The sequence below is a fragment of the Shewanella hanedai genome (assembly GCF_007197645.1).
GTDB classification, from domain to species: domain Bacteria; phylum Pseudomonadota; class Gammaproteobacteria; order Enterobacterales; family Shewanellaceae; genus Shewanella; species Shewanella hanedai.
The window spans coordinates 57,672-172,711 of sequence record NZ_VKGK01000011.1 but is presented as its reverse complement, the minus strand read 5'-3'; the positions used below and the strand labels follow the sequence as shown (position 1 = coordinate 172,711).

The following is a 115,040-nucleotide window of genomic DNA, read 5'->3' as shown; positions in this document are numbered from 1 at the left end:
TTTGATCACCAAATGCCATGAATGTTCCTCACTATTTCACCTATCTCATTATTTATTCATCTCTTTTTGTGGGGATTCGTCAGACTCTGAGTAGATCAACTTCTTATACTGATTGGTATTAGCTTCAAGTTTCTCGAAATTATTAGCATAAACTGCATAACATTTCATCTTGTCAAATTCCAAGTTTCTATTTTTAAATCTAGGTTATCTGTTAGTACAACTTTCTACGTATAAACGACATGATATCGTTAGCTGGTTAATGGTTTCTCAATAAATTGTCATAAATTTTATTAATTTCACAGTCAACTAGCTCTGGTTTTGATTTATTTGGTATGACCAATTTACAACGGTGTCGGTACTTTGTTATAGATTGGTTATTGTTTTCTCTATGAGCTGGCTTAACTCAGCTCTGTTGATTGCAAACGTTAAAGCTAAGGTAGCTAGGTTTATTCTCAAAAGTGAATAAAAAGTTATTTTCTAGGTGTTGTGTTCCCTAGGTTATACAGAGAAAAATAAAGAGGGTGTGATGGAGTCGATATCTGAACAAATTGTTGAATCGTTTGGCATCATGTTGTTGGGTATGAGTTTAGTGTTCGTCTTTCTAACAGTATTGATTTTAGGGGTTAAATTGGTGGCATGGAAATTTGCGCCTTTACCCGTAGCGCCTACAAAACCCGTTAACAGCGGCGTTAGTGTACAAAGTCAGGGAATCGATCCCAAAATGGTAGCAGTGATCACTGCAGCCATTGAGCAATATCGCGCTAAAGCATAATAATAGCAGTAGGGATTTTCTATGAGTAAGCCACTTGCGTTAACCGACGTCGTCCTAAGAGATGCACACCAATCAATTCTGGCAACACGTCTTCGAACCGAAGATATGCTGCCTATCGCGCCACTATTGGATAAAGTTGGCTTCTGGTCTCTGGAGTCTTGGGGAGGAGCCACGTTTGACTCCTGCATTCGTTATTTAGGTGAAGATCCATGGGAGCGCATCCGTGAGTTGAAAAAAGTGATGCCTAATACGCCCCAGCAGATGCTTTTACGTGGGCAAAACCTGTTAGGTTACCGTCATTATGCCGATGATTTGGTACATAAGTTTGTTGAACGTGCTCATACCAACGGCGTTGATGTGTTCCGTATTTTTGATGCGATGAATGATGTCCGTAACTTAGAAACGGCCGTTAAGTCTGTGGTTGAGGTGGGTGGCCATGCGCAGGGCACTATCTCTTATACAACCAGTCCAGTGCATAACTTAGATACTTGGGTTGATATGGCAAAACGGCTTGAGGATATGGGCTGCCATTCAATCTGTATTAAGGATATGGCTGGATTGCTTAAGCCGTTTGATGCTTTTGACATGATAAGTCAAATCAAGTCACAGACAGATCTTATGGTTTCTATGCATTGTCATGCGACGACTGGGTTAAGTTCTGCTACATACTTAAAAGCCATCGAAGCAGGTATCGACGTACTCGATACCGCTATCTCATCAATGAGCCAAACGTATGGCCACAGTGCGACAGAAACTTTGGTTGCCATGGTCGAGGGTACTGATAGAGCTACTGGCTATGATATGGCTCTGCTTGAAGAGATTGCTGCCTACTTTAGAGATGTACGTAAGAAGTATGCACAGTTTGAAGGTGAGCTTAAAGGCATCGACTCGCGAATTCTACGTGCACAAGTGCCTGGTGGAATGCTGACAAACTTGGAGAGTCAGTTAAAAGAGCAGGGCGCTGCAGACAAGTTAGATTTAGTGCTTGAGGAGATTCCGAAAGTGCGTGAAGACCTAGGCTTCCTACCTTTAGTGACTCCCACATCTCAAATCGTTGGCACTCAAGCGGTGATTAACGTACTGACGGGTGAACGATATAAGTCTCTTACCAAAGAGACTGAAGGCGTATTGAAGGGCGAATATGGCGCAACACCAGCGGCTGTTAATCAAGAGCTGCAAGCCAAAGTGCTTGATGGTGCTGAAGCAATAACTTGTCGTCCTGCCGATCTACTGTCACCAGAATTAGATAACTTAACCCAAGAGCTTAAAGATAAAGCAACTGAAGATGGCCTTGATTTGGCATCTGAGTTGTCTGAAGACGTGCTCACTTATGCATTGTTTCCGCAGATCGGTTTGAAGTTTATTAAAAACAGAAATAATCCTGATGCGTTTGAACCTAAGCCTGTGCTTGCCCCGAAAGTCGAGGTTGACAGTACCGCACAAGAGCAGAGAGGTCCTGAAACGTATACTGTGAATGTAGAAGGTCAGAGCTTTGTTGTAGAGGTTTCAGCGGGTGGGGATATCAGTCAGATCAGTCCTGCTGAAAATGTTATCCCTTTCACAGCCCCTGTAGCACCACAAGCGGCGCTGACTCAAAGTAATGTTGTGAAATTAGAGATGAATGCCCCACTTTCAGGAAACATCTTTAAGGTCAACGTATCAACAGGTGACACAGTTCGCGAAGGGGATGTGGTGATTATATTAGAAGCGATGAAGATGGAAACTGAAATTCGTGCTGAAGCTGATGGCGTGATAAGTAAAATCTGGGTTAAAGAAGGGGACTCTGTCTCTGTAGGTCATCAATTATTAGGCTTGGCATAGGAGGTCAGATGGAAGGATTAATTGCATTTTGGTCTGAGTCAGGTATTGCTAATTTTACCGGCGGCCAATTGTTAATGATGGGGGTAGGGGCTTTGCTTCTTTACCTAGCGATTGTTAAAAAGTTTGAACCCTTACTGCTTTTGCCTATTGGTTTTGGTGCTATCTTGGCCAATATTCCAAATGGTGGCTTTACCGATGAGGGAGGCTTGCTCTATTTTGCTTACCACGTTGGAATTGAAACGGGAATATTTCCACTGCTGATATTCATGGGCGTGGGTGCCATGACTGATTTTGGTGCCTTAATCGCTAACCCTAAGATGTTATTACTCGGGGCCGCAGCACAATTTGGTATCTTCGCTACCTTGATAGGCGCTGTGGCGTTAAATTTTGTACCAGGCTTTGATTTCAGTATGAAAGATGCGGGGGCAATTGCCATCATCGGTGGTGCTGATGGGCCAACGGCGATTTTTCTCGCTTCTAAGCTTGCCCCTGATTTGCTTGGTGCGATTGCCGTTGCTGCATACTCTTACATGGCGTTGGTCCCCCTTATACAACCGCCTATCATGAGATTATTTACCACTGAAGCTGAGCGTAAAATTAAGATGGAGCAGCTAAGGGAGGTCAGTAAGAAAGAAAAAATCATCTTTCCACTGATGGTATTAGGCTTAACGATTCTGTTTTTACCAGCAGCAACCCCTTTAGTGGGTATGTTCTGTTTAGGTAACTTGATGCGCGAGTCTGGTGTCGTGGATAGATTGTCAAATACGGCTCAAAATGAGTTGATCAACATTGTGACTATCTTTCTTGGCTTGGCTGTAGGTTCTAAGCTTTCAGCTGACAAGTTTTTACAAATTGAAACCCTAGGTATTTTACTTTTGGGTGCCGTTGCATTTGCAATAGGAACAGCAACAGGCGTATTGATGGCTAAGTTAATGTGTAAGCTATCTGGCGGCAAGATTAATCCTTTGATTGGTGCTGCGGGCGTCTCAGCGGTTCCAATGGCGGCTAGGGTAGTTAACAAGGTTGGTCTAGAGTCTAATCAACATAACTTCCTGTTGATGCATGCGATGGGGCCAAACGTTGCTGGTGTTCTCGGATCTGCTGTGGCAGCTGGTGTATTGATTGCCGTGCTAGGCTAGCATTTAGTTTAATGTTTATGTTTAAAGCCCATCTCAGATGGGCTTTTTTGTATTTATTACCTTTATAATTATCTCTTACCAGAGCTTAAATAATAAGGGATTGAAGCTAAATGTTGAACGCTTTATAATCAATGTAACATTTTTTATACATTGAGACCGACATGAATTTCTCAACTGATGAAGTTGATCTCTTTAGGGAGCTATTCTCAACGGCAGCGAACGCTGAGTTAGAGCAGCGTCAACTTGTGAAAGTACAAACTAACATTCCCAGTTGTTTAGCGTCCATATTGCACCAATCAAGTTTGTCTCTTTTAGCTGAAGGGCCAGGTTATAAATTGTGGATCCCGCTCAAGATTGAAATCAATGAGTTTGGTGAAATTATACAAAACTTAGGTGCACCTGAAGTGATTGATATCAATGGTCACGAGCGTAGTTGGCGCGTAAAGCCACCTGTGGATGTGACCCTAACTGACGGTACAGATATTCCATTGGGTAATATTTTGTCTCTTTCATCAACCGGGATCACCTTGGATATGCAAGATACCTTGAATATCGATGAGAGCCTTGATGGGAAAGTATTGAACCTAAACTTACCGGATCAAAAGTCGGTGGAGTTGCAATTGCAAGCGGTGAGAGCCGATAGGCATATTTTTGCAGCAAGATTCGAGTGTTTAAACCATGGGCAAGATGTGATCAGACAGTTCCTATTTTCTCAGCATAGATCGAGGCACTTGGATCTGTATCGCAAAGCGATGTAATGAACTTAAATATCAGTTCAGGGTTTATGTTTAATGGGGGGAGAAACATTGACCTTAGAGTAAGAGACTTTATCTAAGACTTAAGATGAGTTAATGCGACATTCAACAACGATTTCAAACAATAACTAGGTGAGAAAGCGTCACTAGTGGCAATAAGAGCAACTAGTGACATCAGTATTGCTATGCGCAGCACTTCTTATATTTATTACCGCTACCACAAGGACAGGGCTCATTCCTGTTCGGCTTTTTATCGAAGCGAGTGGTTTCAGGCTTATTCAAAATACCGTCTAGCTCTACAATGTTCTCTTCAACGTCCGAGTTAATCTCAATGTTAGCAATTAAATCGTGTTCGTTTAACAGGGCTTCTATTTCTACTTTACGCGTATCGTTACTGACGACCAAGTTAAGTGGGTTATCACTGCTGCCTAGTTTTGAGGCTCGCTTAGTGTTATAGCCGAAACTTGTATGTTTAGGCTTAGGGGTTTTGCGCCCTTTAAAGAAAAATTTATCTGACATGGGACCTTCTAGATACCGCTGATTTGATGGATAGAGCTTAATTGAGAGTGCTTATACTACAAATGGAATTAGATTTCCATTTAAAGAGGTGGATATGCTGTTAGCTAGAGATATTTTGCTCAGCTGTGATCCAAAGTAGTAAGGCAAGAGAGAAGATGATGCTTGCGCTGATCGCGATAATATAAACAAAGCCTTTTTTGCCTTGTTTAAGAGGCACGCCATTGAAGTGTAAAAAACCTGTCCACAACAGGCATAAGATAATGGGTAACAGAAAAAACTTTGCCATATATTAGCCTTATATTGTTAAACCAGCTTGTAAATGTAGGGTAAGTATAATACTAAATAACGTAATTTTAATAGGCTATTAGCGTTTTTTATCATAAAAAAAGCCGCAACAGCGGCTGATTTTTTGAAGATATATTTAAGTCTTAAAAATGCTGGAATTACTCAGAAGCTGACTTCGTTTGAGTCGCTGTCGCGTTTTCATTGATATCCGCTTCTTGGTTATTATAGAACTGTTGCTCATCTAATAAACCTTCAGATTTCCCGATGACCACAGCTGTCATCATGTCTCCAGTGACGTTAGTACTGGTTCGGATCATGTCGATGATGCGATCGATAGCGGCGATAAACGCAATTCCTTCGAGTGGCAGACCCACAACGCCTAAGGTCACTGAAAGCATGACCATCGCGCTTCCAGGAACACCAGCGGTACCAACTGAGGCTACCGTTGCTGTCACAGCTATCAGCATGTAGTCAGTCATATCCAACTGGATGCCATAGATTTGCGCAATAAAGATGGCTGCAATGGCTGGGTATATCCCGCCACAACCGTCCATATTCATGGTTGCACCTAGGGGCAATACAAAAGAGCTGTATTGTTTGGACACGCCCATTGATTCAGTACAACGCGTGCTCGCTGGCAGTGTGCCGAAGCTTGAAGCTGTTGAGAAGGCGACAATTTGAGCTGGCATGGCTTTACGAAAGAACTGTAACGGGCTTAGCTTAGCGGCAAATTTAATTAAACCGCCATACACAAAGATGATATGTATCAATGCGGCGATATAGATAGCAGCAATAAACTTACCTAAAGGTAATAGCATGGATAAACCATACTCTCCGACGACCCAAGCCATCAGACCAAAAACACCGATAGGCGTCAGCTGAAGTACCATGCGAGTTAGCTGAAACATGACTTCTGCGCCAGCTTCGAAAGCGTGTTTAAGCGGTGCCGCTTTTTCGCCGACTTTGTTGATGGCGATGCCAACTAATACCGCAAAGACGATAATTTGCAGGACTTTGCCTTCAGCGAGTGATGCAAAAGGGTTAACCGGGATAATGTCCAAAAGCACTTGAGAGAACCCAGGGATGTTACGTTCACGAACTTCTGTGGTCACAAGCTCCATTGAGCCGCCCATATCAATCAGTGAACCAACGGTTAAGCCAATGAGCGAGGCGATTGTGCCTGTGAACATAAACATGGCTAATGTTTTGAAGCTTAAACGCTTAAGACTGGTTTGAGAGCCTAGTGAGGTGATGCTAACGACAATGGCACATAAAATTAAAGGTGCAACGAGCATCTTAATTGCGCTGATGAATATATCGCCTAAGGGCTTGAGTACCGTGGCTGATTCGCCAAAAATAACACCGACACCTGCCCCTAAAATAAAGCCTGCGAGGACTTTTTGCCAAAAAGGGATCTGTTTAATGGTTTGCCACATGATAAATTTTCCAAGTTTTTATTATTAAAATAAGGTCTGTAATGAAGTGTTAATAAAGTGTTTTCTATGCCCCAAAATAGAGCAAATAAGTTAGGCTATTATCCGATGTTTCCATTGTATAGATAGCACTACTTGCAAAACAAACCCATTTCGTTATAACTTATTGTGATAATAGGGTTTGTTTTAATAACTTTAAAATTTAACACCAGTTCAACATTGATAATTAATCGGTATTTATTAATAAAAAATTACGATTTTTCATTAGGTAAGCTTTTATGACAGCGTTATGGTTAATGTTCAGTGCGTCCTTCCTTGCTGCGACCTTGTTACCGGGTGGATCAGAAGTTTTACTTGTCGCCCTGCTTAATGAAAGTAGTGATGCTTGGCTTTCTTTGGTTATTGCTGCCACGGTTGGCAATACACTCGGCGCGCTGACCAGTTTTTACTTAGGCAGTTTAGGCCGATTTGCTCGCAGTCCAGAAGAGGTCGCAAAAGGGAAGTATCGCCACGCTATGGTACTGATTCAAAAATATGGCTATTGGGCTCTTCTTTTATCTTGGGCACCGTTAATTGGTGATATTTTGTGTTTATTAGCAGGCTGGATGAAACTTCCTCTGCTTAGATCGACTCTGATGATATTAGTAGGTAAGTGTGTACGTTATCTTTTAGTGGCAGCTTTCGCACTTCATTGGTTATGAATACTGGGTTATTGCTCAGTCAGTAAGGAGCTTTAAAGTGAAAAAATGGATATTAGCCGTGGCTATTTCAGCCGCGTTAGCTGGATGTGCGAGTCAAGAAACAGAATCGAATTTGCCTCAAGGGGTGACCTTGCTTGAGTCAGTCAGCCTTGCTAAATCTGAAGTGGGTATCGCTTACAAAAAATATCAGCTAGCCAATGGTCTTACGGTCATTTTGCATCAAGACAAATCGGATCCTTTAGTGCATGTGGATGTCACTTATCATGTGGGGTCTGCGCGTGAGTTAGAGGGACGTTCAGGTTTTGCCCACCTGTTTGAACATATGATGTTCCAAGGCTCACAACATGTGGGTGATGAGCAGCATTTTAAAACGGTTACCGAAGCCGGCGGAACGCTCAATGGCACCACGAATACGGATAGAACCAATTATTTTGAAACTGTACCGAGTAACCAGTTAGAGAAGATGCTCTGGCTTGAATCTGATCGTATGGGCTTTTTCTTACCAGCGTTAACAGAAGAGAAGTTTGAAGTTCAACGTGAAACCGTTAAAAATGAGCGTGCTCAACGTATCGACAATCAACCCTACGGCCGTATGGGCGAGCAGTTTAATCAAGCCTTTTACCCAGCAGGGCATCAATATTCTTGGCCTGTTATTGGCTGGCCAGAAGATCTGGAACGTGCCAGCTTAGATGATGTTAAAAACTTCTTTAAACGTTGGTATGGTCCAAATAACGCAACCTTGACCGTTGGAGGCGACTTCGATGAGATGCAAACGTTGGCTTGGATAAATCAGTACTTTGGTGAGATCCCATCGGGCCCTGAGGTTAACGCGGATAAGAAGTCTTTAGTGACGTTAGATAAGACTCGTTATATCTCAATGGAAGATAAGATACATCTGCCGCTTATTCGTATCGCTTTTCCAACCGTTTATGCCCGTCATCAAGATGAAGCTGCGCTGGATCTTCTCTCTAATATTCTTGGAGGCGGCAAAACATCTATCTTCTACAAAAATTTAGTTAAAGATGGCTACGCGGTTCAAGCTGGCGTAAGTCACCCTTGTCAGGAGTTGGCTTGTCAATTCTCCATGTACGCCTTGGCGAACCCTGCAAAGGGCAGTCAGTTGAAAGATCTTGAACAGCGGATGAAGGAGTCGATTGAGGAGTTTGAACATCGCGGTGTGACCGATGAAGATCTGCAGAAAGTGAAAGTGCAATTTGAAGCTGGCACTATCTTTGGTCTGCAAAGTGTCTCTGGCAAGGTGTCTACTTTAGCTTTTAATCAGACATTTTCTGATGATCCGAATATGATAGCTACAGACTTAGCGCGCTACGCCAATGTGACTAAAGCTGATGTGATGCGTGTGTTTAACACTTATATCAAAAATAAACCGATGGTGGTGATGAGCATCGTCCCTGAGGGGCAGAAGCAACTCATTGCCCATGAAGATACCTTTACTCCACCTGTGCTTGAAGTGTCGGATGTAGCCGTCACTGGAATTGATAATATTCAAGCTATTACCTCTTCATTTGATCGCAATGTGATGCCCGCTGCAGGTAAAGCTCCTGTGCTAAAGTCACCAGAGTTATGGCATGGTGAGCTTGCTAATGGCATCGAGGTTATTGGCACTGAAAGTGAAGAGACTCCTACGGTTGAGTTGTTGATATACCTTAACGGTGGCCACAGGTTGGTGCCTATTGATAAAGCTGGGCTTGCGGGGCTAACAGCCTCCATGCTCAATGAGTCGAGCCAGAAACGCAGCTCAGAAGAGTTAGCACAAGCACTGGAGATGTTAGGTAGCACAGTGAGTTTTGGTGCTAGCGGTTATCAAAGTTACATCAAGGTCTCTAGCCTGACTTCTCGTTTAGATGAAACCTTAGCGATAGTTGAAGAGCGCTTATTTGAGCCTAAGTTTAGCGCAGCAGATTTTCAGCGTCTAAAGCAACAACAGCTACAAAGTTTACAGCACATGATGTCAGACCCTAATTATATGGCTGATACAGCATTTGATGGTTTGATTTATGGCGCTGATAGCCCATTAGGCGTGAGCAGTAATGGCACCTTAGAGACGGTTTCAGGATTAACATTAGCCGATGTTACTGCTTTTTATCATCAGCAATACACGGGTGGCAATGCACAAATTGTTGCAGTGAGTAATTTAAGTGAAGCGGAGATTTTAGGACAACTGAGTGGACTATCTCATTGGAAAGGCGAGGCTTCTACGTTACCTGCATTAGCTAAGTTACCGGTACTTCAAGGTGGAACAGTTTATATCGTCGATAAGCCAGGCGCTGCTCAGTCGGTGATTAAATTCGGAAAGCATGGATTACCATGGGATGCCACGGGTGAATTTTTTAAATCGTACTTGATGAATTATCCCTTAGGTGGTGCCTTTAATAGCCGAATTAATCTTAATCTTCGTGAAGATAAAGGTTACACCTATGGCGCGCGGAGTTACTTCTCTGGTGGCAGTGAACTAGGGGTATTCGAAGCGCAAGCGAGCGTGAGAACCGATGTCACTTCAGAGGCGTTGGTTGAGTTTGTTAAAGAGATAGATGAGTATAGAAATCTGGGAATAACCGATGAGGAGTTGGCTTTTATGAAAGCGTCAATCTCACAAGGTAAAGCGTTAGATTACGAAACTCCCTATCAGAAAGCTGGCTTTATGCGTCGTATCCAGCGTTTCAACCTTGATACGAACTTTACGGATACGCAGACTGATATCACCAATAAGATGACTAAAACTGAACTCAATGAATTAGCTGAAGAACAGCTAAAACTTGAGCAGATGATCGTGGTTATCGTGGGCGATAAAGCTAAGATTGAGGCGGATATTAAAGCACTTGGCTATCCAGTCTCTAATTTATAGTTGTAATTTGAGTGACTGCCCCATATATCTAAAGAGCTAAGTAAAGTATCTAATAAGCGTGGCCTTAAAAGGCTAATGCCAGTTAGATACTCCTTTACTTTATAGGTCGAATGAGAGTTAACTAGCGAGATGGGGCAATGTTCATCATTTTATCAGTCCCGCTTCGATGCCTTTTGTAAGGTATTTTGAAAGCAAATAGGACGTAAGCTGGTCTGACTTATATACATGTATATATAAGAAAATAATGACGAAACTAGAGAAAAATATATTGAAACCTTTCAATGAAGTAATTGAGCATCTCTCGACCCCTGAGGGGCGTAATGCACTACAGGGAATGCAGCGCGGTATTGAGCGTGAGTCATTGAGGACTGATAGTTCAGGGCATCTGGCGACTGACAGTCATCCACAAGCTTTAGGATCTGCATTAACACATTCACGGATCACCACTGATTACAGTGAGTCATTGTTAGAGTTTATCACGCCAGTCTTTCGAGATATCGATAGCTTATTACAAGATCTAACTTACACTCACGCCTTCTCGGTTCAAAACCTTAATAATCAAAGGCTTTGGCCTGTGAGTATGCCTTGTTATGTGGGTGATGTGAAAGATATTCCGATTGCTGATTATGGTGTATCTAATCCGGGAATGATGAAAAGTTTGTATCGTAAGGGATTGACCTACCGATATGGTGCTCAAATGCAGATTATTTCTGGTGTGCATTTTAATTTCTCAGTGTCGTCTGAGCTGTGGGATAACTTATACCAATTCTCGGGTAGCTCGCTGACTAAGAATGACTTTATCTCTGAGTCTTATCTTGGGCTGATACGTAATTATCGTCGTATGGTGTGGGTTTTACCTTATCTGTTTGGTGCATCTCCTGCACTTTGTAGCTCCTTCCTTAAGCAACAAGAAACCGATATTCCATTTGAGAAAATGGGTAAAGGTACCCTCTATCTTCCTTATGCCACATCACTGCGTATGAGTGATCTTGGTTATACCAACAAGGAACAAGAGCAGTTGGATATCAGCTATGACTCTCTTGATAAATACTTGATTGGCATGAAGGCGGCGATTCGTAAGCCTTCGAAAAATTTTGAGGCAATAGGCGTTAAAGTTGATGGTGAATACCGTCAATTGAATGCGAACGTACTGCAAATTGAAAATGAATTCTATGCCCCTATTCGTGCCAAACGAGTGGCAGAAAATGGTGAAAAGCCCTCTGAAGCATTAGCAAGAGCGGGAATTGAATACATCGAAGTGCGCGCTTTGGATGTTAATCCTTATAGTCCAATTGGTATCGAAGCTTCACAGGTTAGATTTTTAGACCTCTTTTTACTGCATTGCTTATTGAATGAATCACCGTTGAGTGATGCAGGGCAGGAAGCTGAAATTTCGAGTAATTTAAATCAGGTTATATTAGAGGGTCGTAAGCCAGGGCTCGAATTGAGCAAAGATGGTCAACCCATTTTACTCTCTAGCTGGATGAATGAACTATTTGATGGACTCAATAGTTTATGCGGTTTACTCGATACAGAAAGCAAGCAAGATTATCATGAAGCACTGACACGATGGAGTGCAGCGGTTGACGATCCAGAGCTTTCTATTTCAGGCTTGGTAATGAAAGAGCTTAAAACCTCTCAAGTTGATCATGGCTTCTGGGTTAAGCAATTAGCTGAGACCTATTACCATACGTTGAATGATTATCCATTGCCTGAAACGGTTAAACAGCAATACCGAGCTGCCGCGATCGAATCAATTGAAAAACAGAGAGTGATGGAAGCTGAGACAACTCAAAGTTTCGAGTCATTTCTTGATGATTATTTTGCCGAGCCCTCATTAGAGGACCAAGCTCAAGTTAACAACGCCTGATGAGCGCTCAAGTGCGCAATACGATAGTGTGCATTGTATTAGGCGTACTTGTATCAGGCTGTGCTTCACAGCCTGATACAAGCCGTTATTGTGGTACTGTATCAGGCTATTTAGACCCAAATCCAGCGCAAGATCTCTATCGCGCTGTGGTTACCCATCTTAACGGTAAACCCGTTATCTCTAAGCCTAACTATCAACTTTCCCCTGGCATCTATGAGTTTACTTTGGCTGAGTTGATAAGCGCGCCTGAGCTAAAAGTGAAGTTGGCTGCACGAACGCCTAAAGTGTTATCAGTGACCGTTGACACGAACCAGCGATATCATCTGGCGGCAAAATTTAATACCGATAAAATTTACCGCGGTAATAACACTGACTTTTGGATGCCTGTTATTTGGCAGCAAGAAGCCCATGATTGTGAATTACCAGAGTTAAAATAAGCGGTATTTTGTCGAGCCTATATTTGCTTCTTTTTTCCATCAATGTGACACTATGGCTTTGATAATTTAGCTTTTCGGTATTCTCATTAATGAAACTCTCTTCCTATATATTGACGGCGTTCTTGGCTTTATTCGTGTCAGGTTGTGCAAGCGCGCCGCCCAAAGAGCCTGAAAATTTATGCGCTATCTATCAAGAGCATCGTTCTTGGTATGAAGCGGCTAAAAATACGCGCGAGAAATGGGGAGTTCCTGTGCATGTTCCTTTGGCGATGATGTATCAGGAGAGTTCATTCAAGCATAATGCTGCGCCGCCAATGGAGTATTTCCTTGGGTTTATCCCTATCGGAAGAGCCAGTGATGCCTATGGGTATGCACAAGCTAAAACCATGACCTGGGATGACTATGTTAAAGAGACGGGTAACTCTTGGTCGAGCCGAAGCAATTTTGATGATGCAATGGATTTTATGGGCTGGTTTATCTACAAAACCAATAAAATTAATGGTGTTTCAAAATGGGATGCGCGTAACCAATACCTTAACTATCACGAAGGTTGGGGGGGGTATAAGCGTAAGACTTACAACCAGAAAGCCTGGTTGATCAAGGTTGCTAAAAAGGTGGATGACAGGTCTAAGCGTTATGCTCAGCAATATCATACTTGTAAGGAAGACTTAGACTCCTCTTGGTTATGGCGCCTGTTTTTCGGTTAACTTTTTCGGTATAAAAAAGCCGAAATATAAAAGTGTTATATTTCGGCTAGATAATATCAATTGGTATCATGACACGACAGGTTAACTTTGTAACAACCGCTCCGCCATCGAACGCACACCAGGGTAATCTTGCTCAGGTAACATATCAGCCAGTTGCAGTAGTTTATTACCTAACGCGCTGTTATCTTCAGCTGAAACATTAATATGCCCCATCTTGCGGCCAGTTCTTTGTGTTTTGCCATACCAGTGACTTTTAACATCATCAATCGTTAGTACCTGCGTTGGCATAGCGCCTTGACCCAATACGTTGATCATCACACTTGGCTTTTGTGCTTTGGTATCTCCTAAAGGCAAACCTGCAACCGCACGTAGGTGGTTTTCAAATTGACTACAAGCAGTCCCTTGCTGGGTCCAATGACCTGAATTATGCACGCGAGGGGCGATTTCGTTAACCATTAAGGTGCCGGAAACCTCAAAAAACTCGATAGCCAGTACGCCAACATAATCCATAGACACAGCGAGTTTATTAAACGCATCTACTGCTTGCTGCTGGATTTTATCATCCATCTCAATCGCTAGGGATAAAGTGAGCACGCCATTGGTATGTTGGTTTTCAGTAACTGGATAAGTTTTTACATTACCCTCTTTATCACGGACACCAATCACAGAAACTTCACGATCAAATGGGATCATCTTCTCTGCAATAATGGTGTGGGGGAAACTCTCTGTTCCACTCGCAATAAATCCGGCCATCTCAGTCCAAATTGATTCAACTTGATCTAATGATTTTAAACGCCACTGTCCCTTGCCATCATAACCCGCTTGGCAAGTTTTTATCACAAGGGGTAAATCGAGCAGGGAAACGGCATCTAAGAGGTGCTGTTTTTGAGTGATCAACTGATAGGGAGCGGATGGAACCCCCGTTTTATCGAGTAGATTTTTCTCAATACTGCGATCACCACCTGTTTTAATGGCAGCTTTACCTGGGTAGAACTTGCCACTTTGACAGCACAGAGCCAAGACATCATCAGGGATATGTTCAAACTCAGAGGTGATCACATCAACGGTTGAAATGGCTTGCTCTAAACTTTGCTCAAACACTTGTTGGGTAAGTGGGTGAATGATTTTTTGAGAGCCGACATCAAAAGCGCGCACATTCAAATTCAGTGGTGCACCCTCTAAACTCATCATACGTGCTAGCTGTCCAGCACCTAAAACTAATATGTTCATATTAAATAGCAGGGTCCGGGTTAAGAAGTACTGAGTCGGTTTGCGCTTGACGAAAAGCTTCTATTTTCGCAAAAATTTCAGGTTGCTGGCATCCTAAAATTTGCGCGGCTAATAAGCCCGCATTGGCAGCACCTGGCTCGCCAATAGCCAAGGTTCCCACCGCGACACCTTTAGGCATTTGGCAAATAGAGAGTAGTGAATCTATACCATTCAGGGCTTTAGATTTAACAGGTACACCTAGAACTGGCAAACTGGTATGTGCGGCAACCATGCCTGGAAGGTGCGCAGCACCGCCGGCACCGGCAATAATGACTTTTAGACCACGATCTGCAGCGGTCGAGGAGTATTCAGCGAGTAGCTGGGGGGTTCGATGTGCTGAAACCACACGTGTTTCATAGGTGATACCAAATGTATCTAACATTTTCGCCGCATGTTCCATGGTCGGCCAGTCAGATTTGGAACCCATAATGATACCAACTTTCATACATACTCCTTCGTAGGGTGAGCTTAAAAACACGACATAGGTGTTATTTGCGCACGATTATACACACAGAAGCCTGTTAATCGAAGCTTTGCTGGCAAATTGCTCAGTTTGATTAAGTCTATGATAGTTTGATGATGTATTTAGTTAGGGGGGCGGCCAATTAAATGAATAAAGAGCTCAACTGTTCATTAATAAAATGCCAGCTAGTTTACGCTAGCTGGCATTTTTATACCAATCAGTATAAAGATTTAATCGCTCAGCGAGAGTTTAGCGCTCCTGAGGCAAGGCAACGAGTGAAGAGCATAGTTATTCTACGGTTAAGCTCGTTAACACAGGATCAGAAGCGCTAAAACTCGCCTGTAAGGAGTGTTTTTGGCTGCCTACTTCTGCGTTGAATGAACTCACAAGGGAACAACCATTATGTCATCCATTCGCCTTGAATTAGTTTGCCAAAAAACACTCTGAGTAGATCAACTTCTTATACTGATTGGTATTACACTGTATTTTTACAGGAAATGGCATTCCTAATGAGGATGTTTCTCCAGAGCATCAACCAGTGTTGGATAAAAGTGAAGTAACCCTTCAATAGGTTGAATTCTAGCTCTGGCTAAGGTGCGGATAGGCTGAAATTGCAGATCAGTAATAACCAGCTTGCACTGTTTTGCTTGCAGATGCTCTATCAACTTCGTTAATGCCGTTAAACCGCCTGCATCTAATATGGAAACGCCATCCATATAAAGAATGAGTGTTTGCCGCTCTTTAGCTAAGAGTGTTATTTCTGAAAAGATAGAGTCGGCTGCAGCAAAAAAGAGCGGACCATTTATCTTCAATACGACCCAGTTTTCAGGAATGTCACTGTCGATATAACGCTTGTTTTGACTGATATCATATAACCGGGTCATCTCGGCTATCTCTTTCATAAATAGCAGTGCCGCTAACACGATCCCCACCGTGATGGCGATAACCATGTCGAAGATGACAGTGAGTGAGAAACAGGTCAGAAATACAATGACATCACTCTTAGGAGCCGACTTGACCAAATGAAGCGCTTTTGGTGCTTCACTCATATTCCAAGCGACAACTAATAACAGCGCCGCCATGGCTGGCATGGGTAGGTAAGCGAGAATATTTGCCAGTAAGAGTAAGCCAAGAAGTAGGACTATAGAGTGAACCATGCCTGCGACTGGGCTTTGTGCACCGGCTTTCACATTGGCTGCACTTCTTGCGATGGCCGCAGTGGCCGGGATCCCACCGAAGAAGGGCGCAATGATATTGCCTAACCCTTGTCCCAGTAGTTCGCTGTTTGCACTGTGTCTTTTACCTGTCATGCCGTCGAGTACAACGGCGCATAACAATGATTCAATCGCGCCGAGCATCGCAATAGCAAATGCACTGGGAAGCAGAGCTTGTACCATGCCCCAACTTAATCCTAAAGCTTGGTGGTTAGCACCATCTTGCAACCAAGGCAGTTCAAATGTAGGCATAAAGGGCGGAATACCCATACCAACGCCACCATCGGCTAAGGGATAGTTAAACCGTGTGCCTATGGTTTCGACAATGGTGCCATCTTGGTTCAGCCAAAGGGCTAGAAAACTGCCGACTAAAATGGCGGGCAGATGAGCTGGGATCGGCGTTTTTAGTTTAGGCCACAATAGCATGACGACAAAAGTGGCCAGTGCGACAGAGGTACTTGCCGCTTGTATGGTCGGAAAAGCGTGAGCGAGTGCTGCTAATTTATCAATATAGTGCTCCGGCATCTCAGTGATAGAGAGTCCGAAGAAGTCTTTAAGCTGCAGTGTGGCAATCACAACACCGATTCCACCAGTAAAGCCTAGGGTCACAGGCTCAGGAATATATTGAATCAGTTGCCCCAGCTTTAATAGCGACATCATGACCAAGATAATCCCTGACATCACCGTTGCCATTAACAGGCCCGCTAACCCAAACTCTTGGGCTATGGGATAAAGCAGCACGACAAAAGCTGCGGTAGGCCCTGAGATACTGTATCGCGATCCGCCAGTGAGGGAGATGATAAACCCGCCGACGATGGCGGTGTAGAGACCGTATTGCGGAGGTACGCCACTGGCGATGGCAAGAGCCATGGCCAAAGGTATCGCGATAATACCAACTGAGATGCCTGCAAGCACATCTTGTCCAAGGCGTTTGAGATTGTACTTTTCCTTGATGCACGCCTCATAGAAGGCATGACCTAGGGATAATGAGAATAGGTGGGCTTTGTGTGGCACGTTAATCTGTCCTGAAAAGAGAGTGAAAGCGGTGTGACAATATCTGGTATTGGAAGATGCATTGTCACTTTTAGATTGCGCTATCTTTGGAGCTTATTCCCTTAAGGAGAGCTTAGGGAAAATGGGAGTCGGTGAGCTTTATATGGCACATTAACGCTCCTGAGTAGAAGTGGAGTTCTATATCAGCAAGTAAGTGGCAAAGACATTGTTCTTGTCAGTATTGCGGGTATAAATTTGATTAGGTATTAGCCAAAAGTACCATATTTTCACTTTTTGAAATGTGATTCATCTCACCTACTACCCAAAAAGCATGAACTGCCTCAAGCTATAATTCGAGATTGATTTCTGCATCCATGAAACTTTTTTAACCACTTTCTGTTTTATCTGCGTTTGTATCTCTATATCCCTAACTGCAACCCAGCAACAGAATATCATTGGAGAGTCTCATGCAAGTTCAGTCTGATCACGGTGTGAATAGAAATGGTTTTAGATTATCAACAATCTCAATAGCGCTACTGATGAGTTCAGGTTTGGCGTTGGTCGCATGCAGTGGCCAACAACCAACGGAGTCAGCCCCAAACAAAGGAGTGGTTCATGAACAAAGCCAAGATATGGCCAGTGTGAGCGATCCCTATCTTGCTGGTAAACAGGCAAGTGTTCGCATGATGAAGATGAAAGCCCTGTCTGGAACTGAGCGAATGCTTTACATGAGTCCACCTTCAAATGGAGATCATGATCTGGGGATTAGTGAGTTAGATAGGGATAAGTTTGAACGACAAGTTGCGAACGGAATTATGGTGGCCGGTGAGATCCCTGTGTCCACTTTTTCAATCGATGTTGATACTGGCAGTTATTCAACTTTTAGACGTTGGGTTAATCAGGGACGTTTACCGCAAAAGGGAACCGTCAGGGTGGAGGAGATGGTTAACTATTTCTCCTATCAATACCCAGCACCTAATGCAGAGGAACAGCCATTTAGTGTTAACACCGAACTCGCTCCCTCTCCCTACAATGCAGATAAGATGTTATTGAGAATAGGCCTTAAAGGGTTTGAGAAAGATAAAGCCTCTTTGGGAGCCAGTCATCTGGTGTTTTTATTGGATGTGTCAGGGTCAATGTCATCAAAGGATAAGCTGCCTCTACTGAAAAGCTCGCTTAAGATGTTAAGTCAGCAACTTGATGAGCAGGATCGCATATCAGTGGTTGTTTACGCTGGTGCTTCTGGTGTGGTACTCGATGGTGTCAAAGGCAATGACCATTTAGCCATCTCCCAAGCCTTGGATAAGCTCAACGCCGGAGGCTCGACCAATGGCGGAGCTGGAATAGAGCTAGCTTATCAATTAGCGCAAAAGCATTTTATCACTGGCGGGGTTAACCGGGTTATTTTAGCCACCGACGGAGATTTTAATCTTGGTTTGTCGGATCAGCAGGGGCTAACAGATCTCATTGAAGATAAACGTAAGCATGGCATTGCCTTGACGACTTTAGGCTTTGGGCAAGGTAATTACAATGATCATTTGATTGAGCAACTGGCAGATAAAGGTAATGGGAATTACGCCTACATCGATACGCTAAATGAGGCCCGTAAGGTGCTGGTGGACGAACTCAGTGCAACCTTAATGACCATCGCCAAAGATGTAAAAGTGCAGGTGGAGTTTAACCCCGCAATAGTGTCGGAATATCGTCTTATCGGTTATGAAAACCGTCAACTTAATCGAGAAGATTTCAATAACGACAAGGTCGATGCTGGTGAGATAGGGGCGGGGCATAGAGTCACTGCTCTGTATGAGATAAGTCTAGTCAATAGTCCAAATCAAGCGAACGATAAGCTCAGATATGGTGTCGACACCAATACGGGGGAAGAGAAGTACAGTCGCACAGAGATTGCCTATTTGAAGTTAAGGTATAAACCCTTGGATAAAGAGGTGAGCGAGCTGATTAGTTACCCTATCTTAAAAGACTCTGCATTAAGTCGCTTTGGTCAAGCGAGTGATGACTTTAGATTTGCAGCTGCGGTGGCGGGCTTAGGTCAGTTGATTAATCAGAGTCACCATATCGGTGATCTAGATTATGCCAAGGTCAGTGACATTGCTCAATCGGCGATGGGAGAGGATCCTTTTGGTTATCGTCATGAGTTTGTGCAATTGACCAAAACGGCTGGGTTGCTGGCAAAGCCTTTGTCACAAGGCATTGAGCTATCAGATGAACTTGGGATAGACAAAGATGGGTTAGCGGTGCACACTTTCCAGCAATAAAGCCCCAATGATATAGCTGGGGGAGAAGATATTTGTTTGGAGAGTCTTGTGGCAGAAGCATTAAATGAAAGAGCAGAAGCTGACGTTGATCAACAATTGATGTCACAATATTCACAAGGTGATACGTCGGCATTCGAGTCTTTGTATCAAAAACATAAAGGTGGTTTATATCGCTATTTCGTTCGCCAGATAGGGGATCTTCAATTGGCAGAAGATCTCTATCAAGAGACCTGGGGACGAGTGATTAAAGCGGCATCTAGCTATGAAACGAGTGCAAAGTTTACCACTTGGTTATATCGAATTGCCCATAACTTACTTATTGATCATGTTAGAGCGGTAAAACCGGTCGATCTCTTCAGTGAGGCATTTACTGAAGAGCAAGATGCAGATTCGTTGTTACCAAGTGATACTCAAGCTCCTGATACCCAGTTTGAAGAGGGAGTTAAGGCGAAGTTACTTAAGCACTGCATCTCTCTATTGCCTACGGTGCAAAAAGAGGCCTTGCTGCTTAATATGGAAGGCGGGTTTACCGCTGGTGGCATTGCCGAAGTGGTGGGGATTTCGCTTGAAGCGACCAAGAGCCGTATCCGTTATGCGAATCAGAGTTTGAAAGCGTGTGTGATGAATAAGTGGCAGGAGGTCGAAAATGAAAGATGAAAATGCAGATAAGCCTGCTGAATTTGATGCTGAAATTAAGCTTTGGTACCGGGCTCAAGCGCAGGAAACTCCCAGTGCAGAGTTGGATGACGCTATCATGTCGTTAGCGAAAAGTGCTAATCAATCAAAGAAAGCGGATAATCTCGTTGTTGTTGACAACAGTTTCTGGCGTCGTCATCGCTGGCCAATTTCGTCAGCCGCTTCGGTGATGTTTGTGGCAACTTTGCTGCTTATTAACCAAGATGAGACACAGGAACTATTGAGTGATGAGTCTTATGCGCCAGTGATGATGCAGATGGAAGCAGACGCTCAAGAGTCGGAGTTACCCGTCACGCTGCGCAAGAGTGAGCCTAGGGCTATGATGAGTGCACCTAGCGTGGATGAACAGCAAGTTCAATTACAAGGGGCTGCTCAGAATGAGGTTATTCAGGTGGATGTGATCTCCGAGGTCGCTAAAGATGTTTCGCTTCAAGGGCGTAATGCTGATGTTAAGGCTAAAATAAAATCCCTCTCTGATAGCAAACCTATCAAGACGATGCCACAACGTGATGCGGTAGTGAGTGCCAAACAGGCTGTGAATCATCTTGAAAGCTTGGTGAAGCAAGAGCAGTGGGTTGAGGCCGAGAAATTGGTGCTTAAGATACGCAAGAACTATCCCCAGCTTAAAAATGAGGATCATCCCCAGCATTTAAGGTGGAAAACCCTAAGCGAACAGGTGATTATTCCTCTGCCGAAACCAAGCGTACCCGCCTCTGATAAGTAATTAATTGATATTGAAAAAAGCCCCTAGTACCTTGCGGTGTTAGGGGCTTTATATTTCTTCCTTATCAATGCACCTTGCATTGAAAGGGGGTTCTGCTCACATACTGAGTAGAACGGGTATTAGAACAGATCTTTAAACCAATCCCATATACCAAGGGATGACCCTTCCATTAGATCGATACCTAACGCCGATTTGAGGATGTAGATGGTGAATAGACCCATAAGCATACTGATGACGATAAAACTCAAGACTAAGCCGACAAACATCAGCATTGATGCATGCTTCTCGCGTCTTGTAAAAGCACGTTTGTTTTTACCCAGTAGAAATACGTAGAAGAAACGCCAGCGTATAAACGGGAAGGAGAGTGTGCCTCGATTATCAATAAAATGCCTTGCCCAAGTGCGATCTCCTAAAGCGATTCTAAAGCCCTGAAGTTGTTTATCGGTATAACTATTGGCAATATCGTCCGGCAGTTTTTTTAATAATTTTTCTATAATAGGGTCTTGTCTGATGGGTAAGGAATCTGCGTCATTCATAATTTCAATATCTTCCAATACTGACTTTACTGCGGCATTATCCTTTTCATTTTGATCCATATTTAACCCGTATTATTGAACACTGTTTTTTAAGTATAGTCAGTTAGCCTCTTTGTACACATTTCCTAATAATTATTGATCAATATTTTACTGTTGAATTCATTATTTTTTGTTACCTTGTTGCTCATAAAAAATTAAATAAAAATAATGAGCTACCCATGAAACTTAGCCTCCCTTTTGTTTGTACCTTAATGGCGCTTGGCGGCCTTAACCTTTCGACCGCAATAGCATCGGACTCTTCAGCACAGCTTGGTTACTACCGTGCCCCCGCTCTGAGTGGCAATACTCTCGTGTTTACTGCAGAGGGAGATCTTTGGACAAAGCGGATGGACCAAGTGCAGGCCCAGCGTTTAACCAGCTTACCTGCAGAGGAGTTAGGGGCGACGATCTCCAAAGATGGTCAATGGGTGGCCTATGTTGCAAATTATGCTGGTGCTAGCGAAGTCTACGTGATCCCGATAACGGGTGGGCAGGCTAAACGGGTGAGTTTCGAGAATAGCCGAGTGCGAGTTCAGGGCTGGACTGCCACTGGCGAAGTGCTCTACGCCACCGATAATGCCTTTGGCCCTGCTAACTACTGGGTGCTCAGAAGTGTTGATCCACAGACTTTAGAAACCCAAGATCTTCCGTTGGCAGATGCTATTGAAGGGGTGATTGATGAAAAAGGGGAGTATCTCTATTTTACTCGCTTTGGTCTGCAAACCACGGGCGATAATACCAAGGTTTATCGTGGCGGTGCCAGAGGTGAGCTTTGGCGTTATAAGTTGAATTCAGATATAGAAGCTCAACGGCTCACGTCTACCCATGAGGGATCGGTTCGTCAGCCTATGCTGTGGGATAACCGTCTCTTTTTTGTCAGTGATAGCGATGGCAATGATAACTTTTGGTCGATGGCACTTGATGGGACCAATATACAACAAGTGACTCAATTCAAAGAGTGGCAGGTTCGTGGTGCACGTTTGCATGAAGGCCAAATCGTGTTTCAGCAAGGTGCAGACATTAAGTTGTTTGATATTAGTCAGCGTGAAACTCAAACTCTGGATATTCAGTTAATTTCTGATTTCCCTCAACGCCGTGCACATTGGGTTAACAGTCCAATGAAATACGCGACCTCAACTCAATTATCGCCAGCGGGTGATAAAGTTGTCATTACAGCAAGAAGTCATGTGGCCATTGCCGGCACGGATGGTTCTCGTCTTATCGAACTGACTCTTCCTGGAAATAGTCGAATTAGAGGCGCGGTATTGAGTTCGGATGGAAAGTGGGCCTATGGAATCAGTGATGCATCGGGAGAGCAAGAGATCTGGCGCTTTTCCCTTGATGGAGGCCAAGAAACCAAACAGTTAACGAAAGATGGCACAACCTTACGCATGGATATCAAGCTATCACCGGATGGGCGTTACATTGCGACCGATGATTATAACGGCGATCTCTGGTTGTTGGATTTAAAGAAAAATCGCACTAAAAGAATCATTACTCAAGGTGAGGGGTTAGGTCCATATGCCGATGTTGTTTGGTCTCCTGATAGCCAATTTATCGCCGTTACTAAGTTCGAATTGGGCAAGCCTAGACCTCAAATAGTTCTTTATTCGCTGGATGATGATCGCAGCGAAACACTGACAAGTGATAAATATGAGTCATATTCCCCCGCATTCAGTGATGATGGTAAATGGCTCTATTTCCTCTCAGATCGTCAATTTAGCTCAATGCCCACTTCCCCTTGGGGCGATCGTAATATGGGGCCTATGTTTGATAAGCGCACCGAAGTTTTTGCCTTAGCACTGGATAAAAATGCGAGCTTCCCATTTCGCCAACCTAATGAGTTGACAGGATCTGTTAAGGATGACGATCAAGACAAAAAAGCAGATAAGGAGAGGGTAAAAGTTGATTGGAATGGGCTCAATCAGCGTTTATGGCAAGTGCCTGTCGCTTCTGGTAACTACTCCAGCCTTCAAATCAATGACAGTAACTTGTACTTTATTGACAAAGCACCGGGTAAAAACAGCGTACCGAGTCTTAAAGTGGTTAAGTTTGATTCACTTAAGCCAAAAGTAGAGACATTTGCCGACGATGTTGGCAGCTATGCTTTATCGGCCGATGGTAAAAAGCTCTTTATTCGCAAGCACAGTAAAGATGGTCAAAATATGTTGATTGTGGATGCAGGCGATAAACTCCCAAAAGATCTTAGCAATACTAAAGTTCAAACCAGTCAGTGGCAATTAGCCATAGAGCCAGAACTCGAGTGGCAACAGATGTTTGAAGATGCTTGGTTAATGCACCGAGATTCCTTTTTCGATAAAGAGATGCGTGGTCTTGATTGGCAGGCAACTAAGAGCAAATACCAGCCTCTGGTTGATAGGTTGACCGACCGCCACGAGCTTAATGACATTTTTAAACAGATGATGGGTGAATTGGACTCCTTACACTCGCAAGTTAGAGGTGGCGATTTACCACAAGACAGTGAGATGGCAAAAGCTGCCAGCTTAGGTGCCCGTTTAGCTCAGACTAAGATAGGGGTAGAAATCAGCCATATTTATACCAATGATCCTGAACTGCCTTCCCATGCTGCGCCTTTAGCGCAGATAGGTGTTGATGCCAAAGTGGGCGATATTATCGTTGCAGTGAATGGTAAACCAGTCACAAACCAAGCTGATGTGACGCGCTTTTTAACCAACCAAGTTAATAAGCAAGTTCTGCTCACGCTAAAACGTGGCAGCAAGCAGCACAAGATCATTGTTAAGCCTGTGAGTATTCGCAGTGATGCCAAGCTGAGGTATTTAGATTGGGTTAATGCCAATGGCGATAAAGTGAGTAAAGCAAGTGATGGCAAAATTGGTTATCTGCATTTGTACGCAATGGGCAGTGGTGATATCGCCAGTTTTGCCCGTGAGTTTTACGCTAATTATGATAAAGAGGGCTTAGTGATTGATGTTCGCCGTAATCGCGGTGGCAATATTGACAGCTGGATTATAGAAAAATTACTGCGTCGTACCTGGGCATTTTGGCAACCGACGAGAGGTACTCCGAGCGGCAATATGCAGCAGACTTTTCGTGGTCATTTAGTGGTTCTCACCGATCAATTGACCTATTCAGATGGTGAGACTTTCTCTGCGGGGATAAAAGCGTTGGGAATTGCCCCTTTGATCGGTAAGCAAACCGCTGGTGCTGGCGTATGGCTATCGGGTCGAAATTCATTAACGGATAAAGGGATGGCGCGTGTGGCTGAATATCCACAATACGCGGTAGATGGACGTTGGGTATTAGAAGGACGAGGCGTTAGTCCTGATATCGAGGTAGATAACTTACCTTATGCTACTTTTACCGGCCAAGATGCTCAGTTAGAAAAAGCCATTAGTTACCTGAAAGAGGAGCTTGTGCAGCAACCCGTGCTTCCTTTTAATGCTCAACCTATTCCGGCAAGAGGTATGGCGCAAGACATTAAGTAATCAAAATATTAAAAACTTTGAATGTGCCGCTTCAGGATTCATTAAAAGTTGGTAAACAGGGTTGTATTCGAGAGTTTGAATACTGCCTTTATTATCGATTCAGTAAAAGTTTGAAGTAAGCGTTGATGTTGTACTCAGGCCTTCACCTCGTCTGTTATTAGCATATTAGAGGGTTACGACTTGGTATTCGCCAAGTCTGTAACCCTCATTTTTATCTCATCATTCTTTGTGCTTTTCTCTTTCTCATAGCGAATAAGGGAGGTAAATTAGCTTATTATTCTGCGTATCTATCCAATTTATATACTTAAACCCCCTTTCCGTGAAAATATCTTGTATATTTGATTATTAAATCTTTTTTAATTGCTGATGTCGCAGCGTGACAGTCAATAGCATGACTTCTTTCTTTAGGTATAAATATGGACAAATTACTACAAATAGTTTTGCTAGTGCTGATGTTGCTTGCGCTCTGTGTTGTATTTTGGCGACTGCGTCTATTAACGATTAAAGATAAAGATACGTTTTCTGGATATGCCCAATATGGTCGTTTGGCCGGAGCTGGGATGATCATTTTTGTCACCATCATCTTTTTGATTGCCAGAATTGGGTTAGTGGTCGCGGATAAAAATGACAGAGAGAAGAGTGGCCAATCTCTGCTAGGCGTTGTCGATGTCGCTGATGCGGCTGTTGAAGCTTGGGTTGCAGGTTGGGAAGACCGCATTTTAAGCGTAGCTTTTAACCCGATACTCCATGGTCATGTGGAAGATCTCCTTAATGCACCAAGAGACAGAGAGAGTCTGCTATTAGATTCTGATGTGGAGTGGACACGCTCCGCATATTATCGCTACAGCAAACCTTTTGGCACCATGGGTTTCTTTATTATCTCATCAGATGGTATCAATCTGGCGTCAAACCGTGATGAAAACTTAGGTTTGATTAATTTGGTTCAACTTGAATATCCAGAATTAATAGCCAGTGCTTTTAAAGGGGAGATAGTGATAACGCCGCCTATGCATTCAGATGTCGCGCTTATGGATCCTAGCGGCAATTTAGATGAGAACACCCCGACCATGTTCGTGATAAGCCCAATTGAGTTTGTCGATGGCTCCATTTCTGCGGTGCTAGCGTTACGTATTAATCCTTATCTAGAGTTCTCTAAGCTCACAAGCAGTGCTCATGTCGGCGAAACCGGTGATTCATATTTTGTTGATGATCACGGTCGTTTACTCACTGAAAGCCGTTTTAATGACAAGTTAGTTAAACTTGGTTTGCTAGAGAAAGGGGAAACATCGGTGTTGAACCTGATCTCTGAAATCCCTGCAAATAAGTATCAAGAAACTGAAGTCCTGCTTGAGTCAGGCAATAATGTTCATCTCACGGAAAGTGCTCGGCAGATAAGTGAGCATCTAGATGGTCAGGACTTCTCGGGTTACATCGATTTTAAGGGAGATGAGGTGATTGGCGCATGGCGCTGGAGTGACAAATATGGTTTTGGCATAGTATCTGAAATCACATTGAAAGAGGCTCAGAAAAATTATACTAGCTTCCAGCGGATTGTTTATAGCATGTTTGCCGTGGTGGTTTTGCTGGTATGCATCATTTTTATGAGTTCAGTTTGGTTAGGACGCAGAATCCATGAACAGTTAAAAGGGGTCAACGAAAAACTCGAGGATAGAGTGAAAACCCGCACGATGGAGTTACAGGAAAGAGAGACCCGCCTGTGGGATCTTTATGAGCATTCACCGGTCGCTTATGCCTCATTAGACATCAAAGGTAACTTTATAAAACATAACCTGACTTTTGCGAAACTGACCGGTCGAGAACGTGAGGAGTTTGCCCGTCTTACGTTTAATGATGTTATTAAACACAGTAAAAAGTTTACCCAAGAGTTGTTTTCCCATGTGTTATCCGGTGAGGTAACTTCGGATATCAGAGTTGAGCTTTTTCGATCGGACGGGGTAAAGAGATACGCCTCAATGACCGTTATTTCCAAATTAGATGAGCAAGGTCAACTAGAAGACATTCGCCTTTCATTGCTGGATGTGACTCAAAGAGAGCTAGTGCGAAAAGAGCTTAAAAATAATCAGGCGCAGTTTAGTTCTATGGTCAGTAATATCCAAGGTGCGGTGTTTCGATATCGGTTGAGCCAAGATTGGCGAACATCTGTGATGCTATATACCAGTCCAAATATGGCGCAGATAACCGGTTACAATGTTGAGGATTTTTTAGGTGACACGCCTAAGGTTAATTTGTTTGATTTGATACATCCTGCCGATGTTGATGAGTTAAGTACACAGATGGAATCAAGCCGAGTTGATGGCACTTCACTCCGCGCTGATGTCAGAATCATCCATGCCTCAAATATCGAGCGTTATGTGCAGATTCGTGCACTTTTCTCTATCAATAACCTTGGTGTCGAGGAGTACCTAGATGTCAGTATTTTTGATATTACCGAGCAAAAAGCCAGTGAGATAAAACTGCACGAATCAGAGAATCGTCTTGAGGTTGCATCCGGTAGCGCTCAACTTGGAATGTGGGACTCTTTTCCTTTAGAAGGGAAGGTACTCATTAACAATGTGTGCGCGACTATGCTGGGCTACAAGATCACTGAATTGTGTATCAGTGAAGATAAATGGTCTGAATTGAAAAAGGGTAACAGGACGTGGCTTGGCTTGATACACCGAGATGATCGCCAGCTTTATAGTGAGCTGATAGAAGCACACATTATTGGCGAGGAGGATGTTTACCGTCAAGAGTTAAGACTACTGAATCGCTCCGGTCAATATGAGTGGGTATTGAGTATCGGGAAAGTATTTGAACGTGATAGTCGAGGCCGAGCCATAAGAGTTAGCGGTATTAATATGAATATTGATGCGGCTAAACGACTCGAAAAAGAGCTAGAGCTAGCGAAACAGAAGGCAGACAGTGCCAATAAAGCCAAGAGTGATTTCCTTGCCAATATGAGCCATGAGATCAGAACCCCGATGAATGCGATTATCGGCATGTCACATCTTGCTTTGGAGACGGAGCTTGATAGAAAACAGCGTAATTATATTGATAAAGTGAACCGTTCTGCTGAGTCTTTGCTTGGCATTATTAATGACATTCTCGACTTCTCTAAAATTGAAGCGGGTAAGTTGGATATTGAAAAAATTGACTTCTCTTTGGAAGATGTCCTTGAAGATGTCAGCGATCTTGTGGGCTTTAAAGCGGAAGATAAAGGGATAGAATTACTGTTCCATACAGATTCATCATTGCCAACCTATTTCAGCGGCGATCCTTTACGATTATCTCAGGTTCTAACCAATCTCAGCAACAATGCGATTAAATTTACTGAACAAGGAGAAGTGCTGATTAAGGTGTTTGCTCAGTCTCAAACTGAAACCAGCATAGAGCTGATGTTTGAGATCACAGATACCGGTATTGGGATGACAAAAGAGCAGCAATTAAAGCTGTTTAAGGCATTCTCTCAGGCAGATTCTTCAACGACTCGAAAGCATGGTGGGACAGGTTTAGGGCTTGTTATCAGTCAGAATTTGGTTGCGCTTATGGGAGGTGCCATTAGCTTCGAAAGCCAAGAAGGTGTTGGAAGCTGTTTTAAGTTTACCTTACCTTTAACGCCAGCAGAAGTTCACGAGACACCAAAACTGGATAAGGTTTCCCTTGAAAACATCAATGTGCTTATCGTGGATGATAACGCCAATGCAAGGGAGATATTTGCCAGCATGTTAGAGGGGCATGGTCTCTCATTTTCTCTGGCAGCAAATGGTCAGCAGGCAATAAGGTTACTAGAGCAAGAGGGCGCTTCATATCAGTTGGTGTTACTGGACTGGAAAATGCCAGGGATGAGTGGCATCGAAACAGCGAGAGCGATTCAACAGTCTAAGTTGGTTCAGGAGCAGCCCAAAATATTAATGGTGACCGCTTACGGTAAAGAAGAGTTAGTCGATTTAGCCAATGATATTGAGTTTTCTGGCATATTAACCAAACCTGTTACCTCTTCTCATCTGCTCAATACCATGCTTGAAGTTTTGGGCAGAAAAGTCAATAAGCGGAGTAAGAGCTCTGCAAAAGAGAAGATGTATCGTACCGCGTTAAATCAGCTTGCTGGGGCCCATATCTTAATTGTTGAAGACAATGACCTTAACAGGGAGCTTATTGTCGATCTCCTGTCGAATAATCACATCACTTCTGTCGTTGCGGTTAATGGTCAAGAAGCGCTGGATTTTCTGGAAAAAGAGACATTTGACGGTGTATTAATGGATTGTCAGATGCCAGTAATGGATGGTTACACCGCGACTAAAATAATCAGAACAATGGAGGGCTTGTCTGAGTTACCCATTATTGCTATGACAGCCAACGCGATGGCTGGTGATAGAGAAAAAGCCATTGCCTCGGGAATGACAGATCATATTCCTAAGCCGATAAATGTACAAAATACGTTTATTACCATGGCTAATTCTATCAAGCCTACAAACCCTATAGAGCCTGCTGAAACTGTAGCGACAGACAGTAATACGCAAGTTCCTCTTGATGAGTATAACTTTGAGTACATAGACGCGAAATCAGGTTTAGATCGTACTCAAGGCGATCGCGCGCTATACGAGAAGATCCTTAAGCGTTTTAGTGGTTCAACTGATTCATTTGAAACCGATTTAACACTGGCATTAAATCATGCTGATACAATAACTGCAGAAAGAGTCGTTCATACACTTAAAGGGATTGCTGGGACCATCGGAGCAACAGAATTGGCCGCCCACACTGCAGAGTTAGAGTCGTATGTTAAGCTGATAAGTGTTGCTGATCCCAATATGCTTGAGCTCGAATCTAAGCTGAATCAGGTTAGAGAAGCGTTAACTAAGGTTAGGAATGAGATCGAACTTTATTTCGACTCTTCTGAAAATATTACTGCTAATCAATCACCTGATGAAAAAACATTATCTACAAGTGAGTTGCAAGAGAGATTAAGTAAACTCGATGAGATGTTAGAGAATTATGAGGCTGAAGTGGGGGATTTTATCTTCGATGAGCTATATTTCTTAAGAGATGGCCATTTCGCCAAAGAGTTTATTGAGCTAAATAAGCTGGTGGAAAGTTACGATTTTGAAGCTGCGAGAGCTGTCGTTGCTTCAATATTATCATCACTAAATGAGAGCTAGATTAAGGGATCCTAAGAGTGGATAAGAGTACTGTTGAAAAAGCAACCGTTCTAGTCGTTGATGATACACCTGAAAACATTGATGTTTTAGCGGGGGTATTGAGAGACCAATACAAAGTTAAAGTTGCTAAAAATGGCGAAATAGCTTTAAGGAACACTCGCTCAACAACGCCTCCTGATTTGATTTTATTGGATGTGATGATGGACGGTATTGATGGTTATGAAGTCTGCCGTCAGTTAAAAATTGATCATAGTACCCGTCATATTCCGATCATCTTTGTCACTGCGAAGATAGCTCAAGAAGATGAGGTGAGAGGACTTGAATTAGGGGCTGTTGATTACATCACTAAACCCATTAGCCCTGCAATCGTGCTGTCGCGAGTGAAAACCCATCTCGCGCTTTATAATCAAAATCGTGAGCTTGACCGAAAGGTGATGGAGAAGACTCAAGAGCTATCCGATAACCAGCTTAAAGTGGTGCAAAGGTTGGGTAGAGCTGCCGAATATAAAGATAATGAAACAGGGATGCACGTTATCCGAATGAGTCATTACACCTATGTTCTTGCCCTTGCAACGGGGATGAGTGAGAAAGATGCTGAGACATTAAAAATTGCCGCACCTATGCACGATGTCGGTAAAATTGGTATTCCAGATTCTATTTTACAAAAACAGGGAAAGCTGGATGACGATGAGTGGCAAATTATGCTTACCCATGCCGAAATAGGCGCCCAAATTTTAGGGGATGATGGTTCAGAGATGCTTAGCATCGCACGCACCGTCGCGTTATCACACCATGAAAAGTGGGACGGAAGTGGTTATCCTTACGGTTTAAAAGGCGAAGCGATCCCTAAGGTGGGGCGTATTGTGGCTATAGCCGATGTTTTTGATGCATTGACGAGTGTGAGACCTTACAAAAAAGCTTGGTCTGTTGATGAAGCTATTCAATTATTGAAAGATGAATCAGGTCTGCATTTTGACCCAACATTAGTGTCCCTATTTATCTCCTCTTTGGATGAAATACTGGTGATTAAGAGCCAATTTAAAGGGTAGATAGCCAACTTAATCACCAGAGAACAATTTGAGGGAGATCAGTAAACGACCTCAATCTCTGCTGAAAGGCTATTGGCAATGAAGCAGTTTGCGTGGGCCTTTTCATGAATTTTTTCTAGTACTTCTGCTGAGACTTCAACCCCTTGCTGAAAAATGATTTTAGGTTGTAATATCAGCTTTACTATCGCTATTTTCCCCGCTGAATTTTTACCTAAAATGGCACTGGCGTTATCGGTATAGCTTTCAACGGGTAGACGCTTTAAGTGTGCAATAGTAAGGAAAGTGAGCATATGGCAGGATGAGAGTGCTGCAAGCAGTTGCTCTTCAGGGTTTATCTTAGATTGATTACCCTTATATTCAGGTGCTGATGAGGCCTGCACTGTTTGTCCACTGCCAAATTCAATGGCATGATCTCGATTAAACTCTCCTTCAGTACTCTCTTGTGTAGTCCATAGGGTCGTTAAGGAAAAACTCATTTTAGATCCCTCAAAAAATAAGAAGGTCACTGATTTAGTGAGCAGCTTAGTGTGATTCAATTAGTCCGGTTAGCTCTACTGGCGCCAGGGCCGTGGCCAAAGTGACGCTTAAACGCCTTGGCAAATGATACATCATTGCGGTAGCCAACATCTAATGCGACTTTTAATACTGAATCTCCTTGTATAAGCTGTTTTTTCGCCTTCGATAATCTCAAATGTGAAAGATACTCCAGCGGCGTTGCTTGTAAGTACCGCTTAAAATGGCTAACAAAACTAGCGCGGGAGTAGCCACCGATGTCGGCTAATGAATTGAGATCCCATGGTGCACCTATATCGGTATCTATGGCTTGCAGTACTTTTGTCATTTTAGTATCTTGAAGGGCACGAAATAGACCTAATCGAGTGCTCTCCTCCATTGCTAACTGTCTGAGTAAGCTAAGAAAGAAAACTTCACTCAAACGCGATAATATGGCATCGCTGGCTTGGCTCCCTAGTGTCACTTCTTGAATTAATCCCTCGATGATACTGCCAAGCGCCCCCTGTCTTTGTTGAGCTCTAATTAAAATATAGGAGGGGAGTTGAGCAATAAGGGGATGTTTCTTATCCTCCTTGAAATCAAAATAACCACATACTAACCCAGTGCTATTGGGAGCGCTGTCTTCGATTGGGTAGGCAATAAACAGATCCGTTTCTGCTGCTGTCTGTTTATCTTGGCTATAGCTGATGACATGAGGGGCATCATGGGGAAAGATAACCAAATCGCCTGCGGTTAACGGTTCAGCTTCGAAGTCATCACAATATAAGAAGGCTTGGCCTGAGCTGATTAAGTGAAAGCTGGCAAGCCCTGAACCTGAAGTGTTGGTACTCCACGCATCACAGACCAATGAACGGTGGAATATGGTCGCATTGAGGTGAAATGAGGAGAGTAAGCTGTTTAATACTGACATTTGGAACCTATGTTTCGTTTAAATATAAGCGCTGAAATAGACTGACTGACATAAAGTATAGATTCTGAGGCATACCGTGAAGCTAATGATTTTTCTATCCTAAATAGGAATCAAATAAACTATTTTAGGGATCGGAAATGAAAAAGTTAATCACACAATTTATCACTCTTACTGCGCTAGTGCTGAGTCTTAATGCCTTTGCTGCTACGCCAGAGAAAAACGCCGACGGCGTGGTTGAAATTTATCTTGAACAACATGGTGGTCATTTCTCAGCGCGAGATACATTAGCGGCTTTGAAACCGGGAAAGTATCAATTTATTATCAACAATAAAGCTGGCAAACTCGTTGGTTTTCAGCTGCAAAACTTTACCACTCACGAAGCGTTAGATATGTTTCCGCTTGAACCTGGCGAAACCTTAAAAAGCGATGTGATCAATGTGACGTCTGAAGGCGTTCGTTTCCGCTGTCCAATCAATCCAACACCTTGGTATGACATTGATGGTATTAGAGGATAAACATAAGACCGAGTAAGCGGGTTGTTTATTTCTTATCAGTGATTTTATAAAGAAAAAGACTGCAGTTATGCAGTCTTTTTGGCTATTACAATATTGAATGTCACGTTATTCATGAATGTTTTGCGTCGTTTCTACGTAAGTTTGCATCGCTGACATCTGCTGCTGTTGAGCTTTACTGTTCACGACAGTTGCACGTGCATCATCATTATTTGATAAGTAGTAGGCAGTAGAAGCTGAAATTCCGTTGTTATTGCCTGTAGCGACGCCCGCCATATCGGAATAGATTTGATACTGAGCTTTTGCTTTACGAAATTCTAGATAGTTGTCGACCTTTTCACCTTTATTGGGCAATTCAGGCTTTGCAGGTAAAGTGTCGACATCATTTTTCTGCTGGGAGTTTGTCTGTTGATCGTTCGCTGAAAGCTGTGCTGCTTGAACGGAAATGGTCACTTTATCTGCTGAGTGACTATTGTGGTGATTGCTTTCAGTGCCAACAAGTGTGCTGTTTGGCGTCTTGGTGGTGTGGTGATCGAGACCGGATATTCCGTTTGTATTTTGGGATTGTGATGTCACTAACATACTGGCCTCATTATCATAAAAGTATAAAAAGGTATTGTATGATTATTTATCTGAATGTCGGCTGAACTTAGTGCAAAGACTTTACTCACTCAGTCTGTGTGGTCAGTGTTTCGCTAAGTGATGAATGCCCAGCTAGCTAATCAGCATAAGGCTGACGCCAAGAGAGGTGGAACCCGCCATTAAATGTGGCAAATGCCTAGGCCGATAGCTTGCAGTTAAGATCACCAATAGACCAGCAAACGATAAGATTCCGATAAACAGTATACTGCCATAGGCAAAACCTAGATAACTGATCCCTAGGTAGTAACTGGCTATTAAGATAGACCAACCAACCCAATATAATCCTCGACTCTGAGCTTGAGTAGGGGGTTGCTTAAAACTGTCTCGGAAATGGGAAAACATGGCTAAAGCCATGCATCCCAAAGCAAGGTAGCTGAAAGTTAATAAGCTGAAGATCAGAGTATTTGAGATCATCGTTTATGCGCCTTTTGTCGATGTAATTTGAGATGCTAGCTTTGGGGTTATGTTAGCTTTGTGTTTAGCGGGACTGGATGATGTCGATAAACTGATTTTATTGGCGAGCTTGTTTGAGGCAAACCAAAGCGCACCGCCTAACAAGACGCACATCATATCGAATCCAACTAACGCCCATTGCTGCTGGCTGATATTATTTATCAGGTGACTATTGGAGGTTAGTGCATTGAGTGCTGGTATGGCGAGTAAGCCTATTGCGCCAAAACGTAATACAAAACGCCAGCTGGTTTGAGTTCGGTTGATGCAGGCCAACATTGCGACGAGGGTCAAAGTAATAAAGAAGCAGTTCACCTCCCATTGAGCTCGGTTGGCCATCTCAGTAGGTAGCAAACGGTTGGCGTAAAAAAAGCTACAAGTGGCAACGGGGAGTCCAGCAATGAAAGTCAGGTTTAACCCTTCGACTAGACGTAAGCCTAGACTAGGTTTTGCTCCATTTTTGATATTCTTTTGTTGTTTTTGACGGATTTTCACCGCCCATAAAAGGGTGCCTGTCGCAATCATAGCGCAGCCCATAATGCCGCATATAAAGAAAAATACCCTAAGCAATGGTTCTGAAAATCGCGCTGTATGTAATGACATTAATGTATCGTGAGTGGCATGAGTTGCCGATGGCGAATCAGGAATGTCACTGACTAATTTGCCAGTAACGCCACTAAACACTAATGGAATACGTTTGTCAGTGACCGCTTGTTGAGTGTTTTTGTAGAAACTGATACGGCTATTTTGATCATTAAGATTGGTGACAACCACTTGTTTTATTGGTGTCTCTCCCCAATAAGATTTTACCAGTGGCAACAAGGTGTTTATTTGAACCATGTCGGCTGAAATACCAACAGGTTTTACTTGCTCTCGTCCAGGGTTCAGTTCAGCACGAAACGCGCGCGTATCACCATCATAGGCTGTGAGTACCCCCCAAGGCATATACATCATCATTAGAGTGATAAGGCCCGTGTAAGTGATCATTAGGTGATAGGGCAGAGCCAATACCGAACTGACATTGTGGGCATCGAGCCATGAGCGGCTACCTTTGTTGCGTCTGAAACTAAAGAAGTCTTTAAATATACGCTTATGGATCACGATGCCGCTGATTAAGGCCAGCAACATAAACATGGTACAGAAGCCTACTATCCAACGTGCAATTTTGGCTGGCATATAGTGAAGATCAAAATGCAGGCGATAGAAAAAATTACCCCCTTTTGAGTCTCGGGTTTCGGTGACGACGCCTTGATCATTCGTTTTAACCACATGCTCAATAAACTCACCACGACGTTGCCCAGCTTTAGGTTGTGTTTGCCAGCTATAACTGAGATAAGGCTTACGTTCGATAGGTAGGTTTATACGCCAGTCTTTGGCATTTTCAGCATGTAGTTCTAAGTAATCTTGTCCCTGTGCTAACTGCTGTTCAAGATGGTTTTCCTGATAGTGTTGAAAAACCTCACTATGTAACTCAGGTTGAGTCCAGAGCGATATTTCATAACGGTAGTAGCTTACTGTACCTGCAAAAAAAACCAGTAATAACACCCAGCAGACCAGTAGACCTACCCAAGTATGTAGCCACGTCATGGTGCGGAAAAATGTCTCTTTCATGAATTAGCCAACCACTAAGATGATGAGGTAGAGCAAAGTGCTAATGCATAGAAGGTCGCGCCAAGCTTGCCAGTTCTTTCTTACACTAAAAGACCAGAGTGCAGCAGCAAGATAGAATAGGAATGACAGCATCATGGCTACAAGAACACTTTCGGCTTTGGGAAGTGGTAAAGATAAAGAGAGTAATCCGCATGCCGTTGCTGCCACGATGTAGCCGCCAAAGATGGCGGCTAATGCACGGGATGAAATATCGAACCCCTTGGTTGCAAATAGTGCTCGAAACTTACAATTAGCTAGTACCACAGTGCTTCCTAATGGTTTTTCAAAAATTTAGATGACAGTTGTGCGTGGGATTTTACATGAACTAACGCTAATGAGAACGGTTTTTATTTAGATTTAATGTGTAAAGATCCTCAGATGAGAGCTGAGTCCCAAAACATCAAGCTAACGGAGTGACAAAAGAGCAAAAAGTGAGTGAACCTTGTTCATTGGATGAAAAGTATGGTTAAGGGAGAGCCCTGAAAAAGGCGGGGGAGTTTTACTTCAAATGACTAGATTTTTGTTTATGCTTATAGTGAACCTCCGATTTTGCGCTATTTGTTGTCAAAAATGCAGCGTTTTGTGTGTTTTTATGACTGTTAGCTTAGTTTTGCCTTAATTTTAGACATTGAATATAAGGGAGGCTTGCATTTGTTGGATATGAGGAGTAAATATTAAGTCAGCTAGTTTGATAGTTTACGAAACAGCTTATTTTCAATTGCGTTACAGAGTGGGGACTGCAGCAATCAAATTAAGCCACAGTGTTGACTCAAATGGTTAGCACTTCGAATGTCATGATTAGAATGGATACAGAGTAAAAAAGGACTGATAGTTAAGGGTAAAATTAAAAAGTGTGCGGCAATAGTTACTCAGTAAATTTAATTTTACATGCCCCCTTGTGTTTTCCCTTCTCAGCCCCGAGCTCTATTATTGAAGTAATTCTTAAAAGGAAAACCTATGAAAATAAATCTTTCAGGTCACCACGTTGATATTAGTGATTCAATCAAAGAACATGTGAACGACAAGTTTTCTAAAATCGCAACACACTTCCCGACGTTAATCTCATTGGATGTTATCATCTCGAAAGAGCACGGTGAACATCAAGTTGAGTTACGTACTAATTATGAAGGTAGCCGAATTTCTGCTTCTGGTACAAATGAAATCATGTTTCCTGCTATTACGTCAGCATCAAAGAAGCTTGATGCAGCACTTAAACATCGTAAAGGGCAATTGAAAGCTGATTTGCATGAGAAACCAGTGAGCACGACACCAGAAATAGCTCATGAAATCATTCAAGAGATGAAACTCGTTTAAGTTAGCTACATTTAGCATCACTTTGTTGTTGGCTAAATAGAAGTTAAGAAATAAAAAAAACCACCGATTATTCGGTGGTTTTTTTTGGCTAAATAGAACCACCTTATTTGTTTTTATTTGTTCTCTGATCACATGAATAAAAATGAGTAACGTCACTTTTGGGTGAACATTTCCCAAAATATAATAAGGATGCATTGAAAGTTGCTGATGTCGTGAGCGCTTTACGGATACTTCATACTGATTGGTCTTATACCAATTACATTAAGTATCTGTTCATTCAGCGGGAATTCAAAGCGCTGAAGGCAAGGCGGATGATTGAAGCTAATAGTTATTCTATATCTAAATCATTCAACACTGCATCCAGGGCTTTGAAACCCGCCCTGCGGGAGGCTCTCAAACATTCCACTTCTGCTTTCCATTGACTTACAATGGGATAACCATTCTTTCATCAATGCGCCTTGAATTGAAAAGTTTGAGCGCCTCTGAATTGATAACATATTTAATGTAGTTGGTATTAGTATTACTGTTTGGCTCTGTTATTATCTTACTCTTGCTGGTATTACATTTATCCGGAGCTCACTTGTCGTCATCTCAAACGTCAACCCCTTCTTCAGTTGCACTCTATTTTTGTCCATTAAATCTAGATGTTCTACATCCAGAGCAATCTGATCTTATGCGTCAATGGTTGTCTGAAGATGAATTAGCTAAGGTGTCTCGTTATATTCAGCCCCAAGCTAGGGATAAAGGTTTAATGGTAAGGGCTTACCTCAGAGGCATTTTATCCCTGCACTGTGATACTGGTGACAAAATTGCGCCTCAGGATTGGTGCTTTGAATATGGCGAGAAAGGTAAGCCTGATTTAACCTCTAAGCAGCGTGAACGTACCGGGCTTAAGTTTAATATTAGTCATAGTGGTGATTGGTTAGTGATAGCCTTACTTAATGTGAAGCAAGTGCCAGAGATACACATTGAACTGGGCGTCGATATTGAGCGCACTAGGGCGAGCACCAACATCTATTCGATTTTAAGTCATTACTTTACTCAAATAGAATCCGATGAACTGTTAGCACTGCCAGAAAGCTTGCAGCGGGAGCGCTTTTTCGACCTTTGGGCGTTGAAAGAGTCCTACATAAAAGCGAAAGGATTGGGGCTATCTTTGTCACTTAAATCATTTAGCTTCGATTTTTCAGTAGTCACAGACAACACGTTGGTCCTTAGTCAATCGACCCAAGACACTAATGAGATAGTATTATTTGGTGATATTCAGCTTAATTTAACCCAAGAAGATAAAGCTGATGGGAGTCGCGCTGAAAACTGGAAGGTCTCTTTGGGTAGGCTAAACGAAGAGTATCGTTTTGCTGTTAGTGTTTCTAATCTCGATAAGCTTGAGCTGAAAGCGTGTCAGTTAACGTTAGCGGACATGTTAGCCCTAGCATGATTGAAATAAAGAGCTGATTGTTTAAATCAGCTCATCCTATTTTTATCTCACATTTTTAGTATTTAGCTTGTAGTGTTAACCAAAGTTTATTCGTGTCATTCGAGAAGCTATATCCTGCATCTGCACCACTGAAACTCGCGTATTTAACCCCTACATCATAGTGTTTTGCAAAAGGGTAAGTCGCTGCGATATCCCACTCCTTGCCCATGTCGACATCACCATAATCTGAGTCAAACTTGTGGTATTTTGCCAGTAATTTAAGGCCTGCTACTTTTGCCGTTAAGATAAAGTGGGTATCGACGATGCCATTTTCCCAGTTGCCCGCACCACCAAAGAGGAACTTATCTGTCCAACCATTGAAAGCGTGTAACGTCGCCAGTGGAGTGATGAAACCTGCTTTACCATCATCAGAACCTAAGACTTCATAGCCTAATTTAGCACCGAAACCTTCATAACCGATGCCTGCACCCAATTTGTAGTAATTGGCCGTGTATGTGGTTGGGTTGTTTCCTCCCTCTGATTGCTGAGCAAATTCGGCTTCGTAGTTTACTTTTATACTATCGAGTTTTATATCGCCTGCGGCGCGAATACCGTAAGTGTCCGTTGAGAACTTAGCGACACTGAGGTTATCTATAAGGTAGGCATAACCACTTAACTTAATGAATCCAAGGCCCTTGTAGTTGACGTTTAATAAGCTGGTTTCGTTTTTATGCTCCTCTTTACCTGAGCCTTCAGGGAAGATGCGATTAACATTATTGACATAAGCGTAGTAAGCCGTGAGGTTGTCAATTGCGGTATTCTTTACTGAAAACGCATCGTAGGTTTGCTCATTTTGACGGAAACCGACACCACCAACAAATCTTTGATTGTCGAGTAAAATACGCTGACGGCCATATTTTAATAGTGTGTTGGCTGGTGCCTTATAACCGATAAAAGCCTGGTTAATTTGAGTGTATTCATAATCCGCTATTAAGGGTTCATTATCGGTTGAACGAACATCGTCAACTTCGGTTAGCGCAAAGAAGTTATAGATATCGCCAGTTTTATAGTTTAAGCGTGTGCGCAGGGTTGTTTGGTGCTGATCGTCGACATTCTCGACGTCAGCCTGCTCGTAACGTAGGCGAAATTGAAGTTTTATCTCAGCATCATCGATAAAGGCTTTTTTTAGTGGATCTATCGTATCAGCTGCGATGGCTGATGCGGACATACTTGCTAATACTGCGAGGGTAAGTGCACGAACTTTCATTAGGTAGTTCCTTTGTTTCATCATTGCTTTGTGCTTGTTATAGATGTTAATCGCAGTGGTTTTTTTGATCTGGAACAATGTTAACTAATGATTGCTGACATGTTGTTACAAATGTGATGTAGATCATCAGTTCATACTAATTTAGGAATACTCATAAAGTGGTATTTTGTATTTGTATTGAGTATGTACAGGAATGGGGGAGGTGGGGGGACTTGGTGTCTTGCGATGCTCAGTATTGCGAGATTGACAAAACACAGCAAGCTTAAGCTCACTGTGTTTTGTTTGTTGAGTTAAGTTGTTTCAGGTATCAATATTTCAGATACTAATGTTCCAGATATTAGTGTTTGTGTGCATCTTTTTGGTTAGGGTTTAGCGGCACTATCTCAAAATCGGCTTTAAATTCAACCAAGCTGGAAGCAATTTTTTCGAATGCACTTTTATCTCCAGTTAGCTCTGCGCTGCCATTTGCTAACAAGGCCTTAAGCGTCACCTCTCCCATTAATATGCGATTCACGTCAGCTTTATTGATGGTGAGGTCTGCATCAGCAACCTTAAGTTTGCTCACTTCAATATTGTTTAAGTTGCCGTTACTCATCTCTACATAGAGGATCCGTCCGTCATCTGGGGTGATCACATTCATGGTAACCTCTCCGTGTTTTGCCGCTTGTAAACTGTCGACTTTGACTGCTAGGAAGTCGAATAAAGTTGGCATGTCCATCTCACTGATCACATCAGCTGAAGCTGTCTTTGGCGTGCCAGCTTGGATGCCTACTCTGAGCTCTTGTGCGCCGGTGAGATAGATGTTTCTCCAGCCTGCTCCTTCAGATTGATAACCTAATTGCTCATAGGTGTCGGCGAGCAGATCCCGGGCTTTATCGTTACTAGGGTCTGCCATTACCACTTTATTAAGTGCTGTTGCAACAAAGCGGTAATCTCCTTGAGCAAAATCGGCCTGTGCTTTAGCTATTACCGTATTCGCTCCGCCCATGTATTCGACAAACTTTACCGCTTCTGGGTGAGTTGGAAGAGGGTTAAGGTTGGCAGGGTTCATGTCGAAGTAACCTAAATACATGTTATACACTGCTTTAGCATTATGGCTATAGGTGCCGTGATAGCCGTTGGTATGCCAAGCTTTGTAAATTGATTCAGGGATAACATCTTGAACAGCGTCGCCGATGTCCTGAATAGTGACACCTTGGTTGGCTAAACGTAATGTTTGATTATGCACTAAACCATAGTTATCACGTTGCAACTTAAGGAAGTCATTAATCGCTTCATTTCCCCATATTGGCGCTGAGTGAGCAGCAAACAAGGTTTCAACGTCACTGCCGAAGGCATTAATCATCTCATTAATATCTTTTGACCATTTTTGCGAATCGCGAACCTTAGCACCACGCAGGGTATAGACGTTGTGCATTCCCTGATAAGTTAGCTCCGCAGTCCACAGTGCTTTCATTGACGGGATATAGGTGATCATTTCAGATGCGGCTTCGGTGCCAGAAGCATCCATAAAGACCATCTCTAGGCCATCAATGGTTAATGTCTCCCATTTACCCTGGCCGTTGAGGGTGTGATCGGGCTTAACGTAAGTGATTTCACCTTTCGATATCCCTTTACCTAGCGCTGCATCAACAATTCCGTGGTCATGCTTACCCAATGTGGCCCCATACTGATAGGCGGCTCGTCTGCTCATAGCATTACCAGCTAGCACGTTTTCATCGACGATCTCTTTAGTGATATTGTCTGATCCGTACACTTCGACATTAGGATAAAGTTCCTGCACACCACGGGCACCACCAAAGTGATCGGCATGACTGTGTGAATAGATCATCGCAACTACTGGGAGATCACCACCTTCGGGAAGGTTTTTCATGGCAAACTCAAGTGATAGTTTGGCAGCTTCTTTAGTTAGTAGTACATCGTAGGCTATCCAGCCGTTATCACTGCGAATTAACGTGAGGTTAGAGAGGTCAGTACCGCGCACCTGATAGATACCATCACGGACCTTATATAACCCATTTGCCACCATGTTCAATTGTGCTTGACGGTGTAAAGACGGATTGATTGAATCGGGTGCTTTATCGTTGAGGAATTCGAATTCAGAACGCATGATAGCAGCCGTTTTCTCATCAAGTTCGGCGATCAGGTTTTTTGAAGATTGCTCAAATGCGGCTTTATCGGCAAAGTTCAGTGTCTTAGCAATCTCTTTATTGGCACTGGCTGTGTGTTGGGTGGCATCTTTACCTGCATAGCTTACGCTGATGTGGTCATGTTCATGTTGTGCGGCAAAGGCATTAACGCTAACTGCATTGAGTGATAATGCACTGATAATTGATACTGCAAGTAATGAGTTTTTCATGGTGTAGCCCCTTTCAAGAGTAATCTGGGTTCAGTCATTAATTGGCGTTAAGCTAATGAGACTGAACGGTTTCTAACTGTTGAAACTATTCTATCTCGCTTGAACTGATAAATAATTAGGCTTAACCTGTACTCTACTATTTATATTGTGAATATTAGGGGGGGTAATGTTTCAAGAAAAATTGCTGGATCTGAACTTACTTAGAGTGTTCTCTGTGGTGTATAGAACGGCGTCATTTAGCCGCGCTGCTGAAGAGTTGAATTTGACCCAGTCATCGGTAAGTAATGCCATTGCTAGGCTGAAACAATCCATAGGTGAGGAGTTGTTCATTCGTGCAGGCAGAGGAGTTAAGCCGACCTTGGTTGCGTTGAACTTATATCAACAACTGGAGCAACCTTTGCTAGCCATTGAGCAAGTCGTATCGGGTTTACACCTTTTTGATCCCAAGACAAGCGAACGTACTTTTTACGTGTATGCCAATGAAACGATTATTCATCTGCTTCAAACACGCGTGGATGAATACCTGAGTGAAAGCGGTATTGATATTGTGTTTCGTGAAGCTCCGATCGCGGAGGAGTTGTTACAGGGGGATCTTCAATTAGAGAAGGTTGATTTGGCCATTGATGTATCTCAACCTAACTTAGCTTCTTTTGCTTCAATGAAGGTGTTGGAAGATCGATTAAACTGTGTTGTCAGAAAAGATCATCCCAGAATTAAGGGAAGTTTGAGTCGTGAGCAATATTTTGCTGAAAAACACATTATTCACATAATGCGTCGATCAAATTTGAGTATGGCTGATCTGATGACAAAAGAGGCACTTCCTGCAAGAGAGATGTACGGTGAACAATCATCCCTGTTAAGTATGCTTGCTACAGCGGCAAAATCTGATGCTATCGCAGTTGCGACGCAATCTTATACCGATGCATATGCTGATTTGTTTGGCTTACAAGTGTTGTCACTTCCTTTTGCGACTAAACCAATTGAGCTCTACATGGTGTGGAGTAAAAAATTACAACACAATACGGCTAACCTTTGGCTAAGAGAGACGTTGTTGACACTAATGAAGCGATTGTAAATCAAGGGGACGTTTTTTAGCTGGGCAAGTTTTATCAGATTAATGATGAATTCTGCATCTTGAAGTGGTTTGGGTATAGAGAGTAAAAGGAGGAGCTGAGAAAGCAGCTCCATTAATGCTATTGTCTCGCTAATCTATGACTTTCTGAAGGCTGTTCAAAGTCACTACGATAAGGATTGATATCCAAGCCACCACGACGGGTGTAACGGGCATACACTGTCAACTTTGCACAGTGGCAGAAACGTTTCAGATCAACAAAAATGCGTTCGATACACTGTTCGTGGAACTCGTTATGTTGGCGGAACGAGATAAGGTATCGAAGCAGTTTCTCGCGATCTATCTTCGGTCCCTGATAACGGATCATCACACTGCCCCAATCGGGCTGTGATGTAATTAAACAATTAGACTTTAACAAGTTAGAGTTTAATGTTTCAGCTACCATCGACTTATCATCTGTGCTGTCTAGTAAGTAGTCGGGATTGAAATTGTAATCCTCAATTTCAATGTCTAGATCATCAATACAAGTACCTGGAAGTTCAACAATGCGCTGATGAGTGAAGTGTTTGGGTTCGATAACTTTCACTAACACTTCACCATTTGCACAACGACTGAGGTCATCGGCTAATGTTGATTGAACCAGCTCAATAGAGTCAAACTTTGTTTGATTGAAACTATTAAGATAAAGCTTAAAAGACTTGGACTCGATTAAGTGCTCACTATCAAAGCTGAGGTGAAATTCAGCGATAGCGACCATTGGCTTTCCTTTGGCGTTCAGCCATGAAAGTTCATAGCCTGTCCATATATCTGTGCCATGGAAGGGCAGAGTATCAATGAGCTCTATGGCATCACGGTTGAGTTTACGAGGAACCCCTTGCAGCAGAGATGCGTCATACTCAGACTGATAGCCTGTCGCTTTTCCTAGCGTCAGTTCAGAAAGCGCTTTTGCGTCACTATAAGGATCATGAACTTGTGTCATCAATGGTTTTTCCATGGCAAAATAGATAACCATTATACCTGATTTTGGACAACAACTAAGTGTCTTCTTTACCTGCGCTGAATAAATTCTTAAAAATATATCATCAAGCTTATATTGATAAGCTAGGAGAATCTCCTCGCTATTATCCTCAAGGAGAGAACTCCCTTTGTATTGAAGGTGAGTTTATTGAGGATGAGCATGGTGAGGGGATGGATAATACGGTCTACTGGCACCCGAAAGAGAGAGCAGACAGTGTCAATTTTGACAATGTGGAAACGGCGCTAGAGATCGCATTACACCCAGACATTAACGGTTTATTTTGCACCCATTTTTCAGCTCCACTTCTATTTGACTCACAGTGGGGAGCTGGCGAGCTATTACAGGTGTGGAATGAGACCGATTTTGATTATCTACAACAAAATATCATTGGCCATCTGATGATGAAGAAAAAGCTTAAACAGGCACCAACTTGGTTTATTGGTGTGTTAGGTGATGGAGACAGAATGCTCACTGTCGATAATGAAGATGGCAGTGTGTGGATTGAGATCCCCGGTCAAGTACCCAGCGAAAAACTCACTGACTCATTGGAGATTTTTATTAGCGGATTAACCCCCAGAGTGGCCCCGCCTGAATTGCATATCGAAGAGTCGATGCCTGAACTCGATCATCCGGGGATTTGGCATCGCATTAAGTTGATGTGGCAGAACCTGAAAGGGAAATAATATCAATCCTATATATAGATTCGAGCTCTCACGTTGAGAGTCTCGAATTTAGGCATTTCAGTTAAAGGTGATCCCACGAAATATTCGAGACAATACGGCACTCGTCACAACGGAAATGAAACATATCCAGTAAAGGTTCATCCAATAGCCACTCTTTATTACCACAACGTGGACAGGGGCGTAGCTTTTCAGAAGCCAAGCTGTCTCCACCAACACGATAAAGATAGTAGTAAGTCGGAATGTTAGTTTGAAATTCAATTCTTCCTCTGATATCCCAACCACGACGGAAAAGATCGCTGTTCGTTGAGGTAAGCTCTTCTAACGCGGCAAATTCAGCCTTAGTCGCTGCAGCCATCTGAAGTTCGTCACAGGCTTGCCACTCGGTCTGCCAACGAATAACACGCTTATGGTCGCCATTAAAAGTGGCGGGTAGCTGATAGAGTGGAATAGGTTGTAAAGTGTCACCATTTCGCACAGGAGAGCACATATGTACGTAGCTGGTGTAGATGAGTTGCCAACTCGGCTTTTCAGAGCTGCTGCTTTCTGAATTGATATCCTGGCCGACATACTTCTCTCTTGGGGCAAGCAGCTTAGCGTGGGTTAGGTCATTTAATGCGGAGTTTACCCAAGGGCTGTTAAAACGTTTAGCTAAACTGCTCTTTTCAGGCATTAATAGCCTGACTCTAAAGTCGCCATCATTGAAGGCAACGGCAAATTCTCTTCCTAATACCTGACCGTTAGCTCTATAAGCTTCCAGAAGACCATTTATTGCTTTTTCAGCAGCGGTAATCGTGGTGTCATCAAAACACTCAAATCGCAGTTCTATAACGTGCATTACTTTTGGACCTTATGGTCTGCTTCTAACTGGGTTACTCTAATACTAAGTTGTTGATAAGCATTTTTTAGTTGTTCAAAATCATGTTTGAGCTTATCTAACTCAGAGCTCTCTTCGGTATTATCTGTTTGGGATAACGGAGAACTAGGGGGCTGTATTTGTGCGATTGACTCTGGTGACATCGATTTAAACTGCTGTAAACCTTGGATAAGTATTGGTAATGGAATACTGTTCCCCAATTTAGTTTTAATCAAGGCTAAGCTGGGTTGCTTTCCTGTGTTTGCGACTGACTTGGCTGCAGCTAAAACGTGTTCTAAAGGACTCATCATTGGTTATTTTTCTCAATAGCTAGCCTAAACGACTAATAAAATTGTTCACTAATTAATAAATATCAATATAAACAATGCGATATTGTATTGGCCTGTAATTTGCTTTAACGAGTCTAACCATAATAAAGAAACAGGAAGTCATAGTGAAAACAAATTTAATTGGTTTAGCATTTATTAGCATTGCAAGTTTAAGCCTATCTGGGTGTGTACTCAATATCGGTGATGGAGAATCTGGTTGGAATGGTCAAGATGGTTGGGAAACCAAACAAAATGTAAATCGTGCAAATTTGGCTAAATTAGCCTTAGGGATGAATCAAGATCAAGTTAACGTTTTGATGGGGAAAGCTGACTTTTATGAGGCTTATATCGAGAATGAAAAAGAGGTGCACGTGCTTTTTTATCGAACGCAACGAAACAGTGGTGATGGCAAGATTACAAAAGATGAATGCACGCCTGTAGTCATCAGTAATAATAGTCTTGTGGGTTGGGGTGAGAAAGCTTACCTCACCATTTAAACATCACTTTCTGATAAGGGCGTCTAATTGGTCGATAAGTTCAGACCATTGGGCGTCTTCCTCTATCGCTTCTCTTAAGAAGCTTTTCTGTGATTCACTCCAGAACTCAGCCTGGCATATTAATACATTGGCAGGGATCTGCTTGCTCGCAATAAATTTGTCAATATTGTCTTCACTGTTATCTATGCCTAGTTGTTCAAACAAATGGCTAAGATCTTGTGGCGTCGTATCCATTGACCGCTCCTTAAATAACGATACTTGCTAGCTATTATGAGTATGGATCAAACTTAAACAAAAAGTGGTTATTTTCAAAGCATATCTGAATAATATTTACACTGTCAATTGGGCTTGATACATTGGTTGATAACTGTTCTAGATTGAAGGTTATCAATTAATGACTAAAGACGCTAACGCATTACTAGAAGCTTATCGAGCTGTATACCTAACGGCTGAAGATCTTCGGGTTGCAGCATCAATACTCTATAACGCCTATCACGATGACCCCTTCTTTATTGATTCATTACATGCCGGCGATTTAGCCATGTATGAGCAAAAGTTGAGAGGGGCAATACGTGAGGAACTCAACGAGTTATGGCAACAAGAGCAGGCATTAATTGGGTTGTTCGATTCAGACAGAATGGTTGGTGTTGCTTGTATCGTGACTCAACAAGTTCCATTAGGGGAGTCTAGATACTGGCATTGGCGTTTAAAGATGCTAATTAGTACAGGATGGCAATCAACACAGGCTTTGATTAAGAAAGAGTCTTCACTGTTAGAACATCTACCAAGCCCTCATTGCGGTATTTTGCAATTTATTGCGGTTTCTCCTACAGAGCAAGGGAAGGGGCTTGGAAGTCAGTTGGTTCAAGCAGCATTAAGCTGGTGTGATGAACAGCCTGAACTGGAAGGGATCGGTGTTTTTGCGAGTGATGCGAGCCATGCACAACTTTTTAGCCAACATGGGTTTACCCTTTTAGAGCCGTTGTCGATAGGCAATGTTGAAGGTGAATTACTGTTTTATCGTGGTCACGATAATGACTGAGCCCGCTAAATTAAATGGGGAAAAAGCATACTCAACTTTTAAAGATTTTTACCCCTTTTATCTATCACAACACCAAAACTCCACCTGTAGGCGCTTACATTATATTGGTACCTTGTCCATTTTAGTGATTTTGATTGAAACGCTTATGACTCAAAACTGGATCCAACTTTTGCTTTTGCCTTTAGTTGGTTATGGATTTGCTTGGATTGGGCACTTTATTTTTGAGAAGAATAAACCTGCTACTTTTCAGTATCCGTTTTATAGTTTCTTGGGTGATTGGCTTATGTTTGCACAGCGAGTCGGTAAATTTTTCCGTCGTTAAATATAGCTATATCAACCTCTAAATATGTTTACTCGGATTAAATTTCGTCCTTCAAGATACATAGAGAAGTTCAATCGCTGGGATTAAGCTGAGACTGGGTTGTAGCGGTTATCCTAAACGGCTACAACAGATGTAAGAGATCTCTCACAAGAGCGTGCGACATGTGAAGAGAATAACAATAGATAAACCCCACCTTTAAATTTATATCATTTAAAAACAACTAATTAAGTTTGTTCTTCTGCTAAGACTCATCTTAGTTAAAAACTTGATTTCTACTCTCACCCCATTTTTTCTCATATTTACTCTAATATTTAACTCGTAGACGGACATACGGTAAATGAATGGATTCAGTGATCAGGATGATCGAAAGTGACTTAGGGAAAAGCACTATAGGGACATTATCAAGGATGGAGCACACTAGGATGGTGTGTTAGTACTGACTTAGGAAAGTTAAACAATCCAGGATGGAAGGTTTGCTGTCTGGAAGACAGGACACATGGATAGTGCAGAAGGGATGCTACAAGGATGGATTTGGACACGCTTAAGGATTGAGCCAGCTCGGTAAAAGGATAACCGAGAACATGGATGAGTAACTGCTTATTTATAAGTAGATACACGGAAATCAAAAGGAAGTGATAGGGATATAACAGGGATGGATTTGGACACGCTTAAGGATTGAGCTAGCTTAGTAAATGGATTACTGAGTTCATGGATGAGTACTTACTCAGAGAGTGAGTTACAGGGAAAAATGGAAGTATCAAGGATGAAGCAAGGAGCATTTTGAACGCATGGATGGTGCAGGGAGCACAATAAATAGCTGGATTGCTTAACAAAAGAAATAAAGGGCGCGACTTCAACGAAGCCGCGCTTTTTCTTTATCTGTTTTTTATTAACTTGGTCTTGTTTAGGCAATCGCCTTTATTTACATTTTCCTGTGTTACAGCTTCCACGAGAGCCACAACTCCCCCCAACAGATCCTCTTGCTTCAGGCGCTTCAAACCATTCAGGTTCGGGGAAAATAGGCCAGTCAACTTTTTTAACTGTCTTTCCATGCATCCAAATATGTGCTCGATATTGATTGATCCCATCAGTACTAAACTCAAGAAGATATTTAGCCTTCCACGTTAGGCCGCTACTGCCCCCAATACTGGGTCTGGCGGATTCCATCGCAATGGCTAACAACTGCACTTTTTGTTTGTGGCATTCTCTGTCGGCAAAAACACGGCTCAGTTCAGCCATTTGTCGAAGTTGCCAAAAAAATGCGACAATGACGATCACTGCGGCAAATAATAAAAAATCGGTCATCATGCTTTTGTCACCTTAAATAATCCCCCTATAGCAGCTGAAAGTATGGCACTTCTATCTGGATTACGAAGATCGGATAGTAGCTGAATTCGCAATACTGGTATCGCTACAATATCAGCAAAAATTTGATTAAAGAAGTGTTGTTCCTGAGCGGCAAGGGCTTCGAGGAAGGTGCTTCGAGTGTGATCATCTTTTAACGCTGCCCAGTTGCGGGCTGCGATGGTGATGAGGGCATTAGCATCAAGTAAATTGAGCTCTGCAAGGTGCGATATCCCAGCTGAAGATTTTGCTTCATCTGAGGCAAGGGCACGCAGATAATAAGGTTTTAGCTCATTATCGGCAGCGATCAACTTTTTCAATATGGTGTCAGCCAATTGTTCATCGACAGCTAAGTGTTCGAGACACTGGCATACAGCCACTTGCACTTCAGTACTTGCATAGTCAAAGCTATTAATCAGAACGGTAAGATGATCGAGTTCATCGGCGCGCACACAGATGTCTGCAATGCCTTGCAGTCCAATCTCTTGCCAGTTTTCAGCCTTTACTTGTTTAGAAAGATATTGATAGGCGAATTCATATTGTGGAGAGGCTTTTTGTTCAAGCTGCTTTTTCACCAATGCATTAAAAAGAGCCAACTTTTCTGATGTAGGCTTAAATGAAAATGGGTGATTAGCTAACTTCTGCTGTTGTTCCTCAGAGAGTACCTGCGAAGGATCCCGGCCTAATGCCTCAATAATCATTCTAATAAATTGCGTTCTGGGAGCGGGTGACAGTAAACCGCGTTCATCCAAAGGTAGCTTTAGAAACCAGATATAATGTTGCTGGCTTGCATCCCAAAAAACAATGGCAAATTGAGCATGCCCTAAAATAGGGGCTGGATAAGGTGTGGTTAGCTCCTCAATCTGCTGAAATTCTTGCATATCAATCTGTTGCACCCTTCTTCCCATGTCATAGACTTGAAATTGAGTATTCGCTGTTGATAAGAACTGAGTAAGGGTCGTTATTTCTGTCATTTTCCTGCCGTAACACCGATGATCTGCTTTTTAATATAATGGGTATTATAGGGAGAAGTGGGTTGAGATGATATTATTGTGTGTTAAATATGAGTACCAAATTAGAGTGTAAAAAGGTTTATGCCGTGCTGTATATAAAGACAACTGAAAAACTGTGCCAGTTAGAGGATGAACTTAAGGTTCATGGTTTATGGTCAAAGGAGGCCCCTTCTCAAGAAGCGATGGCTAACACCTCTCCTTTTAGCTGTGAGGTGATGTCATTTGAGAATTGGGTGCAATTTATTTTCATTCCCAAGATGAATCAGTTGATAATATCGAAGAGTGCACTTCCCTCAAGTATTTCAATCGCGCCGATGGCGCATCATGTATGGAACGCTCAGTCCCATTTGCAGCCATTAATAATGATTTTTGATGATTTGGATAATTTACTAAGTGAACAATGATAATCAGCTAGACCAGGACAATATGCACCATTCATCTGAAGAGTTTGATGAGTTAGCCCTTAATGATGAGTTAGCCCTTAATGATGGGTTAGCGGATGAAGTACCCCCAGAGATCGAGATACTATTTGAAGATGAAGATATTGTCGTCATTCATAAACCTGCTGGGCTTCTGGTGCACAGATCTTACTTAGCACGACGCGAGCGTTTCTTTGCTATGCAGATGACTCGAGATAAAGTGGGTTGCCATGTATTTCCTGTCCATCGTTTAGACAGGCCGACATCAGGCGTGCTTCTTTTTGCAAAAAGCAGCGAGATGGCAAATAATTTATGTGAGCAATTTTCTGCTAAAACAGTCCAAAAGCAATATTTAGCGATTGTTAGAGGCAATATGAATGAAGCTGGCACATTAGATTATGCACTGAGAGTTGAGCTTGATGATCATGGCGATAAAGATGTCGATCCAAATAAAGCAGCTCAAGATGCAGTGACCAGTTACCAACCTTTACTTAATGCTGAAATTCCTTACCCGTCAGGTCGTTATGCAAGTAGCCGTTACGCTATGATAAAGCTTTCGCCACATACCGGTCGTAAACATCAATTAAGACGTCATATGGCTCATCTGAGACATCCTATTGTGGGTGACACGACTCATGGTGACGGTAAACAGAATAAGTTTTTTAGAGAGCACTTCGCAATCAATAGACTTTGGCTAATTGCTAAAAGTCTCTCTTTCGCTCATCCAAGAACGGGAGAAAGAATGACGGTTGAAACAGAGTTGGAACAGGAATGGTTTACTTTGTTTAATGCTTTTGGCTGGAATGAGGATATGTTGGTTTCAGAGCCGTCATCTCTTATCGTTTAATGCTTATTTTACGCGAGTTATTTTGTATGGAGATTATCACTAGCCTTAATATCTAGCGGAGTCGCTTGATTTTCCGTGACTTGGGATAACGAGTTGTTAATGTCGTTTAACTTGACCGTTCTGAAGTAGCACATGCGTCTGATATGGGCGGCGCGATGAAGGTGTTTGAGGTGTTTATGTCGACTAGAGTGGCGCATCGATTTATATCCTTGAAGTTTCAGGCAAATAAGTTGGCATGAAGCTGTCAATAAAGTATTGTTTAATTATAAAGCTAATTTGGTCTCAAGGCGACGTATAACATGAGAAAAGTGAATCTGATTTTTGGAACTGTATATGGTAATGCACAATTTGTAGCCGAGACATTAAGGGACGATATTCAAGCAACAGGTCGAGAAGTTCAGTTATTCCAAAGTGATGCGCTTACTGATTTCATACCTCCTCAAGATGAGGTGTTATTAGTCGTGTGTTCAACTACTGGCCAAGGCGATGTTCCGGATGAGATCCTTCCTTGGTTTGAGATGCTTAAATCTCAAGCTCCTTATCTTCCAAATTTAAAATATGGTGTTATCGCATTAGGGGACTCAAGTTACGATACTTTCTGTCGAGCTGGAATACAGTTTGATGAGCTGTTGACTGAATTGGGGGCTCATCGTGTCGGCTTACTGTTGAAAGTCGACGCCTGTGAAACGATGGAACCTGAGGTAACTGCCAAAGCATGGCTGCAGATCTGGAACAAACAAATCGATTCTTAAATCCCTTAACGTATCTTAAAGAGCATTGGTTTAAGTTTGCACAGCGCCTAAGCCAGGCGCTGTTGATCCCTATTGCTATCCTGCCTGCCGCTGGTGTCATGCTTGGGTTGGCAATGAACCCACTGCCTTTTATTCCAGATGTTGTTAGTGTACTGATGTTAACTGTCGGTAACCTTATCTTTAGCATGATGCCGATGTTGTTTGCTGTGGCAATCGCTATTGGGTTCTGTAAAGATCAGGGGATTGCCGCATTCAGTGCCGTGTTTGGTTTCGGGGTTTTTCTCTCTAGCACGGCGGCACTTGCGAGTGTCTACGCAGTGCAAACTCGCCAATTGTGGGGCGTTGAAACTATCGATACAGGCATTGCTGGTGGCATGCTCGTTGGTGCAGTGACTTGCCTTGCGGTAAAGCAGAGTGAACGTTTGCGCCTTCCATTGGTATTCTCATTTTTCGAAGGCAGGCGAAGTGCTCCTTTGTTGATGATCCCACTGTGCATCTTGTTAGCCTACCTCTCTATTTTGATATGGCCCACGATGTCGGCTTGGATTGAAAGGTTTTCAAATTGGGTTGTTTATCAAAAACCAGCAGAAGCATTTGCATTGTATGGCGCCGTTGAACGCTTACTTATTCCGTTAGGATTACATCACATCTGGAATGCCCCGTTTTACCTTGAAATGGGGCAATACATGCGAGAAGGTGAGGTGGTTCGTGGTGAAGTCGCACGCTATTTGGCGGGGGATCCATTAGCGGGTAATTTGGCTGGCGGTTACTTGATTAAAATGTGGGGATTACCTGCAGCAGCACTTGCGATTTGGCGCTGTGCGGATAAAGCTCAAAGAAACAGAGTGGCGGGGATTATGATCTCTGCTGCCATGGCGAGCTGGCTTACTGGGGTCACTGAGCCGATAGAGTTCGCTTTTTTATTTGTGGCTCCAGTGCTATTTATCATACATGCAATGTTAACTGGTCTAGCTTATTCAGTGTGTATCTTACTGGATATTCATCATAGTATTGTTTTCTCTCATGGGCTGGTGGACTTTATTCTGCTGATGGGGAATGCCCAAAGGATTGAGTGGTTTTTCATTTTAGGGCCAATCACTGGGGTTATCTATTATCTTGTTTTTAGAAGTTCGATATTACTGTTTAACTTAAAAACTCCAGGAAGAGTCGCCCAAGACAGTAAAACAAGAATAAGCATGAGTACCATCGTTCATGGCTTAGGCGGTGTTGATAATATTACTGGTTTACATGCTTGTCTGACTCGGTTAAGGATCAGTGTTAAAGACCCCAAATTGATTGATAAAGTCAAACTGAATCAGATAGGGGCTAAGGGCGTGATCGTTGTTGGTAACGGTGTGCAGATTGTTTATGGAACCAAAGCTGAAAATGTTCGTAGATTGCTTCAGCAATATATTGATAAGCGAACCTAAGGCGTTTGAGTACAAATTAATTATGTAGTTTTGGAGTTGAAAGAGTATGGAACGTAAAGTATTGATCACAAACTGCGCTGACGCACAGGGGTTGATCTCTAAAATTACTGGTGTGTGTTTTAACCATCAATTAAATATTATTAAAAACAGTGAATTCGTTGATAATGCTCAGGGACGTTTCTTTATGCGAACTGAGTTGGAAGGTGAGTTTAATGGTGAACTCATTATCAACGACCTTGAGAAGGTATTACCGTCTACCAGTGATATTAAGCTGGTTAGCTCCGCGAAAAAGCGCATCGTTATCTTGGTCACTAAAGAGGCTCACTGTTTAGGTGACATCTTGATGAAGGCCTACTATGGCGGACTGGATGTTGATATCGCTGCGATTGTGGGAAATTATCAGAGTTTAGAGCCCTTGGCTGAGAAGTTTGATATTCCCTTTCATTTTATTTCCCATGAGGGATGTTCACGTGCAGAGCATGAGAACAAAATGGTCGCAGTGATTGAAGGCTATGAGGCTGATTATTTGGTATTGGCCAAATTCATGCGAATATTGACGCCGGAATTTGTTGAGCGGTTCCCTAACCGAATTATTAATATTCATCATTCGTTCCTCCCCGCTTTTATTGGTGCATCACCATATCGTCAAGCGTGGGAGCGAGGCGTTAAGATTATTGGGGCTACGGCTCACTTCGTAAATAATTGCTTGGATGAAGGGCCGATTATCAAACAAGATGTTATTCATGTAGACCATAGTTACAGTGCAGATGATTTAGCTAAAAATGGCCGTGATGTTGAAAAAAGTGTCCTTAGTAAAGCGTTACACTTAGTCATGCATGAAGAAGTGATTGTTTATGGGAATAAAACAGTCGTTTTTAATTAACATAAAGTGAATATCAATCGATATTGAAGTAAGAGATCTAATCATTAAAAAGAGCCTTAATGGCTCTTTTTTTAATCTCTAGAATTCAGTTTTATGAATTTCATCAAATATTGATCTAACCCACATGATTAATAGCTAACGGTTAGCATTTCAGCTGAATTATAGGTCATGGCAATATCTTTAATGGTCACCGAGCCTTTCATATATTGACCAATATGTTTTGCTGTTTTATCCGCTCCCTGACTGAGTGTAAATTGATGAAAGGTCTCGCCGTTACAAACTAGACGAGGGTAAATTCTTTGTTCATTTATACGGTAACTTTTTACCGTCTTGTGTAATTTGTACATGCTGTTGCTGGCACCTGCTTTACAGACATCTACAAGTGTCTTTTTAAGTTGTGGATCCATAGCTGCAGAGGCATTAAAGGCAAGTGGAGTTAAGAACAGTGTTGCAATGGTAAGTAACTTTTTCATGTGTAGCTCCTAGCGTCTTTTCTTCGGGGTTGGATAGATTAAAGACTGTTTTTACTAGGAAAGCTGTAAGCTATTTGTAGTTAAATGTATCAAGATGTGGTGGTGGGAACAGAGTGTTTCACAGCGTAAGAAAGTGTGTGTTTTAAAAAAAGTATAAAAAAACTCCCATCGAAGTGAGAGTTTTTTTGTTACCGAATCAAGAATTAATCGACAATTCTGAGTAGTTCATTGATACCGACTTTACCGCGAGTTTTAGCGTCAACTTTTTTGACGATAATTGCAGCATAAAGATTATAGTTACCGCATTTCGAAGGCAAAGTACCAGAAACAACCACTGAGCCAGCAGGCACTCTTCCGTAATGAACTTCACCAGTTTCACGATCATAGATACGTGTACTTTGACCCAGATACACGCCCATTGAAATCACACTGCCTTCTTCAACAATGACGCCTTCAACAACTTCAGAACGAGCACCAATAAAGCAGTTATCTTCGATAATGGTAGGTCCTGCTTGCAATGGCTCTAAAACACCACCAATGCCAACACCGCCAGATAGGTGGACATTCTTACCGATCTGCGCACAAGAACCTACAGTGGCCCATGTATCGACCATAGAACCTTCGTCGACATAAGCGCCAAGGTTAACGTATGACGGCATTAATACGGTATTCTTACCGATAAAAGAGCCTTTACGAACGGCTGCTGGTGGCACAACTCGGATGGCTTCTTTTCTGAAGCGAGCATCATCGTAATCAGCAAATTTCATCGGTACTTTATCAAAGTACTTAGTTTCAGCCCCGTCGATAACTGCGTTATCAAAGATACGGAATGAGAGCAATACCGCTTTTTTCAGCCATTGGTGGACATACCACTGCCCATCAATTTTTTCAGCGACTCTAGCTTCACCAGTGTCGAGCATGTTGATAACCTGCTCTACGTCTGCACGTAAACTTGGCTCAACTGTATTAGGACTAATTTCTGCACGCACTTCAAAAGCTGCTTCTATGCGTTGGCGTAAAGCCTCCATCAATGTCTCCCGATTATGTAATTGATTAAATTTCGTTGAAAAATGATTATATACTCAACTTATACAAAAATGTGTTGCTCTGAAGAAATATAAAAGAATGATTTAGCATAATTAATGCTATCTAACATCTCGCTCATTTTTCATTCGTAAAATGTTGACTAATTTCGCTTCCGGTTAATTCATTGCTTGCTTTGTAAATGCTTTGATTAGACTTTCTTGGAGTAATTGTTTTTGCTCAAGATTGAGCTCTTCGCCATCGGCATTTTGAAGCATAAAGAAATCTTCAGCTCGTTCGCCTATGGTGGTGATTTTTGCGGTAAGTAACCGTATTTTACAGCGGTATAAAATATCACCAAGTTTAGCGAGTAGACCAGGGCTATCTAACGTGATCAGTTCCATCATGCTTGTGCTGCTACGACGAGATGGCAAGAAGCTCACTTGAGTCCGTACTTTAAATTGTTTCATCTGTCGTGGGAGCTTCTTAAATTTAGGCAACTTAGCTGTATCACTGCTTAGGGCTTTTACCAGTGCCTTTCGAAGACTTTGAATACGTGATGTTTGAGATACCGAGCTGCCATCTTGCTCAAGAATAACAAAAGAGTCCAGCACGTATCCATCTTTTGAGGCCATCACACTGGCATCATGAACATTGATATTTTTATTGTCTAAAACCGCCATCACAGTCGCGAATAATTTAGGCTTATCTTGGCCATAAATAAACAGTTCAGTACCGCCTCTCGTCGTGTGTTTTGAGATAAGCACTAAAGGCTCTGCTTGTTTATGTTTCAAGATGGCATCGCAGTGCCAAGCGATTTGATTTGCTTGATGTTTTAAAAAATAATCAGCCTTAAATCGTTGCCAAAGCGCATCTAAACTCTTCTCTTTAACGCCACGTCTGAGTAACTCTTTTTTTGCTTTGGCTTGGTGCTCTCGTACTCTGGCTCGAATGTCCACTGGCTTTTCTTTACCGCGAGCGAGCACCCTTTGAGTTGAAAAGTAGAGTTCGCGTAGTAGGGAGCCTTTCCAGTTGTTCCAAGTCTTTTCGTTGGTGGCACAGATATCCGCCACGGTGAGACAGTAAAGGTAACTTAAGTGGACAGCATCACGTACTTTATCGGCAAATTCTCCGACGACATCGGGATCGGATATATCGCGTCGTTGCGCCGTTACTGACATCACTAAATGATTTTCAACCAGCCAGCTGACGAGTCGACCATCGTGATCGCTCAGATCGTGCAGTTTACAAAAAGCCAAAGCATCAACGGCGCCAAGTTTGCTGTGATCGCCACCGCGTCCTTTTCCAATATCGTGAAACAGCGCTGCGAGGACCAACAACTCTTTTTTGGGTAGCTGATTAATAAGCACTGAGCCTAAAGGAAACTCCTCTCTTTGTTCCGGCTGGGAAAAACGGTCGATATTTTGCAGTAATCTATGGGTGTGTTCATCAACCGTGTAAGCATGAAAAAGATCGAACTGCATTTGCCCTTCAATCTCTCGCCAAGCTGGAAGGTAAGCGGATAAGACTCCATGTCTGTGCATTAGAGAAAGTGAAGCTATGCCTCTTGGGTGGCGCAGGATTGCTGAAAAAATGATGCGACAACCTGGGTGATTCATCAAGGGCTGAGTTTGTGACCGTCTAGCTCTTCTTAAGCTGCGCAGTGTTGGGGCATAAATCCCCTTAATATTAGAGTTCTTAGCGGCATAAAGAAACAGGTTTACAATCTCAACGGGATCATCAAACAAATATTCGTTCAAGCTTTCAATGAAGCCTCCACGAAGTTGATAGTTTTGATTAATTGGCTTTATTTCCAGTGCTTTGGTGTGTCCAAGCGTTGCCCGTTTGAACAGTTGAAGCAGCATTTGATTAAGCTCCATTACTCGCCGTACAGTACGGTAGTAACGTTTCATCATCTGCTCAACGCCTAATTGCGTTGAGTCTTCATAACCCAGTAGATCGGCGACCTGACGTTGAAGATCGAACAATAGACGGTTTTCATCTCTGCCGGAAATAATGTGCAATGCAAACCTGAGCTCCCATAAAAATGACTGGCATTTTATCAGCTCATCGAGTTCCTCAGGTTCTAAAAAACCATGGCCAACGAGATCTTCGGTTTTTGATGCATTGAAATAGCGCATAGCGACCCACACGACGGTGTGAATATCTCTTAATCCACCGGGACAGGTTTTTAAGTTGGGCTCCAGATCGAAAGCACTTGCTTTAGCGTGGCGAGCAAGCTGTTCATCACGTTTGGCAATATAGAATTTACTTGGTGGCCAGAAGTTATCATCTCTTATTCTGGAATAAAGAGTTTGATATAAGCTTTGAGGACCCGATAAAAGCCTTGATTCAATCAGGTTTGTGGCGATAGTAACGTCACTTAATCCCTGTTCTAATGTCTCTTCGATGCTGCGAACACTGTGACCAACCTCAAGACCCGCATCCCACAAGAAAGCGATATAGCTACTTAAGGCTTTTTCTGCATCGGCCGTTAATTCTGTGTCGATGAGAAATAACAGATCGATATCAGATTGGGGATGCAACTCTGCTCTGCCATAACCGCCAACAGCGATAAGTGCGATTGGGTAGCGGTCAAGCTCGTGGGCGTGCCATTGTTGCTGCAATAACCGATCGACAAAGTTACAACGTTGGGCGACTAATTGTTTGATATCACCCTTAAGCCGAAACTGGGAGAGTAGTTCGTTGTTTTGTTCGAGAAGTGCAGCTTTGGCGAGTTGAGCAGGTGAAGTGGTCATTGAATCCCTTGAGCGAGCATATATATTACCGATTTATCCTGACTATTTATTCAGTGGATAAATCGGTAATAATCGTTATCTATACTTAGTGATTAATTACTCTAGGGAGATCCTCTTCAGCACGAAGGGTTAAAATTTCAACTCCCGTTTTAGTCACTAATAATGTGTGTTCCCATTGCGCAGATTTTTTACCGTCTGAGGTGGTAACTGTCCAGTTATCATCCTTATCTAGGATACAGGTATGTCGTCCAGCGTTTATCATCGGCTCGATAGTAAAGCACATACCAGGACGTAACACCGTTTTATCACTGTTTTTGTAATGCATCACTTGCGGCTCTTCATGGAAGCCTGCACCAATGCCGTGGCCACAGTAATCTTTCACGATACTGTACTTTTCAAGACCGGTTTTTTTGGTCTTAACCAGTTTTTCAACAATGGTCCCTATTTCGCCAAGCTTCATGCCTGGTCGAACCTTTTTGATACTGGCGTAAAGGCTCTCTTGAGCAACGCGGCACAAGCGCATATCTTTTGGGCTGACATCACCAACGAGGAACATTTTAGATGTATCACCATGGAAACCATCTTTGATAACGGTAATATCTAGGTTAACAACATCTCCATCTTTCAGCGGGCGATCATTTGGGATGCCATGACAAATAACGTCATTGACTGAGGTGCAGATGGATTTTGGAAAACCGTGGTAATTGAGGGGAGCTGAGATAGCGCCATTGTCTTCAGTAAATTTTGCACAAATATCATTGAGTTCGTTCGTCGTCACACCCACTTTAACAAAAGGGGCGATCATCTCAAGTACTTCAGCGGCCAGCTTGCCCGCAGTACGCATCTTTTCAATCTCTTCAGCAGTCTTTATTACTATGCTCATTAAGCTATCTCTCGGGTCTTTTTAATGACGAATTCTGTGTGTAATTTACAGCAAAAATTTGTGTTTGTAATCCTAATATGGTATAAAGCGCGCCGTTATGTTTGACTCTCTCACTTTAATTATTGGCAAATGCAACAAACTCTACGCGCTTAGCGTTAGAATTTTAGCAGTATGTCATGAAGTGCGGAATTAAGCATGGCCGCCATTATACATGGCTAATTGTAAATACTAAATCACACACGTGTCGACACATTCTCCGGGGTGCCTTTATAGGTCGGAAGTATGGGATACGTGGAGGTCTAACCCCCAACTATTTAAGGTATTAAAATGACTACAGTTTCAATGCGCGACATGCTACAAGCCGGTGTTCACTTCGGTCACCAGACTCGTTACTGGAACCCAAAGATGAAGCCATTCATCTTCGGCGCTCGTAATGGTGTTCACATCATCAACCTAGAGCACACTGTGCCTATGTTCAATGAAGCACTTGCTTTCATCAGCAACGTTGCATCAAAGAAAGGTAAAGTTCTTTTTGTTGGTACTAAGCGTGCTGCAAGCGAAGCTATCAAAGAGTCTGCTATCTCTTGTGATCAGTACTACGTAGATCACCGCTGGTTAGGCGGTATGTTGACTAACTGGAAAACAGTTCGTCAATCAATCAAGCGTCTTAAAGATCTTGAGAGCCAGTCTATTGACGGTACTTTCGACAAGCTTACTAAGAAAGAAGCGCTTATGCGTACTCGTGAGCTTGAGAAGTTAGAAAAATCTCTTGGTGGTATCAAGAACATGGGCGGCCTACCTGACGTTATTTTCGTTATCGGTGCTGACCATGAGCATATCGCTATTAAAGAAGCCAACAACTTGGGTATCCCAGTTGTAGCTGTTGTTGATACTAACTCTTCTCCAGACGGTATCAACTACATCGTTCCTGGTAACGATGACGCAATGCGTTCAATCCGTTTATACACTGAATCTGTTGCTGCCGCTGCTAAAGCTGGCCGTGGTCAAGATCTAGCTGTACAAGCTGAGCAAGACGGTTTCGTCGAAGCTGAATAATAAGGTTGATGATTTTCATCTCCCATATTAACCAAGCGAGTTGATTGGTGATCAGGGGCCTTCGGCCCCTGTTTCCTATTTGAAGAATTATTTTTAGAGGATTTAACAATGGCAATTACTGCTGCCCAGGTTAAAGAACTTCGTGAGCGCACTGGCGCTGGCATGATGGATTGTAAGAACGCATTGACTGAAACTGCTGGTGATATTGAGCTAGCAATTGACAATATGCGTAAAAGTGGTGCTGCTAAGGCTGCTAAAAAAGCAGGTAACATCGCTGCTGAAGGTACAATTCTTATTCAAAATGGCGAAGGTTTTGCTGCGCTATTAGAAGTTAACTGTCAAACTGACTTCGTTGCAAAAGATGCAAACTTCCTAGGATTCGCTAACGCGGTACTAGACGTTGCTTCAGCATCTAAAGTAACTATCGAAGATCTAAAAGCACAGTTCGAAGATACACGTATTGCTCTAGTGACTAAGATTGGTGAGAACATCAATATTCGTCGCGTTGAGTACATTGACGGTGCTAACCTTTCTTCTTACCGTCACGGTGATCGTATTGGTGTTGTTGTTGCTGGTGACGCTGATGCAGAAACGCTTAAGCACATCGCAATGCACATTGCTGCTTCTAAGCCAGAGTTCGTTAATCCAACTGACGTTCCTGCTGATCTTGTTGAAAGAGAAAAAGCACTTCAAATCGAAATCGCGATGAACGAAGGCAAGCCTGCTGAAATCGCTGAGAAGATGGTTGTTGGCCGTATGAAGAAGTTTACCGGTGAGATCTCTCTTACAGGTCAGGCTTACATCATGGAGCCTAAGAAAACTGTTGGCGACATTCTTAAAGAAAAAGGCGCTACAGTAACTAACTTCATCCGTCTAGAAGTTGGCGAAGGTATTGAGAAGAAATCAGAAGATTTTGCTGCAGAAGTTGCTGCACAGATCGCTGCTTCTAAGGCTTAATCCCCTTACTTAAGCCCCCATAAAACCGTAGCAACCGCTGCGGTTTTATTGTATATCAGATAATTACCTATCGGCATAAACCAGGACAATAATAATGAGCACGAATCCTAAACCTGCATTTCGACGTATTCTTCTTAAGCTTAGTGGCGAAGCCTTAATGGGTGAAGAAGGCTTTGGCATAGATCCTAAAGTGTTGGATCGTATGGCTCAGGAGATAAAAGAACTGGTTGAGCTTGGCATTCAGGTAGGTGTGGTTATCGGTGGTGGTAACCTATTCCGTGGTGAAGGACTAGCTAAAGCTGGTATGAATCGCGTTGTTGGTGATCATATGGGTATGCTTGCAACTGTGATGAACGGTTTGGCAATGCGTGATGCTTTGCACCGTGCCTATGTCAATGCAAGATTAATGTCTGCAATCCCTCTTAAAGGTGTATGTGATGACTACAACTGGGCTGAAGCGATTAGCTTGCTGAAATCAGGTCGTGTGGTTATCTTTGCAGCCGGTACAGGTAACCCTTTTTGTACTACTGACTCTGCCGCATGTTTACGCGGTATCGAAATCGAAGCTGAAGTGGTTTTAAAAGGCACTAAAGTTGATGGCGTCTACTCAGATGATCCAGTTAAGAACCCAGATGCAGTAAAGTACGATGAAATGGGTTACGATGAAGTACTTGATAAAGAATTAAAAGTGATGGATCTTGCTGCATTTACGATGGCGAGAGATCATGATATGCCAATATTAGTTTTTAACATGAATAAACCTGGTGCTCTTCGCCGCGTGATTATGGGCGAGCACGAAGGGACAATGATCAAATCGACAAAAGTCAGTAGCCTCGCTGTGTAAACATCGAGAGTGAAGCGAGCAGGCAAATATTGCTATGCGAAAGCTTTAGTTCAATGAAGATTAAGCATTCAGAGACACATAAAGGATAATTAACGTGCTAAACGAAATTAAAAAAGATGCTAAGGAACGCATGGACAAATGCGTTGAAGCGACTAAAACACAGATGGCTAAAGTCCGTACTGGTCGTGCACACCCAAGTCTATTGGATTCGATTAAAGTGCCTTATTATGGTTCTTTAACGCCATTGAAACAGGTGGGTAATGTCTCAATTGAAGATTCACGTACACTGGCTATCTCTGTATTTGATAGCACAATGATCCCTGCAGTAGAAAAGGCGATCATGAGTTCAGATTTGGGTCTAAATCCAATGTCTGCAGGTGCAACAATCCGAGTACCACTTCCAGCGCTGACTGAGCAACGTCGTAAAGACCTTATCAAGGTTGTACGTGCTGAAGCTGAAAATGGTCGTATCGCGGTACGTAACGTGCGTCGTGATGCCAACTCTGATGTGAAAGGATTAGAGAAAGACAAAGAGTGTACTGAAGATGACGTACGCCGCAGTGAAGAAGACGTGCAGAAATTCACCGATGCGCATATCAAACTGATTGACGAGATATTGGCTGCAAAAGAAGCAGAGCTGATGGAAGTCTAATCTCAGGCTAAGAAACTAGAGTTAAGGCGCCGTGTAGAGGTATACTACACGGCGTTTGTCTATTTAAAGGGTTGTAATAGATGTCAATCGACTCCGAATCTTGTTCAGAGTTTTCAGCTTTGGAGCTTGCAGAGCTTGTTAAGCTGTCCACTCCAAAGCACGTTGCTATCATCATGGATGGCAATGGGCGCTGGGCTCAGGCGAAAGGTAAGCCTAGAGTCATGGGGCATAAAGCTGGTGTTAAAACGGTTAGGCGTGCAGTTAGCACCGCCAGAGAGATGGGCATTGACTCGCTAACCTTGTTTGCGTTTTCGAGCGAGAATTGGCGTAGACCTGATAAAGAGGTCACCTTGTTGATGGAACTATTTTTTACTGTACTTCAACGAGAGATTAAATTACTCCATAACAATGGTGTGAGACTCAATATCATTGGTGATACAAGCCGTTTTTCTGAACGATTACAGAAACAGATCGCTGCCGCCGAAGATAAAACTGCCAATAATACTGGCATGGTTCTCAATGTTGCAGCTAACTATGGTGGCCGTTGGGATATCATGCAGGCGGCTAAAATATTGGCTGAAAAAGTGGAATCTGGTGAAATGAGCAGCAGTCAGTTCACTGAAGAGGCCATAAGTCGTCATTTAAGCATGCAAAATCAGCCTGAAGTTGATTTAATGATCCGCACGGGTGGTGATTACCGGATTAGTAACTTTGTGCTCTGGCAAGCAGCGTATGCAGAGTTGGTGTTTACCGATATCCTGTGGCCTGATTTTGATGAGCAGGCTTTTAAGCAAGCAGTCGCAACTTTTGCCTCAAGACAACGTCGATTTGGTTTGACGGGTTGTCAGATAGAGTCGTTGCAAGAAATTAAATAATGTAGAGGGACAGTTTTGCTAAAACAACGAATAATAACAGCAATATGGTTAATCCCCTTGGTTTTGGGAGCCGTTTTTGGGCTCCCTACAGAATACTTCTCTTGGGCGCTTATAGGGGTATTTTTAATCGCAGCCAAGGAGTGGGGGCAGATAATTGATAAACGCTGTCAGATAACGCAGTGGAGCTTCACGGTTACCATTGGCATCTTATTAGTGGCACTAAATTTATTTGTGCCAAGTGATGAACTTTGGTTTAAGGGACATCTCCATCCGGTATACCTTTCGATTATTTTAATCGGGGCCTTCTGGTGGATTATCGCTTTTCTGTTAGTGATATCGTTCCCTAAAAGTGCAGCATTATGGCAAAAAAGCCATATGTTCAAGTCTATGTTCGGTCAGCTAACGCTAATTCCATGCTATGCCGCACTGGTTGCGCTTAAAGGGCTAAGCACAGAGCTTGATCCATACTATGGTGGCTCATTAGTCTTTTTAGTCATGTTAGTTGTGTGGGCGACTGATAGCGGCGCTTATTTTGCGGGTAAAGCGTTAGGGCGTACTAAATTGATGCCCAATGTTAGTCCAGCTAAAACCATTGAAGGCCTAGTCGGCGGCTTAGCGATGAGCATGTTGATTGTGTTTGCAATCATGCAGATTTCTCCTGAGCAGGAACTGAGTTTGGTTATTTGCGTGACTCTGTTTGTGGCCTTGGTGTCTGCCGTTGGCGATCTTTCTGAAAGCATGTTTAAACGCGTGGCTGAGATTAAAGATTCTGGCAACATTCTGCCTGGTCATGGTGGCGTTCTAGACCGTATCGACAGTTTAACTGCTGCACTGCCTGTATTTACATTAATCTATATTGCATTTTGGATGTAATTTTATGCAGAACATGGTGATATTAGGCGCTACAGGATCTATTGGTGCAAGCACGCTGAGCGTGATTTCCAATAATTTTGAGGCTTATTCTATTTATGCGTTAGTGGCCAATACCAATGTCGACAAGATGCTGGCTCTATGTGAGTTACATCAACCTCAAATTGCACACATGGTTGATGCTAACGCGGCTAAGTTGTTGCAGGAGCGACTGTCGCCGAGTTCAAAAGTTGAAGTAACCACTGGCGAAGATGAGCTTTACGCTATTGTAACAGCAACTTGTGTTGATACCGTTATGGCCGCAATTGTTGGCGCGGCAGGGCTAATGCCAACACTTGCTGCTGTTAAAGCTGGTAAGCGAGTGTTATTAGCGAATAAAGAGTCTCTGGTGATGTCAGGGCGCCTCTTTATTGAAGAGATGAAGAAATCCGGTGCTCAGGTGTTACCAGTAGATAGTGAGCACAACGCGATTTTTCAAGTGTTACCTGAATCTGAACAGCAAAGAATAGGTTTCTGTGAATTTAAAGAAGCGGGCATCTCACATATCTTGCTAACGGGTTCTGGTGGTCCCTTTTTAAGCTCTGAACTAAGCTCATTAGCTCAAATGACGCCAGCGCAAGCGTGTAAACATCCTAATTGGTCTATGGGGCGTAAAATCTCTGTTGATTCGGCGAGCATGATGAACAAAGGGCTTGAGTATATCGAAGCTCGTTGGTTATTTAATGCAAGTGCCGAACAGATTAAGGTCGTTGTTCATCCTCAAAGTGTTATTCACTCTATGGTGCAGTACTTAGATGGCTCGGTAATTGCTCAACTGGGCAACCCTGATATGCGCACACCGATTGCACATTGTATGTCTTATCCACAAAGAATTCGCTCTGGAGTTGAACCTTTAGACTTTTTCAAAGTCGGACAGTTAAGCTTCTTAGAACCTGACTTCACTCGATTTCCTTGTTTAGCGTTAGCGATAGATGCGTGTGAGCAGGGTCAAGAGGCAACAACAATATTAAATGCGGCAAATGAAATATCAGTGGCTGCATTTTTAAATAATAAAATTAAATTTACCGATATTGCTAAAGTGAATGAAAACTGTTTAAGTCATGTACCTAAACAAGCACTAAACAATATTGATGACATTTTAGCATTGGATGTACAGTCTCGTATCTATGCGACAGAATGGGTAAATAAAATTTAACTAATCTCTGAGGAAGGGAATGATCGATTTTTTTTGGAACCTAGGTTCCTTTATCATTGCATTAGGTATGCTAATTACTGCACACGAGTATGGCCATTTTTGGGTAGCCAGGCGTTGCGGTGTGAAGGTCGAACGTTTTTCGATCGGTTTCGGTAAAGCCATTTGGCGTAAGGTGGGCAAAGACGGAACCGAGTATGTTTTGGCACTTATTCCCCTCGGTGGCTACGTTAAAATGCTCGATGAGCGAGTTGACGACGTCCCTGAAGAGTTAAAAGATCAAGCTTTTAACCGCAAAACGGTATGGCAACGAATTGCGATTGTTGCCGCTGGGCCGCTAGCGAACTTTCTTTTCGCCATTATCGCGCTTTATTTCATGTATCTTATTGGTGTTCCTTCTCTCAAGCCTGTTATTGATACGACGATACTGGGTACTCCTGCTGCACAAATTCAGGTTGATGAGCCGATGCAGATCACCTCTGTGGGTGGTCAGTCGGTTAAAAACTGGGAAGAAGTTACTTACGCATTAGTAGCGCACATAGGCGATCCCAAGGTTGAGTTAACGTTAACTCCCATTAGTGGAATGACCGATGTTAATGATTCACCCCCCGTTACTCAAGGTCAAAAGTACACCTTAAATACAGAAAGTTGGCATTTCGACCCTGATAAAGAGTCACCAATAACCTCTTTAGGTTTAGGTATTTACCGACCCGCTATTACGCCTGTATTGGGTTTAGTGAGTCCTGATGGTGCAGCGGCTGCTGCAGGTATTGAAGTCGGCGACACTCTTGTCGCAATGGACGGTGCACCTTATCTCGATTGGGAAGAGTTTGTTGAGGTGATAAAGTCATCACCAAACAGGCCTGTAGATATCACGATAAAACGAGCGGGTGAGCAACTTAAGTTTGTTGTTACTCCTCAAGAGCGAGAAAATGCTCAAGGTAAGATTGAAGGTGTGATTGGTATTGCTCCGACTCAAGCTGCTTGGCCAGAAAACATGAAACTGCAATTAGAATATGGATTTATAGAATCTTTTGTAGTGGCAGCAGATAAAACATGGCAACTTGTTGATGTCAGCTTTAAGATGATAGGCAAGTTGTTCACCGGCGATATATCGGTGAAAAATTTAAGTGGACCAATATCTATTGCACAAGGTGCGGGTAATAGTGCTAACTATGGCTTGGTTTACTTTTTAGGTTTCCTCGCATTAATCAGTGTTAACTTAGGTATTATCAACTTACTACCTTTGCCAGTGCTTGATGGGGGACACCTGTTATATTACTTCATTGAAGTGATCACAGGCAGGCCTGTACCTGAAAAGGTTCAGGAAATTGGATTCAGATTTGGGGCAGCTATGCTGCTAATGTTGATGAGTGTTGCGCTTTTCAATGATTTCTCCCGACTCTGAGCAAGGACACACAATAACTAGAAGTGCTCTATGAGATTTAATAAACTTTTTGCCTCGATGGTATTAGTCGGTGCGTCTTTATCAGGGAACGGTTGGGCAGAAACATTCCAGCCTTTTGAAGTCACAGATATTCAAGTTCAAGGACTACAGCGCGTAGCTCTTGGTGCGGCCTTACTGACAATTCCAGTCAAGGTTGGCGATACTGTTGATGAACTTAAACTTCAACAAGCAATTAAAAGCTTGTATGCCTCAACTAACTTTGAACATATCGAAGTGAGTCGTGACGGTGGTGTATTGATTGTAACGGTCAAAGAGAGACCAACTATCAGTGCCGTTACCTTTGAAGGCAACAAAGATATCAAAGATGAACAGTTGCAAGAGAGTCTAGACGGTTCAGGTGTTAAAACTGGCGAGTCACTCGATCGGACTATGTTAACTGGAATTGAGAAGAGCCTGCAGGACTTCTACTATGGCGTCGGAAAGTATGGCGCTAAAGTCGAAGCACAGGTTATCAATTTACCTCGAAATCGTGTTGAGCTGAAATTCAATTTTACCGAAGGTTTAGCTGCTGAAATTAAGCAGATAAATATCGTTGGTAACGAAGAGTTTAGCGATGCTGAACTTATCGGCATGCTTGAGCTTAAAGATTTCGTTGCTTGGTGGGATCTGTTCGGTGAGCGTCGCTATCAGAAGCAGAAGCTAGAGGCTGATCTCGAAACCGTTAAATCTTTCTATCAAAACCGCGGTTATATTCGTTTTGATGTCACATCCACTCAAGTCACTATGACGCCAGATCGTAAAGGGCTTTATATTACGATTAATGTCGATGAGGGTGAGCAGTACAAGGTTAAAGAAGTTAACCTAACTGGTGATCTCATGGGGCGTGAGGAGCTGATGAAAGCGATTCTTCCAATTAAAGTGGGAGACATGTATAACGGCTCTGATGTGACCTTTGCCGAAGAGATGTACGGCAAATATTTAGGTCGATTTGGTTACGCTTATCCTGAAGTGAAAACTTATCCTGAGATTGATGATGAGACCAAAGAGGTCAGCCTAAACGTTAATATTAAACCGGGTAAGCGGGTTTATGTACGCAGTATTAACTTTTCAGGTAACCAGATCACTAAAGATGAAGTGATGCGACGTCAATTACGTCAGATGGAAGGTGCTTGGTTAAACTCGGCGCAAGTTGAGCTTTCAAAGTCCAATCTTAACCGTCTAGGTTATTTTGAAACCGTCGACACTGAAACCGTTCAGGTACCAGGTACTGATGATCTGGTAGATGTCGCGTTTAGTGTAAAAGAGCAACCATCGGGTTCATTTAACGCCGGTGTTGGTTACGGTACTGAATCGGGCATGAGTCTGCAGTTTGGTGTTCAGCAGAGCAACTTTCTTGGTACGGGTAACCAAGCTGGTCTTAACTTAAATACCAATAAATACTCTAAGAATGTCAACCTATCTTTTACTGATCCTTATTTTACTAAAGATGGTGTCAGTCTAGGTGGAAGCATCTATTGGAATGAGTTCGATGCTGATGAAGCCAACCTCGAAGCTTATAAAAACAGTTCATATGGTGTCGCGATTAATTCAGGTTTTCCGATCAATGAATATAATCGTATCAATGGTGGTATAGGTTATCGTCATAACGAAATCTCAGAGATTTCAGCTTATGAGCAGGCATTGCGTTTTTATAATATCTACCGTGATAGTGATGATCCTAATGCTTCATTAGCGTTTGATAATTTCGAGGCAAACTTAGGCTGGTCACGTAGTAACTTAAACCGAGGCACCTTCCCATCGAATGGTTCGTCTCAGCGTTTAAATACTAAGATCACTATTCCGGGCTCTGATCTGCAGTATTTTAAAGCAGATTTTGACACGAGTTTCTACTTCCCGCTAAACCGTAATCAGAGCTTTGTTGTATTAACCAAAGCACGTCTTGGTTATGGCAACGGTTATGGTAAGTTTAATGACAATGATCAAATCTTGCCTTTCTGGGAGAACTATTACTCAGGGGGTAGTAGCTCATTGCGTGGCTTCAAGTCTAACTCTGTTGGACCACGTTCGTTCTACTTATCTCGTGGTCTAGAGCCTTGTTCACCTGATCCATCGGGCGATGGGTGTTTCTTACCTGGCGATCCTAACCAGATCCAGGTCAGTTCAGGTCGTTCTATTGGTGGTAATGCAATCGCGACTGCAAGTATCGAAATGATCGTGCCGACACCTTTCTTGGATGAAGCATATACAAATTCAGTACGAACCAGCTTCTTTGTTGATGCCGGTAACGTATGGGATACTGAGTTCGATTATGACTCATACAAATATCTTCCTGCTCATGAGTTTGATAAGCTAGAGGATTATTCAGACCCAGCGCGGATCCGTGCGTCTTGGGGGATGAGTGTTCAGTGGTTGTCGCCAATGGGACCAATGGTATTTAGTCTCGCATGGCCAATCAAGGAATATGAAGATGATGAAACTGAGATTTTCTCATTCAACATTGGTAAAACTTTCTAATTTCTAACTAATTTATAAAGATATATCGGCAAGTTTTGCTGAATACAGGAGTAATTTTTGATGAAGATGTTAAATCGCGCTATGACGGTTTTGGTTCTACTGGCAGCCCCTTTAGCGGCACAAGCAGAGAAAATAGCAGTAGTTGATATGCAAGCCGTATTCGAGCAGTTACCCCAGCGCGAGCAGGTAAGTAAAACCTTGAAAACTGAGTTTGGTGATCGTGTTGCCAGTGTTCAGAAAATCCAAGAAGAGTTACGTGGGATGCTTGAGAAGCAACAACGTGACGGTGCGCTAATGAGTGACACTCAGAAGACTGAGTTGGTTCGTAAAATGGAATCAATGAAGTCTGATCTGCAGCTTAAAGGTAAGGCGTTAGATGAAGATATGCGTCGTCGCCAAGGTGAAGAGCAGAACAAGTTACTTGTTAAAGTGCAGCAAGCTATTAACAAAATCGCAGAAAAAGATAACTATGACATGGTGCTACAACGTGGTGCTGTGATCTATGTTAAGCCGACTGCAGACATTAGTAGTAAAGTAGTTGATGCGCTTAGCAAAGGTTAATGATTGATGAAATGCTACACGTTAAGAGAGCTTGCAGAAGTTCTCGGCGCTGAGATTCAAGGTGATGAGACACTGGCTATTTCCAGTGTCGCAACACTTGAAAACGCTGCCCAAGGGCAGCTCTCTTTTTTAGCGAATACAAAGTACCGTGTACAACTTGAGACAACTCAAGCGAGTGCTGTATTGATCTCTCCGAAAGCACTTGATGGCTTTACGGGAAATGCACTGATTTTAAATGATCCTTATGTTGGATTTGCCCGCATTGCTCAACTGTTAGATAACACACCCAAATCAGCTGATGGTATCCATGCTACTGCAGTGATCCACCCAAGTGCTAGCTTAGGTGAAGGTGTTGCGATTGGCGCTAATGCCGTCATTGGTGAAAATGTTATCTTAGGTGAGAATGTACAAGTAGGGCCTGGATGCGTCATTGGTCAGGAATCTATTCTTGGATCTGGCACTCGTCTTTGGGCTAATGTCACCATTTACCATAATGTGCATTTGGGACAAGATTGTATTATCCACTCAGGTGCAGTACTTGGATCTGATGGTTTTGGCTATGCGAATGAGCGTGGTCAATGGATTAAAATTCCACAAACCGGTGGTGTACGCATCGGTAATCGTGTTGAAATTGGTGCCAGCACCACCGTTGACCGCGGTGCGCTTGAGCATACCGAGATCCATGATGGTGTTATTATCGATAATCAAGTTCAGATTGCTCATAACGATGTGATCGGCGAAAATGTCGCTATTGCAGGTAACTCTACCATTGCTGGCAGCACTAAAATTGGTAAATACTGTATAATAGGCGGCAATAGTGCTGTTGCTGGCCATTTAACCATAGCGGACGGGACGCATATTTCTGGTGGAACGAACGTCACCAGTATTATTCGTGAGCCTGGTGTTTACACCTCAACAAGTGTGGCGATGCCGAATAAGTTATGGCGTAGAAATACGGTTAGGTTTAAGCAATTAGACGAGCTATTTCAACGTGTTAAAAAGCTAGAGAAAAACGTTAAAACTGAGGATTAACTGCCTAAAAGGTGGTTTGAGGAATATTGAGTGTCTGAACAATTAAATACTATGGATATCAAAGAGATAATAAACTGTTTGCCCCATAGATACCCATTTCTATTGATTGACCGAGTGTTAGATTATACACCCGGTGAATCGTTGCATGCGATTAAAAACGTCACTATCAATGAACCTTTCTTTCAGGGACATTTCCCGGTTCAACCTGTGATGCCTGGTGTACTTATTTTAGAAGCGATGGCTCAAGCAACAGGTATTCTAGCTTATAAAAGCATGGAAGCGGCTGCTGAAGATTCGTTATACTATTTTGCTGGTATTGATAAGGCACGCTTTAAGCGTGTTGTTGAGCCTGGCGATCAGTTACATTTCGAAGTTAAGATGGTGAAAGAGCGCCGAGGGATTGGGGTGTTCACAGGTATTGTTAAGGTTGATGGCGAGTTAGTCTGCTCGGCTGAAATCATGTGTGCACGTAGAGAGATTAAGAAGTGATAGATAAATTAGCGTATATTCACCCGGATGCCAAAATTGGTAACAATGTCACTATCGGTCCATGGACCTATATTGGTGCAGATGTTGAAATTGGTGACGATTGTTGGTTGAGTTCTCACGTTGTCGTGAAGGGACCAACTGTCATAGGCAAGGGCAATAAAATATTTCAATTTGCCTCTGTGGGTGAAGATTGCCAAGATAAAAAGTACGCAGGTGAAGCGACACGTTTAATCATGGGTGATAATAATATTATTCGTGAATCTGTCACTATTCATCGCGGTACGACCCAAGATAAAGGTGAGACACGCATAGGGTCAAATAACCTGTTTATGGCTTATGTTCATATTGCCCACGACTGTGTTGTTGGTAATAATGTAATTATGTCTAACAATGCGTCTATTGCAGGACATGTGCACGTAGGCGATTGGGCTATTTTAGGTGGCTTAACTGGCGTGCATCAGTTTGTTCATATTGGTGCTCACGCGTTTACTGCGGGCTACTCTCTTATCTTACAAGATGTACCTCCTTTTGTGATGGCATCGGGTCAGCCTGGTATCCCTCGTGGTTTGAACAGCGAAGGAATGAAGCGCCGTGGTTTCTCTAAAGAGAGCCAAATAGCGGTTCGCAGAGCGTACAAGACCCTTTATCGTAAGGGGCATACAGTTGAAGAAGCATTAGTTGCTTTGGCTGAAGAGTCTGATGATGAGCAAGTTAAGTTGTTAATCGACTTCGTGACTAACTCCAATCGTGGCATTATCCGCTAGTTACAAATATAAAAAGTATATCAAAGAGCCCGTAAATTTACGGGCTTTCTATTTTATATTCTTCTGTCATTTCGTGTTGAATTGCACGCACTGAAGTGAACGATGTTAATGCAGATTGGTATTACCTATTTTTAAACATTTAATCTAAGATCCGAACCTATGAGTGAAGTAACACCTCCCACTTTTGCCATGGTCGCCGGAGAGCTATCCGGAGATATTTTAGGTGCTGGTTTGATAAAGGCACTTCAAAAACAGTATCCCAATGCTCGTTTTGTCGGGATTGGCGGGCCTAAAATGGATGCCCTAGGCTTCGAGTCTCTGTTCTCATTTGAAGAGTTAGCAGTCATGGGAATAGTAGAAGTACTCTCTCGTCTGCCTAGGTTATTGAAAGTACGTAAAACCTTGATTGATGAGATTTGCGCTATAGAGCCAGATTGCTTTATCGGTATCGACGCACCTGATTTTAACATTGGTTTAGAGTTAAAGTTAAAAAATCGTGGCATTAAAACGGTTCATTATGTCAGTCCATCCGTGTGGGCATGGCGTCCTAAACGCATCTTCAAAATAGCGAAAGCCACCAATATGGTGCTATCTTTGCTGCCATTTGAAAAGGCTTTCTACGATAAGCATGACATTCCTTGTACATTTGTTGGGCACACTCTTGCTGATGACATTGATTTAGTCAGCGATAAATTAGCTGCCAGAGAGAGTTTAGGGCTCGATCCCTATGTCGAATATTTAGCAATATTGCCAGGTTCACGAGGTGGAGAGCTAAAACAGCTTGCTGAACCTTTCGTTAAAGCTGCCAGTATTATCAAACAAAAATACCCAGATATTCGTTTTGTCACACCGCTGGTTAATGCTAAGAGACGCACACAATTTGAACAAGCGTTGAAACAGCATGCACCGGATCTTGAGATCACATTAGTTGAGGGACAATCACGTGAAGTGATGGCAGCTGCTGATTGTATCTTACTGGCATCGGGTACTGCGACGCTTGAAGCTATGCTGGTTAAACGCCCTATGGTGGTGGCATATCGCGTTAATGCGCTGACATACAGTATCGCCAGACGTATGATGCAGATTGATAAGTTTTCTCTGCCCAATTTGCTGGCCGGTGAAGATCTGGTGACTGAGCTGATTCAGGAAAACTGCACTGCAGAGCTCATCGCTAATGCTGTTTCTAAGCAACTTGATATTGACTTTACTCCTCTGCACGATAAGTTTTTGGCACTGCATAAAAATCTGAGATGTAACGCCAGTGATCGAGCTGCAGAGGCCGTGATAAAGTTGATTCATTCGTAATATACATGGTTAAGGTATTGGTTAGATTATATGGCTGTTTTTAAAGGTATTACACCTGAGCAGATAGAGAGCTTATGTGGTGAACTTCACGCTGGAGTCGATGAGGTTGGTCGTGGGCCACTCGTCGGGAATGTGGTCACCGCTGCTGTTATTTTAGATCCTAATAATCCGATTACTGGATTGAATGATTCTAAGAAGTTAACTGAAAAAAAACGTGAATTGCTATTTGTTGAAATACACGAAAAAGCGCTGAGCATCAGCGTGGGCCATGCGACCCCTGAAGAGATCGATGAGCTAAATATTTTGCATGCTACTATGCTGGCGATGCAGCGAGCTGTGGCGGGATTAGAGATTAAACCGCTATCCGTGTTAGTTGACGGTAATCGTACACCTGTTTTTCATCATGGCGAGCAATCAGGTAGCCCTATCCCTGCACACGCAGTCATAAAAGGTGACGGGCTTATCGCTGCGATCAGTGCCGCGTCGATTATCGCTAAAGTCATTCGTGATAGAGAGATGGATCTGCTTGATATGGAGCATCCACAATATGGGTTCGCCAAGCACAAAGGCTACCCAACCAAAGCTCATTTTGAAGCTCTTGAACAGTACGGCGTACTTCCTGAATATCGTAAAAGCTTTAAACCTGTAAGAGAGCGTATTGAGCGCAGTTAACGCTCTTTCTTTCACCCGTTTTCAGCTGATTCTGTTCTATCTACTTGCACGCTAGCTAGGTGAGATTGACTCTGTTAATCTCTCTTTACTTATGTCATCCCAAATTTATAAGTTATAGGTACTATGTCTGATCCCAGTTTTGTCCATTTACGTGTTCACAGTGATTATTCCATGTCTGATGGACTGGCGAAGGTTAAGCCGATCATAGGAAAAGTGTCTGAGTTAGGCATGCCAGCTGTAGCATTGACAGATCAAACTAACCTGTGTGGCCTCGTGAAGTTTTACGAAGGTTGCCACGGGGCTGGGATAAAACCCATTATCGGATCTGATTTCTGGGTCAAAGTGCCTAGCTTTGAAAAAGAGCTTTGTGCCATTACGGTTTTGGCGATGAACAATCAGGGATATAAAAACTTAACCTTACTAATCAGTGATGCCTATCTTAGGGGACATATCGATGATAAAGCGGTTATCGATCAAGACTGGTTAGCTAAATACAGTGAAGGCTTGATTTTACTCTCAGGTGGCAAACAAGGTGACATAGGCAAGGCCTTATTGAAAGGTAACTTGTCTCAAGTGGATTCGTTGGTGGAGTTCTATCAAACCAACTTTCCTGACCGATATTATCTAGAACTTCTTCGAACAGGACGTCCTGACGAAGAACGTTATCTGCACATGGCTGTTGAATTAGCTGAAGCCAAAAACTTACCTGTCGTGGCAACAAACCAAGTGGTGTTCAATAAACCAGAGCAGTTTGATGCACACGAGATCAGAGTGGCGATTTCTGACGGCTTTACATTGGCCGATCCCCGTCGACCTAAAAAATACAGTGCTGAACAGTATTTCAAAACTAGTGAGCAGATGTGCGAACTGTTTGAAGATATTCCTGAAGCCATTCAAAACTCGGTCGAGATTGCTAAACGCTGTAATGTGACGGTGCGATTAGGCGAGTATTTCCTTCCTAACTTTCCAACAGGTGATCTCTCGATTGAAGAGTTTCTGGTTGCGGTATCAGAAAAAGGGCTTGAAGAACGACTTGAGTTCCTGTTTCCAGATCCTGACGTTAGAGCTGAGAAGCGGCCTAAGTATGATGAGCGTTTGGACATTGAGCTTAAGGTTATTAACCAGATGGGATTCCCCGGTTATTTTCTTATCGTAATGGAGTTTATTCAGTGGGGTAAAGATCAAGATATTCCTATCGGTCCCGGTCGTGGTTCAGGAGCTGGGTCATTAGTGGCTTATGCGCTTAAAATTACCGATCTGGATCCACTTGAATATGAATTGCTGTTTGAACGATTTCTTAACCCCGAACGTGTTTCTATGCCGGATTTCGATATCGACTTTTGCATGGATAGACGCGATGAGGTGATCGATCATGTGGCCGAGCTTTATGGCCGTGATGCGGTATCACAGATTATTACCTTCGGAACCATGGCCGCAAAAGCGGTTATCCGAGACGTGGGTCGAGTCTTAGGACACCCTTATGGTTTTGTTGACCGGATCTCAAAAATGGTACCTGCTGAGCCTGGGATGACTTTGGCCAAGGCATTCGAGGTTGAGCCTACGCTGCAGGAATCTTATGACGCTGATGAGGAAGTTAAAGACCTCATCGACATGTGTCGCATACTTGAAGGTGTCACACGTAACGCGGGTAAGCACGCCGGTGGTGTTGTTATATCCCCAACGACGATCACCGACTTTGCGCCTATCTATTGCGACGCAGAAGGCCTCAACCCCGTTACTCAATTTGATAAAAACGATGTTGAAACCGCGGGTCTGGTTAAATTCGATTTCTTGGGTTTGCGAACACTGACCATTATCGATTGGGCATTGCAGATGGTCAATGCAAAGAAAGATAAGTTGGGCGAAGAGCGCATTAGAATTGAATCGATCTCGCTGACCGATCCAGCCAGTTTTAGATTGTTACAACGTTACGAAACGACTGCGGTATTTCAGCTTGAATCCCGCGGTATGAAAGATTTGATCAAGCGTCTTCAGCCTGATTGCTTTGAAGATATGATTGCACTGGTGGCACTATTTAGACCTGGCCCACTTCAATCGGGCATGGTAGATAACTTTATCGAACGTAAGCATGGCCGTGAAGCCGTTTCTTACCCAGATGCTGAATACCAGCATGATTCTTTGCAATGGGTGCTCGAACCCACTTACGGCATTATTCTCTATCAAGAGCAGGTCATGCAGATTGCTCAGGTTCTTGCGGGTTATTCACTCGGTGGAGCGGATATGCTTCGTCGTGCAATGGGTAAAAAGAAACCTGAGGAGATGGCCAAGCAGCGCGGTACGTTTGAAGAGGGTTCAATAAATAACGGTGTCGACGGCGAACTGTCGATGAAGATCTTCGATCTGGTGGAGAAGTTCGCTGGTTACGGCTTTAACAAGTCTCACTCAGCTGCTTATGCGTTGGTTTCCTATCAAACACTGTGGTTAAAGACTCATTATCCGGCTGAATTTATGGCAGCGGTAATGTCTGCCGATATGGATAACACCGATAAAATTGTGATTCTAGTTGACGAATGTGAACGTATGGGGATGCCACTGCTTCCGCCAGACGTGAATAAGGGTTTACTAAAATTCAATGTGGATGAAGAGGGCAAAATTGTTTACGGCATCGGTGCGATTAAAGGGGTGGGTGATGGCCCGGTTGATTCCATTCTTGCGGCGCGTAAAGATGGTCCATTTAAGGATCTATTCGATTTTTGTGCCCGTGTGGATTTGAAAAAACTGAATAAACGCATCATGGAAAAGCTTATCTATGCCGGCGCGTTAGATTCTTTAGGCCCGCATCGTGCGGCCATGATGGCCACCTTGCCTGAAGCGATACGCGCAGCGGATCAAAATGCCAAAGCGGAAGCGATTGGTCAGCATGATATGTTTGGCCTGTTAAACTCGGATCAAGAAGATGTAAAACAACAGTTTGTTGAATGCGCACCTTGGCCCGATAAAGTGTGGTTAGAAGGGGAGAGAGATACATTAGGCTTGTATCTTACTGGTCACCCTATTAATCAATACTTGAAAGAGCTAAAGCACTACACATCATGCCGTCTTAAAGACATACATCCGACGGAACGTGGCAAAACCATGAAGGCAGCAGGGCTTGTGGTCGCCACTCGTGTGATGATGACTAAGCGTGGCTCAAAGATGGGACTTGTAACCTTAGATGATAAGAGTGCACGTCTCGAGGTGATGTTATTTACCGAGGCATTCGAGAAGTTTAATCACCTTTTAGAAAAAGACAGAATTCTCATTATCGAAGGTGAAGTCAGTTTTGATGATTTTGCCGGCGGTAATCGTATGACTGCCAGAAACATTATCGACATGGGTGAAGCACGTAGTCACTTTGCCAGTGCGGTTGAAGTTGATTTGGAGAGTCAGGCTATTTCACCTGATTGGCTTAATCAATTCCAAAGCGCCATTGAACCTTGGAAAAACGGTGCGGTACCTGTCGTCGTTAATTACGCCCAGCCACAAGTGAAAGCCCAGTTTAAGCTTGGTAATAGCTGGCGAGTGAACCCAACAGATGAGTTAATGCTTGCATTAGAGACCTTAACAGGCGCTGGCAAGGTTAGGATATTGTTCTAATATGGCGCTTGTTGAATTTGATATAGCAGCCTTAATTGAAGCAAGCGTTAACGCTGCTTCTATTGATGCTGGTGCAAAGTTAGTGCTCGCTTACAGTGGCGGTGTCGACTCAGAGCTTCTAGCTCAAGGACTGGGATGCTATGCCAAGCTACACCCCGAATATCGTTATCTGTTGGTGCATGTTCATCATGGACTTAGCAAGAATGCTGATATGTGGGTGACACATTGCCAAAGGCAAGCATCGCAATATCAATTGCCAATTGAGATTGTTCGGGTTCAGGTTAACACAGGTCCAAGGCTCAGTATCGAAGCTGAGGCGCGTAATGCCCGCTACAAGGCGATTAAGTCGCTAATGGATAGCGGAGACTTATTGTTAACTGCACATCACTTAGATGACCAATTAGAAACGGTATTGCTAGCACTAAAGCGAGGCTTGGGGCCAAAAGGGCTATCGGCGATGGGCGCTGTCCAAACCTTCGATGGTGATAAAGTGCTGTCACGGCCCTTACTTAGTATTAGCCGTGAGCAGATAGAAGCCAAGGCTGCCAGTCTTAATTTGCAGCATATTGAAGATGAGAGTAACTGTGATGATAAGTATGACAGGAACTTTTTACGTCTGGAGATCATTCCTAAACTCAAATCAAGATGGAGCGCGATTGCGACCACGGCCAGTCGTAGTGCTGCATTGTGTGGCCAGCAGCAAAGTGTGATTGATGAAGAGGTGAGTCTTCGCTTACCTGAGTTTATTGAAGTCGTGGTGCATGGAAGTGGCACAGTCTTAAATCTTGTTTTACTTGGTCAACAAAAACCAAATTGGCAGGCATTACTTTTTAGAGGATACGTTGAGCAACTTGGATTCGCTCCCCCCTCTATGGTGCAGCTTGAGCAACTACTGAATCAACTCTTGCACGCTAAGTCTGATGCTAATATCGAACTTAAAATTGGCGACATGTTGGTTAGGCGTTTTAACAATAGCGCTTATCTCTCTTCGATAAATCAGGATGAGCGTGATCAAGTTTCCACATCCTCACTTGAGATAGATACAGCTAGATTACCATTGATGTTGGATGAGGCTAAATCCAAGCTTATCAAGCCTGAAGAACTTGCTATCTGCCTTTCAGATAGAAAAACATTAATCATAACTAACGCCTTAGATCGAGAGACGGTTCGAATGCCGCAAGTTGATGAAGTGGTCAGTGTTCGTTTTTCTGCTGTCGGTAGCACACGGTGTCGACCACACAATAGGCAACAGGGCAGGGAGTTAAAAAAGTTATGGCAGGAGTATGGTGTACCCCCTTGGGAGAGAGCAAGAGTGCCGTTGATTTTTTATAATGAAAGGCTCGTTTGCGCCGTAGGGTATTGGATTGAAAAATCATACTTGAGCGCTAAGGGCTCAGAAGGCTTACTCTTTTTGGTAAGCTAATTTAGTTTTTTATTTAACGCGCACATTTGTCAGTGTTGTTTTACTCGATTTAACTCTAGGCTATTTTAAAGCAACGTCTGCCGTCTGATTTGGCAAGGTATAACGCCTTGTCAGCACGTTCAAACACAGTTGCTGCACTTTCTCCTTCCCTCCACTGTGATACACCTAAGCTGGTTTCAGCTTGGTACTTTTCAAATAGGCTGTGTGTAGAGATGGACGACAGTACCCGTTCGCATAATATGCTAGCTGCGCTGGAATCGCCTCTTACGATGACAACAAACTCATCCCCTCCAACACGAAAGGCTTGGTCAGTATCCCTTATCGCTGATGCGAGCAATTGACCAAACTCTGCAAGTACCTTATCACCAAGTAGGTGGCCGTGGTTGTCATTGAGTTGCTTGAAATTATCAAGATCTAAAATGACGATAGAAAGCGGACTTTCATGGCGAGTTGACGTCGCAATGGCTTTCTTTAAACTTTCGGAATAGTAGTGGCGATTACCAAGATTAGTCAGTGAGTCATACATGGCTTTTCTGGAGATTTCCTGATATTTAATCGCATTAAACATCGGTAATAACACCAGTGTCTGTATCGCACTTAGTCGTTGTGATTGAGAGGGCGTTAGCGGTTTTCTCAATACATAGTTTAAATGACAAACATCACCAGAGAAGTTAACCTGTTGTAGCACCTTGATGCCTTGATGGCTTCCCCAATGAAATTGGTGATGCTTAAAAGTCATCTCTATCCCTTCAATCGGCAGGTGTTGTCCCATTATTTTGCCAAAACAGGCAAAAACTGTCCGAGGATCTAAACTTTCATGTAGGTGTTGAATTATTTTCACTAAGTCAGGTTCAAGATCAGTTAGCTGACGTACTTCAGGCTGATATCGATATTCTTCAGGTGAAAACTCTGTCGCTAGGCCAAAGTCCATAACAAGTACTCCATATTAAGCGGACTTAAATAATTTATAAATCCTCTACAATGAATAGACACAAGCAATATGCGTGCCTAAATATTTGTTAATTAAATTTGTCTTTATTTGTCATTCAGTTAATCTTTCGGGTGTCGGTAGTAAAATAGGTTAGTCAGTTTTTTGACTGATGGAGCGTTTAGCATGGAACACAGTTTTCTTATCCAAGTACTCATGATGCTTGTCATTGCCATTATCTCCATAGCTATATTGAGACGAGCAGGATTACCTGCAATTTTGGCGTATCTGCTCACAGGTGTGATAAGCGGACCTTCAGGTTTCAATTGGTTTAGCCAACATCAGATGCAATCAGTAGCAGAACTGGGTGTAGTACTGCTGATGTTTAGTCTGGGGCTTGAGTTCTCATTACCTAGATTGTGGGCCATGCGACGAACTGTATTTGGGCTAGGTAGTGCTCAGATGATCATTACTATGGTGCTGGCAACCTGTATCGCTCTTCTGAGTTCATTTACTATCGTTGAATCTATTGTGGTGGGATCTGCTATTGCGCTCTCATCGACTGCCATCGTATTAAAATTGCTTAACGAGCAAGGCTGGTTAAGGCGCAGACATGGAGAGTTGTCTGTCAGTGTGCTTCTTTTCCAAGATATAGCTGTTGTCCCCCTATTAATCTTGTTACCCCTGCTAGCTTCAGGTGGCGACGTGCTCTCTTTTAGCAGTGTTGCCTGGGCGATGACTGAGGGGGTGCTAATTTTTGCCGCCTTGATGGCATTCGGTAAATGGGGTTTACCGAGAATGTTTGATGAAGTCGCGCGCTCGCGTTCCAATGAACTTTTTATGCTTTCTACCTTAGTGGTTGCGCTGCTCACTGGTGCTCTAACCCATTGGTTAGGGCTATCGATGGCATTAGGGGCGTTCTTGGCGGGAATGCTGTTAGGTGAAAGTCAGTATAAGGGACAGCTCGAAGCGGACATTCGTCCCTTTAGGGATCTCCTCATGGGACTCTTTTTCATCTCAATCGGTATGCTAATGGATTTCTCTTTGGTGATCGATTTTTGGGGAGAGATCTTAATTTTATTATTCGCCGTGATCTTGGGTAAAGCGTTAGTGATATTTGCGTTGCTTAGGTTTGCGAAGGAGTCGTTTGGTATATCTGTCGCGACCGCGTTGACTTTGGCACAGGTGGGGGAATTTAGTTTCGTCGTGCTGGCGTTAGCGGTGAATTACAACTTACTTGATATCGTGTTAAGTACAAAGCTCGTTATGGTCGCAGTTATGTCTATGGCACTTGCTCCTTGGCTGGTACGCCATAGCCTCGATATTGCTCGCATAATGCAGGGAGCAAGACCGAAAGAGATTGAAGCGCCCTTAATTGTTCCCAGTATTGAAAAGGATGAAAATCAGGAAAAGGATCTGGTGCTGATCTTAGGCTACGGACGTGTCGGCCAAACAATCGCTAGATTCATGAAGACTGAAGCGGTACCTTTCTTGGTGTTGGATCTCGATCCTACTCGGGTCTCAGAGGCCAGAAAAGCAGGAGAACCAGTCTATTTTGGCGATGTTTGTAAACGAAGTATTTTGAAACAGGCCAAAATTAAAGAGGCTAAGTTGATCGTATTGACCTTCAGCGATGGCCGCTTACTTGAAGAAGTACTGCCTTTATGTCGTTACTTGGCGCCCGATGCCAAGATTTTGGTGCGCACACGTGATGACAGTAACTTGGCAGAACTCGAAGCTGCTGGTGCGAGTCAAGTGATACCAGAAAGCTTAGAAGGCAGTTTAATGTTGGTCTCTCAAGTGCTTTATCAATGTGGAGTGCCGTTAACACGGATCTTAAAACGCCTTGAGTTTGAACGTCGTAATCATTATCAATATCTACATGGATTCTTTTCTGGATCGGAAACCGACTTCACTTTAGAACATCTTCACGCTGTTTCTTTACCGAAAGGGGCATATGCAGTTGGGCTCACCTTGGCTGAGCTTCCTTGGGATAAACTGAGGGTCGAGCTTAGGGCTGTGAGGCGTAATGGTGCTGAAATTGAGAAACCTGAACTTGATTGGGTCATTCGCTCCGCTGATATACTTATTCTGTTAGGTAAACCTAGACGTATTGAGAAAGCTGAAAACTACTTATTGCAAGGATAAGTGGCCTTAGCGAGTTCAAAATTGATGGCATCAATACTTTGTTACTTTAACCAATGGTTGTCAGTCTGTTAAATTTTTGAGTATGGTGTTAGCCTAGTTGCGATAATAGACAGCAACAGGGATTGTCATGTTTAAAAAAATATTAAAATACACTGGATTAGCCTTATTAATCCTCTTTGTTTCAGGTGCGGCACTCGCGACACATGAGTGGTACGCCAAGAAGCCATTTTTCTTTCGTGCTTTTTTAGATCGAACGTTAATCAAAATTGCTTTTGATAGTCCTGAAACCTTAACTTCCTTAGGTTTCCTTGAGTCGGTTGGTATCAAAGGCCACAATGCCGATCTTGATGATGACAGACCAGAAAAGGCTGATGAGTTGTTTGACGAGCTTGAGGTCATACATGAAACTTTATTGAGCTATGAAGACGCTGATTTAGATGAAAATCAGCAATTATCGAAAGAGATCGCATTGTATCTTCTCGATTTTTCTGCCAGAGCCGAAACCTACCGTTATCATAATTACCCCGTTAATCAGTTGTTCGGAGTCCAAAATGGCTATCCTAGTTTTATGGAAGCCCAACATCGGGTTGAAACCGTTGAAGATGCCGAAAATTACCTCTCTAGATTAGAGAAAGTAAAACTTAAATTCGAACAGAATCTGCTTGGCCTCAGGATCAGAGAACACAACGGGATCATTCCCCCTCGATTCGTTATCGATCGCGTGTTAACTGAGATGACTGAGTTTGTTGAGACACCAATTCGTGACAATATTCTCTACACTTCTTTGAAAACAAAATTGGCCGATGCTCAAGACATTCCAATTAAGAAGCAAGCTGAGTTATTAGGTTTAGCTGAGGACAATATTCGTGAGTATGTCTATCCAGCTTATGGTTTGTTTATCGACTATTTTGCTGCTTTGGCTGATAAATCTGGTAATGACGATGGCTTATGGCGTCTTCCTAATGGAGATGAAGCTTATCAACTCGCACTGAACTTTTTCACCACAACTGACTACACCGCTGATGAAATCCACAACATGGGTTTAGCAGAAGTAGCGCGTATTCAAGGTGAGATATTAACCATCTTAGAGAGCGAAGGATTTGATATTGCAAATGGCTTCTCTGCAGCAATTGAAACCTTGGCCGCAGATCCGCAGTTTTATTATGAAGACAGTGATGCTGGTCGAGCTCAGATTCTAATTGATTATCAAACAATTCTTGATGAGATCAATGCGGGTCTGGATGATGCGTTTAGAATCCGTCCAAAAGCCGGAATGGAAGTTGTTCGGATACCTGAGTTTAAAGAAAAGACCGCACCAGGCGCTTATTATCAGCAACCTGCAATTGATGGCAGTCGTCCGGGTCGCTTCTTTGCTAATTTGTACGACATAAAAGCGACACCTAAATATGGTATGCGGACCTTGGCTTACCATGAAGCGATCCCTGGTCACCATTTTCAGGTTGCTGTTGCTATGGAGCTAGAGGGGATGCCTTTTATTCGTAAAATGGCTCCATTTACCGCCTATAGCGAAGGGTGGGCACTGTATTCTGAACGTGTCGCTTGGGAGCTAGGTTTTCAAGATGATCCCTTTGATAACATTGGCAGATTGCAGGCGGAGCTATTCAGAGGGGTACGTTTAGTGGTCGATACTGGGATCCACGCAAAGCGTTGGACCCGTGAGCAAGCCATTGATTATATGAAACTCAATACGGGCATGGCTCAAAGTGATGTGATCTCCGAAATTGAGCGTTATATCGTGATGCCAGGTCAAGCGACCTCTTACAAAGTCGGGATGATGAAGATTTTAGCCCTGCGAGATAAAGCACAATCAGCCCTAGGAGATAAGTTTAATCTGCGGGATTTCCATGATGTGGTCTTAAAGAATGGCCCCGTGCCTTTAGATATTCTTGAACGTTTAGTTGATAAGTATATCGCCCAGACAGCGCAGCCTAGTTAAGGCTCGTTTTTTGACTGTATATTTACAAACTAAGGAACTTGATGTTTCGTTATATGGTGTTGGTTTGTCTTGCGCCTCTGCTCGCTTTGCAGGGGTTGTATGTCCGCCGGATAAGCCTCGTTTTACCAGAGGCTAATGGTGAGCGATGTGGCACGCTAGGCGAAGGAGCTGCACTAAGTCTTCTGGTGGCGGGTGATTCTGCCGCAGCGGGTGTTGGTGTTGATCACCAAGATCAGGCGTTGGTTGGGTACATTACTCAAGAATTGGCTAAGCAATACTGTGTCACTTGGTCTCTCGTGGCTCAATCTGGAAACACCACAACAGATCTTATCGAAAAGCTAACGAAAATAGAGGGCAAGCAGTTTGATGTGGTGTTGCTTTCAATCGGTGTGAATGATGTCCTTAGTCCTTTGAGATCGCAACAATGGCAGGAGCAACTACAGCTATTGACTCAACAACTTCAAAGCCAATTTCACACCAAAAGAATCTGGTTTACTTCAGTGCCTCCGATGGAGAATTTCCCCTTATTACCCCATCCATTACGCTGGTTTTTAGGTCAAAGAGCACAAGCCTTCAATCGCAGTTTAGAGGAGTTTGTAGGCCTTAATAAAGCGTGCGGTCTTATCAATTTAAGTGGCGCTCTTCATCAAGACGATGACTTACAGAAAGCCGGTATGGCGAAAGACGGCTTTCACCCAAGTGAGCCTTTGTATAAAGTCTGGGGAGTGGCTGCTGCAAGCATGATCATGAAGCAATTAGACTAGCATCATTTCTCTATTTCAAAAAAATCTCGAATCTCATCGATTTGGCACATGGCATCTTGATAACCTAAATCAATCAAGGCACTGCAATAGGAACGCTCGAAAAGCAGATAAGAGACGATACTCGAATCTGTCTGTTGATTAATGCCTATGGGCCTTAGCATTGATCTTACCGCAAAGGGCATCTCATTATAGTAACGAGAAGCGAGTTTACTTAAGTCTTCACTGGGTTTAATCACTAACGTCTGAATATTGCTTAAAGGGAGCTTCTTACTGTCTTCATTGGGGATCAAAGAGAGGGTATTGTTGATCCGCTCTAGTCGTTCCAAGTCACTGTTTAATGTATCTGAAAAGATGGTATCCAGTAGATGGCCAGCTATGGTGGCAGTTTTTGGGTGATGATCTAACTCTTGAGAAAGTTGTTTATGAGGACTCTCGAGGTTGATGACAAAGAGCTTTTTCGCCCCTAAGTGTATAGGGCTGCTTAGGGGAGCAAGTTGATGGACAGAGCCATCGCCGTAATATTCTTGATTCAGCTTTACCGAGGGGAAAACCAACGGAATGGCAGAGCTGGCAAGCAAGTGATCGGTATTTAACTGAGTACGCTGGCCACTGCGCCTATCTCTTTGCCACTCGGATATATTATGACTGCCTTGAAAAAACGTGACGGAACGAGCGGAGTTATAACAGGAGGTATCGATACTCAATGCGCTTAACGCACCGCTGCCAATATTTCTGTCAATGCGAGAAAAATTGATTAACTCATTGAGTAAGCCACGCAGTGGCTCACTGTTAAATAAGCTGCCAGCATTGGTATTAACCTTGTCATCTTGTACGCTCATGAGCAGCATTTTGCTTAAGTGCTTTAACACGCCAGACATGGATGCGCTGTACACTTTTTCGGTACGAAAATTACGCCAAACCCATTCGAGCTTTCTGACGCCTAAATGAAAACAAGATGCATGTGTGGCAATGGATGTACCATTAATTGCACCTGCAGACGTACCGCAAATGATCTTAAAAGGGATGCCATGATTTCTAGGATAGAACTGAACTATCGCCTTTAGCACGCCTATTTGATAAGCCGCACGTGCACCACCACCGCCAAGAACTAATGCTGTTTTATCTGGCACCTTCACTCCAAGAAAATTATTCTTTATTTACAGTTAGTAAAGCTAATATCTAATTCCAAATCAAGACAATTATTCGAAGCTGTTGAATTGTGGACACTAAAATAGCGGTACAGGATTATTTTTCAGCAAGTCGAAGAGAGTGATTCATAACCTTAGGGTATGCATTGAGTATCAAATGGCATCTTGATTGCTGGCGATAACGTGTTAATTCTTTTATTGTAAATGTTAACAATAACAACAATAGCATTATCAATCCATATGTCGATTACCTCTACACATATTAAGATCACCTGGCTTATTTTTTCGCTCTTCATTGCGCTATTTAGTCTGCCGGTACGCAGTGACACCACTGTGCAAGGCCAAGTGCTCGATGATGCCTCACGCCCGATCAAAGGTGCGGTTGTTGAGGTTCTGGTCATAGGGTTAACCAAATCAAGCTCTCGAAGTGTAACCACAGATGCTGATGGGCGCTTTACCATCAAGCTGTCTGAGTCGTTAGTTCAGCTAACATTTGATGCCCAAGGATTTTATTCTTCTGTCCACTCATTCAGTCTGAGTGAGTTGCAGCAAAACAGCGACAGTATTCCGGCTATCATATTGACAGAAAAAAAGGCGGGCCGAGTCATGTTGGCATTTGGCGGTGATGTCATGATGGGTAGACGTTTTTTTAAGCCTTACTTTGATGATGCTGAGCTACTTCATGATGAAAGCCTGTTAGATGACAGTCGACAAGTCGTGGCGCAGATGAAGCCATATATGAGTTTGGCAGATCTTGCTGCTGTTAATCTTGAGACTCAAATAGCTAACGAGACACCTAAGAAGAAGGCTAAAAAGTCTGTGGTGTTCTTTAGTCAGCCCGCGTTGTTATCAGCACTCACTTGGGCTGGAATTGACTACGTGACTTTAGGCAACAATCACACCTATGACTATCTAGAGTCTGGACTAGACTCCACACTGAAACACCTTTTACAGAGCCAACTCGGCTATTCAGGAGCGGGTAAAACATCTAATGATGCATTAAAAGCTCACAGAGAGACAATCAATGGTCAGCCATTTTCTATGCTGGGGTATGTCGGGTGGGAAGGCGGTGCGAAAGTAGGTCAAGCAGCGACAGCTGATCATGGCGGCGCCGCGTACGGCAGTTTAGAGAACATCGTTTCTACCGTGATGCGGGAAACAAAAGCCAGTCGCCATACTGTGGTGCAATACCATGGCAGTTTAGAGTATAAAAACGAGCCTACAGGGGTGACAGAACAAAGGCTTAAATCTGCGATTGATGCGGGTGCATCTCTGGCTATCGCCCATCATCCTCATGTTGCCCAAGGGCTGGAATTGTACCAAAACCGTTTGATTGCCTACTCCATGGGAAACTTCATATTCGATCAAAATTTTAACTCGACGCAACTCAGTTTTATCTTGTACGTATGGCTTGATGAGGGTCAGTTTCACCGCGCTGAGATGGTTCCAATCTATCTAAAGGGTTACAAACCCACTCCAGCTGTCGGTTTACAGCGACATTATGTGATGAAGCGTTTATCTGAGCTTTCAGCAAAGCGAAACACTTATGTCAGCGCATCTGGAGGTCATGGTGTTATCGAGTCTGATAATAAAAAGACCCTCAAATCGAAATACAGCAAGACAGTTAAGCCTAGTGGTAAAGATGAACTCTTTAGTCTTGCCTCCTCCCATTGGGGCGACAGACTCACAGGCGTTGTGATGAAGGATGAACAACTGCAGTATCGAATTGGGGTTAATCTTATCAATGGCAGCGACTTTGAACACTATGCTGATTTTGATACTAGGGATCGCACTTGGCTGATTGATGCCAAAAGCCATCGATTAAATTTAGGCGAGAGTCAAAAGAAGAATGAGCTAAGCAGTAATACTAGCCTTGAATTAACTGTAGATAATCGCGCCTGGTTAGGCATGAAGCACTTTAGGCGTGTTTATAACGCCAGTTCACCGATGACAGTGCAAACACGGGTTAATACGGTTAAACCAGTGACGCTAAATTTTTACTGGCAAGGGCGTAAAACACGTCAAAAGCTCTTTGATGCCTTTGAAAACAGTGAAAAACAGTTAATTCAATCCATTAACGTATCGGGTAAGGGAGATTGGCAGACTATCACTGCTGACTTTAACTCTCCAAGGATTGGTTATAAAAGCTATCGAGTGTTAGTTGAGATAATACCTAAAGCTCAAGGTCATCAGGCACAGGACTCAATCATTGCATTTGATGACTTCTCTTTAATCGAGTGGCAAAGCGCTTATAGTCGTAATACTGAGCCTAATGGTTTTCATTTTGGCGAGACGCAAGCGAGTGTGATTGGTTTCAATAAAGCGCCATCGGAGCCTGTGGTGGTGCAATTTAACTAGTTTCTATATCTTGATAAATGGAATAAAAAACGGCTAGGTGAGCATAAGATCGTCTAGCCGTTTTAGTTTGAAAGGAAGTTATTTATGAATAAAGTGCAAACAGTTGATTTGCTTCAATGTTGCACTCATGGCTCACTCCTCCCCAAAGCTGTTTACTAAAGGGCTGCATGAGGCCATTATCAATATCGAAGCTCACCAGCCTGTCCTCCTTGACTAACAAAGGGCCATCAAGGTCAATATATTTAGCAAAAGGGCTCAGTAAAAATGCCGGTGCCATGGCCAATGAACTGCCCACCATGCAGCCGATCATGATGTCAAAACCCATGACTTTGGCTTGTGCTGCGAGTGTTACCGCCTCGGTTAACCCACCGGTTTTATCAAGTTTGATATTAACAACATCATACTTGCCTAACAGCGAAGGAAGATCCTTGGCGGTGTGACAAGATTCATCGGCGCACAGCGCAATATCGATATGTAAGCTTGCGAGTGCTTCATCTTTCCCTGTGGGTAAGGGTTGCTCAATCAGTACCACGTTTAGCGCAGCAAGTTCATCTGCACATTGTCGTAAATCTTCGATAGACCATGCCTCATTCGCATCCACAATAAACTGGCTATGAGGAGCCATAGTATGGATAGCGGTCATCTTTTCAATAATGTCGATGTTATCGAGTTTTACCTTGATTAACGGTGCTTCTGCGAACGGTTTTGCTGCTTCAGCCATCGCTTCAGGAGTGTCTATGCTCAAGGTCTGCGCCGTGATCACAGTTTGTGTTTTTGACAGGTTAAAGCGAACCTCTATTGCTTTACCGGTTAATTTCGCTTGGAGATCTAAGTAGGCACAATCCAGTGCGTTTTGCGCAGCACCTTGGCTATGGGCTTTTATAGTGTCGGCAAACTCGGTAAACCGTTTAGCATGAGTACTGACCGCTTTGATGGCGGATATAGTGCTTTCGATGGTTTCTCCATATCGCTGATAGGGGACAGACTCGCCCCATCCGACAAGTCCTTGGTATTTTATCATTACCACAATCACCTGTGCAGATGTTTTAGCACCGCGAGCAATTCTAAAGACCTGTTTAAGAGGAATTGATTGTTGAATGGCGAGTAGCTCAAAATCGTCACCGTGAATGTGGAGCAGTTTAGTTGAGCTGATCATGCTCTTTTCACCATTGCTGCTAGTTCTGAACGATTAGCTATGGCCGAATCAGTATTAGCCGTTATGGCTTTAGTTGGGGCTCGGTGCAAGTGATTCACGATACTTGCCACACCGTCACGTAGAGGATCGGTGCAAGCCAAGTTGAACTCTTGGCTGATAGCACGACAGATTTCCTGCCCTTTATCGATAGTGACACTTGAGGTGTTTATTGCGATACCAGCGACATAGACATTGGGATTAGTGAGCTTTGCAGCCTGTAGGTTTAAGTTGATGGTGTCAGCAATGGAGGGGAACTGACTATTGGGCAATCCGCGCATATGGCTACGGTTAAGGGCGTGACATACCACGATGGCATCGGGCTGCGATCCATGGAGTAAGCCTAAGCTGACACCGGCAAAGGCAGGATGCGATAGCGAGCCTTGTCCCTCAATTATATCCCAATGCTCACTCGTGTTATCGGGGGATAATGACTCCGTTGCACCAGAGATAAAATCAGACACGACACAGTCGATAGCCACTCCCATACCTTTAATCAGGATCCCGCACTGACCCGTTGCTCTAAAGTCTGCATCAAGTTGCTGGGCTTGCATCTCTTTTTCCAAAGCCAATGAGGTGTACATCTTTCCTACTGAGCAATCAGTGCCGACTGTCAGTAAGCGTTTTCCACTGCGTTTTTCGCCAGTCCCTGTTTTAAATGATTGTTGGGGATGGCGGATATCAATGAGTTGTCTGCCTAAGTTACTAGCAAGTTGAGATAAAGAATCAATGTCAGTCAGTTTCTCATGTAATCCGCTGACAATATCTAAGCCCTGTTCTAGCGCCTGCTTAATCACATCGTGCCATTTGGCATCAAGTACGCCGCCGCTATTAGCAAATCCGAGTACAAATGATTTAGCTCCCATTCTTGCGGCTTGAGCGATTGAGATTTGCGGTAAACCAGTTGTGACGGTACAACCAGCAACGCTGAGTTCGCCTAAGCATTGATCTGGACTCCAGTCGACAGCGCCTTGTGCCATTTTGATCGAGAGTTTGTCTGTGGCATCGCCGATAAAGAGGAGGTAGGGAGCTTTTATCATGAGATGATGACCCTTGTTATTAAGTGTAATTGTGATTAATTACAGCTTAGCGGATCTATTATCTGGATAAATTTGAAAGAGTTACCATGACTATAACTCAAGGTTATAGGTTCTGGTAACGCTATGATATTACACTGGTTAAATAACTTAAAAACTCTTTGTTAGCAGAAGATAAATTGTTGTTCTCTAAGTGTAATGCACTGATATTAAATTCTAATGGTGGGTCGAATGAAGCCATTGCAGTATTTGGGGATAGATTGCCAAGGGCGGTAAATTTATCCACCACACATAGGCCAATATCTTGCGCCACAATTCTGGCTGCAAGAAAATAGGTTTGCACCCGAATATTGGGCGTTATGTTGACATTTTCCTCAAGCATTCGCGTCCAGAGTAGATCCCCAAGTGGGCCACTATCCCCAATGTCGATAAATTCATGCTCGCTTAGTTCAGCAAAAGACAGTTTAGTGGGGCAGTGTGGAAACAGTGCCTTGGGGTAGACGATGGTGAGCTCTGAACGAGCCAGTTCTATCTCATTGAGGCCGGGTTGTTTATCCGGGGAGAAGACAATGGCAAGGTCGCACTTCCTTTCAAGCAGGGTATGCATCACAGATTCATTGTGAATGGTCTGTAACTGAATATTCACAGCTGGATGATCACGATGAAAGTTGGCCACTGCAGCTGGAATACTGTCAAACCCGAGTGCCGGTGTAAGCCCAATTTTGATACTACCAAACTCTGATTTCTTAATATTGTTAGCGGTGTTTTTAATGGTTCTCAATTGCTGATAGATTTTATCAACATCATCGAACAACATTTTTGCTTCTTCGGTAGGGGTCAATCGTCCTTTTACTCGGTTAAAGAGTTGAAACCCCAATTGCAGTTCGGCGTGTGACAGTACTTTACTGACAGAGGGTTGAGACACGTGCAGAATTTTCGCTGCATTGGTGATAGATCCAGTGGTATAGATGGCGTGAAATATCTCAATGTGTCTCAGTCTCATGTATTTACCTTTTTATCATTGAATAAATCCCCTTTGCCTTAAACAAAGAAGTACACCAAAGCAGTCCAAAGGATCGCTGCCATTGCGGCTGCAAGTGATGCGGGGACTATTTGGGATTTTACATGGTCCATGAGATCGCAGCCAGTTGTCATGGCGCTCAACACGGTAGTATCTGAGATGGGCGAGCATTGATCGCCATAGATACTGCCATTTAATACCGTGGCAAAGCAGACCATTAAGTAAAGCTCTGGGTTGGCCAGCCCTTGAACTTGGGATATTTCCCATGCTAGCGGCATTGCGAGAGGGAAGGCGATAGCATAAGTTCCCCAACTGGTGCCGGTAGAAAAAGCGATGATCATGGTGATCAACTGCAAGGTTAATGGCACCAGCCAATAGGGTAATTGTTCAGCTAAGAGTGACACTAGATACAGTCCGCCTCCAATCTGCTTACTAATACTGCCGATGATCACTGCCAACATTAAAATCACTGAAGCGAGTACGACGCCCTTAAGTCCAGTGCCAAACCCATCAATAAGATCATTCAGGCTCATTCCTTTAATCAGTGCAATACCACCAGAAAGTAACAACGCAGCGGTGAATGCCCAGTTAACTTTAGGTGAGCCTAGGGCTATAAAAGTGCCTATCGCAATACCAATTAAACACGCTAAAGGCACAACAAACTCCAGCATATTAGGTCGATAATTAGCGGGTACTGCAACGGTTTGTAGCTCTTTGGCGCTCAAAGGTCTAGCGCCAGGAGCATCAAGCTGGCCTGTGGTTGCCGCTCTTTGGTGAGCTTGTTGTATACGCTTTCCTGAAAACTTAGTGATGTTTAAGCTGAGCAGTAGGGTGCCTATGACGGCAAAAATACCGTAAAAGCTAAAGGGGATACTGCTAAAGAAGAAACTTAATCTATCAGATTCAGTGGCAAGAAAGGTGACACCGGGTACAAAAATGAGGGCTTGAACATAAGCAGGCCAAGCGTTAAAAGCGAGCACTGCCGCGATGGGGGAGGCGGTAGAGTCAACAATATAGCTCATCTCTTCGTGACTCACTTTGGCTTTATCAGCTAAAGGGCGAACCGTTGTGCCAACAAGCACAGTACTCATGGTGCCACCTTGGAAAAAGAGTACGCCAAGAAGCCAAGTGACTAATTTGGCACTTTTAGGCCCTTTAACAAAATGTTTGGCCATGTAGTCAGCAAAAGCTTGTGCTGCACCAGTCTTGGTCCAAATGCCTAATAATCCTCCAAGCAGCCACAGATAGAGTAGTAACAAGCTTGCTGTGCCTTCACTGGCTAAGTTTGGAATGAGGACTTTATCGACGACATCGAATTGTCCCAACATAAACGCCCCCACTATGATGCCAGTCAATAGTGATACCAGAGGTTCACGAGTCAGTAAGCATAAACAGACCGTAATGAAAGCGGGCAGTAGCGACCAGATCCCAAAGTGAAATGCAGGTTTGAGTAAACGTATCGTCCCTTGAGAGTCCTGTACCCATTGCTGATCAATGAGCGGATCGGTTTCAAGATTATCTTGGGATAAAGGGGAGAGCTGGTAAGGGGTGAGTTCTCCTACGAGTATCTCTTTGCCTTTAAATTTATAAGCGAGTTGATCATCGAGGTTAGCATAAAGCTCGTAGCTGACTGCTCTCTCTAGCCATTGCTTATCGATATAGTGGTGGCAAAAAATACCTGCTAGCAGGCCAAATATCAGCATGAAAAGTGCTGTTGTCTGGTTTTTTCTCATCATCATTATTTCTTTTATATTTTTAATTATAGAGACTCAGTCTACCGAGTTAAATTAACATTTACCGACTTATTTCGCTACAAAAGTATAACCTAAGGTTATGCCGTAGTTAGCAACGGGTATTTGTAATGTTAACGGAGTTTATTCAGTGTAAGTGTCAGGAAATAACAGATAAAGCCGGTATGAAGTGAGCTAGGTAAAACAGGAAGGGAAAAGCTAAATGAACAATAATAAAAAGACCTATGGTGTTGGGCTGAAATTAAGCTACTTAAGTGCCTGCTTATGCAGTGCATTAGCAACAAATGCGCTAGCTGCAGAGGAAGAAGACAAGCAAGTTGCAGAGGAGTCGATTGAACGTGTGAGCGTGGTCGGTTCCAATATTAAGCGTGCTGTCGACAGTGGCTCACTCCCTGTCACCACACTGACAGAGGAAGATATTGAAAACACGATGGCGATGTCAGGTGATGACCTTTTACGCCAAATCCCGCAGATGGGAGAAGTTAATTTTGGCGCGTCAACCGGTAATGGTGGCGTAAACGATGCTCGTGGAGATGTGGCGTCAATCAACTTGAGAGGATTGGGAACGGGGAATACTTTAACCTTACTCAATGGCCGCCGTGTTGTTACTCATCCCGGAACTCAGACTGAAAACTTTGTGCCAGTCACTACGGTTAACTCGAATGCACTTCCTATTTCTGGTTTACGTTCATTAGAGGTGCTGCGTGATGGCGCTGCTGCGATTTATGGCTCAGATGCCGTGGCTGGTGTGGTTAATTACAAGTTAAAAGATGATTATGAAGGACATAAAGTCTCTTTCTCCTATGGTGGCTCTGAAGGCACCTCTTTGCGGGAAGGAACGGTAAGCTATTTAGGCGGGGTATCACTCAACGAAGGCAAGACGCACCTTACTGGCTCATTAAGCTATTTTGACAGAGAAGGGATGATGGCATCTGAGCGAGATTATGCTAAAAGCCATGATTTACGTGAGTATCCTACATTGCCTGAAGGATTTATTGGTGATACCCAGCTCGATAACCGTACCACTACCACGCCTTGGGGAGAGTTTAGAAGCGGTTCGTTAAACACTTTTCATATTCAGCCAGACAGCATGGATGGCTGCGTTCAAGATCTCGGTAATGGGATCTGCGCTGATAAAGGCAGTTTATCGAGAGATTTACGTTTCGATCGCGGCACCACACGATCTTTAGTATCAGATGTGGATAGACTTAATTTTTATGGTTATGCGACCCATGAGTTGAGTGACTCACTGGAGTTTTTCTCAGAAATTACCTACTACAAGGCTAACTCAGAGCGCACGCGTGAGCAGGCCGGTAACTTAACGGCGCAGAGATTTACCATTGATGATAATGCCTACTACAACCCGTTTGGAGAGGATGTAGATGTTCGACGTTACCGCCCGATAGATGCAGGCCCGAGAATCATCAACGTAGAAAACACCAGTTACCGTATTTTGGGTGGTTTTGAAGGGAATTTTGGCGACTGGGATTGGGACAGTGCGATGTTCTATACCGCAGCTGAAACTAACGACGTTGCTAACCGAGTGCAGGCGAGTAAATTTCAAGCTGCGGTCAACAGTACCAATCCTGATCTTGCCTACAATATTTTTAACGGCGGGGATATCAATAACCCAAATGCAGGGGATGGGACGTTAAACTCTCAAGCGGTGATCGATCAGTTTATGGTTGATGTACAACGTGACGGCAAAACGAGCTTAGCGTCGGTGGACTTCAAGGTGAGTAACGGTCAACTCTGGAGCTTACCTTCTGGTGATATTGGGCTTGCGATGGGGGTTGAATATCGAAGAGAAACGTTTGAAGATATCCGTGATCCTCTATTAAATGGCAGTAACCCTTTTATTGACTCAGTCACAGGCGAGGAGCTTTCTGGCAGTGATGTATTGGGTTCAAGTCATACGCCAAACTCAGATGCCTCAAGAAATGTCGCCTCAGTGTATGCTGAACTGTTAATCCCACTATTAGATTCCTACTCACAATACATCGAGCTACAGATTGCTGGTCGTTATGAGAACTTCTCTGATGTAGGCTCGGCGGCTAAACCTAAAGTCGCGCTTTACTGGGAACCTATCGATTGGTTAAGTATTCGTGCTTCTTATGCTGGTGGCTTTAGAGCACCAGGTTTGCCACAGGTGAGTGCAGAAGGGGTGCCAAGAAGCAATGGACTTTATGATCCTATTTTGGATGAAACTTATGGCATCATCGATATTCGCAGCGGCTCTACTGATCTAAAACCTGAAGAGTCGGTGAATAGCTCAGTGGGTTTTGTGTTAAACCCTACCAGTAATTTTACCTTTACGGCTGACTATTGGCAGATAGAGCAGAAGAACATTGTTGGTATCTTACCCGGCTCATCTCATCTCCTTTATGACTCGCTACTTCGTAGCCAAGGCTCGTCTAATCCTGCGGTGATCCGTGATGGCAGCACCATGGAGGTGATACAGATTAATAACGATTATTTGAATCTGAATATTCGTAATATTGAAGGCGTTGATTTCAGTTTTCTTTACTCGCTTGAAACGGATATCGGTGAGTGGGACTTCTCTGCTAATGTGGCTCATCTGATTAAGTTTTATCAAGATGCAGATCCTATTTCAGCCGAGCTGATTGCGGCGCAAAAAGCCGGTAATCCAACTGTTCCAGCTGATAGAACTGTTGCAGGTGCAGGTGATCTCATTAAAGAGAATGGCCGTCCTGAGTGGCGTGGAAGAGCAGAGATTAACTGGCGTTTAGATCAAATCGGCGCTGGGGTAAGTTACAACTACATCAGTGATGTGATTGATACGAGTGCGACCTATACCGATGATAATGATGAGGTCATTAAGCTGCCCGTTGACAACTTTGAAACCATTAATCTGTATGCTGACTATCGTTTTAAAGGGGCTCATTTCCTTGATAATAGTAAGCTGCGTTTAGGCGTCAGAAATATCACTGATGAACAGCCACCTTTGGCCGATGAGTTAGCACATGGTTACTTTGGTAGCTTGCATTCAAACCGTGGTCGATATTTTTACATGAGTTTTAGTAAGTCATTCTAACCTTGATATCGTCCTATAACATGGCCCACTTGGGCCATGTTTCCTTATACATAGGTTCTGTTATGTTGTTTCCCTATAAATTAGTCACGATTGCTTTTTATACTGCATTACCCCTGCTTTTTTTTACCGCTTGCCAGAGCGCTTCTACTGCTACCGACAATCGCTGTCAGTTCGACAATGTTAAGTTTGATACTGACTTTTCAACGAGCCGGCTTGACCGTTGTCAGCAACTCAGTGAAACGCGATTTTTACTGACCTTAAGCCCTGAAAATACACCGATCAATGACAGTGCTTGGTATGCCTTCAAGTTGGTGACCGAATCCCCCCAAGAGGTGGATATTGTGATGGAGGTTGAAGGAGGAAAGCATCGATATTTACCCAAAGTAAGCCGTGACGGTGAGGGCTGGTCGTTAAAAGAGTACACGTTGAGAAATCAACAGTTAAAGATGCACTTTGCTGCTACAGACCAACCTATCTGGGTGGCAGGACAGGAGATCATCGATAATCAAGATTACCTAGATTGGGGCGAGGCGTTATTGGCTCAAGGTAAGGCAAGTCATGAGCAACTTGGTTTGTCTACTGAGCAGCGTCCTATTATGAAGTTAGAAGCGACGAGAGGCAAAGAGGCGAAAGAGTGGTTATTGGTGCTGGGTCGTCAACATCCGCCAGAACTGACAGGCGCCATGGCACTATTTCCCTTTAGCGAAGTGTTACTGTCGAACACCCAGCTTGCCAAACAGTTTAGGCAGAGGTTTAACATTGTCATTATTCCAAATTTGAACCCTGACGGCGTAGAGGTGGGTAACTGGCGTCACAATGCTAATGGCGTGGATTTGAATCGAGATTGGGGCAAGTTTGAACAGGCTGAAACCCGTGTGGTAGCAAGCTATCTTGAACGCTTGGTTACGTCGGGAGACAAGATTCACTTTGCCGTAGACTTTCACTCTACTCGAAAAGATATCTTTTACACCATGCCAAAGGATTACGGGTTACAAAACCCGCAGATGGCAGCACACTGGTTAGATGATTTAGACAGTCAATACGCTGCTTTTAAGGTGATTCAACAGCCTGGTAATAATCCAGATATAGGCGTGTTTAAGCAGTATATTGCCGATAAATATCGGGTTCATGCTATTACCTACGAGATGGGCGATAATACTGATAGACGATTTATCGATAACCTCGCGATTAATGCAGCAAACAGCCTGATGCAGACCATGCTCGCTTCGAAGCCAGTAGAGTAGACCTTGATATGATTAGAAACCCGTACTTACTTATCTTAATCTTGCTGCCCGCTTTGGTGGGATGTTCAAGTGAGAGCCCATTACCGCGTCAATCATCCACTGAACTTGCTGAGGTGGATATTTTGATCCACTCAGGTCAAGTGTTCGACAGCAAGAGTAAGCGATTACTGCCAATGGATTTGGCGGTTTGTGGCGCGATAATCTGTGATATCTATCCAAGAGGAAGTAAGCAAGTAAGGGCGAAAAGATTAATCGATGCCAAAGGAAAAGTGGTGAGTCCAGGCTTTATCGATCCCCATACACATGCTTTAGCTGAGCTTAAAAGTCACGATAATAACCATAACCTCAACTATCTGACTCAAGGTGTCACCACGGTTATTGTGGGCAATGATGGTGATGGCAGTGCCAATATCGATAAGCTCAGTAAACAGTTATTAAGCAATGGCATTGGCACTCATGTCGGCATGTTGGTGGGCCATGGTGCTGTGCGTCAGCAAGTGATGGGGAAAGCGAAACGAATGCCCACCACCAAAGAGCTTAATGCCATGGAGTCACTGGTTGAGCAGGCGATGGAGCTGGGGGCTTTAGGTTTCTCATCAGGCCTTTATTATGTGCCACAGAACTATGCAGACACCGATGAGGTCATTGCGTTGGCGAAAGTGGCAGCTCGGTATCATGGCATATATGACACTCATCTTCGTGATGAGAGCAGCTTTAGTATCGGTTTGCTCTCCGCCGTTGATGAAGCGATTGCTATTGCAAAGCAGGCCAATATTCATCTGCACCTTGCGCACCTAAAAGCGCTTGGCGTCGATGTATGGGGGCAAAGTGATGCCGTGATTGCAAAGGTTGAGCTGGCTCAATTTCAGGGCATCTCAATATCGGCAGATCAATATCCTTGGCTTGCATCAGGCACTAAGCTACATAACGCCGTGATGCCTAAATGGGTGATGGCGGATTCACAAGAAGCTTTTTTTGAACGCTTGAATGATCCTACGCTCTATCAGCAACTCAATCGTGAAATAACTGAGAACCTGCGCCGCCGAGGCGGTGGTAAAGCCCTACTTATTACTGCTTTTAAGGATCAACAACTCGTTGGAGAAACCTTAGAACAGGTCGCTATCGCACTGGGTAAATCTGAAGTGGATGCCGCAATTGAGCTGGTGCAGCGTGGTGAGGTGAGAGTGGCTTCTTTCAATATGTCAGAGCAAGATCTAGAGAACTTTATCGTTAAGCCTTGGGTGGTGACGTCATCAGATGGCACCGATGGTCACCCAAGGAAGTATGCTTCGTTCCCGCAAAAGTACCAGCAGTATGTTAAGCAAAACCCGCTGTTAACCCTTGAAGCATTTATCTACCAGAGCTCAACTAAAACAGCAGAGATATTAGGTTTGAAAAATAGGGGCCAGCTGGGCGTCGGTATGTTTGCTGATATTATTATTCTAGATACAGAAAACTACCGTGCAAAAGCTGATTTTTCTCACTGGAACCGTTACTCAACTGGGGTTGACATCGTACTCATTAACGGTCAGTTGGCGATCGACAAACAGCAATATACTGGGATGTTAGCGGGGGAGGTCTTGAGGTCGAATTGAGCCTTGCCTAAGATGGAGTCGATATTGCTAAGATGCATTGTCATTTGGCACCACCTAACCAATTTTAGATAGAATTAACAACGCAAACCTAGTTAATAAGTCTATGTTGAGGGTGATAAATATTGACATTAAATAACTAATTAACACTTACACACTTGTTATGTAAGTGTTAATTGCAATAAAAGGTAATACAAAGGTGCGATACCGCTAAGTTGATAATAATAAAGGTTGGGGTAGACTGGAAAAGAGTGCATATGAGGGCCCAAAAATGCTACAGCCAGTAAAAATAATAATAGCTGACGACCACCCATTATTCAGACAAGCATTAGTTAATATACTAACCACCCATTTTGATCATGTCTCGCTGTTTGAAGCTGAGACTATCGCCGAATTAGACAGTACATTGGCTTTGCATAGTGATGCAGATCTCTTGTTATTGGATCTCAATATCCCTAAAGCCCACGGTTTTAATACCTTAGTTAACATTCGCAATTGCCATTCACAAATGGGAGTTGTGATTATCTCAGGGCAAGAAGATAAAATCACAGTTAGTAAGAGCATGACATTTGGTGCGGCGGGGTTTATTCCTAAATCGACCTCCGTTGATATCATGGTTGAAGCGATAAGAACGGTGCTTTCAGGTCAACAATGGGCGCCAGCCGGATGTGACAATATTGAAGCGATTGAAGCGGACAGTATGGCCAGTAAACTGGTGAGTTTGTCTCCTCGACAACACAGTATTTTGATGATGTTTGCCGATGGTTTGCTCAATAAACAGATTGCTTATGAGTTAGGGTTATCTGAAGCCACCATTAAGGCTCATGCCAGTGCGATATTTCTGAAATTAGGCGTTCACACACGCACCCAAGCAGTCATTGCCATGAATCAACTGCAACTGGATCAGACGCGACTTGCTCAATAGTCGCAGCTCTATAGCCCCAATCCTCCTCTTAGTTGGAGCGTCTGGTTAAAATGCTCACGTTAGCCTTCTGTTAGTCTGCTACTTGTCCTGCTGTGAACTGGTATAGCTCTTACGAAGACTGCGTGCGAGGGTTGCACTCATGATGGCTCTAAGGGCGATAGGTTTGATGATTTTTCGCAAATAGCCATAGCCCAAAGCTTTAGTGCGTAACACCACGTTTTCATCAATGGTGGCAGTGATCAGTATCGCTGGGATTGGGAGATTAGATTGAGCTTGGATATCTGCGATCAAGGCGAGACCGTCTTGATTATCTTCAAGTTGGTAATCCACCAACATGATATCAATTTTAGAGGCGAACTTGCCAAATTGGACTTTGGCCTGCCGCACTGAATCTGCTGGATAAACATGGCATTTCCAACTTGAAAGTAGCTCAACCATGCCTGCTAATACATTCGGATCGTTATCGATACAGAGCACGTGCACGCCGTTTAAGCTCAAAATATCGATTGGTGGTGCGGTGACAGCGGCCTCTTGTTGGCAAACCCTTTCTACCCTCAAACTAAAGATACTGCCTTTATTGACCTCTGAAGATAAAGTCAGTTGCTGCTGCATTAATGAAGCTAGACCTTGGGCAATATTGAGCCCTAATCCTAAGCCATTGACCCCTTGATGACCTGAGTGCTGTAAGCGAGTGAATTGCTCAAAAATCATGGCCTGCTTATCATGGGGGATCCCTGGGCCGTCATCAACTACCTGAATAAGCACAGCTTCATGTTGATGACGACAACCAAGTAATATCTTCCCTTCGGCTGCGTATCTAAAGGCATTACTGACTAAGTTTTGCAAAATACGTCTCAGTAGTACTTTGTCACTCGATACCCACAAGGAGGTCTTTATCGAGCTGAATTTAATGCCCGAACTGGCTGCAATGGCCCCAAACTCCTCGACGAGAGAATCCAGTACCTCTTGTAATGCAAAGGCGGTTATTTCAGGGACGATAGTGCCACTTTCAATGCGGGATATCTCATTGAGGTCGAGCAAGAGTTCATTGGCCACTTGTAGAGAGTTGTCGATATACCCCATCTGTTGTTTCTGTTCACTCGATAGCTGACCATTTTGAACAAAGGCCGATGAGAACAGCCTTGCTGCTGATAGGGGTTGCAGTAAATCATGGCTGCAAGCTTTCAGATATTGACTCTTTTTCTGGTGAGCTTGCTCCACTTTTTGTAAGGCATGGGCGAGCTCTTCATTACTTTTTTCTAAGCTTAAATTGGCTTGCTCAAGTTTTTTTGTACGCTCATAGACTCTGGCTTCTAGAGTGAGGTTTTTCTCTTGAAGCAGTTTCTCTGCTTCACGGTACATGGTGATATCTGAAAAAATCATCACAAAGCCGCCATCAGGGATCGGATTTCCCTGAATACGAATGGTTTTACCATCGGGTTGCAGCCGTTCGCTATTGTGGTGACTCCCCTTGCGTAAATGAGCTAATCGTTTTTCAACCTGCTTGGTTAAGTTGTGACTGAATCGTTTACTGCGGCTCAAGTTATACCTTATTAGCTGCTCTACAGGACAACCGATATAGACTAAATCCTCGGGGTAGTTAAACAGGTTTAGGTAGTGCTGGTTCCAGGCCACAAGCTTTAAGTCACTGTCGATAACCGAGATCCCTTCACTGGCATTTTCAATGGCGCTGTGCAGCACAGAGCGGCTGAATTCAGTGCGATGGCTTGACGCTTGCTCGACCAGTTGAGCGACATCTTCCATGGCAATATCGCGCCCGTTGAGGGCGTAGGATATGACGAGCCGAGCCGAGGCTGATCCCATGACACTGGCAAGCATATTTTCAGTATAAAAAATCAATGCTTGGTTATGGGCATTTTTATCCGTAATAGGTTGGGACTGACTGGAAAAAAAACGATGAAAGCCACGAGCCGCTTTATCTTTTCCGACAAAACGAGCCACGAGCAGCTCTAATTCAGTGTAGTTAACGTACTTTGGCAGACCGGGTTGTACCTTAGTCAGATCAGGGCGCTCGATAAAATGGGCTATCTGCATCTGCTCATGTACGCTTTGGCGAGTAAACGAAGAGACAAGCCAAATCATCGCAATATTAGCAAACAAGCCCGTTAAGGTTGCCAGTGTGGTGATGGAGTATTCACTGCCTGCAAACGGGTGTGCGTAAAGGCCAAGCTGAGGAAGAAGGTTAAGGACTAACCAGAGGCTAAAGCCTGTGATGATGCCGGACAATACGCCGTATAAGGTGACTCTTCGCCATAAAAAGGCCGCAAAGAGTGCGGGGCCAATTTGAGCGATGGCCCCAAATGCAACCTCACCTAATGAGGCCAATGTGTCGGGAGGCGCGACGAGAAACATCCCATAACTCATGAAGATAACGAATAAGACTAATGCTTTTCGTATATTGAGTAGATGAGATCTAAACCGATGAAAGTCGGTGCTTTGAATATTGCTGACTTTAAATAAGGTGGGAAACACCACTTCATTGCTGATCATGGTACTCAAGGCGATGGTTGAGATGATGACCATGGAACTGGCGGCTGAAATCGCACCGAGAAAGCTAAACAATCCAAGCCAATTATCTCCGCTAAATGCGGGTAAAAATAGCACGTAGGCATCACTTTCTAATGAGTTGCCATAGATGATGTTGCCTGCTTGACCTAGCGGTGTGGCAAAAAAGGCAAACACCAAAATATAGAGTGGAAATGTCCAGCGGCTCCATCTGGCATGTTTCTGCTCTTTTAGCTCCACAATGAGGACCTGAAATTGACGCGGTAAGCAGAGAAATGCACTGGTTACGATAAACAGCAGGCCAAACATAGACACGATGTTGGGAGAGGTAAACTCAGTGGAGACGGGTGACGTTTCATTGGCTATTTGCCAAATCTCCATGGGGGAATCAAATAGGAAGAAAGAGACAAATATTCCAATGGTAAGGTAAGCAATGACTTTCACTAGAGATTCAAAGGCGATGGCTAGCATCATTCCTGGATGACGTTCAGTCACATCAATGGCTCTAACGCCAAATATGATGGTAAATCCTGCCAAAATAAAGCTCACTATAAGCCCCAGTTGCCATGAGGACAGCAGATGATCTTGGCGAAGAATTTCGTAGGAGTTCACGATCGCTTTTAGCTGTAACGCGATGTAAGGAAGAGTGCCAAATAGGGCGACAAAAGTAACGACGACCGCAAGCAGTTGCGATTTACCAAAGCGAGAAGCGAGCAGATCGGCAATAGAGGTAATATTGAGTTTAAGGCAGACTCGAATAATTCGTTGAATGAAGGGCCAGGCAAAAATAAACAGTAAAATAGGGGCGATATAAACGGGTAAGTAAGAGAATGAGTTGCTGGCAGCTTGACCTGCAGTCCCTAAAAAACCCCAAGAGGTGCAATACACCCCGAGTGAGAGAGAGTAAATGATTGTGTGTTGTTGTTTAAAGAGCTTTTCACGGTACTTGTCGCCTAAAAAAGCCATTAAAAACAACAATCCGATATAGCTAATGCTAATCACTACGAGCAGCCAATTGGGAAACATCGTTTGGTTACTCCTATCTGTTGGGGCTGTCCCGCCAGGAACACAGGGCTTACTCTAAATGTGTTATGAAAATTAACATATCATATTTTAGCTTTATGGCATCATTAACCTCCACCGACTTTAGTATTACCCCTTAGGTATTAGTGCGCCAGTCTTAATCTGTTTACATTAACCCTAACGCATTAATACCCCTGCATTAATACCTATTCCCAATTGAGTGAACCCGGTTATTTCTCCATCTTGAAGGAAGACATAACAGGGGATATAAAGATGCTCATTTCAACAATAAAAAAAATCACGATTGCAAGTTCACTCTCTCTTCTTGCCGGTTCAGCAATGGCGGGTTATGACTTTAAGGTTGGTGATGACGCCAAAGTGACATTTGGTGGCTACCTCAAGGTTGATGCTCGCTATGTATCTGGTGATGTAGGTTACCGAGACTTCTGGATCGGCACTGGTGCAGCTCAAGAAGATAGCAGTTCACAGTTTCGCATTTTTGCTAACGAAACCCGTTTCAATACGAAATATGTTCATGGCGATGTGATGGGATTCATCGAAATGGATTTCCTTGGCGGTGGCGGTAATCAGGTGGTATCCAACTCCGCTAAGCCACGTCTTCGTCATGCTTTTATCAAGTATAAAGATCTGACCGTGGGGCAAACATGGACCACGTTCATGAATACCAGTGCGATACCGGAAACGGCTGACTTTGCTGGTGCTACGGTGGGGTTAGCGTTTATTCGTCAAGGACAAATTCGCTATAACATGGGCAACTTTCAAGTGTCGATAGAAAACCCTGAAAGTGTTGGTGGTGATACGGCCAATGACAATCTGCCAGATTTTGTCGGTCGTTATAACTTCAAAGCTGACTGGGGTAATGTCTCCATTGCTGCGTTAGGTCGTCGTCTCAATACCACGACGGGTAAGAGTGAAACTGCATTGGGTGGTTCAATAGCAGGTCGAATCAAAACCTTTGGTAAAGATGATTTCCGTTTCCAATTTCACCAAGGTGAAGTTGGACGTTACGTGGGTATTGGTGCCGCCCAAGATCTCGTGGGTGATAAAGTCGAAAGTACCACCTCTTATCTTGCTGCCTATCGCCACTACTGGACCGATACCCTAAGAAGCACCGTACTTTATGGTCGCGTCGAAACTGATATTAACGAAGCTGATCGTAGTCAATGGAGTGTCAATCTGTTCCAAAATCTCACGCCAGCATTAGCCGTAGGTTTTGAGATCGGCAACTTCGCCATTCATGATCAAGATGTTGATTCAAGCTACGCACAATTATCGATGCGCTACGCATTATAAAAACCTGATAGGTGGTGAGGGAGTCATTACCTCTCCATCTATTTATCCAATGTAGCGATTCCATTGCAGCGATCTCAATGTTCATTTCTTTGCAGGTTATCACCTTGCTCTAGCTGCAAGGGCAAGTGTTATTTAAAGGAGTATGGGTGTGACTAATACCATTTTAAAAGTCGATCAAATTTCTCTCGCATTCGGTGGTGTTAAAGCGCTCACTGATGTCAGTTTTGAGGTCGAACAAGGCGCCGTATTTTCGATTATTGGTCCTAACGGTGCAGGAAAAACGTCGATGCTCAACAGTATTTCAGGTCGTTATCGCCCCCAGAAAGGCAGTATTCATTTCGATAATCAAAATGTTACCCACATGCGCCCGAATGATCGCGCCGACCTTGGCATCGGGCGCACTTTTCAAAATTTGGCTTTGTTTGGTCATATGTCGGTACTCGATAACATCATGGTTGGCCGTCACCATTTAATGAAAAACAACTGGCTAACGGGGCCACTTTATTGGGCCTCTCCCGCACAAAAAGAAGAGCTAAAGCATCGCCGTGAAGTGGAAGAGATCATTGATTTTCTCGACATCTCCCATGTGCGTAAATCGGTGGCTGGCACCCTATCTTATGGCCTGCGAAAGCGTGTCGAACTGGCTCGTGCTATCGCCCTGAATCCTAAACTTATTTTGCTCGATGAGCCCATGGCTGGCATGAACCTAGAAGAGAAAGAGGACATGGCGCGCTACATTCTTGATTTGAATGAGGAGTTCGATATCACCGTGGTGATGATTGAGCATGATATGGGGGTCGTCATGGATATCTCTCATAAAGTGATGGTACTGGATTTTGGGAAAATGCTGATCACGGGTTTACCGGATGAAGTGATGGAAAATGAACATGTTAGACAGGCTTATCTTGGGCTTGAAGACAATGAACAATTACAAGAGGTTGGCTAATGACTACATCAATTAATTCATCGGCAAACTTATTTGATATGGGAGAGATGGACACCTTTCCCAAGATTTTACGTCATAACGCTGCCCATTGGGGCGCTGATATTGCCATGCGTGAGAAGGAGTTTGGGATCTGGAGCGAATTTAGCTGGCAGGATTACCATAACCGAGTGAAGTGGATGACGTTAGCGCTGGACAGCGTAGGCATTCAATCTGAGGCTGCAATTGCACTGCTTGGGGATAACCGCCCTGAATGGGTGTGGGGAGAGGTGGCTGCCCATGCGCTATCGTGCTTCTCTTTAGGGATTTATCAGGACTCCTTACATGAAGAGGTCGCGTATCTACTTAATCGTAGTAATGCTCAAGTCGTGATTGCTGAAGATGAAGAACAGTGCGACAAACTGTTAGAACTGGGTGACTCAATCCCTGAGGTCAGATACATCGTGTATTGCGATCCGAGAGGAATGCGCAAATACGATGATCCACGTTTGGTCAGTATTGAGCAGATCTACAAAATGGGGCAAGAGGTCGACAGACTCAACCCCCGTGCCTATGACAATTTAGTCGATGCGAGTAAGGGCGAAAATATTGCCATCTACTGCACCACATCGGGCACCACATCTAAACCGAAAATAGTTCTGCTTCAAGGCAGTAAATTCATTGAACATTGCAGTTCATATCTCAGAGCCGATCCGCGAGCGCCAGGTGATAACTATGTCTCTGTGTTACCGCTGCCGTGGATCATGGAGCAGGTGTATGCGGTCGGTCAGTCGCTGATCGCACGCCAGATCGTTAACTTTGTGGAAGAACAAGAAACCATGATGGCCGATCTGCGCGAAATTGGGCCTAATTTTGTCTTGCTAGCACCAAGGGTGTGGGAAGGTATTTTGGCTGACGTGCAAGCGCGAATGATGGACTCAACACCACTGAAACAAAAACTGTTCGAGTTTGCGATGAAGCGCGCAGAAGCTGCGTTAGCCAAAGGTAAACGCTCGATGTTAGCCGACATTATTTTGATGAAAGCGTTGCGCGACCGATTGGGGTTTTCATTCCTTAACTCCGCAGCTACGGGCGGTGCGGCGATGGGGCCAGATACCTTCAAGTTTTTCCAAAGTATCGGCGTGCCTCTACGCCAACTTTATGGCCAGACGGAGATGTGCGGCGCTTATACCATTCACCATCAAGATGATGTTGATTACGACAGTGTTGGAGTTGCATTTGATTCCGCAGAGCTGAAGGTTATTAATACCGACAGTGAAGGAGTCGGGGAAGTGATAGCCAAGACCGTGGGCATGTTCAACGGCTACTTAGGCGATCAAGCAGCCTTTGATGAAGACGTGAGTGATGGTTGGATGCACACTGGCGATGCTGGGTACTTTAAGCCGTCAGGCCATTTAGTCGTCATTGATCGGATCAAAGATTTGGCTAAGACCAGCCAAGGCATTCAATATTCACCTCAATACATAGAGAACAAATTGAAGTTTTCATCTTTTATCGGTGAAGCCGTCATTTTGGGTAAAGAAAAACCGTATCTATCAGCAATCTTGTGTATCCGATTTAGCATCGTTTCAAAGTGGGCTGAGCGACAAGGACTGGCTTTTACCAACTACACCAATCTATCAAGCCTACCTGAGGTATATGAGCAACTGACAAAAGAGATTGCCATTGTGAATCAATCTCTGCCAGAGGCTCAGAAAATAAATAAATTCATCTTGTTATACAAAGAACTGGACGCCGATGATGGCGAGCTAACCCGTACTCGTAAGGTCAGACGTGGCGTGATTGCTGAGAAGTATGGCGACATTATCGACTCAATTTACAAGGGCGATCCTCATGTCGATATCGATACCGTGATCACCTTCCAAGATGGCAGTAAGTCACGTATTCAAACCCAAATTAAAGTGGCAACGGTGACCGATTCAAATCGGGCTGTGGGCACCAATGTTGAGCAAAGGAGAGCGTCATGAATGTCGAATTATTGCTACAGCTGATTACCAATGGATTCATTGTTGGGCTGTTGTATGGCGTAGTCGGAATGTGTTTCGTGTTGGTCTACAAGTCGACTCAAGTGGTTAACTTTGCCCAAGGTGAGTTCTTGCTGGTGGGTGCCTGGGTATGTTGGGCATTCCTTGTTTATATGGAGCTACCATTTTTTGTGGGATTCCTGCTGACCCTGTGTTTTATGGCGGTGTTTGGTGTGCTACTACAGATGATTGTCCTGCGCCCTATGATAGGTGAGCCGATTATTTCGGTGATCATGGTGACCATTGGTTTATCCATATTCTTCCAATCTCTGACTAAATGGATCTTTGGTGTTTCCCCCCAGAGCTATCCGCAAGTTTTCGACACCCAGTCTATTTCAATATTCGGGCTCAATGTCGAGCTGGCCTACCTTATGAGTACTGTGATTGCGCTCATCATCATGGTCAGTTTTTTCTTATTCTTTAAATACTCAAAGCACGGTCTTGCGATGCGAGCAACGGCGTTTGATCAACAAGTCGCCCAAAGCTTAGGCATATCGGTTAAGCACGTATTTGCCATGAGTTGGGGGATAGCATCCACAGTGTCGGCCACTGCAGGCGTCGTGATTGGCATGGTCAATGGGGTGTCTGACTCACTTTCATCTATCGGCATTAAGGTGTTTCCAGCGGTGATCCTCGGGGGGCTCGATTCGATTGTTGGCGCCATCGTTGGTGGGATCGTGATTGGTGTGCTTGAAAACGTTGCGGAGTTTTTCGATAGCCAATATCTGCATATCGGCAACATGTACGATATCGCACCTTTCTATGTGCTGCTTATCATCTTGTGGTTTAAACCCTACGGGTTATTTGGTACTCGCGATATAGAGCGTGTTTAACGCTTAGCGTTCAGTTACCGAACACTTCATATTTATTGTTCAAGGAGTTTTTATGTCTAGCTTAGCGATGCGTCCGTGTGGAGATTTCCGCACTAGCTATAAAGCCGACAACACCATTTTTGAAACGAAGACGATTCGTCTAATCACCACCGTGGTGATAGCGATTGCATGTTTAGCGCCACTGGTGCTGGACGGGTACTTTTTAACCCTGTTTATCCAGATCGCCTATTTGGGCATTGCGGCGCTAGGGTTAAATATTCTGGTGGGATTTACCGGTCAAATCTCCTTAGGTCACGGCGCTTTCTTTGGTTTTGGTGCCTTTGCATCGGCGTGGCTTAATACCAGCTTTCAGATCCCGGTGGTGTTGTGTATTCCACTGGCGGGCTTTTTAACCATGGCGGTGGGGATGTTATTTGGCATGCCAGCAGCACGAATTAAAGGCTTGTATCTGGCGATAGCCACACTGGCTGCCCAGTTCATTATTGAAGATTTCTTTGCACGAGCTGAGTGGTTTTCTGGAGGTTCATCAGGTTCGATGGCAGCACCAGTGAATCTGTTTGGATTTTATTTTGATACCGACCAAAGCTTCTACTTCATTGCACTGTTTGCACTGGTATTTATGTATATCTGGGGCTGTAACTTAATGCGTAGTCGAGATGGACGCGCGTTTGTCGCAGTACGAGATCACTACCTCTCTGCTGAAATCATGGGGGTGAAACTCAATAAGTATCGCTTACTTTCATTCGGAATATCCTCCTTTTATGCGGGTATTGGTGGAGCCATTTATGCTCATTACCTTGGTTATGTGTCGGCTGAAGGTTTCACCATTTTAATGTCGATTCAGTTTTTGGCCATGGTGATCATTGGTGGGCTGGGATCAATCAAAGGCACCTTAATGGGTGTGGTGTTTATGGTGTTCTTACCAGAGATGCTCGAAAGCATAGTCGGACTGATGAAATACACCGACTGGGGCAATATTCCTATGGTGACCGATGGTCTGGCTTACATCAAAGAGATGGCCATTGGCTTGGTGATTATTTTGTTCCTGATTTTTGAACCTGAAGGCTTGGCTCATCGCTGGGCGCAGATTAAAAACTATTGGAAATTCTATCCTTTTGCCTACTAAGCACTTAAAGAGCGTGATCAATGTATGACGCTCTGTTGCAAGGGTTTGGCGAAATCCTTGTGAGTTCCTCCTCTTCTTAGCGGTTAACAAGAAGCACGCAGACAAAGTTAACTTGGCAACATTTGTGGGTCCGCTGCAGTGCTGTAATTAGGCTGCTTTGACCTTAATGGACTTTTTTAAGGAATAATAATATGTATAAAAATACTCGATATAGTCTAAATTCACTGCTGACCTCGGGCCTTGGCAGTGTCATCTTGGCAAGCAGTGGTTTTGTTCACGCCGAAGAAACCATTTTTGTGGGACACCTCGCGGATATGTCCGGTCCGACTGCTTTTGTGGGTAAACCCTATGCCGATGGAGTGCGCGATTCACTGGCTTACATCAACGCGAATGGGGGGATCTATGGCATCAAATTAGAGTATGAGACGATCGATTACGCTTACAAGGTGCCACAGGCGATAGCCTCGTATAAAAAATGGAAGTCGCGCAAAGACATGGTGGCGATGCAAGGATGGGGAACGGCGGATACTGAAGCCTTGATTTCATTTGCTGCCAAAGATAAAACACCGGTTTTCTCAGCGTCCTATTCAGGTCACTTAACTGACCCTCAGGGCAAGAACCCTAACACCAAAAAACCGGCACCTTATAACTTCTTCTATGGCGCATCTTACTCTGACTCTTGTCGCGGTTTAGTGCAGTGGGCTGCCAATGATTGGAAAGCCAAAGGCGGGCAAGGAAAACCTAAATTTACTCACATCGGGGCTAATCACCCTTTCCCGAATGCTCCCAAGGCCGCGTGCGCAGAGTATGCCACTGAACTGGGTTTTGATGTGCAGCATCCAGTGGTTATCTCAATGAAACCGGGGGATTTTAAAGCCCAGTGTTTGAGCCTTAAGAGTTCTGGAACCCACTACGGCTACATCGGCAACTTAGGTGGTTCAGTGCAATCTCTGATCAAGTCTTGTAATACCGTGGGTACCGATATTCAGTTTATGTCCAATATTTGGGGCGGCGATAAGTTGGTCTTTAAGGCGGCGGGAGAAGGGGTTAAGAACTATATCTTCCCAACCATGACGCCTTTTTGGAGCGATGACGTTACGGGCATGAAGTTGGTACGTGAGATATCTAAAATGTCCGATAGCAGTGGCAACAAAGAGAGATTACACCACTACATGCGTGGTATTTGCTCCACTTTCTTTATGAAAGAGTCGATGGAGTGGGCAAAAGATAACGGTGGCGTGACAGGTGAGAATGTTAAAAAAGGCATGTATGCGCGTCAAAACTGGGTACCGAAAGGGCTGGAAGGGGTTTGTTTAGCGGCGACTTGGACTGCTGAAGATCACCGAGGTATTAATCAGGTCAATATCTACAAAGGAAACTTTAATGGTGGTGATGTCACTGTAGAAAAAGTTAACCAAGTGACGCTTGAGCGTCGTGTTGACTGGTTAGGTTATTAATCCACGTCGTTAATCGGCAGGTCTGGCAAGTTGAGCCATCATCAACTTGCCAGGTACAAGGTTGTTAGGTTGGAGTTGTTATGACACAAGCAGTGCAGTTAAAGCCACAAAGCCCACTTTTATCGGTCAATAATATCGAAGTGGTTTATGACGATGTTATTCAAGTGCTTCGAGGAGTGAGTATCGATGTGCCTCAAGGTGAAATTGTGACATTACTGGGGCCGAATGGAGCGGGAAAGTCCACCACACTTAAAGCGATTTCGGGTTTGCTGAAGACCGAGAATGGTGAGGTGTCTCGCGGTGATATTCATTTTATGGGTGAACGAATTGACGCTAAAAATGCCGAAGATGTGGTGCGTTCAGGTCTGTTTCAGGTGATGGAGGGGCGACGAATTATCGAAGACATGAGCGTGATTGAGAACTTAAAGCTGGGGGCATATACCCGTAATGACGGCCAAGTTAATCAAGATATCGAGATGGTGTTTAATTATTTTCCTCGTTTAAAAGAGCGTACCGGGCTTGCAGGTTATTTATCTGGCGGGGAGCAACAGATGTTAGCCATTGGCCGCGCGTTAATGGCGCGCCCTAAGATGATCTGTCTTGATGAGCCTTCAATGGGACTCTCACCACTATTGGTGAAAGAGGTGTTTGGCATCATAGAGAAAATTAATCGTGACCAAGGGATAACGATGTTGCTGGTGGAGCAAAATGCCAATTATGCCCTGAAAGCCGCGAATTACGGTTACATCATGGAGTCGGGCAAGATAGTGCTCGATGGTAGCAAGGAGCAATTACTCAATAACGAAGATGTCAAAGAGTTCTATTTGGGCGGCGGCAAAGAGACCCGTAAAAGTTTCAAGAATCTTAAATCTTATAAGCGCCGCAAGCGCTGGTTGTAGGAGGCATCATGTCACCATTTTATAATTCAAAAGAAGCGCAGCCAGCTAAGTTGAGAGAAACACATTTACTGTCGGATTTAGCTGATTTGTTGTCATACGCTAAAAACAGCTGTGACTATTACCGTCAGCTGTTAGCGGATATTGATGTGAGCGCAGTTAACTCCAGAATGCAGTTATCTAAGCTGCCCATCACTCGCAAGTCAGATCTGATAAAGCTGCAGGCTGCGCAGCGGCCTTTTGGTGGCATGACCCCCAAAGGTGGAGCAGTAGGACGATTGTTTCAATCACCAGGCCCTATCTATGAACCCGAAGGCGATGTTCATGACTGGTGGCGTATGGGGCAGGCTTTTTTTGCTGCAGGTTTTAGGGCGGGAGATACTGTACAAAATTGTCTTTCATATCACCTCACACCAGGTGGGTTTATCATGGATTCAGGTGCCAAAGCATGTGGTTGTACAGTGATCCCCGCAGGGCCGGGACAGACTGACATTCAGCTTGAGATGATTGAGAACTTAGCGCCCAATGGCTACTGTGGCACCCCCTCATTTTTAAATATACTGCTTGAGAAAGCCAAGCTGCAGGGCAAAGATATCAGTGCGATAACCAAAGCTTTAGTGAGTGGAGAGGCATTAACTGCGTCTTTAAAGTCGACTTTTGGCAAGGCTGGAATTGAGGTTAAGCAAGCCTACGCTACTGCTGACATTGGGTTAATCGCCTTTGAAAGTGTCAGTGAACAAGGTTTGGTGGTGGCAGAAGATATTCTGGTTGAAATCGTGCGTCCTGGTAGCAAAAATCCCGTTGCAGAAGGGGAAGTGGGGGAAGTTGTGGTCACCAGTTTTAATCGTGATTATCCCTTGGTGCGCTTTGCGACTGGGGATCTATCCGCTGTATTGGCGGGAGAAAGTGAATGTGGCCGCAGCAATATGCGGCTTAAAGGCTGGTTAGGGCGGGCTGATCAAACCACAAAAGTTAAAGGTCTGTTTATTCATCCGGAGCAAATTGAGCGAATTAGACTGCATCACAGTGGGTTGCATAAAGTGAGGCTGGTAGTTTCAAGTCAAAACAATAACGACACCATATGTTTGCGCTGTGAGCTAGCAGAGGATGCTCTGAGCTCTGCCGATATCTTAGCGATCCAAAGATCAATAAGGTCGGTGACTCAGTTATCTGCCGATGTTGAATTACTGGCTGTGGGCAGTTTACCCGATGACGGCATTGTGATTGAAGATAGTCGCTAAGCTATTTTGATGGGATGACTCTGTCATTTAGCCATAAAAAAACGCCGATGAATAATCATCGGCGTTTTCATTAAGTTTGGTCAGCGATAATGCTTATTGAGCTGACTTTAAGAACTCAACGATTTGATCAAATGGGACTTCTTGCTTCTCACCAGTGCGGCGGTTCTTATATTCGAACACACCTGCATCGATATTACGGTCACCAATGACGACGACGTGAGGCAGACCAATCAATTCCATGTCGGCAAACATCACACCAGCGCGCTCTTTACGATCATCAAACAGCACTTCGATACCAGCATCGTTCAGATCTTTATATAGCTGTTCCGCCATATCTTGAACGCGATGAGATTTGTGCATGTTCATCGGCAAGATACCAACGCGGAAAGGTGCAATTGCATCTGGCCAAGTGATACCACGGTCATCATGGTTCTGCTCAATGGCTGCAGCAACCATACGGCTA

General features: G+C 43.5%; 94 protein-coding genes (1 of these 94 only partly in view). 61 read left to right on the top strand and 33 right to left on the bottom strand.

Features of this window, described 5'->3' with window-relative positions; all coding sequences use genetic code 11:
- Positions 1-526: 526 nt before the first annotated feature.
- From FN961_RS11190 to FN961_RS11175, 4 genes are all read left to right on the top strand, one after another.
- Positions 527-772, top strand: coding sequence for an OadG family protein (locus FN961_RS11190; protein WP_144040263.1), 246 nt, complete (start codon positions 527-529; stop codon positions 770-772).
- A gap of 21 nt (positions 773-793) precedes the next feature.
- Entirely contained in the window at positions 794-2,593 is a 1,800-nt protein-coding gene (oadA, locus tag FN961_RS11185) for a sodium-extruding oxaloacetate decarboxylase subunit alpha (protein WP_144040262.1), read from the top strand.
- Positions 2,594-2,601: 8 nt separating this feature from the next.
- Complete coding sequence (locus FN961_RS11180) at positions 2,602-3,732, top strand: sodium ion-translocating decarboxylase subunit beta (RefSeq protein ID WP_144040261.1); 1,131 nt, start codon at positions 2,602-2,604, stop codon at positions 3,730-3,732.
- Between the two features lie 161 nt (positions 3,733-3,893).
- Positions 3,894-4,490, top strand: coding sequence for a PilZ domain-containing protein (locus FN961_RS11175; RefSeq protein ID WP_144040260.1), 597 nt, complete (start codon positions 3,894-3,896; stop codon positions 4,488-4,490).
- Between the two features lie 180 nt (positions 4,491-4,670).
- Here FN961_RS11175 and FN961_RS11170 read toward each other — a convergent pair whose 3' ends face one another.
- The 3 genes from FN961_RS11170 to FN961_RS11160 all read right to left on the bottom strand — a co-directional run bounded on the left by FN961_RS11170 (position 4,671) and on the right by FN961_RS11160 (position 6,727).
- A complete protein-coding gene (locus tag FN961_RS11170) occupies positions 4,671-5,006 on the bottom strand; it encodes a PBPRA1643 family SWIM/SEC-C metal-binding motif protein (RefSeq protein ID WP_144040259.1) in 336 nt (111 codons plus the stop codon).
- 100 nt (positions 5,007-5,106) lie between these two features.
- Entirely contained in the window at positions 5,107-5,292 is a 186-nt protein-coding gene (locus tag FN961_RS11165; RefSeq protein ID WP_144040258.1) for a hypothetical protein, read from the bottom strand.
- 157 nt (positions 5,293-5,449) lie between these two features.
- Positions 5,450-6,727, bottom strand: coding sequence for a dicarboxylate/amino acid:cation symporter (locus tag FN961_RS11160; protein ID WP_373293393.1), 1,278 nt, complete (start codon positions 6,725-6,727; stop codon positions 5,450-5,452).
- Positions 6,728-7,002: 275 nt separating this feature from the next.
- On the opposite strand from FN961_RS11160, the gene FN961_RS11155 reads away from it, so the two are divergent.
- From FN961_RS11155 to FN961_RS11135, 5 genes are all read left to right on the top strand, one after another.
- On the top strand, positions 7,003-7,425 hold the full coding sequence (locus tag FN961_RS11155; protein WP_144040256.1) for a YqaA family protein: 423 nt from the start codon (positions 7,003-7,005) through the stop codon (positions 7,423-7,425).
- Positions 7,426-7,462: 37 nt separating this feature from the next.
- Positions 7,463-10,291, top strand: a complete 2,829-nt coding sequence (locus tag FN961_RS11150) for a M16 family metallopeptidase (protein WP_144040255.1) — start codon at positions 7,463-7,465, stop codon at positions 10,289-10,291.
- Positions 10,292-10,535: 244 nt separating this feature from the next.
- Positions 10,536-12,161, top strand: a complete 1,626-nt coding sequence (gene gshA / locus FN961_RS11145; RefSeq protein WP_144040254.1) for a glutamate--cysteine ligase — start codon at positions 10,536-10,538, stop codon at positions 12,159-12,161.
- A gap of 11 nt (positions 12,162-12,172) precedes the next feature.
- Positions 12,173-12,598: a hypothetical protein gene (locus FN961_RS11140; protein ID WP_373293394.1), complete on the top strand. Its 426-nt coding sequence runs from the start codon at positions 12,173-12,175 to the stop codon at positions 12,596-12,598.
- A gap of 89 nt (positions 12,599-12,687) precedes the next feature.
- Positions 12,688-13,305 (top strand): transglycosylase SLT domain-containing protein, encoded by a 618-nt coding sequence (locus FN961_RS11135; protein ID WP_144040252.1) that lies wholly within the window; start codon positions 12,688-12,690, stop codon positions 13,303-13,305.
- A gap of 81 nt (positions 13,306-13,386) precedes the next feature.
- Here the strand turns inward: FN961_RS11135 and FN961_RS11130 are convergent, their stop codons facing one another.
- From FN961_RS11130 to dauA, 3 genes are all read right to left on the bottom strand, one after another.
- On the bottom strand, positions 13,387-14,535 hold the full coding sequence (locus FN961_RS11130; protein WP_144040251.1) for a 5-(carboxyamino)imidazole ribonucleotide synthase: 1,149 nt from the start codon (positions 14,533-14,535) through the stop codon (positions 13,387-13,389).
- 1 nt (position 14,536) lies between these two features.
- Entirely contained in the window at positions 14,537-15,019 is a 483-nt protein-coding gene (purE, locus tag FN961_RS11125) for a 5-(carboxyamino)imidazole ribonucleotide mutase (protein ID WP_144040250.1), read from the bottom strand.
- 524 nt (positions 15,020-15,543) lie between these two features.
- Complete coding sequence (gene dauA / locus FN961_RS11115) at positions 15,544-17,265, bottom strand: C4-dicarboxylic acid transporter DauA (RefSeq protein ID WP_144040249.1); 1,722 nt, start codon at positions 17,263-17,265, stop codon at positions 15,544-15,546.
- 446 nt (positions 17,266-17,711) lie between these two features.
- Between dauA and FN961_RS11110 the strand changes: the two genes are divergently transcribed.
- From FN961_RS11110 to FN961_RS11100, 3 genes are all read left to right on the top strand, one after another.
- Positions 17,712-19,520, top strand: a complete 1,809-nt coding sequence (locus FN961_RS11110; RefSeq protein WP_144040248.1) for a vWA domain-containing protein — start codon at positions 17,712-17,714, stop codon at positions 19,518-19,520.
- A gap of 99 nt (positions 19,521-19,619) precedes the next feature.
- A complete protein-coding gene (locus tag FN961_RS11105; RefSeq protein ID WP_185972775.1) occupies positions 19,620-20,177 on the top strand; it encodes a sigma-70 family RNA polymerase sigma factor in 558 nt (185 codons plus the stop codon).
- Positions 20,167-20,940: a hypothetical protein gene (locus FN961_RS11100; protein WP_144040246.1), complete on the top strand. Its 774-nt coding sequence runs from the start codon at positions 20,167-20,169 to the stop codon at positions 20,938-20,940. Before FN961_RS11105 ends, FN961_RS11100 begins: the two co-directional genes overlap by 11 nt.
- 119 nt (positions 20,941-21,059) lie before the next feature.
- Here the strand turns inward: FN961_RS11100 and FN961_RS11095 are convergent, their stop codons facing one another.
- The gene (locus FN961_RS11095; protein WP_229814670.1) at positions 21,060-21,536 is read right to left on the bottom strand and encodes a hypothetical protein; all 477 of its coding nucleotides are present in this window, start codon (positions 21,534-21,536) and stop codon (positions 21,060-21,062) included.
- A gap of 158 nt (positions 21,537-21,694) precedes the next feature.
- On the opposite strand from FN961_RS11095, the gene FN961_RS11090 reads away from it, so the two are divergent.
- The 3 genes from FN961_RS11090 (at position 21,695) to FN961_RS11080 (ending at position 31,187) form a co-directional block, all read left to right on the top strand.
- Positions 21,695-24,982, top strand: a complete 3,288-nt coding sequence (locus FN961_RS11090; RefSeq protein WP_144040245.1) for a S41 family peptidase — start codon at positions 21,695-21,697, stop codon at positions 24,980-24,982.
- 416 nt (positions 24,983-25,398) lie between these two features.
- Positions 25,399-30,138, top strand: coding sequence for a response regulator (locus FN961_RS11085; protein WP_144040244.1), 4,740 nt, complete (start codon positions 25,399-25,401; stop codon positions 30,136-30,138).
- Positions 30,139-30,155: 17 nt separating this feature from the next.
- The gene (locus tag FN961_RS11080; RefSeq protein WP_144040243.1) at positions 30,156-31,187 is read left to right on the top strand and encodes an HD-GYP domain-containing protein; all 1,032 of its coding nucleotides are present in this window, start codon (positions 30,156-30,158) and stop codon (positions 31,185-31,187) included.
- A gap of 38 nt (positions 31,188-31,225) precedes the next feature.
- On the opposite strand, the gene FN961_RS11075 is transcribed toward FN961_RS11080, so the two are convergent.
- The gene (locus FN961_RS11075) at positions 31,226-31,663 is read right to left on the bottom strand and encodes an OsmC family protein (RefSeq protein WP_144040242.1); all 438 of its coding nucleotides are present in this window, start codon (positions 31,661-31,663) and stop codon (positions 31,226-31,228) included.
- Between the two features lie 56 nt (positions 31,664-31,719).
- Positions 31,720-32,610, bottom strand: coding sequence for an AraC family transcriptional regulator (locus FN961_RS11070; protein WP_144040241.1), 891 nt, complete (start codon positions 32,608-32,610; stop codon positions 31,720-31,722).
- Between the two features lie 137 nt (positions 32,611-32,747).
- Between FN961_RS11070 and FN961_RS11065 the strand changes: the two genes are divergently transcribed.
- On the top strand, positions 32,748-33,125 hold the full coding sequence (locus tag FN961_RS11065; RefSeq protein WP_144040240.1) for a hypothetical protein: 378 nt from the start codon (positions 32,748-32,750) through the stop codon (positions 33,123-33,125).
- A gap of 105 nt (positions 33,126-33,230) precedes the next feature.
- On the opposite strand, the gene FN961_RS11060 is transcribed toward FN961_RS11065, so the two are convergent.
- From FN961_RS11060 to FN961_RS11045, 4 genes are all read right to left on the bottom strand, one after another.
- Positions 33,231-33,704 (bottom strand): hypothetical protein, encoded by a 474-nt coding sequence (locus tag FN961_RS11060; RefSeq protein ID WP_185972774.1) that lies wholly within the window; start codon positions 33,702-33,704, stop codon positions 33,231-33,233.
- A 132-nt stretch (positions 33,705-33,836) separates the two neighbouring features.
- Positions 33,837-34,178 (bottom strand): DUF3325 domain-containing protein, encoded by a 342-nt coding sequence (locus FN961_RS11055; protein WP_144040239.1) that lies wholly within the window; start codon positions 34,176-34,178, stop codon positions 33,837-33,839.
- Between the two features lie 3 nt (positions 34,179-34,181).
- On the bottom strand, positions 34,182-35,825 hold the full coding sequence (locus FN961_RS11050) for a PepSY-associated TM helix domain-containing protein (protein ID WP_144040238.1): 1,644 nt from the start codon (positions 35,823-35,825) through the stop codon (positions 34,182-34,184).
- Between the two features lie 3 nt (positions 35,826-35,828).
- Positions 35,829-36,128 (bottom strand): hypothetical protein, encoded by a 300-nt coding sequence (locus FN961_RS11045; protein ID WP_144040237.1) that lies wholly within the window; start codon positions 36,126-36,128, stop codon positions 35,829-35,831.
- 693 nt (positions 36,129-36,821) lie between these two features.
- Here FN961_RS11045 and hpf point away from each other — a divergent pair.
- Both hpf and FN961_RS26190 read left to right on the top strand, forming a co-directional pair.
- Entirely contained in the window at positions 36,822-37,178 is a 357-nt protein-coding gene (gene hpf / locus FN961_RS11040; RefSeq protein ID WP_144040236.1) for a ribosome hibernation-promoting factor, HPF/YfiA family, read from the top strand.
- A 580-nt stretch (positions 37,179-37,758) separates the two neighbouring features.
- Positions 37,759-38,616 carry a 4'-phosphopantetheinyl transferase family protein gene (locus FN961_RS26190; protein WP_280525054.1) on the top strand — a complete coding sequence of 286 codons (858 nt, stop codon included), beginning with the start codon at positions 37,759-37,761 and terminating at the stop codon, positions 38,614-38,616.
- 55 nt (positions 38,617-38,671) lie between these two features.
- Here the strand turns inward: FN961_RS26190 and FN961_RS11030 are convergent, their stop codons facing one another.
- Both FN961_RS11030 and FN961_RS11025 read right to left on the bottom strand, forming a co-directional pair.
- Positions 38,672-39,862, bottom strand: coding sequence for an alginate export family protein (locus FN961_RS11030; protein WP_144040235.1), 1,191 nt, complete (start codon positions 39,860-39,862; stop codon positions 38,672-38,674).
- 337 nt (positions 39,863-40,199) lie between these two features.
- On the bottom strand, positions 40,200-42,221 hold the full coding sequence (locus tag FN961_RS11025) for an alkyl/aryl-sulfatase (RefSeq protein WP_144040234.1): 2,022 nt from the start codon (positions 42,219-42,221) through the stop codon (positions 40,200-40,202).
- Between the two features lie 166 nt (positions 42,222-42,387).
- On the opposite strand from FN961_RS11025, the gene FN961_RS11020 reads away from it, so the two are divergent.
- Entirely contained in the window at positions 42,388-43,296 is a 909-nt protein-coding gene (locus tag FN961_RS11020; RefSeq protein ID WP_144040233.1) for a LysR family transcriptional regulator, read from the top strand.
- Between the two features lie 118 nt (positions 43,297-43,414).
- Here the strand turns inward: FN961_RS11020 and queF are convergent, their stop codons facing one another.
- On the bottom strand, positions 43,415-44,272 hold the full coding sequence (gene queF, locus FN961_RS11015) for an NADPH-dependent 7-cyano-7-deazaguanine reductase QueF (protein ID WP_185972773.1): 858 nt from the start codon (positions 44,270-44,272) through the stop codon (positions 43,415-43,417).
- A 59-nt stretch (positions 44,273-44,331) separates the two neighbouring features.
- Between queF and syd the strand changes: the two genes are divergently transcribed.
- Positions 44,332-44,994 carry a SecY-interacting protein gene (gene syd / locus FN961_RS11010; protein WP_144040231.1) on the top strand — a complete coding sequence of 221 codons (663 nt, stop codon included), beginning with the start codon at positions 44,332-44,334 and terminating at the stop codon, positions 44,992-44,994.
- Positions 44,995-45,055: 61 nt separating this feature from the next.
- Here the strand turns inward: syd and FN961_RS11005 are convergent, their stop codons facing one another.
- Together FN961_RS11005 and FN961_RS11000 are read right to left on the bottom strand one after the other, a co-directional pair.
- Complete coding sequence (locus tag FN961_RS11005; RefSeq protein ID WP_144040230.1) at positions 45,056-45,829, bottom strand: Zn-ribbon-containing protein; 774 nt, start codon at positions 45,827-45,829, stop codon at positions 45,056-45,058.
- Positions 45,829-46,155: a hypothetical protein gene (locus FN961_RS11000; protein ID WP_144040273.1), complete on the bottom strand. Its 327-nt coding sequence runs from the start codon at positions 46,153-46,155 to the stop codon at positions 45,829-45,831. The genes FN961_RS11005 and FN961_RS11000 overlap by 1 nt, the downstream gene beginning before the upstream one ends.
- A 146-nt stretch (positions 46,156-46,301) precedes the next feature.
- Here FN961_RS11000 and FN961_RS10995 point away from each other — a divergent pair, with 146 nt between their 5' ends.
- The gene (locus tag FN961_RS10995) at positions 46,302-46,673 is read left to right on the top strand and encodes a DUF3192 domain-containing protein (RefSeq protein WP_144040229.1); all 372 of its coding nucleotides are present in this window, start codon (positions 46,302-46,304) and stop codon (positions 46,671-46,673) included.
- 3 nt (positions 46,674-46,676) lie between these two features.
- On the opposite strand, the gene FN961_RS10990 is transcribed toward FN961_RS10995, so the two are convergent.
- Positions 46,677-46,907, bottom strand: coding sequence for a DUF2789 domain-containing protein (locus tag FN961_RS10990; protein WP_144040228.1), 231 nt, complete (start codon positions 46,905-46,907; stop codon positions 46,677-46,679).
- A gap of 160 nt (positions 46,908-47,067) precedes the next feature.
- Between FN961_RS10990 and FN961_RS10985 the strand changes: the two genes are divergently transcribed.
- Together FN961_RS10985 and FN961_RS10980 are read left to right on the top strand one after the other, a co-directional pair.
- Positions 47,068-47,715, top strand: a complete 648-nt coding sequence (locus FN961_RS10985; RefSeq protein WP_144040227.1) for a GNAT family N-acetyltransferase — start codon at positions 47,068-47,070, stop codon at positions 47,713-47,715.
- On the top strand, positions 47,708-48,037 hold the full coding sequence (locus tag FN961_RS10980) for an Mpo1-like protein (RefSeq protein ID WP_144040226.1): 330 nt from the start codon (positions 47,708-47,710) through the stop codon (positions 48,035-48,037). Before FN961_RS10985 ends, FN961_RS10980 begins: the two co-directional genes overlap by 8 nt.
- A 918-nt stretch (positions 48,038-48,955) precedes the next feature.
- Here the strand turns inward: FN961_RS10980 and FN961_RS10975 are convergent.
- Positions 48,956-49,345 carry a DUF3301 domain-containing protein gene (locus FN961_RS10975; protein WP_144040225.1) on the bottom strand — a complete coding sequence of 130 codons (390 nt, stop codon included), beginning with the start codon at positions 49,343-49,345 and terminating at the stop codon, positions 48,956-48,958.
- The gene (locus FN961_RS10970; RefSeq protein WP_144040224.1) at positions 49,342-50,355 is read right to left on the bottom strand and encodes a DUF3549 family protein; all 1,014 of its coding nucleotides are present in this window, start codon (positions 50,353-50,355) and stop codon (positions 49,342-49,344) included. The genes FN961_RS10975 and FN961_RS10970 overlap by 4 nt, the downstream gene beginning before the upstream one ends.
- 89 nt (positions 50,356-50,444) lie before the next feature.
- On the opposite strand from FN961_RS10970, the gene FN961_RS10965 reads away from it, so the two are divergent.
- From FN961_RS10965 to purU, 5 genes are all read left to right on the top strand, one after another.
- Positions 50,445-50,798 carry a YqcC family protein gene (locus tag FN961_RS10965; protein WP_373293395.1) on the top strand — a complete coding sequence of 118 codons (354 nt, stop codon included), beginning with the start codon at positions 50,445-50,447 and terminating at the stop codon, positions 50,796-50,798.
- Between the two features lie 22 nt (positions 50,799-50,820).
- Positions 50,821-51,660 carry a tRNA pseudouridine(65) synthase TruC gene (truC, locus tag FN961_RS10960; protein WP_144040271.1) on the top strand — a complete coding sequence of 280 codons (840 nt, stop codon included), beginning with the start codon at positions 50,821-50,823 and terminating at the stop codon, positions 51,658-51,660.
- Between the two features lie 299 nt (positions 51,661-51,959).
- A complete protein-coding gene (locus tag FN961_RS10955) occupies positions 51,960-52,412 on the top strand; it encodes a flavodoxin (RefSeq protein ID WP_144040223.1) in 453 nt (150 codons plus the stop codon).
- Positions 52,376-53,842 (top strand): PTS transporter subunit EIIC, encoded by a 1,467-nt coding sequence (locus FN961_RS10950; RefSeq protein ID WP_144040222.1) that lies wholly within the window; start codon positions 52,376-52,378, stop codon positions 53,840-53,842. Before FN961_RS10955 ends, FN961_RS10950 begins: the two co-directional genes overlap by 37 nt.
- A 46-nt stretch (positions 53,843-53,888) precedes the next feature.
- Positions 53,889-54,725 (top strand): formyltetrahydrofolate deformylase, encoded by an 837-nt coding sequence (gene purU / locus FN961_RS10945; protein ID WP_144040221.1) that lies wholly within the window; start codon positions 53,889-53,891, stop codon positions 54,723-54,725.
- A 128-nt stretch (positions 54,726-54,853) separates the two neighbouring features.
- Here purU and FN961_RS10940 read toward each other — a convergent pair whose 3' ends face one another.
- From FN961_RS10940 to map, 4 genes are all read right to left on the bottom strand, one after another.
- On the bottom strand, positions 54,854-55,198 hold the full coding sequence (locus FN961_RS10940; protein ID WP_144040220.1) for a DUF3718 domain-containing protein: 345 nt from the start codon (positions 55,196-55,198) through the stop codon (positions 54,854-54,856).
- A gap of 203 nt (positions 55,199-55,401) precedes the next feature.
- Entirely contained in the window at positions 55,402-56,226 is an 825-nt protein-coding gene (gene dapD / locus FN961_RS10935; RefSeq protein ID WP_144040219.1) for a 2,3,4,5-tetrahydropyridine-2,6-dicarboxylate N-succinyltransferase, read from the bottom strand.
- A 174-nt stretch (positions 56,227-56,400) separates the two neighbouring features.
- Positions 56,401-58,980 carry a bifunctional uridylyltransferase/uridylyl-removing protein GlnD gene (gene glnD / locus FN961_RS10930; protein WP_144040218.1) on the bottom strand — a complete coding sequence of 860 codons (2,580 nt, stop codon included), beginning with the start codon at positions 58,978-58,980 and terminating at the stop codon, positions 56,401-56,403.
- 85 nt (positions 58,981-59,065) lie between these two features.
- On the bottom strand, positions 59,066-59,863 hold the full coding sequence (gene map / locus FN961_RS10925; RefSeq protein WP_144040217.1) for a type I methionyl aminopeptidase: 798 nt from the start codon (positions 59,861-59,863) through the stop codon (positions 59,066-59,068).
- A 327-nt stretch (positions 59,864-60,190) separates the two neighbouring features.
- On the opposite strand from map, the gene rpsB reads away from it, so the two are divergent.
- From rpsB to tilS, 17 genes are all read left to right on the top strand, one after another.
- Positions 60,191-60,919 carry a 30S ribosomal protein S2 gene (gene rpsB / locus FN961_RS10920; RefSeq protein WP_144040216.1) on the top strand — a complete coding sequence of 243 codons (729 nt, stop codon included), beginning with the start codon at positions 60,191-60,193 and terminating at the stop codon, positions 60,917-60,919.
- Between the two features lie 108 nt (positions 60,920-61,027).
- A complete protein-coding gene (gene tsf / locus FN961_RS10915) occupies positions 61,028-61,876 on the top strand; it encodes a translation elongation factor Ts (RefSeq protein WP_144040215.1) in 849 nt (282 codons plus the stop codon).
- A 94-nt stretch (positions 61,877-61,970) separates the two neighbouring features.
- Positions 61,971-62,720: a UMP kinase gene (gene pyrH, locus FN961_RS10910; RefSeq protein ID WP_144040214.1), complete on the top strand. Its 750-nt coding sequence runs from the start codon at positions 61,971-61,973 to the stop codon at positions 62,718-62,720.
- A gap of 94 nt (positions 62,721-62,814) precedes the next feature.
- Positions 62,815-63,372: a ribosome recycling factor gene (gene frr / locus FN961_RS10905; RefSeq protein WP_144040213.1), complete on the top strand. Its 558-nt coding sequence runs from the start codon at positions 62,815-62,817 to the stop codon at positions 63,370-63,372.
- 80 nt (positions 63,373-63,452) lie between these two features.
- On the top strand, positions 63,453-64,247 hold the full coding sequence (gene uppS / locus FN961_RS10900) for a polyprenyl diphosphate synthase (RefSeq protein ID WP_144040212.1): 795 nt from the start codon (positions 63,453-63,455) through the stop codon (positions 64,245-64,247).
- Between the two features lie 15 nt (positions 64,248-64,262).
- Positions 64,263-65,120, top strand: coding sequence for a phosphatidate cytidylyltransferase (locus FN961_RS10895; RefSeq protein ID WP_144040211.1), 858 nt, complete (start codon positions 64,263-64,265; stop codon positions 65,118-65,120).
- Between the two features lie 4 nt (positions 65,121-65,124).
- Positions 65,125-66,312 carry a 1-deoxy-D-xylulose-5-phosphate reductoisomerase gene (gene ispC, locus FN961_RS10890; RefSeq protein WP_144040210.1) on the top strand — a complete coding sequence of 396 codons (1,188 nt, stop codon included), beginning with the start codon at positions 65,125-65,127 and terminating at the stop codon, positions 66,310-66,312.
- Positions 66,313-66,331: 19 nt separating this feature from the next.
- On the top strand, positions 66,332-67,717 hold the full coding sequence (gene rseP / locus FN961_RS10885) for a sigma E protease regulator RseP (protein WP_144040209.1): 1,386 nt from the start codon (positions 66,332-66,334) through the stop codon (positions 67,715-67,717).
- A gap of 30 nt (positions 67,718-67,747) precedes the next feature.
- Entirely contained in the window at positions 67,748-70,231 is a 2,484-nt protein-coding gene (gene bamA / locus FN961_RS10880) for an outer membrane protein assembly factor BamA (RefSeq protein ID WP_144040208.1), read from the top strand.
- Between the two features lie 66 nt (positions 70,232-70,297).
- Entirely contained in the window at positions 70,298-70,792 is a 495-nt protein-coding gene (locus FN961_RS10875; protein WP_144040270.1) for an OmpH/Skp family outer membrane protein, read from the top strand.
- A 6-nt stretch (positions 70,793-70,798) separates the two neighbouring features.
- Positions 70,799-71,824, top strand: coding sequence for a UDP-3-O-(3-hydroxymyristoyl)glucosamine N-acyltransferase (gene lpxD, locus FN961_RS10870; RefSeq protein ID WP_144040207.1), 1,026 nt, complete (start codon positions 70,799-70,801; stop codon positions 71,822-71,824).
- A 30-nt stretch (positions 71,825-71,854) separates the two neighbouring features.
- The gene (gene fabZ, locus FN961_RS10865) at positions 71,855-72,313 is read left to right on the top strand and encodes a 3-hydroxyacyl-ACP dehydratase FabZ (RefSeq protein ID WP_144040206.1); all 459 of its coding nucleotides are present in this window, start codon (positions 71,855-71,857) and stop codon (positions 72,311-72,313) included.
- On the top strand, positions 72,310-73,077 hold the full coding sequence (gene lpxA / locus FN961_RS10860; protein ID WP_144040205.1) for an acyl-ACP--UDP-N-acetylglucosamine O-acyltransferase: 768 nt from the start codon (positions 72,310-72,312) through the stop codon (positions 73,075-73,077). The genes fabZ and lpxA overlap by 4 nt, the downstream gene beginning before the upstream one ends.
- A 159-nt stretch (positions 73,078-73,236) precedes the next feature.
- The gene (lpxB, locus tag FN961_RS10855) at positions 73,237-74,382 is read left to right on the top strand and encodes a lipid-A-disaccharide synthase (protein ID WP_144040204.1); all 1,146 of its coding nucleotides are present in this window, start codon (positions 73,237-73,239) and stop codon (positions 74,380-74,382) included.
- Positions 74,383-74,412: 30 nt separating this feature from the next.
- The gene (gene rnhB / locus FN961_RS10850; protein WP_144040203.1) at positions 74,413-75,054 is read left to right on the top strand and encodes a ribonuclease HII; all 642 of its coding nucleotides are present in this window, start codon (positions 74,413-74,415) and stop codon (positions 75,052-75,054) included.
- A 123-nt stretch (positions 75,055-75,177) separates the two neighbouring features.
- Positions 75,178-78,651, top strand: a complete 3,474-nt coding sequence (gene dnaE, locus FN961_RS10845) for a DNA polymerase III subunit alpha (protein ID WP_144040202.1) — start codon at positions 75,178-75,180, stop codon at positions 78,649-78,651.
- Position 78,652: 1 nt separating this feature from the next.
- A complete protein-coding gene (gene tilS / locus FN961_RS10840) occupies positions 78,653-80,074 on the top strand; it encodes a tRNA lysidine(34) synthetase TilS (protein ID WP_144040201.1) in 1,422 nt (473 codons plus the stop codon).
- A 55-nt stretch (positions 80,075-80,129) separates the two neighbouring features.
- Here tilS and dgcS read toward each other — a convergent pair whose 3' ends face one another.
- On the bottom strand, positions 80,130-81,005 hold the full coding sequence (gene dgcS, locus FN961_RS10835) for a diguanylate cyclase DgcS (RefSeq protein WP_144040200.1): 876 nt from the start codon (positions 81,003-81,005) through the stop codon (positions 80,130-80,132).
- A gap of 183 nt (positions 81,006-81,188) precedes the next feature.
- Between dgcS and FN961_RS10830 the strand changes: the two genes are divergently transcribed.
- From FN961_RS10830 to FN961_RS10820, 3 genes are all read left to right on the top strand, one after another.
- Complete coding sequence (locus FN961_RS10830) at positions 81,189-83,150, top strand: monovalent cation:proton antiporter family protein (RefSeq protein ID WP_144040199.1); 1,962 nt, start codon at positions 81,189-81,191, stop codon at positions 83,148-83,150.
- Between the two features lie 127 nt (positions 83,151-83,277).
- A complete protein-coding gene (locus tag FN961_RS10825; RefSeq protein ID WP_144040198.1) occupies positions 83,278-85,107 on the top strand; it encodes a DUF885 domain-containing protein in 1,830 nt (609 codons plus the stop codon).
- 41 nt (positions 85,108-85,148) lie between these two features.
- Positions 85,149-85,871, top strand: a complete 723-nt coding sequence (locus FN961_RS10820; protein ID WP_144040197.1) for an SGNH/GDSL hydrolase family protein — start codon at positions 85,149-85,151, stop codon at positions 85,869-85,871.
- 2 nt (positions 85,872-85,873) lie between these two features.
- On the opposite strand, the gene FN961_RS10815 is transcribed toward FN961_RS10820, so the two are convergent.
- Complete coding sequence (locus FN961_RS10815) at positions 85,874-87,001, bottom strand: patatin-like phospholipase family protein (RefSeq protein ID WP_144040196.1); 1,128 nt, start codon at positions 86,999-87,001, stop codon at positions 85,874-85,876.
- A gap of 258 nt (positions 87,002-87,259) precedes the next feature.
- Here FN961_RS10815 and FN961_RS10810 point away from each other — a divergent pair, with 258 nt between their 5' ends.
- Entirely contained in the window at positions 87,260-89,377 is a 2,118-nt protein-coding gene (locus FN961_RS10810; protein WP_185972772.1) for a CapA family protein, read from the top strand.
- Between the two features lie 82 nt (positions 89,378-89,459).
- Here the strand turns inward: FN961_RS10810 and dgcA are convergent, their stop codons facing one another.
- From dgcA to FN961_RS10790, 4 genes are all read right to left on the bottom strand, one after another.
- On the bottom strand, positions 89,460-90,533 hold the full coding sequence (dgcA, locus tag FN961_RS10805; RefSeq protein ID WP_144040194.1) for an N-acetyl-D-Glu racemase DgcA: 1,074 nt from the start codon (positions 90,531-90,533) through the stop codon (positions 89,460-89,462).
- Positions 90,530-91,609, bottom strand: coding sequence for an N-acetyltransferase DgcN (gene dgcN / locus FN961_RS10800; RefSeq protein WP_144040193.1), 1,080 nt, complete (start codon positions 91,607-91,609; stop codon positions 90,530-90,532). The genes dgcA and dgcN overlap by 4 nt, the downstream gene beginning before the upstream one ends.
- Positions 91,610-91,730: 121 nt before the next feature.
- Entirely contained in the window at positions 91,731-92,609 is an 879-nt protein-coding gene (locus tag FN961_RS10795; protein WP_144040192.1) for a LysR family transcriptional regulator, read from the bottom strand.
- 38 nt (positions 92,610-92,647) lie between these two features.
- On the bottom strand, positions 92,648-94,363 hold the full coding sequence (locus FN961_RS10790) for a Na+/H+ antiporter NhaC family protein (protein WP_144040269.1): 1,716 nt from the start codon (positions 94,361-94,363) through the stop codon (positions 92,648-92,650).
- 217 nt (positions 94,364-94,580) lie between these two features.
- On the opposite strand from FN961_RS10790, the gene FN961_RS10785 reads away from it, so the two are divergent.
- The 4 genes from FN961_RS10785 to FN961_RS10770 all read left to right on the top strand — a co-directional run bounded on the left by FN961_RS10785 (position 94,581) and on the right by FN961_RS10770 (position 101,194).
- Positions 94,581-97,433 (top strand): TonB-dependent receptor domain-containing protein, encoded by a 2,853-nt coding sequence (locus FN961_RS10785; RefSeq protein WP_144040191.1) that lies wholly within the window; start codon positions 94,581-94,583, stop codon positions 97,431-97,433.
- A 62-nt stretch (positions 97,434-97,495) separates the two neighbouring features.
- The gene (locus FN961_RS10780; RefSeq protein ID WP_144040190.1) at positions 97,496-98,677 is read left to right on the top strand and encodes a M14 family metallopeptidase; all 1,182 of its coding nucleotides are present in this window, start codon (positions 97,496-97,498) and stop codon (positions 98,675-98,677) included.
- Between the two features lie 8 nt (positions 98,678-98,685).
- A complete protein-coding gene (locus FN961_RS10775) occupies positions 98,686-100,272 on the top strand; it encodes an N-acyl-D-amino-acid deacylase family protein (protein WP_144040189.1) in 1,587 nt (528 codons plus the stop codon).
- Between the two features lie 268 nt (positions 100,273-100,540).
- Positions 100,541-101,194 (top strand): response regulator, encoded by a 654-nt coding sequence (locus FN961_RS10770; protein ID WP_144040188.1) that lies wholly within the window; start codon positions 100,541-100,543, stop codon positions 101,192-101,194.
- Positions 101,195-101,272: 78 nt separating this feature from the next.
- On the opposite strand, the gene FN961_RS10765 is transcribed toward FN961_RS10770, so the two are convergent.
- Entirely contained in the window at positions 101,273-104,746 is a 3,474-nt protein-coding gene (locus tag FN961_RS10765; protein ID WP_144040187.1) for a PAS-domain containing protein, read from the bottom strand.
- A gap of 270 nt (positions 104,747-105,016) precedes the next feature.
- On the opposite strand from FN961_RS10765, the gene FN961_RS10760 reads away from it, so the two are divergent.
- From FN961_RS10760 to FN961_RS10725, 8 genes are all read left to right on the top strand, one after another.
- Entirely contained in the window at positions 105,017-106,057 is a 1,041-nt protein-coding gene (locus FN961_RS10760; protein WP_144040186.1) for a DcaP family trimeric outer membrane transporter, read from the top strand.
- A gap of 148 nt (positions 106,058-106,205) precedes the next feature.
- Complete coding sequence (locus FN961_RS10755; protein ID WP_144040185.1) at positions 106,206-107,003, top strand: ABC transporter ATP-binding protein; 798 nt, start codon at positions 106,206-106,208, stop codon at positions 107,001-107,003.
- Positions 107,003-108,967, top strand: coding sequence for a long-chain fatty acid--CoA ligase (locus FN961_RS10750; RefSeq protein ID WP_144040184.1), 1,965 nt, complete (start codon positions 107,003-107,005; stop codon positions 108,965-108,967). The genes FN961_RS10755 and FN961_RS10750 overlap by 1 nt, the downstream gene beginning before the upstream one ends.
- Positions 108,964-109,857 carry a branched-chain amino acid ABC transporter permease gene (locus tag FN961_RS10745; protein ID WP_144040183.1) on the top strand — a complete coding sequence of 298 codons (894 nt, stop codon included), beginning with the start codon at positions 108,964-108,966 and terminating at the stop codon, positions 109,855-109,857. The genes FN961_RS10750 and FN961_RS10745 overlap by 4 nt, the downstream gene beginning before the upstream one ends.
- A 52-nt stretch (positions 109,858-109,909) precedes the next feature.
- Entirely contained in the window at positions 109,910-110,983 is a 1,074-nt protein-coding gene (locus FN961_RS10740; protein WP_144040182.1) for a branched-chain amino acid ABC transporter permease, read from the top strand.
- 191 nt (positions 110,984-111,174) lie between these two features.
- Entirely contained in the window at positions 111,175-112,440 is a 1,266-nt protein-coding gene (locus FN961_RS10735) for an ABC transporter substrate-binding protein (protein ID WP_144040181.1), read from the top strand.
- A gap of 80 nt (positions 112,441-112,520) precedes the next feature.
- Entirely contained in the window at positions 112,521-113,339 is an 819-nt protein-coding gene (locus FN961_RS10730; protein WP_144040180.1) for an ABC transporter ATP-binding protein, read from the top strand.
- A gap of 8 nt (positions 113,340-113,347) precedes the next feature.
- The gene (locus tag FN961_RS10725) at positions 113,348-114,577 is read left to right on the top strand and encodes a phenylacetate--CoA ligase family protein (RefSeq protein ID WP_144040179.1); all 1,230 of its coding nucleotides are present in this window, start codon (positions 113,348-113,350) and stop codon (positions 114,575-114,577) included.
- A 93-nt stretch (positions 114,578-114,670) separates the two neighbouring features.
- On the opposite strand, the gene FN961_RS10720 is transcribed toward FN961_RS10725, so the two are convergent.
- On the bottom strand, positions 114,671-115,040 hold the final stretch of the coding sequence (locus tag FN961_RS10720) for a proline--tRNA ligase (protein WP_144040178.1). Its footprint extends 1,340 nt past the window's final position; 370 of the gene's 1,710 nt are visible here — the last part of the coding sequence; the start codon falls outside the window, past its right edge — the gene reads right to left on this strand; the stop codon is at positions 114,671-114,673.

Bases quoted from the DNA above. Each gene is read 5' to 3' on its own strand.
- FN961_RS11190 (WP_144040263.1), top strand. From the start codon at position 527: ATGGAGTCGATATCTGAACAAATTGTTGAATCGTTTGGCATCATGTTG.
- oadA (WP_144040262.1), top strand. From the start codon at position 794: ATGAGTAAGCCACTTGCGTTAACCGACGTCGTCCTAAGAGATGCACAC.
- FN961_RS11180 (WP_144040261.1), top strand. From the start codon at position 2,602: ATGGAAGGATTAATTGCATTTTGGTCTGAGTCAGGTATTGCTAATTTT.
- FN961_RS11175 (WP_144040260.1), top strand. From the start codon at position 3,894: ATGAATTTCTCAACTGATGAAGTTGATCTCTTTAGGGAGCTATTCTCA.
- FN961_RS11170 (WP_144040259.1), bottom strand. From the start codon at position 5,006: ATGTCAGATAAATTTTTCTTTAAAGGGCGCAAAACCCCTAAGCCTAAA.
- FN961_RS11165 (WP_144040258.1), bottom strand. From the start codon at position 5,292: ATGGCAAAGTTTTTTCTGTTACCCATTATCTTATGCCTGTTGTGGACA.
- FN961_RS11160 (WP_373293393.1), bottom strand. From the start codon at position 6,727: ATGTGGCAAACCATTAAACAGATCCCTTTTTGGCAAAAAGTCCTCGCA.
- FN961_RS11155 (WP_144040256.1), top strand. From the start codon at position 7,003: ATGACAGCGTTATGGTTAATGTTCAGTGCGTCCTTCCTTGCTGCGACC.
- gshA (WP_144040254.1), top strand. From the start codon at position 10,536: ATGACGAAACTAGAGAAAAATATATTGAAACCTTTCAATGAAGTAATT.
- FN961_RS11135 (WP_144040252.1), top strand. From the start codon at position 12,688: ATGAAACTCTCTTCCTATATATTGACGGCGTTCTTGGCTTTATTCGTG.
- FN961_RS11130 (WP_144040251.1), bottom strand. From the start codon at position 14,535: ATGAACATATTAGTTTTAGGTGCTGGACAGCTAGCACGTATGATGAGT.
- purE (WP_144040250.1), bottom strand. From the start codon at position 15,019: ATGAAAGTTGGTATCATTATGGGTTCCAAATCTGACTGGCCGACCATG.
- FN961_RS11110 (WP_144040248.1), top strand. From the start codon at position 17,712: ATGCAAGTTCAGTCTGATCACGGTGTGAATAGAAATGGTTTTAGATTA.
- FN961_RS11105 (WP_185972775.1), top strand. From the start codon at position 19,620: ATGTCACAATATTCACAAGGTGATACGTCGGCATTCGAGTCTTTGTAT.
- FN961_RS11100 (WP_144040246.1), top strand. From the start codon at position 20,167: ATGAAAGATGAAAATGCAGATAAGCCTGCTGAATTTGATGCTGAAATT.
- FN961_RS11095 (WP_229814670.1), bottom strand. From the start codon at position 21,536: ATGGATCAAAATGAAAAGGATAATGCCGCAGTAAAGTCAGTATTGGAA.
- FN961_RS11090 (WP_144040245.1), top strand. From the start codon at position 21,695: ATGAAACTTAGCCTCCCTTTTGTTTGTACCTTAATGGCGCTTGGCGGC.
- FN961_RS11085 (WP_144040244.1), top strand. From the start codon at position 25,399: ATGGACAAATTACTACAAATAGTTTTGCTAGTGCTGATGTTGCTTGCG.
- FN961_RS11075 (WP_144040242.1), bottom strand. From the start codon at position 31,663: ATGAGTTTTTCCTTAACGACCCTATGGACTACACAAGAGAGTACTGAA.
- FN961_RS11070 (WP_144040241.1), bottom strand. From the start codon at position 32,610: ATGTCAGTATTAAACAGCTTACTCTCCTCATTTCACCTCAATGCGACC.
- FN961_RS11065 (WP_144040240.1), top strand. From the start codon at position 32,748: ATGAAAAAGTTAATCACACAATTTATCACTCTTACTGCGCTAGTGCTG.
- FN961_RS11060 (WP_185972774.1), bottom strand. From the start codon at position 33,704: ATGTTAGTGACATCACAATCCCAAAATACAAACGGAATATCCGGTCTC.
- FN961_RS11055 (WP_144040239.1), bottom strand. From the start codon at position 34,178: ATGATCTCAAATACTCTGATCTTCAGCTTATTAACTTTCAGCTACCTT.
- FN961_RS11050 (WP_144040238.1), bottom strand. From the start codon at position 35,825: ATGAAAGAGACATTTTTCCGCACCATGACGTGGCTACATACTTGGGTA.
- hpf (WP_144040236.1), top strand. From the start codon at position 36,822: ATGAAAATAAATCTTTCAGGTCACCACGTTGATATTAGTGATTCAATC.
- FN961_RS11030 (WP_144040235.1), bottom strand. From the start codon at position 39,862: ATGAAAGTTCGTGCACTTACCCTCGCAGTATTAGCAAGTATGTCCGCA.
- FN961_RS11025 (WP_144040234.1), bottom strand. From the start codon at position 42,221: ATGAAAAACTCATTACTTGCAGTATCAATTATCAGTGCATTATCACTC.
- FN961_RS11020 (WP_144040233.1), top strand. From the start codon at position 42,388: ATGTTTCAAGAAAAATTGCTGGATCTGAACTTACTTAGAGTGTTCTCT.
- queF (WP_185972773.1), bottom strand. From the start codon at position 44,272: ATGACACAAGTTCATGATCCTTATAGTGACGCAAAAGCGCTTTCTGAA.
- FN961_RS11005 (WP_144040230.1), bottom strand. From the start codon at position 45,829: ATGCACGTTATAGAACTGCGATTTGAGTGTTTTGATGACACCACGATT.
- FN961_RS11000 (WP_144040273.1), bottom strand. From the start codon at position 46,155: ATGAGTCCTTTAGAACACGTTTTAGCTGCAGCCAAGTCAGTCGCAAAC.
- FN961_RS10990 (WP_144040228.1), bottom strand. From the start codon at position 46,907: ATGGATACGACGCCACAAGATCTTAGCCATTTGTTTGAACAACTAGGC.
- FN961_RS10985 (WP_144040227.1), top strand. From the start codon at position 47,068: ATGACTAAAGACGCTAACGCATTACTAGAAGCTTATCGAGCTGTATAC.
- FN961_RS10980 (WP_144040226.1), top strand. From the start codon at position 47,708: ATGACTGAGCCCGCTAAATTAAATGGGGAAAAAGCATACTCAACTTTT.
- FN961_RS10975 (WP_144040225.1), bottom strand. From the start codon at position 49,345: ATGATGACCGATTTTTTATTATTTGCCGCAGTGATCGTCATTGTCGCA.
- FN961_RS10970 (WP_144040224.1), bottom strand. From the start codon at position 50,355: ATGACAGAAATAACGACCCTTACTCAGTTCTTATCAACAGCGAATACT.
- FN961_RS10965 (WP_373293395.1), top strand. From the start codon at position 50,445: ATGAGTACCAAATTAGAGTGTAAAAAGGTTTATGCCGTGCTGTATATA.
- truC (WP_144040271.1), top strand. From the start codon at position 50,821: ATGCACCATTCATCTGAAGAGTTTGATGAGTTAGCCCTTAATGATGAG.
- FN961_RS10955 (WP_144040223.1), top strand. From the start codon at position 51,960: ATGAGAAAAGTGAATCTGATTTTTGGAACTGTATATGGTAATGCACAA.
- FN961_RS10950 (WP_144040222.1), top strand. From the start codon at position 52,376: ATGGCTGCAGATCTGGAACAAACAAATCGATTCTTAAATCCCTTAACG.
- purU (WP_144040221.1), top strand. From the start codon at position 53,889: ATGGAACGTAAAGTATTGATCACAAACTGCGCTGACGCACAGGGGTTG.
- FN961_RS10940 (WP_144040220.1), bottom strand. From the start codon at position 55,198: ATGAAAAAGTTACTTACCATTGCAACACTGTTCTTAACTCCACTTGCC.
- dapD (WP_144040219.1), bottom strand. From the start codon at position 56,226: ATGGAGGCTTTACGCCAACGCATAGAAGCAGCTTTTGAAGTGCGTGCA.
- glnD (WP_144040218.1), bottom strand. From the start codon at position 58,980: ATGACCACTTCACCTGCTCAACTCGCCAAAGCTGCACTTCTCGAACAA.
- map (WP_144040217.1), bottom strand. From the start codon at position 59,863: ATGAGCATAGTAATAAAGACTGCTGAAGAGATTGAAAAGATGCGTACT.
- rpsB (WP_144040216.1), top strand. From the start codon at position 60,191: ATGACTACAGTTTCAATGCGCGACATGCTACAAGCCGGTGTTCACTTC.
- tsf (WP_144040215.1), top strand. From the start codon at position 61,028: ATGGCAATTACTGCTGCCCAGGTTAAAGAACTTCGTGAGCGCACTGGC.
- pyrH (WP_144040214.1), top strand. From the start codon at position 61,971: ATGAGCACGAATCCTAAACCTGCATTTCGACGTATTCTTCTTAAGCTT.
- uppS (WP_144040212.1), top strand. From the start codon at position 63,453: ATGTCAATCGACTCCGAATCTTGTTCAGAGTTTTCAGCTTTGGAGCTT.
- ispC (WP_144040210.1), top strand. From the start codon at position 65,125: ATGCAGAACATGGTGATATTAGGCGCTACAGGATCTATTGGTGCAAGC.
- rseP (WP_144040209.1), top strand. From the start codon at position 66,332: ATGATCGATTTTTTTTGGAACCTAGGTTCCTTTATCATTGCATTAGGT.
- bamA (WP_144040208.1), top strand. From the start codon at position 67,748: ATGAGATTTAATAAACTTTTTGCCTCGATGGTATTAGTCGGTGCGTCT.
- FN961_RS10875 (WP_144040270.1), top strand. From the start codon at position 70,298: ATGTTAAATCGCGCTATGACGGTTTTGGTTCTACTGGCAGCCCCTTTA.
- lpxD (WP_144040207.1), top strand. From the start codon at position 70,799: ATGAAATGCTACACGTTAAGAGAGCTTGCAGAAGTTCTCGGCGCTGAG.
- lpxB (WP_144040204.1), top strand. From the start codon at position 73,237: ATGAGTGAAGTAACACCTCCCACTTTTGCCATGGTCGCCGGAGAGCTA.
- rnhB (WP_144040203.1), top strand. From the start codon at position 74,413: ATGGCTGTTTTTAAAGGTATTACACCTGAGCAGATAGAGAGCTTATGT.
- dnaE (WP_144040202.1), top strand. From the start codon at position 75,178: ATGTCTGATCCCAGTTTTGTCCATTTACGTGTTCACAGTGATTATTCC.
- tilS (WP_144040201.1), top strand. From the start codon at position 78,653: ATGGCGCTTGTTGAATTTGATATAGCAGCCTTAATTGAAGCAAGCGTT.
- dgcS (WP_144040200.1), bottom strand. From the start codon at position 81,005: ATGGACTTTGGCCTAGCGACAGAGTTTTCACCTGAAGAATATCGATAT.
- FN961_RS10830 (WP_144040199.1), top strand. From the start codon at position 81,189: ATGGAACACAGTTTTCTTATCCAAGTACTCATGATGCTTGTCATTGCC.
- FN961_RS10825 (WP_144040198.1), top strand. From the start codon at position 83,278: ATGTTTAAAAAAATATTAAAATACACTGGATTAGCCTTATTAATCCTC.
- FN961_RS10820 (WP_144040197.1), top strand. From the start codon at position 85,149: ATGTTTCGTTATATGGTGTTGGTTTGTCTTGCGCCTCTGCTCGCTTTG.
- FN961_RS10810 (WP_185972772.1), top strand. From the start codon at position 87,260: ATGTCGATTACCTCTACACATATTAAGATCACCTGGCTTATTTTTTCG.
- dgcA (WP_144040194.1), bottom strand. From the start codon at position 90,533: ATGATCAGCTCAACTAAACTGCTCCACATTCACGGTGACGATTTTGAG.
- dgcN (WP_144040193.1), bottom strand. From the start codon at position 91,609: ATGATAAAAGCTCCCTACCTCCTCTTTATCGGCGATGCCACAGACAAA.
- FN961_RS10795 (WP_144040192.1), bottom strand. From the start codon at position 92,609: ATGAGACTGAGACACATTGAGATATTTCACGCCATCTATACCACTGGA.
- FN961_RS10790 (WP_144040269.1), bottom strand. From the start codon at position 94,363: ATGATGAGAAAAAACCAGACAACAGCACTTTTCATGCTGATATTTGGC.
- FN961_RS10785 (WP_144040191.1), top strand. From the start codon at position 94,581: ATGAACAATAATAAAAAGACCTATGGTGTTGGGCTGAAATTAAGCTAC.
- FN961_RS10780 (WP_144040190.1), top strand. From the start codon at position 97,496: ATGTTGTTTCCCTATAAATTAGTCACGATTGCTTTTTATACTGCATTA.
- FN961_RS10775 (WP_144040189.1), top strand. From the start codon at position 98,686: ATGATTAGAAACCCGTACTTACTTATCTTAATCTTGCTGCCCGCTTTG.
- FN961_RS10770 (WP_144040188.1), top strand. From the start codon at position 100,541: ATGCTACAGCCAGTAAAAATAATAATAGCTGACGACCACCCATTATTC.
- FN961_RS10765 (WP_144040187.1), bottom strand. From the start codon at position 104,746: ATGTTTCCCAATTGGCTGCTCGTAGTGATTAGCATTAGCTATATCGGA.
- FN961_RS10760 (WP_144040186.1), top strand. From the start codon at position 105,017: ATGCTCATTTCAACAATAAAAAAAATCACGATTGCAAGTTCACTCTCT.
- FN961_RS10750 (WP_144040184.1), top strand. From the start codon at position 107,003: ATGACTACATCAATTAATTCATCGGCAAACTTATTTGATATGGGAGAG.
- FN961_RS10745 (WP_144040183.1), top strand. From the start codon at position 108,964: ATGAATGTCGAATTATTGCTACAGCTGATTACCAATGGATTCATTGTT.
- FN961_RS10740 (WP_144040182.1), top strand. From the start codon at position 109,910: ATGTCTAGCTTAGCGATGCGTCCGTGTGGAGATTTCCGCACTAGCTAT.
- FN961_RS10735 (WP_144040181.1), top strand. From the start codon at position 111,175: ATGTATAAAAATACTCGATATAGTCTAAATTCACTGCTGACCTCGGGC.
- FN961_RS10730 (WP_144040180.1), top strand. From the start codon at position 112,521: ATGACACAAGCAGTGCAGTTAAAGCCACAAAGCCCACTTTTATCGGTC.
- FN961_RS10725 (WP_144040179.1), top strand. From the start codon at position 113,348: ATGTCACCATTTTATAATTCAAAAGAAGCGCAGCCAGCTAAGTTGAGA.